The organism is Clostridium sp. AM42-4 (assembly GCF_003480105.1).
In the GTDB taxonomy this organism is placed as follows: domain Bacteria; phylum Bacillota; class Clostridia; order Lachnospirales; family Lachnospiraceae; genus Brotaphodocola.
On the sequence record NZ_QUIK01000001.1, the window covers coordinates 257,401 to 345,331 of the forward strand.

The 87,931-nt window shown below is 50.0% G+C and carries 67 protein-coding genes, 1 tRNA gene, 1 pseudogene and 1 other annotated feature (1 of these 70 cut by a window edge); of the genes and pseudogenes, 6 read left to right on the forward strand and 63 right to left on the reverse strand.

The features are described from left to right. The 12 genes and pseudogenes from glmM to DW922_RS01145 all read right to left on the reverse strand — a co-directional run. Positions 1 to 1,008: the 5' portion of a phosphoglucosamine mutase gene (glmM, locus tag DW922_RS01085; RefSeq protein WP_118719897.1), read on the reverse strand. 363 nt of this gene lie to the left of the window's left edge; only the first 1,008 of its 1,371 coding nucleotides appear in the window; the start codon lies at positions 1,006 to 1,008; its stop codon lies beyond the left edge, outside the window. A gap of 235 nt (positions 1,009 to 1,243) precedes the next feature. Continuing rightward, positions 1,244 to 2,089, reverse strand: coding sequence for a dTDP-4-dehydrorhamnose reductase (rfbD, locus tag DW922_RS01090; RefSeq protein ID WP_118719899.1), 846 nt, complete (start codon positions 2,087 to 2,089; stop codon positions 1,244 to 1,246). Positions 2,090 to 2,140: 51 nt separating this feature from the next. Continuing rightward, positions 2,141 to 3,169, reverse strand: a complete 1,029-nt coding sequence (gene rfbB, locus DW922_RS01095) for a dTDP-glucose 4,6-dehydratase (protein WP_118542243.1) — start codon at positions 3,167 to 3,169, stop codon at positions 2,141 to 2,143. Between the two features lie 126 nt (positions 3,170 to 3,295). After that, positions 3,296 to 4,198: a glucose-1-phosphate thymidylyltransferase RfbA gene (gene rfbA, locus DW922_RS01100; protein ID WP_118542241.1), complete on the reverse strand. Its 903-nt coding sequence runs from the start codon at positions 4,196 to 4,198 to the stop codon at positions 3,296 to 3,298. A gap of 191 nt (positions 4,199 to 4,389) precedes the next feature. Further along, positions 4,390 to 5,346, reverse strand: coding sequence for a class B sortase (gene srtB / locus DW922_RS01105; protein WP_243031958.1), 957 nt, complete (start codon positions 5,344 to 5,346; stop codon positions 4,390 to 4,392). Positions 5,347 to 5,372: 26 nt separating this feature from the next. Next, the gene (gene prfA, locus DW922_RS01110; protein WP_118719901.1) at positions 5,373 to 6,446 is read right to left on the reverse strand and encodes a peptide chain release factor 1; all 1,074 of its coding nucleotides are present in this window, start codon (positions 6,444 to 6,446) and stop codon (positions 5,373 to 5,375) included. 116 nt (positions 6,447 to 6,562) lie between these two features. Next, positions 6,563 to 7,597 (reverse strand): peptide chain release factor N(5)-glutamine methyltransferase, encoded by a 1,035-nt coding sequence (gene prmC / locus DW922_RS01115; RefSeq protein WP_207666279.1) that lies wholly within the window; start codon positions 7,595 to 7,597, stop codon positions 6,563 to 6,565. 233 nt (positions 7,598 to 7,830) lie between these two features. After that, positions 7,831 to 8,760, reverse strand: a pseudogene (locus tag DW922_RS01120) (DUF1385 domain-containing protein); the annotation flags it as partial. A 218-nt stretch (positions 8,761 to 8,978) separates the two neighbouring features. Continuing rightward, on the reverse strand, positions 8,979 to 9,182 hold the full coding sequence (rpmE, locus tag DW922_RS01130) for a 50S ribosomal protein L31 (RefSeq protein ID WP_118531274.1): 204 nt from the start codon (positions 9,180 to 9,182) through the stop codon (positions 8,979 to 8,981). A 163-nt stretch (positions 9,183 to 9,345) separates the two neighbouring features. Further along, complete coding sequence (rho, locus tag DW922_RS01135; protein ID WP_118725538.1) at positions 9,346 to 11,001, reverse strand: transcription termination factor Rho; 1,656 nt, start codon at positions 10,999 to 11,001, stop codon at positions 9,346 to 9,348. A 283-nt stretch (positions 11,002 to 11,284) separates the two neighbouring features. Next, entirely contained in the window at positions 11,285 to 12,625 is a 1,341-nt protein-coding gene (locus DW922_RS01140) for an AAA family ATPase (RefSeq protein WP_118725539.1), read from the reverse strand. Positions 12,626 to 12,842: 217 nt separating this feature from the next. Further along, the gene (locus DW922_RS01145) at positions 12,843 to 13,676 is read right to left on the reverse strand and encodes a polysaccharide deacetylase family protein (protein ID WP_243031960.1); all 834 of its coding nucleotides are present in this window, start codon (positions 13,674 to 13,676) and stop codon (positions 12,843 to 12,845) included. 229 nt (positions 13,677 to 13,905) lie between these two features. On the opposite strand from DW922_RS01145, the gene DW922_RS01150 reads away from it, so the two are divergent. Together DW922_RS01150 and DW922_RS01155 are read left to right on the forward strand one after the other, a co-directional pair. Then, positions 13,906 to 14,895, forward strand: coding sequence for a LysR family transcriptional regulator (locus DW922_RS01150; protein ID WP_195714974.1), 990 nt, complete (start codon positions 13,906 to 13,908; stop codon positions 14,893 to 14,895). Between the two features lie 345 nt (positions 14,896 to 15,240). Further along, positions 15,241 to 15,447: a cold-shock protein gene (locus DW922_RS01155; RefSeq protein ID WP_118531268.1), complete on the forward strand. Its 207-nt coding sequence runs from the start codon at positions 15,241 to 15,243 to the stop codon at positions 15,445 to 15,447. A gap of 209 nt (positions 15,448 to 15,656) precedes the next feature. Here DW922_RS01155 and rplL read toward each other — a convergent pair whose 3' ends face one another. From rplL to DW922_RS01235, 14 genes are all read right to left on the reverse strand, one after another. Continuing rightward, on the reverse strand, positions 15,657 to 16,031 hold the full coding sequence (rplL, locus tag DW922_RS01160; protein ID WP_118542223.1) for a 50S ribosomal protein L7/L12: 375 nt from the start codon (positions 16,029 to 16,031) through the stop codon (positions 15,657 to 15,659). Positions 16,032 to 16,146: 115 nt separating this feature from the next. Further along, complete coding sequence (rplJ, locus tag DW922_RS01165; protein WP_118719912.1) at positions 16,147 to 16,641, reverse strand: 50S ribosomal protein L10; 495 nt, start codon at positions 16,639 to 16,641, stop codon at positions 16,147 to 16,149. 33 nt (positions 16,642 to 16,674) lie between these two features. Then, positions 16,675 to 16,815, reverse strand: a sequence feature (ribosomal protein L10 leader region). Positions 16,816 to 16,863: 48 nt separating this feature from the next. Continuing rightward, the gene (gene rplA / locus DW922_RS01170; RefSeq protein WP_118725541.1) at positions 16,864 to 17,559 is read right to left on the reverse strand and encodes a 50S ribosomal protein L1; all 696 of its coding nucleotides are present in this window, start codon (positions 17,557 to 17,559) and stop codon (positions 16,864 to 16,866) included. Between the two features lie 81 nt (positions 17,560 to 17,640). Then, positions 17,641 to 18,066: a 50S ribosomal protein L11 gene (gene rplK / locus DW922_RS01175; RefSeq protein WP_118531260.1), complete on the reverse strand. Its 426-nt coding sequence runs from the start codon at positions 18,064 to 18,066 to the stop codon at positions 17,641 to 17,643. A gap of 77 nt (positions 18,067 to 18,143) precedes the next feature. Continuing rightward, a complete protein-coding gene (nusG, locus tag DW922_RS01180; RefSeq protein ID WP_118531258.1) occupies positions 18,144 to 18,659 on the reverse strand; it encodes a transcription termination/antitermination protein NusG in 516 nt (171 codons plus the stop codon). A gap of 19 nt (positions 18,660 to 18,678) precedes the next feature. Beyond that, the gene (gene secE, locus DW922_RS01185; protein WP_118531256.1) at positions 18,679 to 18,882 is read right to left on the reverse strand and encodes a preprotein translocase subunit SecE; all 204 of its coding nucleotides are present in this window, start codon (positions 18,880 to 18,882) and stop codon (positions 18,679 to 18,681) included. A 12-nt stretch (positions 18,883 to 18,894) separates the two neighbouring features. Continuing rightward, on the reverse strand, positions 18,895 to 19,044 hold the full coding sequence (gene rpmG / locus DW922_RS01190) for a 50S ribosomal protein L33 (protein WP_080552267.1): 150 nt from the start codon (positions 19,042 to 19,044) through the stop codon (positions 18,895 to 18,897). A gap of 323 nt (positions 19,045 to 19,367) precedes the next feature. Next, entirely contained in the window at positions 19,368 to 20,084 is a 717-nt protein-coding gene (locus DW922_RS01200; RefSeq protein ID WP_347560243.1) for a ComF family protein, read from the reverse strand. Positions 20,085 to 20,164: 80 nt separating this feature from the next. Then, positions 20,165 to 22,564, reverse strand: coding sequence for an AAA family ATPase (locus tag DW922_RS01205; protein WP_118720006.1), 2,400 nt, complete (start codon positions 22,562 to 22,564; stop codon positions 20,165 to 20,167). A 201-nt stretch (positions 22,565 to 22,765) separates the two neighbouring features. After that, complete coding sequence (gene mreB, locus DW922_RS01210; protein WP_118725543.1) at positions 22,766 to 23,773, reverse strand: rod shape-determining protein MreB; 1,008 nt, start codon at positions 23,771 to 23,773, stop codon at positions 22,766 to 22,768. A gap of 497 nt (positions 23,774 to 24,270) precedes the next feature. After that, positions 24,271 to 36,054 carry a SpaA isopeptide-forming pilin-related protein gene (locus DW922_RS01215; protein WP_118725544.1) on the reverse strand — a complete coding sequence of 3,928 codons (11,784 nt, stop codon included), beginning with the start codon at positions 36,052 to 36,054 and terminating at the stop codon, positions 24,271 to 24,273. Between the two features lie 130 nt (positions 36,055 to 36,184). Further along, entirely contained in the window at positions 36,185 to 39,931 is a 3,747-nt protein-coding gene (locus DW922_RS01220) for a hypothetical protein (RefSeq protein WP_118725545.1), read from the reverse strand. Between the two features lie 185 nt (positions 39,932 to 40,116). After that, the gene (locus DW922_RS01230; RefSeq protein WP_147353350.1) at positions 40,117 to 40,941 is read right to left on the reverse strand and encodes a DUF6273 domain-containing protein; all 825 of its coding nucleotides are present in this window, start codon (positions 40,939 to 40,941) and stop codon (positions 40,117 to 40,119) included. Positions 40,942 to 41,473: 532 nt separating this feature from the next. Beyond that, positions 41,474 to 43,027 carry an ABC-F family ATP-binding cassette domain-containing protein gene (locus tag DW922_RS01235; RefSeq protein ID WP_118725547.1) on the reverse strand — a complete coding sequence of 518 codons (1,554 nt, stop codon included), beginning with the start codon at positions 43,025 to 43,027 and terminating at the stop codon, positions 41,474 to 41,476. A 134-nt stretch (positions 43,028 to 43,161) separates the two neighbouring features. Between DW922_RS01235 and DW922_RS01240 the strand changes: the two genes are divergently transcribed. Continuing rightward, positions 43,162 to 43,392 (forward strand): FeoA domain-containing protein, encoded by a 231-nt coding sequence (locus DW922_RS01240; protein WP_195714975.1) that lies wholly within the window; start codon positions 43,162 to 43,164, stop codon positions 43,390 to 43,392. Between the two features lie 62 nt (positions 43,393 to 43,454). Next, positions 43,455 to 44,039 carry an HD domain-containing protein gene (locus DW922_RS01245; protein WP_118725549.1) on the forward strand — a complete coding sequence of 195 codons (585 nt, stop codon included), beginning with the start codon at positions 43,455 to 43,457 and terminating at the stop codon, positions 44,037 to 44,039. Between the two features lie 91 nt (positions 44,040 to 44,130). Here the strand turns inward: DW922_RS01245 and DW922_RS01250 are convergent. From DW922_RS01250 to DW922_RS01320, 15 genes are all read right to left on the reverse strand, one after another. Further along, positions 44,131 to 44,201, reverse strand: a tRNA-Gly gene (locus DW922_RS01250). A 97-nt stretch (positions 44,202 to 44,298) separates the two neighbouring features. Next, on the reverse strand, positions 44,299 to 45,702 hold the full coding sequence (locus DW922_RS01255) for a serine hydrolase domain-containing protein (RefSeq protein WP_195714976.1): 1,404 nt from the start codon (positions 45,700 to 45,702) through the stop codon (positions 44,299 to 44,301). Beyond that, positions 45,699 to 46,784, reverse strand: coding sequence for a dipeptide epimerase (locus tag DW922_RS01260; protein ID WP_118531236.1), 1,086 nt, complete (start codon positions 46,782 to 46,784; stop codon positions 45,699 to 45,701). The genes DW922_RS01255 and DW922_RS01260 overlap by 4 nt, the downstream gene beginning before the upstream one ends. A 21-nt stretch (positions 46,785 to 46,805) precedes the next feature. After that, positions 46,806 to 47,828: a dipeptide ABC transporter ATP-binding protein gene (locus DW922_RS01265; protein ID WP_118719941.1), complete on the reverse strand. Its 1,023-nt coding sequence runs from the start codon at positions 47,826 to 47,828 to the stop codon at positions 46,806 to 46,808. Next, positions 47,828 to 48,814, reverse strand: coding sequence for an ABC transporter ATP-binding protein (locus DW922_RS01270; RefSeq protein WP_118725551.1), 987 nt, complete (start codon positions 48,812 to 48,814; stop codon positions 47,828 to 47,830). The genes DW922_RS01265 and DW922_RS01270 overlap by 1 nt, the downstream gene beginning before the upstream one ends. A gap of 12 nt (positions 48,815 to 48,826) precedes the next feature. After that, positions 48,827 to 49,744: an ABC transporter permease gene (locus DW922_RS01275; protein WP_118725552.1), complete on the reverse strand. Its 918-nt coding sequence runs from the start codon at positions 49,742 to 49,744 to the stop codon at positions 48,827 to 48,829. 3 nt (positions 49,745 to 49,747) lie between these two features. Further along, positions 49,748 to 50,680 carry an ABC transporter permease gene (locus DW922_RS01280; protein ID WP_118725553.1) on the reverse strand — a complete coding sequence of 311 codons (933 nt, stop codon included), beginning with the start codon at positions 50,678 to 50,680 and terminating at the stop codon, positions 49,748 to 49,750. A gap of 88 nt (positions 50,681 to 50,768) precedes the next feature. Beyond that, entirely contained in the window at positions 50,769 to 52,385 is a 1,617-nt protein-coding gene (locus DW922_RS01285) for an ABC transporter substrate-binding protein (RefSeq protein WP_118725554.1), read from the reverse strand. Positions 52,386 to 52,827: 442 nt separating this feature from the next. Next, positions 52,828 to 52,950 carry a hypothetical protein gene (locus DW922_RS18270; protein ID WP_279220306.1) on the reverse strand — a complete coding sequence of 41 codons (123 nt, stop codon included), beginning with the start codon at positions 52,948 to 52,950 and terminating at the stop codon, positions 52,828 to 52,830. Positions 52,951 to 53,068: 118 nt separating this feature from the next. Further along, positions 53,069 to 54,244, reverse strand: coding sequence for an ATP-binding protein (locus DW922_RS01295; protein WP_118719951.1), 1,176 nt, complete (start codon positions 54,242 to 54,244; stop codon positions 53,069 to 53,071). Between the two features lie 131 nt (positions 54,245 to 54,375). Continuing rightward, the gene (locus tag DW922_RS01300; protein WP_118725556.1) at positions 54,376 to 55,191 is read right to left on the reverse strand and encodes a hypothetical protein; all 816 of its coding nucleotides are present in this window, start codon (positions 55,189 to 55,191) and stop codon (positions 54,376 to 54,378) included. Further along, positions 55,191 to 55,817, reverse strand: a complete 627-nt coding sequence (locus DW922_RS01305; protein ID WP_118719955.1) for a cytidylate kinase-like family protein — start codon at positions 55,815 to 55,817, stop codon at positions 55,191 to 55,193. The genes DW922_RS01300 and DW922_RS01305 overlap by 1 nt, the downstream gene beginning before the upstream one ends. A gap of 46 nt (positions 55,818 to 55,863) precedes the next feature. Continuing rightward, positions 55,864 to 57,924, reverse strand: a complete 2,061-nt coding sequence (locus DW922_RS01310) for a hypothetical protein (protein WP_118725557.1) — start codon at positions 57,922 to 57,924, stop codon at positions 55,864 to 55,866. 21 nt (positions 57,925 to 57,945) lie between these two features. Beyond that, on the reverse strand, positions 57,946 to 60,204 hold the full coding sequence (locus DW922_RS01315) for an MMPL family transporter (protein ID WP_347560244.1): 2,259 nt from the start codon (positions 60,202 to 60,204) through the stop codon (positions 57,946 to 57,948). A gap of 39 nt (positions 60,205 to 60,243) precedes the next feature. Further along, positions 60,244 to 61,101: a hypothetical protein gene (locus tag DW922_RS01320; RefSeq protein ID WP_118725558.1), complete on the reverse strand. Its 858-nt coding sequence runs from the start codon at positions 61,099 to 61,101 to the stop codon at positions 60,244 to 60,246. 182 nt (positions 61,102 to 61,283) lie between these two features. Here DW922_RS01320 and DW922_RS01325 point away from each other — a divergent pair, with 182 nt between their 5' ends. Further along, positions 61,284 to 61,877, forward strand: coding sequence for a TetR family transcriptional regulator (locus tag DW922_RS01325; RefSeq protein ID WP_182431655.1), 594 nt, complete (start codon positions 61,284 to 61,286; stop codon positions 61,875 to 61,877). A 72-nt stretch (positions 61,878 to 61,949) separates the two neighbouring features. Here the strand turns inward: DW922_RS01325 and glpK are convergent, their stop codons facing one another. From glpK to DW922_RS01415, 18 genes are all read right to left on the reverse strand, one after another. Continuing rightward, on the reverse strand, positions 61,950 to 63,446 hold the full coding sequence (glpK, locus tag DW922_RS01330; RefSeq protein WP_118725559.1) for a glycerol kinase GlpK: 1,497 nt from the start codon (positions 63,444 to 63,446) through the stop codon (positions 61,950 to 61,952). A 502-nt stretch (positions 63,447 to 63,948) separates the two neighbouring features. After that, positions 63,949 to 64,380 (reverse strand): hypothetical protein, encoded by a 432-nt coding sequence (locus DW922_RS01335; protein ID WP_243031962.1) that lies wholly within the window; start codon positions 64,378 to 64,380, stop codon positions 63,949 to 63,951. Between the two features lie 348 nt (positions 64,381 to 64,728). Next, the gene (locus DW922_RS01340; protein ID WP_118725561.1) at positions 64,729 to 65,193 is read right to left on the reverse strand and encodes an Hsp20/alpha crystallin family protein; all 465 of its coding nucleotides are present in this window, start codon (positions 65,191 to 65,193) and stop codon (positions 64,729 to 64,731) included. A 127-nt stretch (positions 65,194 to 65,320) separates the two neighbouring features. After that, the gene (locus tag DW922_RS01345) at positions 65,321 to 65,785 is read right to left on the reverse strand and encodes an Hsp20/alpha crystallin family protein (RefSeq protein ID WP_118725562.1); all 465 of its coding nucleotides are present in this window, start codon (positions 65,783 to 65,785) and stop codon (positions 65,321 to 65,323) included. A gap of 374 nt (positions 65,786 to 66,159) precedes the next feature. Beyond that, positions 66,160 to 66,930, reverse strand: coding sequence for a class I SAM-dependent methyltransferase (locus DW922_RS01350; RefSeq protein ID WP_118725563.1), 771 nt, complete (start codon positions 66,928 to 66,930; stop codon positions 66,160 to 66,162). A 137-nt stretch (positions 66,931 to 67,067) separates the two neighbouring features. Then, the gene (locus DW922_RS01355) at positions 67,068 to 67,844 is read right to left on the reverse strand and encodes an ABC transporter ATP-binding protein (protein ID WP_243031964.1); all 777 of its coding nucleotides are present in this window, start codon (positions 67,842 to 67,844) and stop codon (positions 67,068 to 67,070) included. Positions 67,845 to 67,984: 140 nt separating this feature from the next. Further along, entirely contained in the window at positions 67,985 to 69,037 is a 1,053-nt protein-coding gene (locus DW922_RS01360) for an ABC transporter ATP-binding protein (protein ID WP_118725564.1), read from the reverse strand. 115 nt (positions 69,038 to 69,152) lie between these two features. After that, on the reverse strand, positions 69,153 to 70,808 hold the full coding sequence (locus DW922_RS01365; protein ID WP_195714980.1) for an ABC transporter substrate-binding protein: 1,656 nt from the start codon (positions 70,806 to 70,808) through the stop codon (positions 69,153 to 69,155). Positions 70,809 to 70,980: 172 nt separating this feature from the next. After that, complete coding sequence (locus DW922_RS01370) at positions 70,981 to 71,793, reverse strand: ABC transporter permease (protein ID WP_207666280.1); 813 nt, start codon at positions 71,791 to 71,793, stop codon at positions 70,981 to 70,983. After that, positions 71,790 to 72,770: an ABC transporter permease gene (locus tag DW922_RS01375; RefSeq protein ID WP_118719976.1), complete on the reverse strand. Its 981-nt coding sequence runs from the start codon at positions 72,768 to 72,770 to the stop codon at positions 71,790 to 71,792. The genes DW922_RS01370 and DW922_RS01375 overlap by 4 nt, the downstream gene beginning before the upstream one ends. 106 nt (positions 72,771 to 72,876) lie before the next feature. Beyond that, the gene (locus DW922_RS01380) at positions 72,877 to 73,668 is read right to left on the reverse strand and encodes a class I SAM-dependent methyltransferase (RefSeq protein ID WP_147353351.1); all 792 of its coding nucleotides are present in this window, start codon (positions 73,666 to 73,668) and stop codon (positions 72,877 to 72,879) included. 134 nt (positions 73,669 to 73,802) lie between these two features. Further along, entirely contained in the window at positions 73,803 to 75,182 is a 1,380-nt protein-coding gene (gene larC, locus DW922_RS01385; protein WP_118725566.1) for a nickel pincer cofactor biosynthesis protein LarC, read from the reverse strand. Between the two features lie 29 nt (positions 75,183 to 75,211). Continuing rightward, complete coding sequence (gene larB, locus DW922_RS01390; protein WP_118719982.1) at positions 75,212 to 75,973, reverse strand: nickel pincer cofactor biosynthesis protein LarB; 762 nt, start codon at positions 75,971 to 75,973, stop codon at positions 75,212 to 75,214. Continuing rightward, positions 75,970 to 76,719 (reverse strand): ATP-dependent sacrificial sulfur transferase LarE, encoded by a 750-nt coding sequence (larE, locus tag DW922_RS01395; protein ID WP_118725589.1) that lies wholly within the window; start codon positions 76,717 to 76,719, stop codon positions 75,970 to 75,972. The genes larB and larE overlap by 4 nt, the downstream gene beginning before the upstream one ends. 264 nt (positions 76,720 to 76,983) lie before the next feature. Further along, positions 76,984 to 77,412 (reverse strand): DUF3842 family protein, encoded by a 429-nt coding sequence (locus tag DW922_RS01400; RefSeq protein ID WP_118725567.1) that lies wholly within the window; start codon positions 77,410 to 77,412, stop codon positions 76,984 to 76,986. An 85-nt stretch (positions 77,413 to 77,497) separates the two neighbouring features. Next, positions 77,498 to 77,812: an MGMT family protein gene (locus DW922_RS01405; RefSeq protein ID WP_118719986.1), complete on the reverse strand. Its 315-nt coding sequence runs from the start codon at positions 77,810 to 77,812 to the stop codon at positions 77,498 to 77,500. Beyond that, positions 77,805 to 79,283 carry a polyphosphate:AMP phosphotransferase gene (pap, locus tag DW922_RS01410; RefSeq protein WP_118725568.1) on the reverse strand — a complete coding sequence of 493 codons (1,479 nt, stop codon included), beginning with the start codon at positions 79,281 to 79,283 and terminating at the stop codon, positions 77,805 to 77,807. The genes DW922_RS01405 and pap overlap by 8 nt, the downstream gene beginning before the upstream one ends. 215 nt (positions 79,284 to 79,498) lie before the next feature. Beyond that, positions 79,499 to 80,164 carry a hypothetical protein gene (locus DW922_RS01415; protein ID WP_118725569.1) on the reverse strand — a complete coding sequence of 222 codons (666 nt, stop codon included), beginning with the start codon at positions 80,162 to 80,164 and terminating at the stop codon, positions 79,499 to 79,501. A gap of 431 nt (positions 80,165 to 80,595) precedes the next feature. On the opposite strand from DW922_RS01415, the gene DW922_RS17410 reads away from it, so the two are divergent. Further along, a complete protein-coding gene (locus tag DW922_RS17410; RefSeq protein ID WP_154106735.1) occupies positions 80,596 to 80,760 on the forward strand; it encodes a hypothetical protein in 165 nt (54 codons plus the stop codon). A 208-nt stretch (positions 80,761 to 80,968) separates the two neighbouring features. Here the strand turns inward: DW922_RS17410 and DW922_RS01425 are convergent, their stop codons facing one another. The 4 genes from DW922_RS01425 to DW922_RS01440 form a co-directional block, all read right to left on the reverse strand. Beyond that, positions 80,969 to 83,797 (reverse strand): transporter substrate-binding domain-containing protein, encoded by a 2,829-nt coding sequence (locus DW922_RS01425; protein WP_118725570.1) that lies wholly within the window; start codon positions 83,795 to 83,797, stop codon positions 80,969 to 80,971. Positions 83,798 to 83,912: 115 nt separating this feature from the next. Beyond that, on the reverse strand, positions 83,913 to 86,705 hold the full coding sequence (locus tag DW922_RS01430; RefSeq protein WP_182430545.1) for a transporter substrate-binding domain-containing protein: 2,793 nt from the start codon (positions 86,703 to 86,705) through the stop codon (positions 83,913 to 83,915). Between the two features lie 144 nt (positions 86,706 to 86,849). Beyond that, positions 86,850 to 87,227: a response regulator gene (locus DW922_RS01435; RefSeq protein ID WP_279221312.1), complete on the reverse strand. Its 378-nt coding sequence runs from the start codon at positions 87,225 to 87,227 to the stop codon at positions 86,850 to 86,852. Positions 87,228 to 87,232: 5 nt separating this feature from the next. Then, positions 87,233 to 87,931 (reverse strand): ATP-binding protein (locus tag DW922_RS01440; RefSeq protein ID WP_118725571.1); only part of this gene is annotated, 699 nt, incomplete at its 5' end.

Below are 87,931 nucleotides of genomic sequence, written 5' to 3' on the forward strand. Positions count from 1 at the left end.
GCCGGACTGCTCACCGCCCAGGCAGTTGCCGTACTGGGACATGTTCTCGTACACATATTTATCTCCTACTGCAGTCTTCTCGTAAGAGATGCCCTCGCGGTCGAAGGCCTTGTAAAGGCCGAAGTTGGACATGATGGTGGTGACAACCGTGTTGTTCTTTAAGCTGCCGGTCTCTTTCATGTACTTGCCGCACACATAGAGGATCAGATCACCGTCTACCACATTGCCATTCTCGTCAACTGCGATACAGCGGTCTGCGTCTCCGTCGTAAGCAAAGCCAACGTCACAGCCGGTTTCTTTCACATAGTCCTGCAGCACATGGATATGGGTGGAACCGCAGTCGGTATTGATGTTTAAGCCGTTCGGCTGGTTGTTGATGACGTGTGTCTCGGCACCCAGGGCATCGAACACGTTCTTAGCAATGGCAGAAGCACTGCCGTTTGCGCAGTCCAGCGCCACTTTTTTGCCCTTGAAGGAGCGGGTAGCGATGGAGATCAGATAGCCGATGTAGCGGTTTCTGCCTGCGGAGTAATCGGTAGTGCGGCCGATCGCATCTTTTAAGGCGAATGGGATTTCACCCATCTCTCCGTCTAAATAGCGCTCAATCTCAACGATAACATCTTCTTCCAGCTTCTCGCCCTTGCCGTTGATAACCTTAATTCCATTGTCGTAGTACGGATTGTGGCTGGCAGAGATCATAATACCGCAGTCAAACTCCTCGGTACGCACGACGTAGGATACGCTCGGTGTGGTGGTAACGTGGAGCAGATATACATCTGCGCCGGAAGCAGTAAGGCCTGCTACCAGGGAATACTCGAACATGTAGCTGCTGCGGCGGGTGTCCTTGCCAATGGCAACGCGACAGCGGCCCTCCGGGTTATCCGAAGTCTTTTTTGCCTGTTTTCCGTAGTACCAGCCCAGAAAACGGCCTACCTTGTAGGCATGCTCCACAGTTAAGTTGACGTTTGCTTCCCCGCGGAAACCGTCCGTGCCAAAATATTTACCCATGATGAATTCTCCTCTTTTCTACTATGTTTCTGATGTCTGCGCTGCAATTGCATGCCAGCCGGATTGTTCCCATTTTGCTTTTCCCTGACAGGCGATTCGTCAGCCCAGGCGAAACCTGAAATTCCCGGCAGGCACACCTGCGCCGCCGGGAACCTTTTTCTTTATAACTGTACAATTTCTGCGCAGTTACCTGTATTTTCCTATTTGATTTTGCTGTTTACGCATTCGTAAACAATCAATATTCGATTTCCTTCAAGAAGCGTCCCAGCGCATCCTGCCATGCCGGAAGGCGCTCAAACCCGTTGTCGCTGAGCTTTTCCTTGCTCATGCGGCTGTTGGACGGGCGGGTGGCTTTTGCCGGGAACTCACTGCTGCTGACCGGAGTCACCGGAACATCCATGCCTGCCTGACGGAAGATTTCCTTTGCGAACTCGTACCAGCTGCACAGTCCCTCGTTGGTGGCATGGTAGCGGCCGTACTTATCGGTCTGGATCATGTCGACTAACAGTCTTGCCAGGTCGTGGGTGTAGGTCGGGGAACCAACCTGGTCATCTACTACACTAACTGCGCCGCGCTCTTTTCCGAGACGCAGCATGGTCTTGATGAAGTTCTTTCCTGCCACGCCGAATACCCAGGCGATACGCACGATAAAGTATTTATCGGACCGTTCCTCAACTGCCAGCTCACCCTCGTATTTGGTCTGACCGTATACATTTAACGGGTGACGCTCATCGTCCGGCTCCCACGGGCGGGTACCCTGACCGTCGAACACGTAGTCCGTGCTGATGTACATAAGCTTCACATCGGCCTCTTTGCAGGCCTGCGCCACGTTGCGGGTGCCCTCGCCGTTGATGCGGCGGCAAAGTTCTACGTTGTCTTCGGCTGCATCTACTGCAGTATATGCGGCACAGTGGATGACGGCATCTGCACCGGACGCTTTGATGACACGTCTGCAGGCCTCTGCATCGGTGATATCCATCTCCTCCACGTCGACGCCAATGCCCTCGATGCCGCGTTTTGCCAGTTCATTCATCAGGTCAGTTCCAAGCTGGCCTTTTGCTCCTGTTACCAGAACCTTCATGCTGTTTCCTCTTTCTGTTTCACGGTTTCTTTTATAACGGTTTCCGTGCGCTTATACTTCCTCGCGGTTTCCGTACATTTTCTCGTAATAATTCTGATACTCGCCAGAGATGATGGTCTCCCACCACTCGCGGTTCTCTAAATACCACTTAATGGTCTTCTTGATGCCGTCTGCGAATTTGGTCTCCGGCAGCCAGCCAAGCTCGTTGTGGATCTTGGTCGGGTCGATAGCGTAACGCATGTCGTGGCCCTTACGGTCGGTAACATGGGTGATGAGGCTTTCCGGCTTGCCCAGCTCTTTGCAGATCAGCTTCACGATGTCGATGTTGCGCATCTCGTTGTGTCCGCCGATGTTGTAAACCTCACCAACACGTCCTTTGTGGATGATCAGGTCGATGGCCTTGCAGTGGTCCTCTACGTACAGCCAGTCGCGGACATTTAAGCCCTCGCCGTAAACCGGGAGCGGCTTGTCTGCCAGTGCATTTGCGATCATAAGCGGGATCAGCTTCTCCGGGAAGTGGTACGGACCGTAGTTGTTGGAGCAGCGGCTGATGGTGATCGGCAGACCGTAGGTGCGGTGGTATGCCTGTACCAGCAGGTCAGCGCCTGCCTTGGAGGAGCTGTACGGGCTGCTGGTGTGGATCGGGGTCTCCTCGGTGAAGAAAAGGTCCGGGCGGTCTAACGGAAGATCGCCGTATACTTCATCGGTGGATACCTGGTGATAACGTTTGATGCCATACTTGCGGCAGGCATCCATCATCACTGCGGTTCCCTTGATGTTGGTGTCTAAGAAGATCTCTGGGTTTTCGATGGAGCGGTCTACATGGCTCTCGGCTGCAAAGTTTACGACGATGTCCGGATGTTCTTCCTCGAACAGCTTGTAGATAGCTTCGCGGTCGCAGATATTGATCTTGCAGAAGCGGAAGTTCGGGTTCTTTAATGCCTCTTCCAAGGTGGATAAGTTGCCTGCGTAGGTCAGACAGTCTACGCACACGATCCGGTAATCCGGATACTTGTTTAACATATGGTAAACGAAGTTGGAGCCGATGAAACCGGCACCGCCTGTTACGATGATAGTCATAGTTTGTTTCCTCTTTTCTTTTTCTGCAGCAATCCGCTGCGGCAGGCATGCTGCGCATAGGCTGTATACTGCTGTATTTCCTGTCGTTTTGCAGTCTTCCAGATCTGCTTTGACAATTCGCTCTATTTACTTCATGTCGTTGCCGTGAAGCTTATCGATGTACTTGCCGTCCAGAACATCCTTTAAATAGCGGCCGTACTGGTTCTTCTTTAATACCTCATAGGTCTCCAGTACCTGCTCTTTGGTAATCCAGCCGTTTAAGTAAGCGATCTCCTCCAGGCACGCGATCTTGCGGTGCTGGTGGGTCTCGACAGTCTTAACAAAGTTGGTTGCCTCCACCAGAGACTCGTGGGTACCGGTATCCAGCCAGGTAAAGCCCTGACCTAACAGGGTGACATCTAACTCGCCGTTCTCTAAGTAGATGCGATTCAGATCAGTAATCTCCAGTTCGCCGCGGGCAGACGGCTTTAAGCTCTTGGCATACTCAACGACACGGTTGTCGTAGAAGTACAGACCAGTCACGCAATAGTTGGACTTCGGATGCTCCGGCTTCTCCTCGATGGAAATCGCCTTGCCCTCGCTGTCGAACTCGACGATACCGAAACGCTCCGGATCGTCTACATAGTAACCGAATACGGTAGCGCCTTTCTCTTTGGCTGCTGCCGCGCGCAGGCGCTTCTTTAAGCCCTGGCCGTGGAAGATGTTATCGCCCAGTACCATGGCAACCGGCTCGCCGCCAATAAACTCCTCGCCAATGATGAATGCCTGAGCCAGTCCGTCCGGGCTCGGCTGTACTGCATAGGACAGCTCCACGCCAAACTGGTGGCCATCTCCCAGCAGTGCCTCGAAACGCGGGGTGTCCACCGGAGTGGAGATGATCAGGATTTCCCGGATGCCGGCGTTCATGAGGACGGACAGCGGGTAGTAGATCATCGGCTTATCATAAATAGGAAGTAACTGTTTGGATGTTACCTTGGTCAGCGGGTACAGGCGGGTACCTGAACCGCCTGCCAGTATGATACCTTTCATAGTGTTCTCCTTCTAAAAACATAAAATACCGCCCGGGTCTCTTTTGTACAAACGGACAGTTTTAGCTAGTTTGTACTATACCACAGATGCGCTAAGAATGCAATCTTCGGACGGAAAGGAACCGGGCGGGAACTCGATTTTTATGAAATTTTTATCGATTTTTCAGGAAGCTGTAGAGGATTTCTGAATTTCTACTTTTCTTTTGTGTTGGGTTTTGCATTGGTTGCTGCAGTGGGCTTCACATTGGCTTCTGCGCTGGTTTTCGCATTGGTTTTCGCGTCGGTTGTTGCAGTAACTTCTGCGCCGATTTCTGGTACATTCCGCCCGGTTGCAGGCAGGAAGTTTCCGTCTTCATCAACCTCTGCCGCAAACAGCAGGGTTCTGGCGTCGTTCTGCTCATAGCTGCAGGTCACCAGCACAAACATAGAGTCAAACGGCTTCTCCGGCACTTCGGCAAAACTGCACGGTGCCAGACGCTCACTCACCCATTTGTCAAACGATGCCTGGGACTTAAACGAGGTCTTGCGGACAATGCCATTAGAATCGCTGTAGTAGCAGCCAAGCGTCTTCAAATGGATGGTTCGTTCCGGCGTATAGATTTCAAAATAGCGGTGCGCCTCAAAGAAATCCTGGTCCTTGAATTTCACAACATCCTTGAACATGGAGCCATCCTTCATATGATGGCCGTAGATTGGATTGTTCCAGCCGCTGAAGTCCGGCTTGCTGTCGGCATCCAGATAAATGGTCCCGTACACGCTGTCCTTGCCCTCAAAATCCTTATGTAGATAATACTGGTTGTCCGGAGACTGGACGATCGGATAATCGATCTTGGTATCCGGCACCCGGATCCAGCCGATTGTATCCGGATTCGTCTCTAATAAAGAAGCAAAGTCGATCGGTGAAACATACGGTGCCTCGGTCTCCGCTTCGGTTTCTTCTGTTTCCGGCGGTGTGGTCTCTGCCTCCGTCTGGCTTGCAGCCTGCGCCAGACTCTCTTCGAGACGGCGCTGGGCTGCCGCATCCATCCACTCCTTCACCAGGCTGAGGGCACTGGCGATGATAATGAGCAGGAGGACGGCGATGATGAGACGGCGGGGAAGGCCGCTGGAGTTCTTTTTCGGTTTTTGGTCTTGTTCCATATCTGGCATAATATCTTTGACCCACCCTTTTCGCTTTAAATTTCGTTCATCTTCGCCAGCTTCGCTGCCTGGTCAGCTGCGATGCAGGCATCTAAGATTTCCTGAATATCTCCATTCATGATCTTATCTAATTTGTATAAGGTCAGGTTGATGCGGTGATCAGTGACACGGCCCTGCGGGAAGTTGTAGGTACGGATCTTCTCAGAACGGTCACCAGTACCAATCTGGCTGCGGCGCTCTGCCGCCTCCGCATTCTGCTTCTTCTCCAGTTCCAGATCGTACAGCTTGGAACGCAGAAGGCGGAATGCCTTTTCTTTGTTCTGCAGCTGGGATTTCTCGGTCTGGCTGTAGATGACGATTCCGGTCGGGATGTGGGTCAGACGTACTGCGGAGTCGGTAGTGTTGACGCACTGTCCGCCGTTACCGGACGCACGCATAACATCGATACGGCAGTCGTTCATATCAATCTGGACATCGACTTCTTCTGCCTCCGGCATCACTGCTACGGTAGCGGTAGAGGTGTGGATGCGTCCGCCGGACTCCGTCTCCGGCACACGCTGTACGCGGTGTACACCGGACTCGTATTTCATCTTGGAGTAAGCACCCTTGCCGGTGATCATGGCCTGAACCTCTTTGAAGCCGCCGATTCCATTCTCACTTAAGGAGATGATCTCTACTTTCCAGTGCTGGCTCTCTGCATAGTTCACGTACATGCGGTAAAGCTCTGCTGCGAACAGAGCTGCCTCGTCGCCGCCTGCACCGGCGCGGATCTCCAGGATAATGTTCTTGTCATCGTTCGGGTCCTTCGGCAGTAACAGGATCTTTAACTCCTGCTCCAGTTCTTCCACACGCTTCTTCGCGTCAGAAAGTTCTTCCTTGGCAAGCTCGCGCATGTCTTCGTCGCTTTCTTCTTCCAGAAGTGCCAGACTGTCTTCAATGTCCTGCTTTGCCTGCTTGTAGGCCTTGTAAGCCTCTACCAGAGGTGCCAGGTCCGCCTGCTCCTTCATGAGCTTACGGAAGCGGGTCTGGTTCTCGGTTACGTTCGGCTCGCCTAATTCCTGCATGATTTCCTCATAGTGGATGAGGATGTCATCTAATCTGTCAAACATGGGGTTCCTCCTATATTTTGTAATGGTACTGGTTTATGTTCATGGTTTGGTGCGTTCAGCCGCTTCCCAGTGATTCGCGGTCCTGCTGTTGCGTATGCTCTTTGTGTATGCTGTCCTTATTGCTCCCAGCAGCCGCATACCACGCGGTCCTTGCCCGGAAGGTCCTTGACTACCCGGACATTGGTAAAGCCTGCGTCTTCCAAAAGCCCGCTGACAGCTTCGCCCTGATCGTATCCGATCTCCAGGTAGATGCTGCCGCCCGGCTTCAGCCAGCTTCCGGCTTCTTTTGCAATCTGCCGGTAGAATTTTAAGCCGTCTTCCGTGCCGTCTAACGCCATCATCGGCTCATGCTCCCGCACCTCCGGTTCCAGAGTTGCAATGACTGCCGTTGGAATGTACGGTGGGTTTGATGTGATGACATCGAAGGTTTTTTCTTCGCTTTGCGGAAGGGCGGAAAACAAGTCGCCCTGGAAAAAGCGGATTGGTACCTGATGCGTTCTAGCATTCCGCTCTGCCACCTTTAACGCTTCTTCTGACAAGTCTGTGGCAGTCACAGATTCGAAGCCGCCCTTTACCGCCAGACTGATGGCGATACAGCCGGACCCGGTACACAGATCCAGCAGCTTCCGAGGCTTTCCCGGCTGCTCTTCCGATTGCTGTCCCCGCTGTTTTTTCTGCTGTTCTTCCGGTTGTTGTTCCTGTTGCTTTTTCTGCTGTTCTTCCGGTTGTTGTTCCTGTTGCTTTTCCTGCTGCTCTTCCGGTTGTTGTACCTGTTGCTTTTCCTGCTGTTCTTCTTGTTGTTTTCCCTGCTGTTCTTCCAGCACCAGCTCCACCAAAGTCTCGGTGTCCTGACGCGGAATCAGCACATGCTCATTGACAAAGAAGTCCAGTCCCATGAATTCCTGACTGCCCAGGATCTGCTGCAGCGGGACACGGGACGCACGCTTCGCAACCATAGCGCAGTAATTTTGAATCTGTTCCTGCACAGCCGCATCTGTTTCGGAGAGCGGACGCAGACGGTCCATTAAAAAATGAAGCAGATTTAAATCGAAGGCATTCAGAAGCAGCAGCTTTGCATCGTTTTCCGCGTCGGTATCGCCCGCCTGGCGGAGTATAGAACTGCCTTCGTTTAAAAGGTCGTAAAGTGTCATGATGCGTCCTCCGAATGCAGTGTTTCTTCTGATGTCAAGTCTGTGTTTTCTGCTGCACCGGCCTGCTCCTGCACTGTTGTCTGGCCAGTTGCTTTCGCTTCGGTTTCCGGAATTTCTGTCTTAGCATTCATGCTGTCGCCCAGAGCTTCGGCATCTTCAGTTTCCGGAATCTCCGTCTTAGCATTCATGCTGTCGCCCAGAGCTTCGGCATCTTCGGTTTCCGGAATCTCCGTCTCCGGGAAATTCTCCCGCAGGTATGCTTTCCAGTCAAACACAGCTTCAACTGCCGCGATTGCAACCTCAATCATGGAATCATCCGGCTCGCTGGTGGTCAGGTTCTGCATCCACAGTCCCGGCTTGCTCAAAAGATTGACAACCGGGTTGTCACTGCGGCCTGCCAGCCGTAAAAATTCGTATGAAACACCGGCAATGACCGGCACTAAAATAATGCGGCTTACCATGCGCAGCCATACATTATCGACCCGCACGACCATGAAGAACAGGATGCTGATCAGCATAACGATGATCAGGAAGCTGGTTCCGCAGCGCTTGTGCTGCTTGGAGCTTTCCCGCACATGGTCTACGGTGAGTGTCATGCCATGCTCGATGCAGTTGATGCACTTGTGCTCCGCACCGTGGTACATAAAGGTGCGGTGGATGTCCTCCATCCGGGAAATCACTTTAATATATGCGATAAAGATCGCGATGCGGATGAGACCTTCCAGGATTGCCATGATGGTATCGGAGTGGATGACCTGTTTGCAGGCATTTGCGATGAGCAGCGGCAGCACCATGAAGATGCCGATGGCCATGATCACGGAAAATACCATGACTACTGCCATAAGGACCTGTTCTACCTTCTCACCGAATACCTTGTCCATCCACAATTCCAGCTTGCCTGGCTCGGAGTCTTCATCATCCTCGAAAAAACTTGCGGAAAAGCTTAAGGTCCGCATGCCAAGGATCATGGAATCCGCAAAGCTGAAGACGCCCCGCACAAAGGGGAGTCCGCAAAACGGCACCTTTTCCGTCATGCTGACGTAGGTGTCTTTTTTGACCTCGATGCCGCCGTCGGGCCTGCGCACCGCTGTGGCATACTGGTCTTTATTTTTCATCATAATTCCTTCAATGACGGCCTGGCCGCCGATACCGGAATATTTCATTTGATCTGTATCTCCTTATATCTGTCCATGCAGAAGCCCGTTCTTTGCAGATCCGTGAAACTTTTTGCAGTCCGTAGGATCTGCTCGCGTCCGTAGGATTTATTCGCTGCTTCTGCAATCTTTATGAGAGCAATCTTTAAAATATCCGTATAAAGAAAAATAAGGCTGAGCCAAAGTGTCTCCACTTGAGTCTCAACCTTACTTCGCTCTCGTTATGCTTACGCCTTAACGCCGTATTTCTTGTTGAACTTATCGATACGACCGCGTGCAGAAGCAGCCTTCTGCTGACCGGTGTAGAAAGAATGACACTTAGAGCAAACCTCTACGTGGATCTCTTCCTTGGTGGAACCGGTAACGAACTCGTTGCCGCAGTTGCAGGTAACCTTAGCCTGATAATAAGCTGGATGGATTCCTTCTCTCATGATTTTCACCTCTTCACTTTCTCAATTATATAGTACTGTGATCGTCTAACGGTCTCGTTTGTACCGTTAAAATCACGCCACATCTATAAACAGCTCCATAATTGTATCATAGAAATATAGGCTTGGCAAGCATATTTTCTCGGATTTTCGAGATATTTTTAGGTTAGAACATCCGGCGCTTCTTCGCCACTTCCACGAATTCCCGGTTGCTGCGGGTCTGCGCGAACAGATCGAGGATGCGCTCCACAGAATCCTCCGGTTTTAAGCTGTTCGTTGATTTGCGGACAATATCCACAGCCTCGGCCTCATCGCGGCTGAGCAGCAGATCGTCACGGCGGGTACCGGATTTTAAGATATCGATTGCCGGGAAAATGCGTTTTTCAGAGAGCTTGCGGTCTAATACAAGCTCCATGTTGCCGGTGCCCTTGAATTCCTCGTAGATGACATCATCCATGCGGCTTCCGGTGTCAACCAGTGCTGTAGCAAGAATCGTCAGGCTGCCGCCCTCACGCATGTTGCGGGCTGCACCAAAGAAGCGCTTCGGCATATGCAAAGCCGCCGGGTCAAGACCACCGGAAAGCGTACGTCCGCTCGGCGGGACTACCAGGTTGTAGGCTCTTGCCAGACGGGTGATGCTGTCCAAGAGGATGATCACATCGCGTCCATGCTCTACGAGACGTTTTGCACGCTCGATCACCATCTCGGAAACGCGCTTATGGCGCTCCGGAAGCTCGTCAAAGGTGGAATAAATGACTTCGACATTTTTGCCAACCACAGACTCCTTGATGTCGGTAACCTCCTCCGGGCGCTCATCGATCAGAAGGATGATCATGTGCATGTCCGGGTGATTGGTGGTCACTGCCTGTGCCACCTGCTTTAAGAGGGTGGTCTTACCGGCTTTCGGCGGAGATACGATCATGCCTCGCTGGCCCTTACCGATCGGCGCCAGAAGGTCGAGCACACGCATCGCGGTGCTGCTCTTTCCCGGAGTCTCCATATGCAGACGGCTGTTCGGAAAGATCGGGGTCAGGTCCTCAAAGTTCGGGCGGTGCTCCAGCGCGCTGACCGGATAACCGTTGATATTGCGGATATACAACAGTGCTGCAAACTTTTCATTTGAAGTCTTTACGCGGCGGATTCCGTTGATAATATCACCAGTCTTTAAGCCAAAGCGGCGGATCTGGGTCGGGGATACATAGACATCGTTCTCGCCCGGAAGGAAATTCTCACAGCGGATAAAGCCGAAGCCATCTGGCATGACCTCAAGGATACCGCTTGCCGGCACACCGCTGTCTACGCCCTCCGGCTGTTTCTCATTCTCTTCATCCCGCGTATTCGGATACGGCTGGTCGCTGGTCTGGTCCATGTTCTGGGACTGGCGGCTCTGACGAACCTGGTATGGCTGCTCACCTGCCTGCTCCATGTTCTGGGGCTGGCGAGTCTGGCGTGGCTGGTACGTCTGGTCTCCTGCCTGCTCCACATTCTGTGGCTGACGCTCCTGATACATCTGCCCGCCGGTCTGTTCCTGACGATTCTGGTAGGAGCGGTCTCCACTCTGGTTTTGGCGGCCCTGACGCAGCTGCTCTCCGTTTCGTCTTACCATGGTCGTGCGGCTACCCTGCGGGCGGTTCTGGTGCAGGTTCCGGCGCGGCTGCTGAACATTTTCAACAGAATTTGTCTCGGAAGCGGCTACTCCGGCTGCACTGCAAAGTGCCTCGATCAGTTCTGCCTTTCTAAGGGAGGTGGCCCCTTTAATTCCCTGCTCTTTCGCCATTTCTTTTAATACAGCTACAGGTAATGTCTGTAATTTTTCTCGCATATATTTCTCCATTCTGAACTTTTATGTAGGTGGGATATAAAGTAAAGTTGTAACCGCAAAATACTAAGCAGTTACTATAAATAGATATCTTCTTAGAATACCGAAATGATGGATCCGGGCTGTAACGGCACACTAAAGAAGTGTTCCGACAGCCTGTTTTCATGATGCAAAGACCGCAGGCTGCTGTCTTTGCGTATAAGCTAATAAGGTTGCTGTTCACGCAACGTGTCCAGCAACCTTATTATAATAGATTCTTTTAGAAAAGAAAAGATTTAATTTCCCACTATTTTTCTTCGTCCTGCACAGATTGCCGCAAAAACCGCATATGTTCGACAATATTCGACTCATATCCGTTTTCCGACGGCCGGTAGAAGACCTGTCCTTCCATTCCATCCGGCAGATACTGCTGTTTTACATAGTGGTTCGGGTAATCGTGCGCATATTTGTAGCCGATCCCGTGCCCCAGCTTTGCAGAGCCGCCATAGTGAGAATCCTGCAGATGTACCGGCACCGGCATGGAGCGCTGGTTTTTCACGGCACTCATCGCCTCAAAGATTGCATTGCAGGCGGAGTTGGATTTCGGCGCAGTTGCCACATAAGTCACCGCCTGGGACAGAATGATCTGCGCCTCCGGCATACCGATGCGCTCCACCGCCTGTGCTGCACTGACTGCCACCATCAGTGCCCGTGGATCTGCATTTCCTACATCCTCCGAGGCACAGATCATAATGCGGCGGGCAATAAATTTGATATCCTCCCCTGCGTAAAGCATCCGCGCCAGATAATAGACTGCCGCGTCCGGGTCGGAGCCGCGCATGCTCTTGATAAAGGCAGAAATGGTGTCGTAATGGTTGTCCCCGTCCTTATCGTAGCGCACCGCCCGCTTCTGGATACATTCCTGCGCCACCTCCAGCGTAATGTGGATCAGGCTGTCAGCCGGATCCCGTTCTGTGGTGAGCACGCCCAATTCTACGGCATTTAAGGCCGCACGGGCATCCCCGCCGGAGACATCGGCCAGAAAATCGGCTGCATCATCATCGATCACGGCATGGTAGCTGCCCATGCCCTTTTTTTCGTCGTGTACTGCCCGCAGGATCAGCTCTTTTACATCATCCTTTTCCAGCGCCTTCAGTTCAAAGATCCGCGAACGGGATAAAAGCGCCCCATTTACCTCAAAATACGGATTCTCTGTGGTCGCTCCGATGAGGATCAAGGTGCCATCCTCCACGTAGGGAAGCAGATAGTCCTGCTGGCTTTTGTTGAAACGGTGGATCTCGTCGACAAAAAGGATCGTCTTTTTCCCGTACATGCCGAGCGCATCCTTTGCTTCTTTCACGACATCTTCCATGTCCTTTTTACCTGCTACAGTCGCGTTAATCTGGCGGAAACTTGCGCTGGTGGTGTTGGCGATGACCTTCGCAAGCGTTGTCTTTCCCGTTCCAGGTGGCCCGTAAAAAATGATGGAGCCGAGCTGGTCCGCCTTGATAGCCCGGTAAAGCAACTTGTCCTTTCCGATGATGTGTTTCTGCCCGACCACCTCATCCAGTGTGGTGGGGCGCATGCGGGACGCCAGGGGCGATTCCTGCTCCTGGGTGCTCGCTCTCATATAGTCAAACAAATCCATATGTATTTTCCTTCCTGTTTAACGCAGCGTTAGTTTCCTGTCTGGCGCAGTGCTGGTTTTCTGGCCACCCCTGCGCTCATATCTGGCTTGCCCGGCAGATGTGCATTGCCGTTCCAGTATAGTTGCGCAGAACTTTTTGCGAACATTTGTGCTTTTCTCTAGTATAATCTGCGTCGGCTGCGCAGTCAACCCGAAGCACGACCGGTTTTCTAACACTTCAGTCCACCAGCAATTCCTCTACCGTCACAAATTCATAGCCCTGCGCCTGCAGATCATCGACAATCTGCAAAGCCGCCTCTACCGAGGTTGGAAAAATATCATGCATAAGAATGATGTCCCCATCCTTCACATCCTTTTCAACCCGCCGCACAATGCGCTTTGTGTTCTGAAATTTCCAGTCCAGGGAATCTACGTTCCAGAGTACTGTGGTCAGATTTACGCGGCATTCCAGCTGCTCATTCCAGGCTCCGTAAGGCGGACGCAGATATTCCGGGCGTTTCCCGGTGATGGACTGGATCAGCTGCTCTGTCTGCTCGATTTCCGCACAAGCCTGCTCTGCCCCCTCCTTTGTCATCTGGATGTGACGGTAACTGTGGTTGCCGATGAGGTGCCCATCTGCCTGCATCCGCTGTACCAGTTCTTCCTTTCCGGCAATATTTTCGCCCATAAGAAAAAAGGTTGCCTTCACGCCACGCTGCTTCAAGCCATCTAAGAGAGCCGGCGTGCAGGTCTGGTGGGGACCGTCATCGAAGGTGAGGGCAACCTGGGGAGAGTGATCCTGCGAGACATGATTCTGCGTGGCATGGTCCTGCGAAGCATAGCCTTGGGAAACGTGCTCCTGTGAAGCAACTTGCTGCCCATCGGCGGAATCGGCCTGCTGGAAAAACTCACCGTTTCCGTTTTGAGTCTCAAAAGACGAAACAGCCACACTGCCCGGATCGTTAGCATACCGCGCGATCGCAAAGGCTGCTCCAGTCAGGGCTCCATCTGCAAGAACCACTGCCAGCAAAAGCAGACTCAGCATACGAAATCTCCACTTTCCATTAGCCATAAGCTCCCTTCTCCTGTTTTCTATTCGCGATACTGTTCACGCATTGCGCAAGCAGCAGCTTTTATTTCATATATATCTATATCTGGGGGAAAATATGTTTTCTGCAATCGTTTTCCAGAATCGCAAAATATCCCTTGCCTTTTTTCAGTATAAGCGCTACAATGATGATGTCAAATATTTTGAAGTATTTTTATTTTACTTCATTAATTCCGATATTAGAAAGCAGTTCATGGAAATTAGAAACCTGATTACATTTACCAAAGTGGCTGAGACCCAGAGTCTCTCAAAAGCTGCAGCAGCTCTGGGGTATGCCCAGTCAACCGTCACCATGCAGATGCAGCAGCTGGAGCAGGAGCTGGGGACCCAGCTTTACGAGCGCGTAGGCAGGCAGATCCGCATTACCCAGACCGGGCAGGAATTCCTCACCTATGCAGCCGCGATCATCCGCATGTCCGAAGAAGCGCTGATGGTTGGAAAACAAGATAACTCCACCGTCACCGGCTCATTGCGGCTAGGCATTCTCAGCCCGCTTGCCGGGCCGGACATCAGCAGTCTGCTTGCGCAGTACCTGCAGAAATATCCACAGGTGAAGCTGCGGGTGGAAACCATCCAGGACCCGGAGCTATTGCTTTCCCATCTCCGGCACAACGAGGTGGATCTTGCGCTGTCTCTGGGTAGCCGCTACACTGGTGAGGATCTCATTCATGCGACAGAGGACCAGCCGGCTCCGCTCCACCTTTATGTTGGAAAAGGGCATCCGCTGGCAGGGCAGCAATCTGTAACACCGGAAGAGCTCTCTCTTTATCCGTTTATCCGAACCGGCTATTTTGAGGCAGGTCTGGAAGCACTTCCATGTGCCGCCTCCAGACAGATACAAATTTCTGACCCGGGACTCGCCCTTTCTGTTGCGGCGGATCATTGCACAGACAGACTGTTTCGCACAGGCAAAGCAGATGGCATGCACGGCACCCCTGACGCAAATACATGCACTACAGATGCAACCGGCACATCCAGCAATGTATCAGGCCATGCACATACAAACGCCATGGTTCTGGCTCCCGAACTGATTGTCCGGCAGCACCAGGCTGCAGAGCAGCTTGTTCCGCTGGACTATGAAGTTTCCGCGTCAGCTTGCTGGCTGCAAGTTCTGTACCACCGGAATAAATGGCTCACCGGAGCCATGAAAGCCTGGCTTTCCAGTCTGGAAACCGGTTTATAAAACCTTTTTTATTTATATTTTATTTGTCTGACAACTTTTCCCTATTTTGGTTTGGCATAGTGTGCGCGGCCGGCTACTTTCCCCGGCCACGCACCCATCACACTATTTAATCTGCCCCGCAGATCAGGGGATTTGCAAATATTATTCCTACCACTTTAGTATATCAAGAAATGCCGAAATTGCTTGACAGATTTGGGGTTGGGTGGTAAACTCACAATGTATTTTGATATGAGCTTTTGATTCACATATTTTTGTAAGTCAAGAAGTACATTCCCGATTTACAAAAATATGTGATTTTTGTTTCATACGAAAATACAAATTTTATTTTTTATAGGAGGTACCACAATGAATAACGGTACAGTTAAATGGTTCAACGCTACTAAGGGTTATGGCTTCATCACCAACGATGAGACTGGCGAGGAAGTATTCGTACACTTCTCCGGTATCGTAGCTGACGGCTACAAGACCTTAGAGGATGGCCAGAAAGTTACCTTTGATACCGCTGAGGGCAACCGTGGTCTTCAGGCTGTTAACGTTCACGTTGTAGCTTAATTTACCACCTAGAAAATGAGATACCCGGAACTTCACGAGGAGTTCCGGGTATTTTTTATTCTCGTTTTTGCTCAGAATTTTCTGTGAACAGTTTCCTGTTACCAAATACATGCTCTTTATCATGTGTTCCATACATAATTCCCGCACGACAGAAAAACCCCGGAAATCCTTGCGGATTCCGGGGTTCATAGCTCTTTGTTGAGTTTTAATTACTTCAGGGTAACTTTTGCGCCCTCAGCCTCAAGTTTAGCCTTGATGTCCTCAGCCTCTTCCTTAGAAGCGCCCTCTTTCAGGACTTTCGGAGCACCGTCAACTACGTCCTTAGCCTCTTTCAGACCAAGACCGGTAGCTTCACGTACAACCTTGATAACTTTAACCTTGTTCGGGCCAACCTCGGTCAGCTCTACGTCGAACTCGGTCTTCTCCTCAGCTGCCTCGCCTGCGCCAGCTGCTGCTGCAACTACAACGCCTGCTGCTGCGGATACGCCAAACTCTTCCTCACAAGCCTTTACCAGCTCGTTCAGCTCTAATACGGATAACTCTTTGATAGCTTCGATAAACTCTGCAGTGGTTAACTTTGCCATTTTAATTTCCTCCATTAAAATAATTATATTTCTGAATCAATGATAGTTCGATATGATATCGAATTGCTTACTTCTGAATGTTCATGCGGCTGACCGCAGGATGATGTTCAGATAATTAAGCCTCTGCGCCCTGCTGCTCAGCGATCTGGTTAAGCACACGAGCGAAGTTGGTGATCGGAGACTGGATGCTTCCCAGTAACTTTCCGAGAAGTACTTCTCTGGACGGGATGGTTGCGATAACCTGCATACCCTTCTGATCATAGTAAGTACCTTCAACAACACCAGCTTTGATCTCAAGCTTGTCTGCCTTCTTAGCAAACTCAGCCAGGATTCTTGCCGGAGCTGTAGCGTCATCCTTAGATACAGCGATTGCGGTCGGTCCTTCTAAATCCGGATCCAGAGCTGCAAAATCGGTACCCTCAGCTGCACGCTTGATCATGGTGTTCTTGTATACTTTGTAAGCAACACCAGCTTCTCTTAACTGCTTACGCAGCTCGGTATCCTGAGCAACAGTAAGACCACGATAGTCTACTACTACTGCGGATGCAGCGCCGTTTAACAGCTCGGAGATCTCAGCTACGATAGGCTGTTTTAACTCAACTTTAGCCATGAATGTCTTCCTCCTGTTTTATTATATAACTGGAGACTGCAAGGAAAAGCCCCACTGTCAGACAGAGGGGCTCTACAAATTCGTCATGAAATACAAATTGTACGTTCCTCGGTAGGTGGTTGTAACCTTACGCCTTACGGCACCTACTGTCTTCGGCAGTCAATACTTGTGTATGATAACATACTATATTCGGATTGTCAATCAGTTTTTTGCAAAATCTGATTAAGCCATCAGCTTAACTACGTTCAGCTTAACGCCCGGGCCCATGGTAGAGGTCAGGGTTGCGCTCTTGATGTAGGTACCCTTTAAGGTAGCCGGTTTTGCTTTGTTGATTGCATCCATAAGCGTCTGGAAGTTGTCCGCTAACTGCTCCTCAGTGAAAGAAGCTTTACCCACTGGCACGTGGATGATGTTGGTTTTATCAAGTCTGTACTCGATCTTACCAGCTTTGATATCGTTGATAGCTTTGGTTACGTCCATGGTTACAGTACCAGCCTTCGGGTTTGGCATTAAGCCCTTCGGTCCAAGTACACGGCCCAGACGACCAACAACACCCATCATATCCGGGGTAGCTACAACTACATCGAAATCTAACCAGCCCTCGTTCTGGATCTTCGGGATCAGCTCCTCAGCGCCTACGAAATCTGCGCCTGCAGCCTGAGCCTCATCAGCCTTTGCTCCCTTAGCGAAAACAAGGATTCTGGTAACTTTACCAGTTCCGTGCGGCAGAACTACTGCACCACGGATCTGCTGGTCAGCGTGACGTCCGTCACAACCGGTTCTGATATGAGCCTCAATGGTTTCATCAAATTTAGCTACAGCAGTCTTCTTAACAAGTGCGATAGCGTCTGCTGCATCATAAAGAGTAGCGCGGTCTACTGCTTTAGCCGCTTCTACGTATCTCTTTCCATGTTTCATAATAAAATAACCTCCTAGTGGTATTGTCGGGGATGTTCCCTCCCACGTATTTAAAGTTTCATCTCAGTTCTGTATGAGGGATTACTCCTCAACAGTGATACCCATGCTTCTTGCAGTACCTGCAATCATGCTCATAGCTGCTTCCAGACTTGCTGCGTTTAAGTCAGGCATCTTGGTCTCAGCGATCTTCTGAAGATCTGCCTTAGAGATGGTAGCAACTTTGGTCTTGTTCGGGGTTGCGGAACCAGATTTGATCTTGCAAGCTTTCTTTAACAGAACAGCTGCCGGCGGAGTCTTGGTTACGAAGCTGAAGCTTCTGTCTGCGTATACGGTAATAACAACCGGGATGATCAGATCGCCCTGATCTGCAGTTCTTGCGTTGAACTCCTTGGTGAACTGTACGATATTAACGCCGTGCTGACCGAGTGCCGGACCAACTGGCGGAGCAGGAGTAGCCTTGCCTGCCGGAATCTGTAATTTGATGTAACCAGTTACTTTCTTTGCCATGATAATGACCTCCTAATAATGTGGTATTGTCGGGGGTGTCCCTCCCACGAACCGGCAACGCCGGTCCCTTTTCGTTGTTACATGTGTTTCACTTCTGTGAAATTGAGTTCAACCGGTGTTTCACGGCCGAACATTTCGACATTGATCGTAAGAGTGTGCTTACTTTCATTGATAGACTTAACGGCACCGATCGTGTCCTTCCATGCGCCGGCTGTTACCACGATGGTATCGCCAACTGCATAGTCCAGAGCAACTTCAGTCTTTCCAAAGCCGAGGCTCTCCATCTCCTCATCGCTTAACGGAACAGGCTTGGAGCCCGGTCCTACAAAGCCGGTCACGCCGCGGGTGTTGCGTACTACATACCAGGTATCATCGTTCATGATCATGTGGATGAGCACATAGCCCGGGAACATTTTCTTGTCCGCAAGCTTCTCCACGCCGTTTTTGAGTTCTGCGACTTCGAGCATCGGAACGGAAACTTCGAGGATCTGATCCTGAAGGTTACGGTTCTCAATGGTTTTCTCAATGTCAACTTTTACTTTGTTCTCGTAGCCCGAATAGGTATGAACTACATACCACTTTGCTTCTGACATCTTATCACCCTCGCCTTAATTAAATAATGAAGCTGAGGCCCCATTTGATAATGAAATCCAGGATTGCGATGATAATTCCCAGCGCAGCGGTAACCGCTACTACAGCAACTGTCTGCTTGCCAACGGTTTCCTGGTCAGGCCATACGATTTTGTTGAACTCAGCTTTTAAACCCTTGAAAAAGCTCTTCTTCGGAGCCTTCTCAGTGCCTGTAGTTTCTCCCATAGTTCACACTCCTTACTTTGTTTCTTTGTGTAAAGTATGAGTTTTGCAGAATCTACAATATTTTTTGGTCTCCATGCGATCCGGATGTGTCTTCTTATCCTTCGTCATGTTGTAGTTCCGCTGTTTACATTCTGTACATGCCAGTGTAATCTTTGTGCGCACGACTTCCACCTCCACTTGATTTTTCGTTGTTTTTTCAGCCTTTCTTTCGTGCCTTGTCAGCCCGTAAGCTAATTTTGAGCATAAAAAAAAGACCTAAGCTCTTCCATTCGCCATACCACTATAGCATAACGATGTCCATGCGTCAATCTTTTTCTTTATTTTTTTGTAGGAAACCCGCATGTTTGCATCGTTTTTCTGCTCCTTTGCCAATTTTTTCTGGATTTTTCTGCTTTCAGGACAATCATCCAACATCCGGTGATCGGCTGCCAGACCAGATTTCCAACAAAGTTTCCAGCAAAACAGGGAACCAAGCTCCATTCTGGTCAGACACCGCCGCCGATGCAGATGGAGACAAAATACACTTCCCGGACTCCCGCCTCTTTTAGTACCCGGGTGCAGGCCTCGATAGTACTGCCAGTAGTGTAAATGTCATCGACGAGGATGACGGTTGCGGGCAGTGTGCTTTTCCTCACCGCAAATGCCTTTCGCAGGTTCCGCAGGCGTTCTTCCGGTCCAAGCTCTTTCTGTGGAGCTGTCTTTCTGGTACGGATCAGCATGGTTTCATTCACAGAAAGTCCACTCAGACGTCCAAGGCGCACCGCCAACTCTCCAGCCTGGTTGAAACCGCGGCTGCGCAGCCGGACCGGATGTACCGGGACCGGTACCAGAACCGCCTCTTTGTGTCTGGCAAAAAAGTTCCCATATCGCCTGACAATGGCCTCTGCATAAAAATCCAGATATTCCCGCCGGTTTTTATATTTGATCGCCGCCATAGATTTCTGGGCCACGTCATTGTAGCGGATCAGGGCAACGCCAGACTCAAAACTCCGGTGCCGCCGTTTGCAGTCCGGGCAGTACTCCTCACGGTCACTGATCAGCTCCGTACCACATTTTTTGCAGGATGGCTGCCGGATAAAATGCAGCTTCTGCACACAGCCCGCGCAGATTAAAGCACCCTCTGGCAGAACGATCTGTCCGCATACCGGGCAGCGGCGCGGGAAGAGAAGCTGGAGGAGATTTTCCTTGAGAGATAATTTCAAGGGCAATTTTGCAGTTATGTTTGCAGATGATTCTACAAGCGGTTTTGGGGCCACCTTTGCAGATGATTTTGTGGGTGATTTTATAATTCGGATTGCATAACCTCCTGAATTCTCATTTTCAAGCCAGTGTAGCGGCGCTGCTCCACGACATTGTCGACCATGGTCTGCAGCATTTCCGGGATTCCCACCAGGCAGACGCAGGCACGGGCCCGGGTCACCGCTGTGTAGATTAAGTTTCTTGTCATCAGCATGCGGGGGCCGGAATAGACCGGAATGACCACCGCCGGGTATTCACTTCCCTGCGATTTATGGATCGTGATGGCATAAGCCAGCTCCAGTTCCTCCAGCTGTTTAAAGCTGTAGTCTACCATTTTTCCTTCATCAAACTCGACCGTCAGTTCTTCCGCAAACGTGTTGATCTCGCGGATGATTCCAATATCACCATTGAACACACCCGCACCCGAATCCACCGGAATCCCATATTTGTTGCGGGTCTCCCACTCGATCTGGTAGTTGTTTTTGATCTGCATGACCTTATCTCCCACCCGGTAAACCGTACCATTTACCTCCTTTTCCGGCTTCGATGGGTCTTTGGGATTCAGGAAGCTCTGGAGAATGGTATTTAGCCGTTCCACACCAAGCGCACCTTTGCGCATCGGTGTCATGATCTGGATATCGAACATATCGGCATGGACATAATTCGGGAGCTTTTCCCGCACCAGCGTCAGCATGGCGCTGATGATCGCGTCAGGATGTTCCCGGCGGATAAACAGAAAGTCCTTGCTGCGCTTGCCAAGCGGGATCCGTTCTCCATCGTTGATCTTGTGGGCATTGACGATAATATCGCTCTCTGCCGCCTGACGGAAGATGCGGGTTAGCTGCACCACATTGAATGCACCGGACGCGATCATATCGCGAAGGACATTTCCCGGACCAACACTCGGAAGCTGGTTGATATCTCCTACCAGGATCAGGCGGGTTCCCGGGTTCACCGCACGGAGCAGCGCATGCATCAGGTAAATATCTACCATAGACATTTCGTCAATGATGATGGCATCTGCTTCCAGCGGATTTTCTTCATTTCGCTCAAAATGCATGCCGGAGGTATCTTTATCGTCCGACGGAACCCCGGTCAGCTCCAGAAGGCGGTGGATAGTCCGCGCCTCATAACCAGTTGCCTCGGTCATGCGCTTGGCTGCGCGGCCGGTCGGCGCCGCCAGCAGGATTTCCATCTCTTCCTGTTCGAAGTAACGGATGATAGTATTGATCGTGGTCGTTTTACCGGTACCCGGACCGCCGGTGATGATCAGAAGGCCGCTGTTGACCGCCTCGATCACTGCTCGGATCTGCAGCTCATCGGGCTCGATTTTCTCCTCCGCACAGATCACTTCCAGTTTTTTACGAATCTCTGTTTCCGGCTCGGAACCGCGCAGGTTTAAGTCGTGAAGCATACGGGCCGTGTTGAGTTCCGTGTAGTAGTACTGGGATGCGTAGACATGACGGCTCTGTTTTGCTGTTTCCTCCTGTTCCTGGCGGTTTCCTGTCTCCGGGGCTGCGCCTGCTGCTCCCAGACTGATGTTTTCAGCTCCTGCGATTTCGTCTGCTGCTCCCAGGCTTCGATTCCGCGTGCCCGCAATTTCATCTGCTTTCGCACTGTTTTTCTCCAGGATTTTCTCCTCATCCACCTTCACTACGATCTTCTTTTCTATCTGAAGATCTGTCAGATGTTTTTCCATAACAGACGGATCCACATGCAGCAGTTCCGAGGCTGCTGCCAGCAGCTCCTCCTGTGGCAGATAGGTGTGTCCGTTTGTCACAGACTGTAGGAGGGTATAATAAATGCCGCTGCGGATGCGGAAATCCGAATCTGTGAAAATGCCGACCTTCTGGGCGATCTCGTCTGCCATCTTAAAACCGACTCCCTGGATATCGTCTGCCAGACGGTACGGATTTTCTTTGATGATGCCGTACATGCGGGTACCATATTCGTTGTAGATTTTCAGGGCCAGATTCATGGAAATGCCGTAGTCCTGCAAAAACATCATGGCCTGACGCATCTCTTTTTTGGCTTCCATCTGCTCTGAGATCGCCCTGGCCATTTTTTCACTGATGCCCTTTACTTCTGCCAGGCGCTCCGGCTCTTCCTCGATAATGCGGAAGGTATCTGCCTTGAAGCGGCGCACAATGCGGGCCGCAAGCGCTGTTCCCACCCCACGGATGGCTCCGGAACCCAGATAGCGTTCCATGGAGGCCGTATCCTCCGGTGCTTTCAGCTCATAAGACTCCACCTGGATCTGGTCTCCATAAACCGGGTGCTCTACATTACGCCCCGTGGCCTCGATAAAATCTCCTTCACTGATATAAGGGAAGGTTCCTACCAGAACATAATCCAGGCCGTCCGCACTGACGTCCAGAATCGAGTATCCGTTCTCCTCATTGCGATATTTGATCCGTTCTACATATCCGCTTACTGTTGCCATTTTTGTTTCTCCTGTATCCTCCTGCATAATCAGTAGACCTGCCACCGGCGCTTTGCACCCCGCAGACGGGTCGCAATGGTGACATGATTTCTTTCCGCCGCAATGCGATCCCCGCGGAGCATTTTTATATGATAGGACGAAATTTCCTATCATATAAGAAAAGTCCCGCGTCCGCGATGGACACGAGACCCTTTCGATCTTTTAGTTAAATTCCTGCTCTTTTTTGTCCCCGTGCTGGAATTCGATAAACTTACCGGTTCCGATTGCCACTGCAGTTAACGGGTCTTCCGCTACCATGGTGGTAATACCGGTCTTTTCTTCGATCAGCTGGTCGAGGCCATTTAACAGGGAGCCACCGCCGGTCATGACAATACCGCGGTCGAAGATATCGGCTGCCAGCTCCGGAGGAGTTCTCTCCAGGACATTGTGAACGGCATCTACGATCTGCATAGCCGGCTCGCGCAGTGCTTCCAGCGTTTCCTCAGAAGTAACCTCGATGGTCTTCGGAAGTCCGGTAACCAGGTTACGTCCACGCACCTCCATCTTTAAGACCTCTGGTCTGCGGTATGCAGAACCAATGTTGATCTTGATCTCCTCTGCGGTTCTCTCACCGATGAGCAGATTGTGCTTCTTTCTCATGTAACGGACTAATGCTTCGTCGAAATCGTCACCGGCAACCTTGATGGAAGTACTTACTACGGTTCCGCCAAGGGAAATAACTGCGATATCTGCAGTACCGCCTCCGATATCTACGATCATGTTACCGCATGCCTTGGAAATATCGATTCCGGCACCGATCGCTGCTGCAACCGGCTCCTCGATAATAGATACCTCGCGGGCACCTGCCTGATAAGTCGCATCTTCAACTGCCTTTTTCTCAACCTCTGTAGCACCGCTCGGGATGCAGACTGCGATACGCGGCTTGCGCAGGGTTCTCTTACCTACCGCTTTGTTGATGAAATATTTTAACATCTTCTCGGTAACGGTATAGTCTGAAATAACGCCCTGACGCAGCGGTCTTACCGCAATGATGTTTCCCGGTGTTCTTCCGATCATCAGACGTGCTTCCTCACCAATTGCCATGATCTTGTTGGAGTCACGGTCAATCGCTACTACGGAAGGCTCCTTCAGGACAACGCCCTTGCCTTTGATATATACCAGAATGCTCGCCGTACCTAAATCGATTCCGATATCGTTGGATACTAACATAAATTTCCTCCTGATGTTTCCTGTTCCATAACTGTGTATTTCCGCCACAGTTACCTTGTTTCCCAGTTCTATCGTGATTATTCACGCATACGTGTCCAAAAAGCAGGATCTTTCATTTTGAAAATCCTGTTTGTGGACCATTACGTTCCATCTATGAATATGCGCAAAGAGCGCATTTTTCGTTCTAATCTCTCTTATTATATACAATCCAGGAGGTTTTTGAAAGGGTTTTTTTATTTTTTATTATGTTTATATTTTTTTTATGATGGCGACACAGTTTCGTCACAATTCTTTTTTATACTCTAAGTACATTATCCGAAAGGGTAATGAAACCTTTGTTTCAAGTGTATACTTGAAATTACAAAGCTTTTTCATACTCATACCGGGCAGCCCGAAACTGCCCGGCCCCCCTAAAACATTTTCTTTTATTTTGTATACCTACCATTCCCAAAATCAAAAGGGCGAAAAGGACTGCCAAACCTTTTCGCCCTTTTGATTTATCTGTTATGCTTCCTTTTTCCCACAATACCTAGTCCCGCTGCCGATAGAAGAATTAATACAACAGGCAGAACGGTTTTCCGCTCATCTCCCACCTGTGGAAGACGGATTTTCCATCGGCCATCCGGTCCTAAATACAGCCAGCCAGTGCCATCCGGCGAAGAAGGCTGGTACCAGGCCAGGATGCGGCCTATGCGAAAACGCGGCTGGATCTCTGGTTTCTTCGGTCTGTCATCGTCTGGCGGTGTCTTTTTTCCCTCCTCCTTAGGTGGCTTGTCCGGCTTCGGCTCGTCTGGAATCTCCTGCTCCGGTATCTTTTTATCCTTTACGGCCAGAGCAGTTCCGTTCCATATATCAGCCCGGTCAGCCCACGCGATCCGGCCTCCATCCTCAGATATCCGGAAACGGACCGGTTCAAAATATTCATAGCCTTCTGGTGCTTTCACTTCCTTTAAAAGATACTCACCTCCTGCTTTTAAGCCCTCCAGCGCATGCCACGGCGCTTCTTTTTCTGTAGTCCAGTATGCCAGCGGAGTATCTTCGTTATAAACAGGTTCTCCCGCCTCGTTTATTTTTACAATCCCGTAAACAGCCAGTTCCGCTCCCGCAAGGAAAATGTCTTCCGGCCATGTGTCCAAAAACTGCTTCTGCCTGGAATTAACTTCTGCTGTCGTTTCTTCCGTTCTCCATACATTTGGCAGCTTATCTTGACCCTTACTGGCTTCTGCAGTTTTCATTGCGTCTGCATCCACCTTGGCGATCACAATCCTGGTTTTCCGGTCAGTTACAGTAATTTTCTTTTGGGCCATTCCCTTCCATGGATAAGACGCCGCCCCCAGATCCGGCTCAAACTGCCACCGGATCACCTCCGGATTTAAAACATAACCGGAAGGTGGCACCACTTCCCGCAGCTCATACCAGAATGGACGGACCGTACCATCCTCCAGCACTTCACCAACCGGCAGATCTTTTGTTTCGGACGGTGCTTCCAGGCGCAGCCGAAGCACAAGCTCCGGTGAAGCAGGATTCTCTGTATTCTGACCTGCGCTACCCCGGTATTTCATATTTTTACATACTGCATTTTGGTATGACATATTTTGATGTACTGTGTTTTGATATGTCCTGCCTTGGTATGACATATCACGGTACGCCGTCAGTTCAAACACTGCACCCTGCAGCATATTTCCGGCCGAGTCTGTTTTTTCTAATTTTAGTGTTCCTGTCACCGGCCTGTCATTGACGCGCACGATCCGGATTTCCGGCTGCCACTGGTATTCGATCTGCACCGGAAGAAATGTCGTGTAATAATCCGGGCTTTCCTGCTCCGCAAGCCAGTATAGGCCATCCGTCAGACGCCGGATCCGGTGTGGTTTTAAGTCGCCCTGTGCATATCCCTGCGGGATTCTCCTGTTGATGGCATCCAGCTCCGTGTAGCGCCCATCGCTTCCACTGACCCATGTATCAAACAGATAACGGCTGCTTCTGGTTAAGCCACCTTCTTCATTTGCCCGATAAAGAGCCAGTCTGGCTCCGGCCAGTTCCTTGCCGCCATTTTCATATACCTTCGAGATCAGCAGGGTTCCCTCTTCATTTTCTACCCGGTAAAGCTGCACTGCTCCCGTGTCTTTTACCGTGACCAGCACTACTCCGGCCCGCGCAAAGCCCTCCGGCACTTTTGTTTCAACCAGAACATAGCTGGCTCCGGCAGGCAGGTAATCAAACCGCTGGTGGTTTTCTAACGTCAGGTATGTACAGGCATATGGATTGATCTGTGGCAGTGCCTTCCAGTCGAACTGATACTCAAACCGGTATAAGTGGTCCGCAAACGGGTCCTGCTCTTTTGTGACCCCGATCCGGATTTTAACCCCGTTTTCCATCCGGTACACCAATATCGTCTGCTGTGGATCTGCCGGTTTTAAGCGTTCTTTCTGGTATTCTGCCTCAAACTCTGCCCGGTAAAGCCGCTCGCCCACATCCCACATCACACTGCTTCCAGACTTTGCCCCGTGCTCCAGATACATGGTTTCAAACGCAGCCGGAAAATCACGGTAAGTCGTACCATCATCGGTGATCCAGCGCACAACAGGCGAAGCTGTCTCATATTGCAAAAGGCCATTCTCATAACAGATCTGGCCGTTTGCATCCAGCTTCGCATGGTAGAGCGTAAATTCCGCGCCGCCCACAGCAGTTTCGCCGTCTGCACGATCTTTTCCGTTTTCCAGACAGTATTTTTCCACCTCTATGCGCGTGTGATCATCCTTTATCTCGTATTTCTGGACTTCCGGGCGTTCCGCCACCGTGATTGTCACCGGTTCATGGGAAACAAAGCCCGATGGCACCTGGATTTCTTTCCAGAGATACTCTCCCGTCGGAAGATGCGCGATCGTATGCGGCTGGTCTGTTGTTGTCCAGACAGCGGCCGGAGCCGGCTGGTGAACATTCGCATCGATCTGTGCATATTCTGAAGCAGTCTGGTTTTCTCCCGAAACAGCCTGCGCAGCTTCTGCACCATGGGCACTCTCCGTTTTCCACAATCCCAGTACCGCGCCCGTCACATATCCACAATCAAATGCAGAGTTTTCCCCTGTTTCTGCTTTATCTGATCGCAGTCCACTGCCAGAAACAACGGACTTTCCGCCCGTATCTGAACTTGCGGTATCTGAAGCAGTTATATCTACGCCATCCGTTTTTGAAAATTCCGTTTTTGTTGCTTCATCTGTCATGATGACCTGTTGGAGCTCATTGGTTTCCTTTACCAGGATTCCCATCGGAAGTGCCTTGACAAACCCTTTTGGTGCCTGTAATTCTTCCATAATGTAGCTGCCTGCTGCCACCCGCTCCAGAATGTCTGTACTGCCCTCTGTCATCACCGACGCAAACGGGTCATTTGGATATTGTTCCGACGTGATCCATGTATTTTCCATGACATAGGCTTCGCCCTGTCTGTGGGAAAGCGGCTCATTTTCTGTCTGAAGCAGCGTATGCTCCTGTACCGCATAAGCCGCATGGTTGTAGGCTTCCAGATTGTCTGAATTCTGGGAGCGCACAAAATCTCCATTCCGGTCGTAAAGCTTTGTAGCCTTATCATAGGTATCTTTGCTCTGCTGGTAATAGGTCACAAGTCCATGCTGGTCGTATACCGGATTCATGGACTTTTCAAATTTCCCGTTGTTATCATCCAGCAGCACTTCATCGTTCAGGTTCTGCCCTGTCTCATTCTGGCAAAGAGAGGATTCCCGGTGGCTTTCTTCTCCCTGGGCAGATTTCCAGCTGCCTGTCAGGTACGCCTGCTCCCCATCTCCTGAGAGTGCCATACGGCAGGTCGTGATCTTATCACGGGCAATGATATTACCATACTCGTCCCGGCGAAGATTTACCGGCCACACAAGCACCTGTTTTTTGTTCTTCCCGGTTCCAGCTCTTCCACGGATCTGGTCCCAGCTTCCATTGGTCCCGTCAAAATCCTTCACCACATATGCCATACCAGTATACGGATCTACAAGCGCATCCCGCTCTCCCCCGCGCCCTAAATGATACACATGCGTTCCTTTATCCAGTGTCAGGATCTTATCCTTCTCATCGTATACGATCTTCGTCAGGTCACCGCCGGTAAATTCCAGAAATTTGAAAGCACCTTTCCATGCAAACGCCTGATAACGTCCATCCCGGCCATCGCTCTCCGGCGTAATGGTAACTAACAGATTACTCAGATCATAATAAAGGATATCGGTATCCGGGCGCATCACGGTAACGGAATTCCAGCTGTTGCCTTCTGCCGGAATGATCTCACCATAACGGTCCACACCCGCAGGCCAGGTTACCGTATACAAATGCCCTTCCTCATCGCGTTCCGGGAGAAATTCCGTTTTCTGTCCTCCGTAGCCTTCCTTTACATACATGCGGTCAATATACCCCGCATCGTTTCGCTCGATCACAAGTCCTTCGTAAGTGAAATCCTGGGTATCCCCGGACGGTGTCAGTAAAATGGCATCAAATAATGTCATTTTTGCGCCTGCCACATACCCGGATCTTCCTTCGCCATTAGAATGTTCTGATCGCAGATCCTGGTCTGGCTCACTGCCTGCGGCGGCCTGCGCTTCACGCTTTTCTACCTGTAGCCGGATCGGTTCATTTTCCAGATAGACCCGCGCTGTATGGATCTGGTCCTGGGGCTTGTTTTTCCAGGTTGTCTGTTCATCTGCCGCATCTTCATAAACGACAGAGAGTACCCTGCTGTCCCGGTTTCCATTCTGGTAATAAGCCACCTGGTCGGAATAGATTTCCAGCGCCACTGGTTTGGAACGGACATAGCCTGCAGGCGGCTTTGTCTCGCAAAGCACATAGGTGCCGGCAGAAAGCGGCTGCGGTGTGTTCAGATAGCCGACTGTCTGCAGCTGATATTCCTGAGCACCTGGGCTTTGTAGCTGGGCATTCGAACTTTCTGCCTGATTGCCTGGACATTGTACCAGCCCATCCCGCACTGTGACAAATGCTTTCATGACTCCCGTTTCCAGCCCGAAACGGTCCCCCAGCAGGATCTGCTCTGATTCCTCACACACAGGTGTACCAGCCGGGACCATGCCGGTATACGCAGCTTGTCCTTTCAGCATACTCCGTCCTCTTGTAACCGGCCGGATATCGGTTGCTCCCATCGCAGTCAGAAAGTCCCTGGATCCGTCAATCAGCGTATCCTCCTCATAGAAAAGCACTTTTCCTTCCCCGTCCTTCGCATCGTCCCGCTTCGCTGCATAAATACGAAAGATGGCTCCATCATGCAAAATATTTTCATGGGTCTCAGAATCCAGCTTTTCGATGCGGAGTCTTGCTGTGTAGAAGCGGTTGCGGAAACGTACATTGCCGTAACCAAGGCTGCTCTTATTATCTATTCCAGATACAGAATATGGCACTAACATCGGTGCATAACAGCCATCATACGCGGTCTGTGCCCCCTGCATCGCAGGGATCTGGTCCCGGTAGAAGGTTCCCGGCACATTGTCATCTGTTTTTGCACCTCCCGGATATGCAACATCATTCGCGGTCTGTGCCTGCTCAGAAACAGAGCTATAGCGGTACACAGCCGAAACCAGATTACGGCCACTTTGTCCTTCACTTAAGTAATACGGAACCACACCTGTTGTCCGGTCATCCCGGCTATTATAGTAATTCTGAAACGGCCGGTACTTTGACTGGGTCAGTGCAAAGTAATCGCCCGCGTCAGGATGATCCGGCGGGCCATTTTGGATCCGGTCTGGCTCCATTCCATACTTGTAAATTTCAAAATCACCACGGTCACCGTGCGCCCGGATCACATGAGACTCCTCCAGAAAACGGATATGGTATCGCTTTTCCAGATCCGCCGCTGTATACGAAGCCTTGTACTGGTAAAAGGAGTCCATTTCCCCGGGGGAAGCTTCTGCACCAGCTTCGTCAGCATATACCGCCGGGAGCGAGATTTCTTTGGGTTTATCAACCTCATAATGGCGGTTTTTAAAGTCCTCTAAACTTGCATATTTCGGCTGCTGTTCGACCACCACATAGGTTCCATATGGAAGCCTTGCTGAAATCCCGTAGTATTCTGTTTTTGCTTCCTGGCGCTTCGCTTCGTCTTGTCTTTGCTCCTGAGCGTTTTCCATCTCTGTCTCGCTGTATCCGTTTTGTGTATCTGCAGATACGGTTGTGACATCATGGTCTGCGCCGCCTCCTTCCTCTGCATCCCATGCAATGGCATACAATTCGTCAAGATCATACCTAAAAAACGGTTTTAAATAGTTCTGTGCTTTTTCTATGGCCTTTTGCAAGCCCTGGTCCAGAATCTCGTCCGAAAATGCTGTGCTGCCACGGATGGCATGGTATTCCGTTTTTCCGGCACGTTCCGGTGTTTCTGCATGCCCTGCAATTCCCACACTCTCTGCCGTTTCTGCATGCTCCGCCGTCTCTGCATACTCCGCCGTCTCCACCAGCTTCGCGATTTCATCATCCAGATACCACGTAATGGCAAACTGGCGGACCCGGTCAGACACAGCACTATTCCAGACCGTAGCGTCACTGCGGTTGATTTTATTGCCGATCGGACGGTAGCTGGTATAGGTTGGCGCGGCATCATCCCATTTATCGTGATTTGCCGTCTCTACCGCATCGAAAAATTTCTCATAATTCAGGCGTTTTACCGTGCGGGTTTTCGTTCCGTCCTCTGCCAGCACCTCTGTAGTCTCCAAGATTGCCGTATAACCGCCAGACGGATGCTCCTGGATTTTCCCATTCTGGTAAGCATAAAGCATTTCATTGCAGATTGCTGCATCATTGGAATCTTTGTATAACGGATCTGTGCGGTGCAAAACCTTCGTGTAGATCTGGTTTACTTTTTCCGGGAATGCCGTATTTGCCTGCTTTTGTTCCGCAAAACTCCGCTCATTTCCTTTCCGGTCCTGCCAGATCACCTCGCCGTTTTCATTGCGGTAAAGCTTGCGCAAATTGGATTTCAGATAAACCTTGAAACGGAAATTGTCCATTGCTTCCGTCTTGTCATAATTTCTGGTCCACCAGTCTTCATGTGCATCAGCATAAGAACTGGTATTATTGTAAGATGTCTTTTCTATGGTCTTGCTTATCCGGATCTGCTGGCGGATTCCCCGCTCTTCCACCGGGACCGGGCTGGTAGCCGTACCACTGCCAGGTCTTCCCTCTCCATCCTGCCACACAAAATCCCGTCCCGGATACACCAGTGTAACACGCTTCACAAAACTATTTTCTTCTCCTGCATCTCCCGTCTGATAATCCAGGCTTGCCTGCACACGCACCTGTTTTACCGTCTGGTAATAAGAGGCCGTGCCCATCGTATCACCTGGTGACCAGCCGCCCGGCATAAGCGCAATATCTTCCTCTGTCAGCACAACCTGTTCTGCCCCTGGCAACACCAGCTTAAACCAATATTGCTGTGCAGTGTCATCGCTATGAACCGCCCCGTAATGATCGGTATAGCTGCTTTCCACATGCCAGACAGTTTCCTGTATTTTAGAAGTAATCTCGCTCCAGTTTCCATAGGATTTCTGGGTTTCTCCCGGCACAGTTTCTTCTATGTAATTGACTTTCGGAATCCGGTTTCCGCTTGCATCAAGCGGTGTTTCCCCAGGTTCATAATATACATTTTCCTTGATACAACGGGTCATGAAACTTCCATCTGATGAAGCCTCCGCATCCGGCACAAGCACTGCTGAGGCTCTGGAATGCACACCTTCACCTTCCCCATGTTCATCCTGTAGCACGGAAAAATCCGCATATATGCCAAAGTTATCCTCCGACTCTGTTTCCCCATAAACAGCATAGATATATCTGGGAGATTTTCCCGTCTCTTCCGGCACAAAGGGAACCCGCAGATAAAAAGCTGCGTCCCGTTCTTCCTTTTCCGGCACAAAAAAGCATTCTGGATTTCCGGTACGTCCCGCATAAATGCTAATCAGAAGCGTATCATCTGTTTCCCGGATCTGGTCTAAGCCTCCGTAGGAGTAGTATGCGTGCTGCTGATAGAAATCCAGCAATGCAGCTAAAACTTCTCCTATTGTTGCCGCGTTCGTCTCCTCCCGCTTCCGCGGAATTTCCAGCGTGACGACCGGGGCACCGAACTGGATCTGACTGTCTTGAACGCCGCTCCGGTAGCCGGTATCATAGACTGGCTGCTCCAATGTACTGTAACGAAATCCAGCATCAGAGCTCTGCTTTGGTGTTCCTTTCCCATTTGCCCGCAGGATCAGCTCCAGCTTATACTTTAAAAACATAAAATCTGCCACGGCAAACGGCTTTCTCAGCCGGTTCAGCACAGCAGCTTCATCCAGTCCTTTCTCCGCCCGCCTCATCAAATCTTCGCATTTTGCCGGATCCAGCTCTTTTTCTTCTGCATATGCCACATTGCTTACTGTGCGGTTTACCGGGCGCTTTCTGGTGAGCATGGTTCCGTCCGCATCATATTTGGGATACTGGCCTTCATATTCCGTCGTGACATAGACCAGATTTCCAAATACGTCCCTCTCGATCTGCCCGGTAAAACTTCCAGTGCCGATCTGTGCCGGTTCTGTTTTCACGGTCTTGTCCAGGCGATAGAGTCTGCTTCCCGCCGGAATCCCCGAAAATGCCAGATCAAATCCTCCGCTTTTTTCACTATTCACTTCGAAGAACAATTCCCGGAAAGTTGGATCGCCATAAGCGCCGCTTGCCCCGGACTGAACCTGCTGCTCTGCATAAAGTCCCTTTGTCACCGTCACATAACCGCTGTATCCACTGTGTCCGTTGTTTCCGCTATCTCCACCATTACCGCTCTCTGTCACCGCAGATAAATCCTGGCCGGTATTTGTAAATGGGTGCTTCCTGTTTCCAACGGACAGCTCGTATCCCTCTGAGCGGCTCAGCTCTTTCACATAATATTCCCCCATCAGAAGCGGTCTGCCGATCCAGCAGTTCCCGTTTGCAGTCTGGTAATCCAGGTAGGTTCTCTGGTACTGTCCATCTTCTGTATAATCATCGAATGTCTGGCTTCTCGTATAGAGGTTTGATGGTGCTGACCGGTTCCAGTTTCCAGGCCGGTCCACGATCCCGGCCTTTTCATAATCATAAAACCGCCCCGGCGCTTCTGTGAATGCAAGAAACGAAGCATCTCCGTTTTTATCGGTCGCCGTTACCGCTGTCAGATCGTCCTTCTGGTAAACCACACCGGTCTTTCCATCCGGGTGTACCAGATCCTTTGCAGCGAACAATCCATACACAGCACCCTCCAGCACGGCGTCACCCTGCGTATCTCCATAAGAATCGTAAGCATTGCTTTCCCCTGCCTTTAAGTCCATGTCCCGCTTATTGATATGGATCTCGCCTTCTGTCCGGTGGTCATAGATCCGCCACCAGTCATCTTCCCCATCCTGACCATTACAATGGCTGTAGTGATCCGACGGACCAGGCTCTGTCGCACTTCCGCTGCTTCCAGCATTCAAGCCACGGTTATAGGCCTGAGCAAAGAGATCACCGCCGCCACCGCCGGTACTGTCCCTATGGACTGCTTTAAAGTTAACAACCTGAAAAATATCCTTCGGTGTCTCTGTATCTCTTCCTTGATCTTCTGTCTGAGACAAAGCCGTGACAGGTACAGACACATCTGGAACGCGTTTCCAGGAAGACGTATCTGATGTTCCTTCCGGGAACTGAAGCTTCAAAATCCACTGCTGCACATGCTCCGCATCGTCCTCTTCATTCTGGCTGGCACGATCCGTTTGCAAAGCAGAACTTCTGTTTTCCACTTCCCGCAAGACCAAATCCGATGCCGTTGCCGTTTTACGTATTCCTGAGATCTGTCGTTCTTTTGTCTTGCCACTTTCCACACCCGATCCTGTTGCTTGTTCTCCCGTCTCATCACTTTCCACATCCGATCCTGCTGCTTGTTCTCCCGTCTCGTCACTTTCCGCATTCGATATCGTGGCCTTCCGCTCCGTCTCCTTCTTCATATCCGGTACGCGGTCTTTCTGTTCTGCTTCTTCACCTTCCGTATCCGGTTCATTTTCTTCATCCCATGCATCCGATGCCGTTGCCATCATGTTCTTCTGAGTCTGCCCGGCTTTCTCCTCTTCTTTTTGGGCACATTCCTCTTTCCGGTCATCGACCAGTGACTCTTCATCGATCCATGTTGGGAAAAAGATAGCAAAGATTCTCTGCCAGATACTCTTTGATTCTTTTTTTACGACCGGCACTTCCGTCTCTGCAACCATGCGTCCCTCTTCTGCCTGTCTGCGCTGCTGCACCAACACCCTGGCCGGTTCGGCTGCTGCCTGGTCACTGACCTGGATGTCTCTGCTGTAAAGGCCCGCGAAGCTGGCGTTGGCTCCATTTTCAGAAGCATCGGTTGTAATGACTTCGATCGGAAGGTCATCTCTGTGGTTGCCATGAAGTGTATAACCTTCCTGCGCTGTATCCTCCGCAATGGCATAGCTGTATTTTAATGCAATGAAACGTGCATAGGTTTCCCGGGTGTCGCTCTCACAACCGGAATCGGTAAAGGAGCGGGTTCCGCCAGCCGAGACGGTAGCACCGGCTGAGGGAGTTTCGCCTTCCTCGCCGCCGCCCGATGCGATACTTCCAATCTCGCCCATATCTACTTCCGGCATCAGCCAGTGAAAATGGACACCGGAAAAATCGCCACCGGCCCAGGCTTCGCAGGAACGAAAGGTGCTCTGCCAGAGCGATGCCAGACGGCGGTTTTCTTCTTTCGCCGCATCGATCTCTGCCTGGTTTTCAATTTCCCCGGTTTCTTCGTCCTCCTCTTCTTCCGGCACCGGGACAAAAACAGGCGCCGGATGTCCGTCACAGAAGGTCTTATCGTAATGGTAACCATGCTCTACCGTCTTCCCGGATTCTCCCTCTTCATCCGTTATCATAGCTGAGACAAAGCGGAAATCGTCCCATAAAACAGGGCTGTCCTTGTGAAAGCTCTTATAAGGTGCGCCTCCTGCATAGATATAGGCTGCACCGTCACGGTCTGTGTGAACCTCCTCCTTATCGTCAAAGCGTTCATATAAGGAAAACACGGCATTTTCCAGTGGTTTTCCGGTTTCATGGTCGTACTTTCTTAGGCGGACATTGTAGGTGGAGGTCCACTCCTCCTCATGCCGGTAGATTTCAAATACCAGGCTCCCGGCACCACCCTGCGCGGCACCTCCCGGTGCCGCCGCTCCGGTTCCTGCGTAATAGCAGACTTCCGGGGCATTCACCTCTACAAATGCCAGACGCTGGTGCGCAGACAGCGGAGCTGCGCCGTTATACATCTGGCGATGCGTGCCCGCGCAGCGGCTGCAGCGCCAGATCTGCAGACACTGGTCATACACCTCCTCCGGGGAAGAAAAGGTTCCGCCGCCAGAAGCATACTGTGTCCCACGGACATCAAACATCAGATACAGGGCACCGCTGCCGCCTGTGCTGGTCAGACGGATTTCCGTATCGGTCTTCTGACAGACCCAGCCGCCCGGAAGCTGCGGTGTAAAGGAGCCGTCCGCTCCCGTGGTGGAATATTTCAGGGGAACGGTACGGATAAATTCCGCATCCGCGCCGGACGGATCAAACGACAAAACGTACTCCCCAGACTGCCCATTTTCCTGTGAAGGAGTCAGCCGCAGCGGATTTCCTGCCTGCGTATGTCCCTGCAGCACGGACGGAATGCCCCCGCCAGTTGCATGGACAGCTTCCACTCCTCTCCACTGTCCGGAAATGCCAGGCAAAGCGGTGGTTCGTGCACCCCCGCCCAGCAGTCCCGCCAGCTGCAGATACGTTTCTTCTTTCGCCAGCACTTCCTTCAGCCACGGATATTTCCCGCGGACTGCCGCAGAATGGATCAAAAGCTTTAAATCCGCTTCCGTTACGAACTGGGAGATTGCCGGTATTCCCTGGGCTGCCGCCCCGGCATTGATGTTCTGGATGACGGCATTGATCTGCGGCATATTTCCAAAGCTTGCCTGCAGTGTCAGCATCCCCCAGAAGACCAGTGCCATTTCTTCCCGGCTGAGCGTCTCGGACGGCAGTATGCAAACATACTCGTCCCCGTCGATCAGGGCCCGGTTCGCTCCGGCTCCGTCAATACAATAATGATGAAATCCCGCCCCGTAAGCAATGATGGTATCGCCCGGCTGCGCTGCCTGCGCTCTCCATGGCAGCTGCGGCAGAATTGGAAGCAGTGTTTTACTGGCCAGAACAACTGCCAGAAGCATTGCCGCTGCCCGCTTTACGGATTTTTTTCTTTCTCCCATTCGTTTTCCCATACCCCTGTTTTCCCTGTATTTTCCTGTGCATTCGCGGCCTTGCATCCTACGCAAAGCGCACATACTGTTCTTTCCTGTTCACGCATTGTGCAAACAATAACGTAGTTTCTTCTTCATCCGCAATTTGCCGTTATCCCTTCGAAGCCTCTTTCTGCACCTGCGCACCCTCCGTTTCTTCCTGCCGCTGTACCACTCCGTTCACAACCCATGCGCCCTGCTCATTGGTCTGTTTTCCGTCCGGAGCCGTATAGTTCTTTTTCAGTGCACCGCGGCTGCCATTGGACTCCTCTTCAAAGTACAGACACTGTCCGCCGACCCAGTTCCAGCCGGTAAGCATCCTGCCCTGGGTTCCATCGGAAGACGGGTTTAAATAATACTGGTTTCCGTCTGCATCCTGGTACCAGCCGGTCACTAAAAATCCTGCCTCATCAAACCGGAACCAGTCGTAAGCGCTTTGCCCGGCAGCTGTGCTGGCATACGGATTATGCACGGCAGCCCATTCTTTTGCGTAGGTACGCTCCTTGTCCGCAAACATCCACTGGCCTGCTGCATTCTGCATCCAGGTTCCCGTTACCACATAAGAAGGCATGGACGGGCCGGCTGCCTTTATCACTCCGCCAGAAGTAATTCCGGTTGACCCGCCAGAGCCTTTAGAGCCGCCGCCCCCGCCGCCAGAGCCACCGGAGCCGCCGCTAAAAACGCGCGGCACTGTTTCATCCACGGTGACAAACTGGATCCGGACCCTGCACTGCGCCTGGATATGTCCGTGCGTCTGGTCTTCACTCACTGCAGTGACGATTTCTTCCCGGATTCCGTTTCCATTTACCTTTTCTAACGGCTTTTCCCGCTTCAGCGTCCGGTCGCGGTGAATGAGGTTCTGGATCCACGCCGGATTGTTTTCTCCCTTCGGGTCCCACACCGGCATGACCTTACAATCCTGCTGGTTTGCTCCCGATACTTCCAGACGGATATTTTTCCCGCTCTCCGTATCCTTCCAGCTCACCTGCTCATAAAACGGATGCTCCGGATTCAGCGATGCAGTCAGCACGACCGGCTCTGAAACCGTGATGCTTTCCGACGGCTGGTAACAGCTTCCGGTCAGTTTTCTTGTGACCGTAAAGTGTGCCTCTGTCTGGTTCAGGCTCAGTGTTTCCACCCGCACCGTTGTCAGGTCTACGATCTGGAAATCCACCGCAACGCGGCAATTTGCGTAAAGTGCCTGATGATTCACCGATGTCTCCGGATTCGTCACGGCAGATACCACGCCGTACCGGGTGTAAACCGTATCACGGATCTTTTCCCGGTACTGGTTTGCTGCCTGCGCCTGGACCTCCCGGTTGATGATGTTGGTAATAAAGGCGGAATTCATATTCGGCATGACCGAAGCATCCTTCATGGTATAGCCTGTTTCAGAGCAGTTTTCCAGAAGATCGGTATCGTCGACCAGCCAGCGCACCGTCCTGTCTACCGTCTGGCCATTTCCGTTATGCTCCACATGAATGAGCACCGGCTGCACTTCCACACTGTGATCCTGGACTCCGTCTACATAACGCGCGATTAAAACCCCATCCGTATTTTTCACCTCTGTGACGATCTGCGGGTGCTTCCGGTCCCCGCTCCGGGTCTGCACCACCGAAATCCTCGTTTCTTTCGGATCGGCAGTCAGCCTGGTCGTTACCTTTACATACTCTGCATTCAGCTGTGTGTCGCACTCCGGCATAAGAAACGAATAAGCACCACCGCCCACATACTGCATCAGCTGTTCGTCTTCGTTTTCATCCAGATAAGTAGGCGGCTTTCCCCCGCCCGCCTCATTCAGGTCCACGATCATCTGATAACGGTTCTCCGCTGTGTTTTTCGGTGCTGTCGCCACGGTCACGACCGCGCCTGCTTTGATCGCAGATGGGTGGTCCTTGTCAATGTCCCGGTAGTAAGAGCTTCCCGTAGAAGAGATTGCAAACAATGCCGCTACATCTGTATCGTAGGTTCCGTTCGCATTTCGTGCATCGATGCGCGGAATATAGACCAGATATCCTCTTGCAGGTTCGCCCATGAAGCCCGGGGCAAAATGATCCATCGCAAACGGCAGATCCTTTTTGTAGCCCTCCATCGTAAACTCGCGCCCAAGCTTCTGGGTAACAATGTAGCGCACGCCATCTTCCAATTCCTCATAAAAGAAACGGTCCCCGCAGTCATACTCGATCTGCCCGGACACGGTCTTATACTTCCGTTCCAGGTCAGACCAGTAGCCAATGTGCGCATCTTCCGCGAAGCGGTTGTCCCCATCGATGGTACTTCCAAACACCTGCTTTGCCTTCGCAAGTGTGTTGGTAAACAGGTAAGAAATCCTGCTGTCCCGCTCCGTTCCGTAGGTAAAACGGGCACTGCTGTCGCGGGTTCCCACAAAGGTTCCCTCGCGGGATGCACTTCCGGCATTGGTCCGCGAGATTGTTCCTGCCATGCGGGCCAGGATCAGGTTTCCGCTCTCATATTTTCCAACGATGCCGCCCACCGCCAGACTTGCGTTGCCGCCGATCGTGCCGTTGACATAAGAATTGTAAATGCCGCTTAAGCTCATACTCCCGGCAATTCCGCCTACATATCCCTTGCCCTGGACCCGGTCTGAATCGCCATTCTGGGTGATCACCACGTTATCGATCAGATACGCCTTTTCTACGCGGCCGGCTATTCCGCCCACCGCACCGCCAGCTTTCGCTCCATTTGCGGTAACTGCATTGATGGCAATGCCTTCTGCGCGGCAATTTTCCACGATTACGGAGCCATCTGCCTCCTGGATCTGTGTCCCGGAGGCCGTTCCTTTTCCGCTTCCACTGATCACTGCCGCAATTCCTCCGGCATCACGCTCCGAATAAACATAACCGGACACCGTTACATTGCGGACTACCGCACCGTTTTTCAGCGTTCCGGCAAGTATTCCAGCCTGGTCTGCACCGCGGATCTGATCCCCACGGATTTCCAGATTTTCCACAGATCCGCCATCGATCACGCCAAACAGCCCCAGATTTTTCTTTCCATCTAACTCCCCGATGATTTTCAGTCCGGTGATCGTATTGCCGCATCCGTCGAAATGCCCACGGAACGGAGTCTGCACCTCTCCATTCATGTCTGCGGCATTCCGGTACCAGCCGATCGGATTCCAGCTTCCCCGGTTAATAGAAATGCCACCCAGATCCAGACTCTGTGTCAGTTCAAAATAGCAGTCCGCAAAATCTTCTCCGGCTGCTACTGCTTCCGAAAGTCCCATCAGATGCGACAAATTCTCAATCTGGTACGGTGCCTCCTTTGTTCCTTCTCCCGGAAAATTTGCGTTGCCATTCCAGTCCGTCCACAGATCCCCGGTTAAGGAAATCTGCGCAAACAGCGTCAGATCGGACGGGGTCGCTGGCTGGTCCTGCAATTGTACATCGGATGATGTCGCAGTCTGTCCCCACAGTCGCGTGCCTGGCAACAGTTCTGTCTCGTCCTGCAGCTGTGCGTCAGACGATGTTGCCACTTCAAACCAGAGCGCATGTTTCAGCCTTGCAAGCCAGTCGTCTTCCAGCTCAATTTCATCCGCTTCTTCATCATCTTCCTCATCATGCATCTGGTCATACTCCTGAGCATCGCCGGATTTCTTCCCTTCTCCTGTTCTGTGTTCTTCTGCTCCCTGTTTTTCCCTCCATTCTCTTCCGCCATGGCCAGCATCGCTTCCGCTAGCCCAGACTGTTTCTCCCTCGCGCTCCGGCACCAGTCTTCCGGCACTCTCTGCCATTGCCGCACCAGCCGGAAATACTCCCGGTGCCATCACCACAAGCAGCACCGCCATTGCCGATGCCGTTTTCCGCCGTACATTATAATTCTTGTTGTTTTCCCCCATAAATCCCCCTTGTTATTTCGTATTTCCATGGCCGTCCGCGCGTTGCGCAAGCAGCCACAAATTCTGATCCATTCTTTGCCATGAAAAGTTCCGCCGCCGATCAGGCGCATGAATTCAAGGATGCCATGTGCGCCTGCCAGAAATTTCGTTTGCAGTGTTGCACCTGGCTGCAGGCGCATGCAGGTTTACCGCTGCGGCAATACAAATGCCGGACGTACCCCGGTTGTCCCGGTTACTTTCACTTCCTCATCCTCCATTTCTGCTCCTGTACGCTTCGTTCCAGCCGTCATCCCGGTCTCCCTTTGCACCAGACTCCCATGCATGCCTATATTGGCGGCTGCGTTTCCGTGCGTGCCCGTATTTGCGGCTGTGTCTCCGCGCCTGCCCGCACTCCGCAGATCACTGCGCACTGCCTCCGGTCGGATATTCCCCTGCACCAGATCGACAATATAAACCTGCGTGCCTGACGCTGCTTTGCAGGGTGTCCGGAGCCAGTACCCTTTGCAGAATTCACTGATCTGCGTTTCCGGATTCCGCTTTGTGACCGGTCCGAATTTCCACAGCCAGTCACGGTAACGGTATGCCTCATCCACAGAAAGAAGAAACAGCTTATCTTCCAGCTTCTGGCTTCCCAGATAATGCGCACGCAGCCCTTCTTCCGGAAAATGTTCCCAAAATCCGGCCGGTGTCTGACCCTCGTAGCCTCGTTCTACGCCGGTATTGATCCAGACCGCATCAGCAAAATTCTCCGCTGACCTGGAAAGCCAGGCACGTACAGACGAATATTTATACTCTGCGCTGTTTCCAAAGCGCACAATAGGCCCCGGGTAATACACATACCCATGCGAACCGTCTCCTGGTGTCTCAAATTCATAGCGCGAACCTGTGTTGGCCGAAATCACTTCATCGCAAAGAAAAAGCGCCCCCTGTCTGTGATCGTCCATGTGGTCCGCATAATTCTGGTCGATGCAGCGAAAACGGTATGATTTTCCACCGATATTGCGCGTCACTGTATCCCCAATGTTCCAGTGCCTGAGCTGAGTTACATGCTGGTTTTCCTGTGGATTTCTTTGCAGACTAACCGGTAGATTTTTCTGTAGACTGACTTGTATATTTTTTCCAATACTGACTTGCAAATTTTTTTCAGAACTGGCTTGCAGATTCTCCCGCAGCCCTGCATGTTCTCCCCCATACACCATCACTGCCGGTCCGGCTGCTAAAAAAGTCCAGGCGCATAGCAGAAAAAGCAGACACTTTTCCCTTGTTTCAGCCTGCATCGCATCCCCCTCTCTTGATTGAATACGCTAAAAATTGATAATAATGGAATTCCTTTTTAACCCACCATCCGTAATTTGTAGAAATTGAAATGGGATTAAAAACTAAGAAAATAAGATAATATGAAAAATCCAGATTTTAGATGAATCATTCCTGTGCCATCATCATAGCACAGGAATGAAACCAGTACAAGAAAAGTTCGTCGACAAAAAACGACAAGAATATTGTTTGTGTTACTGTTCACGCATTGCGCAAACAGCAGCCCGATTACCCTCTCAGGCAGAACTCACTGCAATCTACTACGCGGGTGGCAAAGCCTTCATAGAATTCCGGCTCATGGCAGATCAAAAGAACACTTCCTTTATAGGCCTTCAGGGCGCGGGCCAGCTCGTCCTTGGCATCGACATCCAGATGGTTGGTCGGCTCGTCCAACAACAGGACATTGGTCTCGCGGTTGATCAGTTTACATAATCTTACCTTTGCCTGCTCGCCGCCAGAAAGGACGCGCACCTGGCTCTCGATATGCTTGGTGGTCAGTCCGCATTTTGCCAGGGCAGAGCGCACCTGGTACTGGGTGTAGGACGGGAATTCCTTCCAGATTTCCTCGATACAGGTCGTGGTATTGCCCGGTGCCATCTCCTGCTCAAAATAGCCAAGATACAGATAATCGCCCAGCTCCACGCTGCCGGAAAGTGCCGGGATCAGCCCAAGGATGCTCTTTAATAACGTGGTTTTTCCGATTCCGTTGGAGCCCTTTAACACGACCTTCTCTCCACGCTCCATGCTGATGTCAAACGGGCGGGTTAACGGCTCGTCGTAGCCGATCACCAGATCCTTTGCCTCAAAGATCATCTTGCCTGCGGCTCGGGCTTCCATAAAGTTAAACTCTGGCTTCGGCTTTTCCTTCGCCAGCTCGATGACTTCCATCTTATCCAGCTTTTTCTGGCGGGACATGGCCATGTTCCGGGTCGATACACGCGCCTTGTTGCGGGCCACGAAATCCTCCAGCTCGGCAATTTCCTGCTGCTGGCGCTTGTAAGCAGCCTCCAGCTGCGCCTTCTTGACCGCGTAGACCTCCTGGAAATGGTCATAATCGCCCACATAGCGGTCCAGCTTCTGGTTCTCCATGTGGTAGATCAGGTTGATAACGCTGTTTAAGAACGGAATATCGTGGGAGATCAGGATAAATGCGTTCTCATATTCCTGGAGATAGCGCTTCAGCCACTCGATATGCTGCTCATCCAGATAGTTGGTCGGCTCGTCCAAAAGCAGGATGTCCGGCTTCTCCAGAAGCAGTTTTCCTAAAAGCACCTTCGTTCTCTGACCGCCGGACAACTCGGAAACATCCTTGTCCATGCCGATCTCCTGCAGGCCAAGCGCACGGCCGACTTCCTCTACCTTGCTGTCAATGATATAGAAATCGTGTGCCATCAAAAGATCCTGGATCGTGCCCAGCTCTTCCATCATGGCATTCATCTCATCCTCAGATGCTTCGCCCATCTTATCGCAGATGGCATTCATCTGCTCTTCCATCTCAAACAGATACGCAAATGCGCTCTTTAACACATCGCGGATGGTCATGCCCTTTTCCAGCACAGTATGCTGGTCCAGATAACCGGCACGCACATGCTTCGCCCACTCGACCTTGCCCTCATCCGGCTGCAATTTGCCCGTGATGATGTTCATGAACGTGGATTTTCCCTCTCCGTTTGCACCCACCAGGCCTATGTGCTCTCCCTTTAAAAGACGGAATGACACATCCTGGAAAATAGCACGGTCACCAAAACCATGGCTCAAATGTTCTACATTTAAAATACTCATTCAAAACTCCTTCCAAATTTCCTGCTGCATCAAAACTGTGTCTCATTTTACATGACAAACCCGGCCATGGCAAGCTATTTCCCCTGAAATTCCGCATATCTTATCGTAACAGAGCACGATTCATGAGGAATGCTATGGTTCTTCCCCTCAGTCACATTCCGTCCGCCGCCGATGCACGCATTATCTGGATTGCCAGTGAACCAGCCAGACGGGAACGTCTTGAAAAGCAGGGCTTTATCCCGGGCGCAGTCATCCACTGTGTGCGCCGCTCCCGCCGCAGGCGCTTTTTTCTCTTCCGGGTCAGCGGCCGCCTGATTTTGCTGCCGGGAAAGCTGGCGGGAGAGATCTTTGCGGAAATCTCTTAACAAGCACAGACAATCGCTGTATAATGAGAGAAATTTGTTACACATCAGGAGGAAACACAACCATGAAAAGCCAGATTACAAGAGACGAAGCATTAAACTTACTGAAGACATACAACAAAGAGCCATTCCATATTCTGCACAGCCTTACCGTGGAGGGCGTTATGCGCTGGTATGCAAAAGAGCTTGGCTACGGGGAAGATGAGGAGTTCTGGGGTATCTGCGGACTGCTCCACGACATCGATTTCGAACTTTACCCGGAGCAGCACTGCATCAAGGCACCGGAGCTGTTAAAAGCTGGCGGTGTGGGTGATGACATGATCCATGCTATCTGCTCCCACGGCTACGGCATCTGCTGCGATGTAGAGCCTGTCCATGAGATGGAAAAGGTGCTGTTTGCTGCTGACGAGCTGACCGGCCTGATCGGTGCCGCTGCCCGCATGCGCCCATCCAAGAGCACAAAAGATATGGAGGTTTCCAGCTTAAAGAAAAAATTCAAAGATAAAAAATTCGCTGCCGGGTGCTCCCGCGATATCATCCGTACCGGAGCCGAACGCCTGGGATGGGAGCTGGATGATCTTTTTGCAAAGACCATTGAAGCTATGCGCTCCTGTGAAGATTACGTGAATGCGGAGATGGAGCAGGAGTAAAACGGATACTGTTCCAGCTGTCTTCAACTTATAACCACATAGAAAAAGCCGGAGATCCTTATAAAATAAGGCTCCGGCAAAAAATGAAAGAAGCAGGCGACGGGAATCGAACCCGCCTCCTCAGCTTGGGAAGCTGATGTTCTACCGATGAACTACGCCTGCATTTCATATGGAAACACTGTCTATTATAAATCGTATTTTTCAAAAAGTAAAGAGATTCCTGTTCTTTGAAAAAAGCAGGAATCTCTTTTCAAAATGATTATACTTCCTTCGGGAAGATCCGGCTGCCATAGCGCGCCGCAAATACGTGACCTTCTTCGTCACGAATCGCAGTCAGGTAAATGTCGGAATAGGTTTTCCGTACCATACCCTGCCACGGATATACGGCCTGAAGTGCGGTCGGATTTCCGTTTACCTTCATGCTCAGAGTTCCGTTTTCTGCAGTCAGCGTGAATGCATCACCCTCACCGGATACATAGCTTCCGGCTAACTCTTCAAGTTCTTCGGCGCTCCAGCTGCGTTCTGCGTGGATCTGCCGTTCTTCCTCGACCTCAAGGCCGCAGTAGGCATTCAGGGCTGCATCTGCGATGGCTGCCACGGAAACATCCATGGTGTTGCACAGCACTACAATACCAACCTCTTCCTGCGGACAGAAAGAGAAGTTGGAGGATACGCCCGGAAGGCTTCCACCGTGCTCATAAACAGCACGGTCACCTACCTGCTTCGTCTCCAGACCGTATCCATAGTATATGCCCGGCTTCATGAACTGTCTCGGCTTTTCCATCTCCTGAACAGAATAACGGTCCACAATGCGGTTTCCATTTCCCGCTACGCCTTCATTCAGATACATCACTGCGTATTTCATCATGTCGCCCAATGTGGATTTCATGCCACCGCCTCCATGTAAAACGAAAGCGTCGTTCTGGTAATCCCGGTCAGCTCTCCAGGTTCCATTTTCCAGAGAGTACAGGATTGCTGCATTTTCATCCTGGCTGTTACGGATAAAGCTGATATTGCTGCGGTCCATACCGATCGGTTTTAAGATTTTCTTGTCCAGATACTCTGCAAAAGAACCATAACCAGAATGGCGGCGCACAATGTCGGAGAGTAAACCGAAGCCATCATTGCAGTAACTCATACGCTGTCCCGGACGACCGGTAAAACGAGTCTGGGCATCCAGACGTCCTGCCACGCGGCGAATGCCTTCCTCAGCAAAATCCTCACGGTAGATGAGCTCTTCATCCACGGAATCCTCAATGCCCATCTCTTTGGCGGTCTTATCCACTACAATACGCGGAAGCGGGAAATATCCGCCGCTATGGCACATCAGATGCCAGATTTTCACTGGTTCGGACTGATTTTTATTTGTAAATTCCGGGATATATCTGGAAACCGGATCATCTACGTTCAAAATGCCGTCCTTCTGCATCTGCATAATAGACAGTGCGGTAAAGGATTTTGTTACGGATGCCATACCAAAGATCGTGTCTCTTGTAATCGGAAGCTTATTTTCTGCATCACGGTATCCGAAGTAATTCTCGTACTGGATCTCCCCTGCGGCGTTGATGATGCCAAGTGCAATTCCCCGTGCCTGGCCATCTTTCATTACACGGGCAACCAGCTCTTCTAACTTTGCCTTGCCCTCCGGTGTCATACGGTTCATGCCAGCATCTCCTTTTTCAGACATTTGATGCCAAGGCCCGGATCAGAGGAAAGGATCAGGTGTCTGGTATCTTTTACGGTAAAGCCACCCTCGTACGGAAGCTCTTTTAAGGAGAAGGTTGCGTCCAGATCCGCACGTGTAATGTTCTTTAATGCTGCACCCAGGGAAGCAGCCGCGGTTACACCGATACCGCTCTCCTCTGCCATACAGCCCAGCATGACCTCCACGCCTGCTGCCTCTGCGATCGCAGTGATCTTCTTTGCCTCATACAGGCCGCCGCACTTCATCAGCTTGATGTTGATGAGATCTACAGCTCGCTGGGATACTAACTGCAGGGCATCCTTGGAGTCCCAGCAGCTTTCATCTGCCATGATCGGCACAGAGCTGTGGGCGGTCACGAATTTCAGTCCCTCAAAATCGAAGCGCGGAACCGGCTGCTCTACCAGCTCGATATCGTACTCATTCAGGCGGTTGATGAGTTCAACAGCCTCCTTGGCTTTCCAGCCCTGGTTTGCGTCCAGACGGATCTTCACCTGGTCACCGACTGCCTCACGGATTGCACGGACTCTTGCCAGATCGGAAGCAAAGTCTACGCCGACCTTGGTCTTGATCACGTTAAAGCCTGCCTGCACATGTGCCTTTGCATGCTCTGCCATGACTGCCGGATCATCGATGCCAACGGTCATATCTGTCTCGATCTCGCCGGAAAGTCCGCCCAGAACCTTATACAGCGGAAGATTTGTGCTCTTGCCGATGATGTCATGGCATGCCAGATCGATGGCTGCCTTTGCAGTACCTGCATACGCTACGGTACGGTTCATCACGGTATAGATTGCCTCCATGTCACGCGGATCCATGCCGATCAGTTTTTCTTTCAGACGCTCTACCGTTGCGATAGTACCATCCAGATTTTCCCCAGTGATCAGCGGTCCCGGAGAGCCCTCACCATAACCGGTGATGCCGGCATCAGTCTCAACCTCAACCAGGCAGCTGACTGCGTGAGTGATGAGACCCAGTGCAATGCGGAACGGGCGCACCAGCGGCACCTGCATTCTGTAGGTCTTAATGTTGGTGATTTTCATGATACTTTTATACCTCCTCAATTATTTTTCTTCTGTAGTTCCGTTCTGTGCACAGGCTCCATTGCAAAAATGGCAGGCGCACAGATGACCTCCTCCGATGTCCCTAAGCTCCGGCTTCTGTGTGGAACAGATTTCCTGAGCCATGAAACAGCGGGTATGGAAGATACATCCAGACGGTGGGTTTGCCGGGCTCGGCAGATCGCCCTGGAGAATGATCTTCTTTCTCTTGGAATGGCGCTCCGGTACCGGAATTGCAGACAGCAGCGCCTGGGTGTACGGATGGGAGGGGTTCGCAAACAGCTCTTTCTTGTCCGCCAGCTCTACCACATGTCCCAGATACATAACCATGACACGGTCTGAAATATGCTTGATAACGCTTAAGTTGTGGGAAATGAAGATATATGCCATTCCCATGGATTCCTGCAGCTGGCGCAGCAGATTCAGTACCTGAGACTGGATGGAAACATCCAGTGCGGATACCGGCTCATCACAGACTACCAGAGACGGGTTAAGCACGATCGCGCGGGCAATACCGATTCTCTGACGCTGTCCGCCGGAGAACTCGTGAGGATAGCGGTTGTAGTATTTGGTGTTCAGTCCTACGACCTCCATCACCTTTAACACCTGTGCCCGGGTCTCCTCCTGGGTCTTATAGCGTTTCTGAATATTTAACGGCTCGGCAATGATCTCGCCGATGGTCATTCTCGGATTTAAGGATGCGTACGGATCCTGGAAAATGATCTGCATATCTGCGCGCATTTTCCGCAGTTCCTGACCGCTTGCCTTGGCGAAATCCTTTCCTTTGTAGAAGATCTCGCCGGAGGTCGGCTCGATCAGACGGAGCACAGAGCGGCCCATGGTAGACTTACCGCAGCCGGACTCACCAACCACACCCAGGGTTTCTTTCGGATTCAGGGTAAAGGATACATCGTCCACCGCCTTGATCCATGACTTATCTTTCTGGAAGAAGGAAGATTTTCCCGCAAACAGTTTCCGCAGGTTCCGGACCTCCAGAAGCGGGGTCTTTTCATTTACTTCACTCATCAGATGTTCTCCTCCCACTCCTTCGTATATTTAAAACAGCGCACCATGCGGCCCTCGGCCTCGACTAACTCCGGCATCTTCTGACGGCAGATCTCGCGGGCCTGCGGACATCTCGGGCAGAACGCACAGCCGGCCGGCATGTCATCAAAGCTTGGCACCATACCCTTGATAACACTCAGTTCTTTGGTGTCGTCATCATCCAGCTTCGGAATGCACTTCATCAGTCCGTCCGTATACGGATGCATCGGCTTATCAAAGATCTGGTCGCAGCTTGCGTGCTCAACGACCTTACCTGCATACATAACCATAACATCATCCGCAACCTCTGCGATAACACCCAGGTCGTGGGTAATCATCATAACGGAAGTTCCGGTCTTTTCTTTTAACTCATTGATGAGGTCCAGGATCTGCGCCTGAATGGTTACGTCCAGCGCAGTAGTCGGCTCATCACAGATCAGCATAGCCGGATTACAGCAGAGTGCCATGGCAATCATGACACGCTGACGCATACCGCCGGAAAGCTGATGCGGGTACTCATCGAAGCGGCGCTCTGCAAGCGGGATCTTAACCAGCTTTAACATCTCAATGGCGCGGGCTTTTGCTTCCTGCTTGGTCATCTTCTCATGAAGGAGCAGTGCCTCGATCAGCTGCTGTCCAATGGTATAAACCGGATTTAAGGATGTCATCGGCTCCTGGAAGATCATGGCAATCTTCTTGCCGCGGATGCTGCGCATCTGAGCCTCTGTCATCTTTAAGAGATCTTCCCCCTCAAACAGGATCTCACCGCCCTCGATCTTACCGGGACGCTCTACCAGACCCATGATCGATAAGGAAGTGATACTTTTTCCGCAGCCGGACTCACCTACAATGCCGAGGGTCTTACCCTTTTCCACATTGAAGGAAACATCGTTAACCGCTTTCACAAGTCCGGCCTCAGTATGAAAGTAGGTCTTTAAATTTTTTACCTGTAAAATATTCTCTGCCATCTCTCATACCTCCTAACTTCTCAGCTTCGGATCCAGTGCATCTCGTAAACCGTCACCGAAGATATTGAATGCAATAACTGTGATCATGATCGCCACACCAGGCATGATGCTATATACCGGGCGGTAGCTGATAAAGGTCTGTGCCGCACTGATCATATTGCCCCATGACGGAGTCGGCGGCTGGATACCGATGCCCAAAAAGCTTAAGGATGCCTCATACATGATTGCGTTCGGGATACCAAGGGTAACCAGGACGATAATGGTGGACAGACAGTTCGGAACCAGTTCCTTCATAATGATCCAGTAGGTAGATGCTCCGCAGGCACGGGCTGCCTCTACGTATTCTTTTTCTTTTAACTGCATGACAGAACCGCGGATCATACGCGCGGTGCGGACCCAGGTCAGAAGGCCCAGGGCGATAAACAGGTTCAGGACACCCTTACCCATGAAGGTCATGATCGCCATAGCGAAGATCAGATCCGGGAATGCCTGGAAGATCTCCATGACACGGGAGATCAGGCTGTCGATCCAGCCGCCGTAGTAACCGGCCAGGGAACCTAAGGTTACGCCTACGATAGAAGCAATGATCTGTGCCACGATACCGATACTGATGGATACTCTGGAACCGTAGATGATACGGGATAAGATGTCGCGGCCGAATTCATCGGTTCCGAACGGATGTGCCTTGCACGGTCCGCCAAGCACAGCGCTGTAATCCTGATAAGTCGGATCGTACGGTGCGATGATCGGAGCGAAGATTGCCATCAGTGCCAGCAGGATCAGTACACATGCGCAGAACATTGCCATTTTGTTCTTCTTTAAACGGCGCAGGCTGTCTCCGTAGAAGCTGGAATACTGCATGCCGTTTTCCATAACATCCTGCTCAAACTGTTTCTGTTTATTAAAAAATCCAAGTAATTTCTTAGCCATCTCTTATGCTGCTCCTTTCCCGTAGCGGATTCGCGGATCCAGAAATGCATAGGAAACATCAACGATCAGGTTTACAACAACGAATACAAATGCGATGTACATAACTGTGCCCTCCAGAAGCGGAAGATCACGGTTGGACATGGCATCTACTGCCAGCTTACCGATTCCCGGAATGGAGAATACCTTTTCGATCAGCATGGAACCTGTCAGCATGTAACCAAAATCGGTACCTACGAGAGTTACGATCGGGATCATGGCATTTTTCAGGGCGTGCTTCAAGATAACGGCCCAGCGCATGGCACCCTTTGCCTTCGCGGTACGGATGTAATCCTGTCCCAGTACTTCCAGCATACTGGTTCTGGTGATTCGTGCAATATTTCCTGCGTAACGCGCACCCAGCGCAAGACTCGGAAGTATGTAAGATGCCGGCGTATCGAATCCTGAGATCGGCAGAATGTTCAGCTTTAAGCCGAAAAGGATCTGCAGGATGATCGCTACCCAGAATGCCGGTGCAGATACACCGATGATAGAAAGTACCATAACAACGGTATCGATGCCTTTTCCTCTCTTGACTGCTGCAAAGATTCCGCACGGAATACCAATAACAGAAGCAAAGATAAAGGACATGCATGCCAGCTTTACGGTTACTTTAAAGCAGCGGATCAGCGCATCGGTAACAACCTCCTTGGTGAAATAGGAGGTACCAAAATCCAGATGGATGGCGCCTTTTATAAAATTCAGATACTGTACATAGTATGGCAGATCCAGACCGAGCTCCTTGCGCACTTTCGCAATGGTCTCCGGATCTGCACGCTTCTCCAGCATCAGGGCAACCGGGTCACCCGGTACCACCTGAAGCAGAACAAACGTGATCAAGCTAATGCCCAGAAGAACAAAGATCGTCTGGAGCAGACGTTTTCCTGTGTATGAAAGCATTTTATTTTCTCCTACATGCGAACAGAGGAACTGCCAAAATGCGCAGCCCCTCTGTTTCTCTAAACATTTTTAATTGTTGCCGCAATAATTACTGAATATCAGCATTCTTCCAGAACATACGGAAGGTCGCATCCATCTCAAATCCGGTGATATGCGGATTTAACAGATAGAACTTGGTCTCATTGTAGAGAGGAGTGGTTGCCCAGTCTTCTCTGGTCATGATATGCTCTGCTTTTTTGTAGATTTCCTGACGCTCTGCCTCATCGGTGGTTGCAATACCCTCATCCATGAGTTTATCGAACTCGGCATTGTGCCAAAAGCTGGAGTTGGTGTCAGTCTTGGTCATCGGGTACAGCATGCTCTCCGGATCAGAGTAATCTACATACCAGTTGGAAATACCGCAGTCAACACCGCCGTTCTTCTTCATATCGGACCATGCCGCAGAGTCAACCTGTTCAACCTCTACATTGATGCCTGCTGCCTTTGCCTGCTGCTGGAATGCGGTTGCGATTGCTACGTTGCCCTGATATTTGGTGTTTACGGTTACACGAAGGTCAATGCCATTCGGATATCCTGCCTCTGCAAGAAGGGATTTTGCCTGCTCCGGATTGTACTCGAACTCCGGAAGGCTGTCATCATGACCGATGATACCAGCTGGAATGTAAGAGGTCGGAACGGTTGCAGTGCCGTGAAGGATGCTATCGCAGATAGCCTTACGGTCGATGGAAAGCGCAATGGCCTCTCTTACCTTCGGATCGTCATAGGTCTTGCTGTTTACAGTCAGGCTGTAGCAGCCAGTCGGCTGGAAGCCATGCATCTGATCTTTCAGATCCGGGTTGCTGGAGTATACCGGGTAGATGGACGGATCAACATCTACATAGTCTACATTGCCCTTCTGATACTCAAGGACCTGGGTGTTAACATCCTCGATGAACTTGTAGTCCAGACCGGACAGTGCAACTGCGCCGCCATGGTAATCATCGAAACGGGAAAGGGTTGCGCCGACACCGCTCTGGTAGCTGTCAAGCTTGAATGCACCGGTACCGATCAGGGTGGTCATACCCCAGTTATCGCCAGCTGCCTCACATGCCTCCTGCGGATAGATTGCGCAGTATGCGGTAGACAGAACGGAAAGGAACGGTGCGTACGGTTTCTTTAACTGAATGGTAAAGTGGGTATCGTCCTGAACCTCGATACCGGACAGCTCATCTGCGGTACCGGCGCTCATCTCGTCGTAACCAACCACATTCTCAAGCAGGGTTGCCATCTTTGCCATTTTGATCAGACGCTCGTAAGAATACTTAACATCGGAAGCCTTCAGAGTCGTTCCATCATGGAATTTTACATCCGGAAGCAACTCAAAGCTGTAGGTCATGTTGTCATCGGAGATGGTCGGCATAGCTGCCAGAAGAGTTGGCTCCAGTCCATTCTCAGTGGTGGTCAGCAGAGACTCCGTAATGTTGTCGGTAATTTTCATTACAATGCTGTAGGTATACTGCTGCGGATCCAGTGCTACCTGCGGATCTACTGCTGCAATGCGTACAACCTTGTCACCACTTTCCGTGGTTGCTGCTTCGGTGCTCTCGCCTGCTGCTGCAGAAGTTTCTGCTGCGGAAGTGCTTGCGGAATTGTTAGAACCACCGCATGCAGTGAGGGACGCTGCAAGCACACAGCTCAGAACAATTCCTGCCAGTGTCTTTTTCATGTTTGTTTCCTTCTTTCCTCGTTTTCGCTTTATGCTTCTTTTGTGATACCGAATTCTATGATGAGTTTCAGATTTCCCAGCCGAAACCGCTGTCCGGACACCGTGACAAAAAAGGGACGTATACCGAGACCAATCTTTCTCCGATAATACGTCCCTGATTTTTTGCAATATCCGGTTTGACAATTTTTTATATCATCTGCCACATTAATTCGGTAAAATCTTAAAGCTATGGTCATTATAACGATGTATTTATGTAAATGCAAGAGGGAATTTTAATTTCCACTCATTTCTTATATGTTTTCCGTGTGATACGGTCGTTTTCTCTTTTTGTCCGCGTGTCACGGTCATTCTTCCATCGTTGATAGACAGTTTGTCAGGATCACTTTGGATCATGGCAGAAAAAAAGAATCCGAAATAGTCCGGATTCTTTTCTCTGTACAGCTTATTCTTCGTCATCTTCCTCTGCCACAATGGCACCGATGGTGCCTAACATACTGGTTACCACTGCTACAACAACAAACAATACCAGCAGCAGAATACAACCAAGAAAAATCATAATATCCATTTGTAAACGCCTCCCGTTCTTTATTTTACCTTCCTGCACAATGCTTTTGTAATAACCTGCCCACACTCATAATTATCCCAAGTATAACACAGGTCATACCGCAAGTAAAGAGGACCGTTTAATCGTCTGCAGCGTCTGAGCAGCACGGTTTTGCAGTCTCCGGTTCCCGGTCATAGGTATCCAGAAAATGATGGCGCACGCCGCCCTGCTTGTAGGCTACGACCGTATCCAGATTGACATTCTCCACGCTTTTAAAGATATTGCTCTCCACGAACGGATTCTTCTCTTTTAAGGTTCGGATCAGCTCCTTGACTTCCACGCGTTTGGACTGGTTTTCCTCATTATTGCAGGTGGTGCAGGTGTCGGTGAACTTGCAGGCACACTGGATGAAATGCAGGTTGTTATAATCTCTCCACGCCTTGATATCATCCTCGCGTACCAGATACAGCGGGCGGATGAGCTCCATGCCCTCGAAGTTGGTACTGTGGAGCTTCGGCATCATGGTCTGAACCTGGGCGCCGTAAAGCATTCCCATAAGGATTGTCTCAATAACGTCGTCGTAGTGGTGTCCCAATGCGATCTTATTGCAGCCCAGCTGCTTTGCAAAGGTATAAAGGTGTCCGCGGCGCATACGAGCGCACAGATAGCACGGAGATTTTTCGATGGTGTAGACTGCATCGAAGATATCCGACTCGAAAATCTCAATCGGAATCTTTAACTTTCTGGCATTCTCTTCGATGACCTGGCGATTCTCCGGACTGTAGCCCGGATCCATAACCAGGAATTTCACCTCAAACGGGAACTTGTTGTGTTTCTTTAATTCCTGGAACAGCTTGGCCATCAGCATGGAATCTTTTCCTCCTGAGATACAGACCGCAATGCGGTCTCCCTCCTTCACCAGCTCATACTGGTTGATGGCTTTTGCAAATTTGCTGAAAATGTTCTTGTGAAATTTTTTGCGCAGACTCTTCTCGACAGAGTCGCAGATCTCATCCGCCTCCTGTTTTTTTATCTCAGCCATAAGCCAGGCAAGGTAACCGCCCTTTAAGCTGACTGCGTCATAGCCCTGTCCGCAGAGCATATCCGCCACATCACGGCTCACGCGTCCACGACTGCAGCAGATGATGAGCTTTTTCTCCTTTTCTTCCGGCGGATTTTCCTCCAGTTCTTCCGCAGAACTGGCAATGGCGCCCCTGATGGCACCGTGGTTGATCTCCTCCGTACTGCGGATATCGTAAAGCACATAGGTGTCCGGAGAAAGGGCGTTAAATTCTTCTATGGTAAGTTCGTTCATATTCTACTCCTGTTTTGTTGCTAAGTTGCAAAAACAGACGCCTGCGCCTGCAGCCGTCTGCTTTCTTTGTTGCGCACATTCATCATACAGGAAACGCACGCAAAACTCAATATCCTATTTGCAATCCGGTTTTACTCGGTCCCGGCACTTACCACATCCGATCCGTTTTCCTCGTTTTCCGCTGCGGCCACTGTCCATATCTCCGAGGTCACCCACTCGCTCTTATTATGGCTGCTCTGGCGCACAGTACGGACACGGAATTGGTATTCGCCCGGTTCGATCATCTGGGAAGAAAAATCGTAGTGGTTCTTGTATACCGAACGCATGATGCCGGTGTCGATGCCGTTTCTGACCAGCTGAATCTGATAGTAACGGGCGGATTTCTCCGTATTCCAGGATGCCGTGCCCGGATGAGCGCTGTCCCAGCCGAAGCCGGCAGACGAAGATGCCGCATTCTGCGCCAGAGAAATGGCGGAACGATTATCAAGCTTTGACTTCTTATCGTAAATTAGCTTTACCCGCAGCGTCAGCATTGTGTTTTTTTCCGAGCGCTTTGCGCTGACAAACTGAACCTTGTCATAGCGGTTCTTTGACGAAGCTGCCAGGTTTAAGCGGAACGCATCAGAAGAAGCACTGGCAAAATACCACTGATCTTCATCTGCCACTGCCAGAGTCACTTCTATCTCCGGCGGATTGCTGTCACTGAAATCATCGGAATCCTCGTTTACAACCTCTGTATCACTGATGTAATAGCGGTCTGTATTCGCGCCATCCACAGTAACAGAATAAGAATTTCCATCCACACCAATGCCGAGGTCAGAATCAAACACAAGATCCATTTTGCCGACCTTACGCTTATCCGATGCCGCATAGCTGGTGCAGACCGCTCCCACAGATAAGATGAGCGCGGCCATGCTTAGCAGCAGCCGTTTTGTTGTCTGTTTCATCACGCTTTTGCATCTCCTTCCTGCTTCCGTTCATAAAGACTGCAGATCAGATCCACACAGGTGTCCAGGCCAAGCTCCGCACTGTTTAAGGTAACATCATAGCTGGCACCGGCACCCCAGCGTTTCCCGGTATAGCATTCATAGTAATTCCGGCGACTCTTGTCAGTCTTTTTGATCAGCGTAATGGCCTCATCCCGGGTGATCCTGCGTCTTTCCATAAGACACGCGATCCGGACATTCATGTCTGCATAGATAAATACGGAAGTCACGCCCGGCTGCTCCCGCAGCACATAATCGGCACAGCGGCCAATGAACACACAGGACTCCTTCTCTGCCAGCTGCCGGATGACCTCCGACTGCAGGTTAAATACCATGTCATTGATGGCAATGCCTCTTCCGGTCTTATCATTCTGCATCTGACGCGGCACAGAGTAAAGAAATGGATTCGGCCGCTTCTCCTCCGCTTCCGCAAGAATATCCTGATCCAGTTCTCCGTAATTGCAGGCCATCTCGATCAGCTGCCTGTCATAGCATTGGATTCCAAGGCGTTTTGCCACCTCCATGCCAATCTCACTGCCGCCGCTTCCGATCTGACGGCCTATGGTTATGATTCGGTTTCCTTTCATATGCTTCTAAACCCCCTGTCCATTTTTCCTTTTATCTACAGCTTTTCTATCTGTTCCGGAAGATTTCCACAAATGCTTTCCACATCTTCACGATCACGATCCAGATCCGGCGCAGCGGGCTCTGGCTTGCTGCCTCAGTCTCCGCATCCAGAACCTCCTCATCATCATCCAGGCTGATCTCTGCGGTGCGCAGGATGATCTGCACGGATTCCGGCTCCTGATTCTCATCGGATGTGAAGGATACCTTCTCCGCCTTCGGATCCATGTTCAGAAAACGGGTATCTCCGTCTAAGTCATCCCATTCCTTATCGATGGCCTCCTTCATGGTCACGCCTGCATGGCGGATGGAAGCGGTGCTGTCCAGCACGCTTAAGCTCTTATCCAGAAGCTCCAGGGTACCGCGGATGCTGTCGCGGGTGGCAGCGTCCAGATTGTCACTGCTGCTCTTTAAGGTATTCTGCACGATGGCTGCCGTGCTCAGGCTCGTGTTCAGTGCCTCGGTGGTCCGGTTCATCAGTTCCTCGGAGTCATCCAGTGTTGCCTGCAGATCCGGGTAGTAGCTGTCCATGGAATCGTACAGAGCCGCGGTGTCCTCGGTAAGCATCTCCAGGCTGTCGGTCAGCTCAGAGGAATATTTGGCTGCATCTGCCACATCGCCCAAAAGACCGGAAAGCTCAGAAGCCAGTTTGCTGCTGGCTGCGGACAATTTCTCCAGTGCTGCCTTCTTCGTCATCAGAGTCTGCAGCAGCTCCGGCTGGTTCAGGGTGATGCCGCCTGCCACACCAGATACATTGCCGGTGCTTCCGGCATTGCTCGGGGAGGCAGCACGGTCATCGTAAAGATCGACCTCCCAGTCTTCATCCATATAATAGTCATCATCCACATTCTGAAGGCTGACACCCATGGTTCCAAGAGCCGTTACATAAGCCTGCTCGCTGGCCTGCAGCGTTGCGTCCAGCGCAATGATCTGCTGCATCAGCTGATTCAGCGGAGAAACCTGACCGGACATATCTTCCGCCCCACTCTTGATTCCCTTCAGTGCACTGTGCAGCTTATTTAACGGATCCTGCATCTCGCGCACCGTGTTTACGATATCGCCCAGGCTGTCATGCGCTACATCTGCCGCCTCTTTGGCGGTCTCGATATGCGGGATCATCGCTTCCAGCTGATCCGAGACAGCGATTAAGGTCTCAAGCGCACGGTCATTGCCTGCCAGAATACTGTCTTTTGAACCACTCCAGGTCTGTCTTGCGCTCTCCGCAGAGTTCATGCCGTTCTGTAAAGAATGGATGCCGTCCCGCATGGCCTCAACAGACAAAGCCATCTGCTGCATGCTGTCGTGCATCTGATCACCGCTCTCTTTCCAGGTATCCTTTGCCTCCTTTAAGTCGGTCACGTGCTCTAAATCACTGCCGGTTAACGGAGTCATGGCCATGAACACGCCGCTGGTCTCAAAGCTGTCGGTGCCGATGCGGACGGTGAAGTCTCCATCCTCACCCGGAAGCGCCGTAAACACAACGGCGCTGTTGCCGCCGATGGTCTGCTTCTGAGCGCCGTCTGCTTCCAGGCTGTAACAGTCATTGGTATCCACCATAACTGCTACAGCCAGAACAAAGTTGTTCTTATAATATTCATTCACATCCGCGCTGTCGTTAAACTTCGCGTCAATGTGGATCTCAATGAGTCCGGAAGCGCCTGCCAGCTCGTCTGCGTTTTTCGGCACACCGTTCAGCTTATAGGAAACATCAAAATTCCATGGGAGTGCCACCTTCTTCGCATCCAGCTCACCTTTATAATAAAAGCGTCCCCTGTAATCCGGCGACACGTTCCAGGTTACCTTGTTTCCCTCAATGACCGGCTCCGTATAATCGGACATATTGGTCACCGCTGTGTAATTGCCATAATCGGTGAACGTGGTCTGGCCATTCAGATCACAGCCCTTCACCACATTGACCCGGTCTACGTTTCCATAGTAATCCAGGTTTACATACATATTTTCATCCACAGCCACAGATGCCTGGCCGGCAAGCACCGGCAGAACCGTGCCGGTACATGCCATAACTGCCGCCAGCCCCATGACACCCAGTCTCTGATATCTTTTCTTCATGACATTCTCCTCCTGCTGCCCTTATTTCTCTTTCCTGTGTTCTTCCAGCTTCGTCCGGATCTGCTCTGCCCGCTCATGGAACTGCTGCCTTCTGGTCACATAGCGCTCGCGGATTCTTCTTCTGGAGCCTTTCCATTTTTTCTCAATGACCAGTCCGTCGGTCAGCACCAGAAGTGCCGGAAGCAGCGTCAGTACCAGGATCAGACTCAGGAAGCCTCCTCGTCCGATCAGATGTCCCAGATCTCCAATGGCCGCCGTCGTAGAAATCAGATATACAATATATCCTGCCAGGGTGATAATGCCGCCGGATGTAAAAATAGAGGAACAGGACCGGGTCACCGCCTCAATGCAGGCCTCCTTCTTCGAAAGTGTTGCACGCTTCGCGATATAATTGTTGGTAAGCAGGATTGAATAGTCTACCGTCGCACCCATCTGGATACTGCTGACAATAATGTAGCCCATGTAGATCATATCCACGCCCTGCACATACGGAACCGCCATGTTGATGAAGATGGCAACTTCAATCGGGATCATGACCACGATCGGGATCATCACTGACTTAAAGCTGAAGGCTACAACCAGGAATACGCCCAGCAGTGTCAGCAGATTTACCCGGGCGTTATCGTCCGTAATTGTTTCCTTTATATCCTGGGTAGACGGTGTCTCTCCGACCACGTACGAATGCTCCGGATAATATTTCTTCATGAGATCCCGGATCTGATCCGTATATTCGAAGGATTTGTCACTCTCGCCCTTGGTTCTTATGTATAAAAGCATCCGTGCCGTGTCCTTCGTGTGAAGCTGGCTGACGGTAGAATCCGGAAGGAAATCCTCCGGTATGCCCTCCGGCAGTGTGTTGGCCATGGAAGTTACACTCTTTACATATGGAAGATCTTCCAGTTCATCGGACAGCCTCTTTTCTGCCACCGGGTCCGTGTTCGGATAGATCAGAAGCATCATGTTGCTTCGGCCGAACTTTGCGGTGATCTCCTGGTCATCCGCATATACCTGAGTTCCCGGAGCACCGCCCACAGCGCTGTTTCCGTACTGAAAATTGTTCATCTGCTGAGCCACATAAGCAGGCGGGGTAATGAGAAGCACTGCCGCCAGAACCAGATAACGGATGCGGTACACGCCCCTTCCAAGCCTTGTAAAGTCCGGAAAGAAGGAACGGTGCTTGGTCTTATCATTCCATCTGGTAAATTTCAGGATCATGGCCGGCATGAACAGTACCACCGTCAGCAGACTGAATATGATACCCTTTGCCAGAACCAGTCCCATATCAAAGCCAATGTTGAATTTCATGGTAACTAACGCCAGAAAGCCGACTACGGTAGTCAGGCTGCTGGCAAAAATGGAGTTGATCGCTTCCTCAACTGCCTTGACGATTGCTTCCTCCTCCGAAAGTCCGGTATCACGCCAGTTCATGTAGGCATCCAGCAGGAAAATGGAATAGTCCATGGAGGTTGCCAGCTGTAAAATGATGGCTACATTATCGGTCAGAAAGGAAATCGTACCGATGAATATATTGGTTCCCTTATTCAAAAGCACTGCCACACCCATAACCAGCAAAAACAGGATCGGCTCTGTCCATGCAGTGGTCGCCAGACAAAGTACCACAAAAATCATGATGACCGCGACCACCAGGATCTTGTTCATCTCCTCATGGGTAGTCTGGATCAGGGATTTGTTCTGCACTGCCATACCGACATAGCAGCCCTTGTCTCCGGTGATGGCTTTCATCTCATCGATAGCTGTCTCGGTCTTCGGGGAATCTGATTCCTCATCAAAAGTGATATCCATAACCGCACAGCGGTCTTTGTAGTAGTCTTTGATATCATCCATATTGATGAAATCTTCTCCTGCATAGACATTGACCGTGGTGTCGCACCAGAGGACCTGATCCACACCGTCAATGGCCTGGATCTTATCTTTATATTGCTTCGCCTCGTACAGGCTTACATCCTTTAGCATCAGCCGGGCTGTTCCCGGATATCCAAACTCCTTCTTCATCACATCCAGTCCCATGCTGGACTGGGCCGTGGAAGGAACATATTTTGTCAGATCGTAGTTTACATTCACAAACAGCATGGCTACCGCACTGAAAATACAGCCCGCAATGAACAGCGACTCGATCCAGGCACGCTTTTCAATGATAAAACGCGCCAGGCGAATGGTAAAGCCGGTATCCTCCGTGCCTTTCTTCTGCTGCTCTTCCATTCCCCTTTTGTGGGGCAGATGCGCTTTCAATTTCTCTTTCAGAGATTTTTTGTCTTTCATATCTGATCTCTGCTCCTCTTTCCCTTTTTCTTTTCATTTCTACCGCATCAGGATCACCATAAAATAGTGTTCTCCGTCTTTCTCCGCATGTGCCATGCCGATACGCCGGTAATACTCCAGGGAATCTTTCCGTTTTCCGCTGGAATCGTATTTGTCCTGAGTCTTGCCGATGAGCTTGTCAAAGGCGTCATCCGCATCCTCCCGCCCCCGCAGGTAAAGTTCTCGGCAGCTGGAATTTTTCCGGTAGGAAATTTTTTCCAGGTAATTCTTTAAGGTTCCCTCACCGGGAATCGCATCACCGCTGTAGCCATTGACCAGAGCCGCTTCCAGACGGTAAGCTGCTGCCTGATTCAGCTTTTCATCCATGAGGAATCCGGCATAACGGTCGTACTGCGTCTTTTCATCACCACTGTAGTCTTCTTCCCGGTCCGGGTATTCCTCAAAATACAGATTCCGCTTCTCGTCATTTAGTTGATCGAACAAGAACTGTGTTTTCTCATCGTAACAGAACACCGGATAAGCACCGCCGCCGGTATTCGGTACCCACTGGGCAGTCTTTAAAGAGCCGTTCCAGTTAAATTTATAAAGGGCATTGTCAAACTGGAGATCCTGCCGGTTCCTGCTTCCGTCTGGCAGGAGATAATACCAGTCGTTCCCCTCCTTTACCCAGTTTGCGCGAGCCGTTTCTGTTTCTTCTGAATCGATTACTGTTGTCGTTCCATATACAGACGCCGGCTTTGTCTCTGCCACAGCACCACTTCCTGCCTCAATGGTAGAAGCAGCCGCCAGCACCGGCACCGGGTAAGACAGCAGCATAAGTCCTGCCGCCAAAAATGCGACACCTATAGGAGTCGTTAAGAACCCCTTGTTTTTGTGCAATTTATCTCGATAATCCATAGAAACCTCCTGAATTCCGCTTCATTTTCTTGCATTATTATCTATGTATATGTTAAAATACACAAGTATCAGTTTTATTTGGAATGTTCATAATGAAACACCTTTTTTAGATTTGTCCAGAATTATACATTATGAACCCATTCTGTTTTTCATGCGCAAATTCATCAATCACGGAGGTTATCATGGCACAGTCTACATCCCGGAAAACCAGCATTACCGCACGCCGCACCTATGCGCTTTTAAAGGGTGCTCTCTTTTCCCAGCTTGCAGCCCTGCCCTTTGAACAGCTCACACTGACCGACATCTGCAATACCGCGTTGATTTCCCGGTCTACGTTTTACCGCTATTTTGAGGATAAATATGACCTGCTCCATTACTGCCTTGGCTCCATGGTAGATGAGCTTGGCCTGGATGAAGATGTCATGTATTTCATCAACCGCTCTTCCGTGCGGGATTTCCTGCTGATCCTGCTGCGTCTTATCGGCGAGAACCGGATTCTGTACCAGAAAATCTACCGTGCCAATCAGGATGGTGACCTGATGCGCATCATCCGCACCGGCCTCATCCGCATTATGAATGATAAAATTCAGGCTGCTGAACAAAAGGGCTACCGCTTGAAGCTTCCTGCCCCTATATTCACCAGCCTGATGACAGATTTCTATTTTAATATTGTACAATGCTATCTCGATCAGGAAGAACCCTGTGACCCGGACAGCTTTGTCGACAGTGTATGCCTGTTTATTGAACGCGACTTTTTTGCACCGCCGGAGTCCTGATCCTTCTGCCCAGCGCTCCGGTGTTTTTTATCGCCAAATTGCACTTCCGACAGCCTGATCCTGTTGTGGCACTCAGCGTTCCCGCGCCCAGCCGTATGCGTAGCGCACTGCTTTCTCCCACCCGCGGACCATAGTCCTGCGGGTCTTTTCATCCAGCTCCGGCGTAAAGATCCGGTCTATTTCCTGATTTTCCTTAACTTCCTCCTGATTCTTCCAGTAACCGACGGCCAGACCTGCCAGATAGGCCGCACCCATGGCTGTTGTTTCCACACAGGCCGGGCGTCTGACCGGTGCCTGGATGAAGTCTGCCTGGGTCTGCATCAGGAAATTGTTGGCACTGGCTCCGCCATCTACCTTCAGGGAAGTCAGGTCAATACCGGAATCCGCTTTCATGGCCACCAGTACGTCGTGTACCTGGTAGGCGATAGACTCCAGCGTGGCCCGGATGATGTGGTATTTGTTCACGCCCCGGGTAATACCCACAATAGTTCCTCTGGCGTACTGATCCCAATGCGGCGCCCCAAGGCCGGTGAAGGCCGGAACCACGTAGCAGCCGTTGGTATCCTTCACTTTTTTTGCCATATACTCGGAATCCTCTGCCGAATCGATCAGCCGCAGCTCATCCCGCAGCCACTGGACCGCCGCCCCGGCTACGAAGATGGAACCCTCCAGCGCATAATTCACCCTTCCGTCCAGTCCCCAGGCAATGGTGGTGACCAGCCCATTTCGGGAGAATACCGGCTTTTCTCCGGTATTCATGAGCAGGAAACAGCCTGTTCCATAGGTATTCTTCGCTTCACCCGCCTCAAAACAGGTCTGACCGAACAGCGCCGCCTGCTGGTCTCCCGCTGCCCCGGCAATAGGAATGGCTCCGCCCAGATAAGAAGGCTCTGTCTCCCCGTATACGCAGCTTGACGGCTTCGGCTCCGGCAGCATGCATTTCGGAATATCCAGGATCTTTAAGATTTCATCATCCCACTGCAGAGTATTGATATTGAACAGCATCGTGCGGGAAGCATTGGAGTAATCGGTTACATGTACCGCGCCCTTGGTCAGCTTCCAGATCAGCCAGGTTTCCACTGTGCCAAACAAAAGCTCACCCTTCTCCGCCCGCTCCCTTGCTCCCGGCACATGGTCTAACAGCCATTTGATCTTGGTAGCGGAAAAATACGCGTCAATGACAAGTCCCGTTTTCTTCCGGAAGCTGTCCATATAGCCCTGTTCCTTCAGGGAATCGCAGTAGGCTGCGGTACGGCGGCACTGCCAGACAATGGCGTGGGCAATGGGTTCACCGGTCTCCTTATCCCATACAATGGTGGTTTCTCTCTGATTGGTGATACCGATCGCCGCAATGTCTGCTGCTTCTGCGCCAATGCGGCTCATAGCCTCCACGGCCACTCCCAGCATGCTGGCCCAGATCTCATCCGCGTCATGCTCCACCCAGCCAGGTTGTGGAAAATACTGGTGAAATTCCCGCTGCGCCATGCTGCAGATCTCGCCCTTTTTATTGAAAAGAATACAGCGGTTGCTGGTTGTCCCCGCGTCCAGTGCCATAATATAATCTGCCATGATTGGTTCCCCCTTTATATGAGATTTTGTCTGATCATTACTCTATTATCCTTAAAACTCAACGATAAAGCTGTTTTCCCTCTCTCCTACACCCGCATCGTAGCCCCAGACCTTGGATAGCAGCAGCTCCTCATTTTCAAAGGGCTTGGTCAGATAATAATCTGCTCCGGAGTCCAGTCAGCATATCCGGTCCTCCAGTCCAGTCAGCCCGTTTTTCTGCTTTCTTGCATCATACCATTTTTTTTCGCACTCGTACAGTTGATTCAATGACTTCTTCTTAAAATGCACCGGAAATGCCAACAAACGCGGCTGGGGCAAGAGCGGAAGCAACGGCGGTGAGGGCAGTGCAAACGTCACCATCAAAAAGAGGGACGGAACGGTAATAAAAAAAGGAAGCAGCTGCTATACCATTACGGTAGATTCCTACAGTGCTTCCTGAAGCATATAATGTTATTTGGCAGATCTGAACATTCACTGTACAGACCTGCCAAACGTTTTCCTCTTAGTCTACTTTTTCAACAGAAAGGATTTTTCCGGTGAAGGCATCCACGGTATTTACCGTACCGGTATAGGTTACCATCACGGTATCACCATCCTTCACACTGTCTAACCCCTGTGGCTTCTCATTCTGATCAAAGCTGAAGCCGTAATCCTGACCATCAAATGTGATGGTAAACATGAAATCCTTGATATCGCTGATCGTGCCTGTCATGCTTGCTTCTTCCTGATCTGCGGCAGAATCTGCCTTAGATTCCTCTGAATCCTTTGCTTCATCTGTGTTCAGACTCTCAGCAGCGGCTGTGCTTTCTGCCTTTGTGGTCTCCTGCTGTGTTGTCTCTGCCACTGCAGCCGTTGTCTCACCTGCTGTAGCAGACGGGGTATTTTTTGAAGAACAAGCTGCTGCAAATACCATGACCATTGCGGTACTCATCATAATCAATGCTCTTTTTTTCATTTTAACCAACCTTTCTTTTTTCAGCAGACGGAATCTGTTTTTCCTCGATCTGAAAACATTTCCGGCTGCTGATGCATATGCGATCTGTAACTGTGTCTATCTCTACAGCCACTCCTATTGAACAATAAAATTGTGTCCAAATTGTCATCGTTTTATGAAGAAAGGAAACTTTTTTCTTAAGATTCCAAATGCAGATATGGGACAGCAACCGGACGCTGGCTTTTACAAGCACGCAAAAAGTCCACGGACCAGCACATTTACTGGCCCGTGGACTTTTTATTCACTTTCTCTCATGCGGTTCTGCTGCCATCTCAGCCTGCTTACGCATCAGCCTTCAATGGTAACATATTTCTTGGTTTCTACAGCCGGTTTTGCTTCCTTCTTCGGAACAAACAGCTTCAGCATACCATGCTTGAACTCTGCCTTGATGTCCTGCTCGGTCACATCTTCACCAACGTAGAAGGAACGCTGGCACGCACCGGCATAACGTTCACGGCGGATATACTTACCGGTTTCTTTCTCCTGCTCATCCTTATCAAGTCCCTTAGCGGCACTGATGGTTAAATAGCCATCCTTCAGTTCTGCGGTGACTTCCTCTTTCGTGAATCCCGGAAGATCGATCTCCAGCTCATAGCCGCCTTCCAGCTCTTTGATATCGGTTTTCATAACGTTCTTGGCGTTGTGACCATATAGTTTCTTCTCAACGTTGTTCTCTGCGCTGTTATCGAAGAACGGGAAACCTCTCATAAATTCATCAAACATATCCTCACCAAAAATACTCGGCATTAACATAAGTCATCTCTCCTTTATCTATCTAAAATTTACTTATTATCAAATTCAGTCTTCTATAATTATGGCTGCGGTTTCTTCCCCGGCCAGGCAGCCTTACTGTTTTCCGGGGAAGTTTCAGTCATTTGTATTAGCCTTCAATGGCTACGTATTTTTTATTTTCTACCTTCGGCTGTGCTTCCTTCTTCGGAACGAACAGTTTCAGGATACCATGCTTGAACTCTGCCTTAATGTCCTGCTCGGTGATATCTTCACCTACATAGAAGGAACGCTGGCACGCACCCGCGTAACGTTCACGGCGGATATACTTACCGGTTTCTTTCTCCTGCTCGTCCTTATCAAGTCCCTTGGATGCGCTGATGGTTAAGTAACCATCTTTCAGCTCTGCGGTAATCTCGTCTTTTGTGAATCCCGGAAGATCCATCTCCAGCTCGTAGCCGTCTTCCTGTTCCTTGATATCGGTCTTCATCATATTCTTTGCATGACGTCCGTAAAGTTTCTTCTCTATTTTATTACCTGCATTCTCATCGAAGAATGGAAAATCTCTCATAAAGTCATCAAACATATCCTCACCAAAAATACTCGGCATTAACATAAGTCATCTCTCCTTTTCTATCTATGCTCAACCTTGTTTCTTTGGAACCAGGATCTTTCAGAGACCTCCGGGAACCTCTTTCTTTGTTCCCTCTGTATCCCCTTCCTTTGTTCTACATGTACTATAGCACGCATTATTAGCACTGTCAAGAGGTGAGTGCTAATTTTTTTGTGAAGATTTTGTGAACGCCGCAATGCTGGTTCCGAAGCACAATACACCGGCAATGCCACACCGGCTTCTTTCAGCCAGATTTTTCCCTGTGCTTTTCGCATACTGCCGGATTGCAAATGTTTTTCCCGTCTGTCATGCACCCGTGATCAAAAGCGCTTTCTTTTGTGTTGAAATTTTCTCCGCTTTTCCAAATAAATATCCCACTATTTCGTCCGTTTTTTCACCGCCCGCAGCATATACAGCGGTGTTGCGGCGTAAAAGAACTTCTCGCGTTCGCTCCAGAGTTCTTTCGTGACATCCCGCACAAAGGAGATATCGGTACACGGGAGCTGTCTGAGCACGCCCATGTCGAAATCCGGGCGCTGCGCGTTTCCGAATACCCGGTAATTTTCCGGCTCCAGTTCACTGTCGATGTATTCGTAGGAACCGTCATGGGTATAGCCCCTTCCGTATTTTTCCAGACCTTCGCGCTCGCGGCGGATCGCCTCGTCCCGCACCGGTCCCAGCTGATACGGCAGATGCCAGTTGGCATCGAAGATCAGGAGCACGCCGCCCGGTTTTAAGACCCGCAGCCACTCCCCGTATACCTTCAGATGCTCTCTTATGATGTGGGTCACATTCCGGCTGACCACCAGATCAAAGGTATCGTCTGGAAATGGCAGGGCACCGAAATCTCCCTTCAAAAGCTCCGGTGATACCCTGTAATGTTCCGCATTTTTTCTGGCGTGCTCCAGCATTCCTTCGGAACCGTCAATGCCCGTCACCTGGTGTCCGGCCTTTGATAACAGGACAGAAAAAAAGCCCGGACCGCATCCGGCATCCAGAATCCGGAGCGGACGGCTGTCCGGTGCCTGGGACTCAATCAGTTCCAGCCATTTTTTCGGACGGTCCGTGGCAAATTCCTCCTCAACATAATTGTTATAATTATCAGACCGGACGGTCCAGTCTTTGTTGATCTGTTCCTGTGTTAACATTACAAAATTTCCTTTCTGTAAATATCTTCGGATATCTTCCTTTTCTAATATCTTCCATTCCTGCAATTCGAAATGAATACGCAGGTAATTAGCAATTCCTACACTTTCTGCCCTATTAATTTACACCGTTATTGCCATTACACAGACAGCACCGAATCGATCAGTTTTTTCGTATACGGCTGTCTGGGGTTTTGGATCACCTGCGCAGTCTCCCCTTCTTCTACAACCCTTCCCTTATAAAGAACATAAAGCCGGTCGCAAAAGCTGCTGACCAGTGCGAGATCGTGAGAAATAAATAAAATTGAGAGTTGCTGATTCTGCCGGATCTCATTCAAAAGCGCTATGATCTGCGCCTGCACAGACACATCCAGCGCAGAGGTCGCTTCATCACAGATCAAAAGCTTTGGGGTTTGTGCAAGCGCCCGCGCGATCGCGGCACGCTGGCATTCCCCGCCGCTGACCTGTCCCGGGTAAAGGCCGAGAAAGCTTTCATCCAGGCTGACACTGCAAAGCAGCCGCCCAGCCTCTTCCCTGCGTGCTTTTTTGTCCGGCATGACCGGCTTTAGGGCTTCGCAAATGCTTTCCCCCAGTGTTAAGCGCGGATCAAACGAGCTTCTCGGCTCTTGAAAGATCATCTTTATGTTCCGGTAAGCCGCACGCAGGGCAGCTCCCTTTGCTGTAGTCAGCTCCGTTCCGCACAGCTTTACTGAACCGCTGTCCGGCAAGACCAGGCGGGTAACAATGCGTGCCAGAGTCGACTTTCCAGAACCGCTCTCTCCGACAATTCCAACACACTCGCCCGGTCTCACAGTAAGGGAAATGTCGTTGACTGCACAAAACCGCCTGCCGCCATGCTCATGAAATGTTTTTGTGATATGTGATACTTCCAGTATCGGCTGCATGTCTGACTGCAAAATTATCACCTCCCGAATCGTCCATGTTGCTGGCCACGCACGTGCACGGCAATGGTCTTCCTTACCCGTAAATCTTGGCTGGCAAGTGTTGCTGGCCACGCACACACGCCCGGCAGCATCCCAATGCGCGCCCAAAGAAACTATCCACATGCGCCTGCCGTCTTCATAAGTTTTGGAACTGCTGCCAGCAGTTCCCGGGTGTACGGATGCTTCGGATGTTTCAAAATCTCTTCCCTGGTACCGCACTCCACGATCTGCCCATCTTTCATCACCACGATCCGGTCTGCCATCTTCGCAGCGACTCCCATATTATGCGTGATCAGAAGAATGGCCGTTTTATATTGCCGGCGCAGCTCCAGCAGTTCTTTAATCACCTGTGCCTGTACGGTAACATCCAGTGCACTGGTCGGCTCGTCAGCCAGAAGAACATCTGGCTTTAGAACCATCGCTAATGCGATAGCTACCCGCTGATTCATACCACCAGACAGCTGCACCGGGCAGCTGTCGAGAATCCGGTCGGGATCTGAAAATTCCATTTGTTCCAGAAGCAATTTTGCCTGCTTTCTCGCATCCGCTTTTCGCACGCTTTTGTCATGTGCATGCATGGCATCGTAAAACTGCCGCCAGATTTTGCGGGTAGGATCGAGCGATACGCCCGGCTCCTGAAACACGACGCCGATTCCGGTACCCCGGATGCTGCAAAGCCCGCCGGTTCCAAACCGCCTTTTTCTCCGGTTCCAAAGTCGTCTGTCCGCAGTCCGGCAGGCTTCTTTCCCTGCTGAAAAATGATCTGCAGATCCAGAAGCGTTTGTTCTCCGAAGTTTCCGGGCAGCTGACTCACACAAACTCTCTCCCCGAAACAGCACCCTTCCCTCCGTGACCATCACCCGGTCCTGAAGTTGAAGGATTGACTGAAACAGCGTGCTCTTCCCCGATCCGCTTTCCCCGATCACGCAGACAATTTCCGCAGCATGCAGCGAAAGGCTGATTCCCTGCAGAACAGAATCGGAACCATCTGCATAGCGCACTGACAGATTTTTTAATTCCAGCAATGCATTTTGTTCAGGCCAGCTTTCCTGCTCCGGCTGCATTACACATTCTGGCTGCGCTTCCTGCTCCGGCTGCATTACACATTCCGGCTGCACATCCTGCTCCAACGGTCTTGCACACTTCAGCTGCATTTTCTGCTCCACCAAATCCCCTCCTCTCCACTGGCATCTGCTTTCCCTTTTCCAGCAAGGCAACCTTACTCTGTTTCATCATAATCCACGGATACACGGACCTGCCTGACACAAACCATTCCTTTCGCTACTTCACGCAGGTCTGCGCCGTAATATGATAATAATCCACCGGTGACTGCTCCAGTCCCTCAACCGTATCCTTCATCGCCATATACATATTTAAATGAAACATATTGCAATAGGAGTTATCAGCCAGCACGGTCTTGTCGATCTGCTTTGCAAGCTCCGCACGCCTGCCGGTATCAAATTCCACGGCAAGTTCTCCAAGCAGGGCATCGACCTCTGCATTGGAATATCTACCAAAATTGTTGGTACCGTCCGTTCCGTAGCTGTTCATCAGATAAGAATACGGATCACCAGTCGGAAGCGTTACCTCTGCGTATACACTTAAATCAAAGGTTCCTGCATGGCCGCGGTCTTCGGTGCTGTCTAACTGCTCTACACTTGCCTCAATGCCAAGCTGGCTTAAAGCAGACTGCAGCGCCTGACTGCTCTGCGGCAGACCGGTTCGTCCATAGGTAATGATCTGGAGAGAAACTTTTTCTCCGTCTTTGTCCAGAATTCCATCTCCATCCGAGTCCCTGTAACCATGTTCCTCCAACAGTTTTTTTGCGCCCTCCATATCGAAATCCGGGACGTTGGCCAGAGATGCTTCATCGCTGAATGCCGTAACCGCCGGAAACGTGGTTTTCGTCGGAGTTCCCGCTCCGTTTACCAGCACCTTCGCGTAATTTTCACGGTCCACTGCCATGCAGATGGCTTTCCGGAATGCAGGATCACCGGTAAATTCATGTTCCAGATTAAAATAAATCTTGTATACACGGGAGGTCGCAGCCTGGGAAATCTTGAAGCCCTTTGTACCGTCAAACAGGTCGCGTGCATCGTAAGACAAACCGTAGCAGGCATCCAGTTCCCCTTTCTGCAGCGCCATACTGGAAGCGTCCAGATCATTGATGGCGCGGATCGTCACATGCTTGCTTGCCGGTCTTCCACCCCAGTAATCATCAAAGGCATCCAGTTCCATGCGCTGGTTTTCAACATATTCCACCAGCTTAAATGGTCCGGTTCCTATTGTTGCGTTGCCCGCATCATCCAGGCTTTTCACATCCACAATGCCGGAATATGGGTCGCACAGACAGTTCGGCAAAACCGGATTCGGCGTGTTGGTTGTGATTTTTAATGTATTGCCCTCTGCGTCGATGGATGCGATATTCAATTCCTGCGCCGCACGGCTCTGCATGGAGCAGGTCCGTAACAGAGAGGCCTTTACCGCTTCCGCATCCACGGGATTTCCACTCTGGAAAAGTACCCCGTCGCGCAGTTCAATAGTCCAGGCCAGTCCATCGTCTGAAACGGAATACTCCTTTACCAGATTTTTTTCCACATTTAAATTTTCATCGAACCGGAATAATGATTCCATGACACCGGTACGCATGCCGACCCAGGCATACGCTCCCGAAGCCGGGTCAACATTGCCGACATAATCACCGAAGACAAAATTGCTGCGTGTGTCTGTGCCAGCCTCCAAATTGCTGGACGCATTCGCATCTTTTTTTCCAGCAGAACCTTCCGGAGCGCCTGCTGCAGCGCCCGGGGTCTTCCCGTTCATGGTTGCTGCATTCGATCCAGCTTCACTTCCAACGCCCCCAGCCGTTTTACTGCCACATGCTGTCAGCGTCAGAACCGCCAGCATGATCAGACATGCAATTGTTGTTTTTTTCATTTCTACTCTCCTTTTCATTCTATCTGAAATCCCAAACTCTCCGATTTCCTGTTTCACTTCCAAATTGCCGGTGTCCATCTGTTTTCATATCTGCCCTTGTCTCCATATATCTGTCTGCAACCTTCCCAACATCTGTTGCGGCCTTTCACAGCAACAATCGTACAACTTGTCTCTACCGGCCCGGGTCCAGCACATCCCGCACGCTGTCTCCCAGCAGGTTAAACAGAATCGTGACCAGAAAAATCGCAAGCGCCGGATACAAAACAATCCACGGACACTGCTGCATCAGACTGCGTCCTTCCGAAAGCATGCTGCCCCACTCCGCGGTGGAGGAGCCGAGTCCGAGAAAGCTCAGTCCGGAAATACTCAGCATAGCACTGCTCAAATGCAGCGTTCCGGTCACAACGACTGGCCGGATGGCATTGGGAAATACATGCCGCAGCAAAATAGACCCACTGCTCTGGCCATTTAAGATTTCCGCCTTGACATAATTTTCCTGCCGGATGGAAAGCACATAGCTGCGTGTCAGGCGTGCATACTGCGTCCAGCCCGTTGCCGCTAATGCAAAAATCCCGTTTTTCAGCCCTGGCCCTAACATCCCTGCTACTGCGATCGATAACACAATGCCCGGAAATGCAAGGAAAATATCGACAACCCGCATCAGGATTTCATCTGCGATGCCGCCTGCATACCCGCTGACCATCCCTATAGTACAACCAATAAACATAGATAATACTACGATCAAAAGCGAAGCAAAGATGGAGCTGTACGCTCCTGCCAGAATCCGGGATAAAATGCATCGTCCCAGTCCATCTGTCCCCATCGGATATTCCGCATCCGGCGGATGTTTTGCCGCAAGCAAATCTACCAGTTCCGCATCGTGCGGAGCCAGACGCGCCGAAACCAGACTAAATAAACAAAGTGCAAGAAACAAGAGCAGGTAAACCATCATTTTTCTTTTTGCCCAGGTTTTTGAATGCTTCATGCCCCCTCCTCCATTCCGGCGTTAATCCGCGGATCCATATAAAAATAGAAGAAATCTGTCAACAGATTGATGAGCAGATAGATCACACTCATCCAGACAACAAACGCCTGGATGACCGGGTAATCGCGGGAAGTAACCGCACTGGTTACCATATATCCCATTCCCGGCAGGGAAAAGATCACTTCAATGGCGGCCGTTCCTCCTAAAAGAGAACCCACCGACATGGACAATAACGTCAAAATTGTTGTCATGGCATTGCGCAGCACATAAGAAAACAGTACAATTCCCGGAGCCAGGCCCCGGGAATACGCGCCATCCACATAAGATTTTCTCAATTGCTCCAGCACGGCTGCCCGCACCTGCCGGATATATTTTCCGGTCATAGGAATCGCCAGCGCCAGCGTCGGAAGCACCAGACTGTCCCAGGAACCTGTAGAAAGGATCGGGAACCAATCCAGCTTCAGCGCCAGAACATACAAAAGCAGCAGTGACACAATGTAGTTGGGCAGGCTGTTGCCGATAAAACTCAGAAAACGAATGCTGATATCTACCGGTTTTCCCTGTTTCACAGCAGTCAGGACACCAAGCGGAAGCGAAAAAAGAACCGTCACAAGCACCGATGCCGCCGTCAGTTTCAAGGTATTCGGCAGCGCGGACAACAATTTCCCAGCCACCGGAGCACCATCCAGATACGATACTCCCATATCGCCGCGGACAAAGCAAGAGAGCCAGTCCACATACTGAACCAGAAATGGACGGTCTAAGCCAAGCTGATGCCGCATTGCTTCTACGACCTCCGGAGCCGGTGCCGTGCCCTGCCCCTGGAGCATCATCTCGACCGGATCCTTCGGAGAAAGATACATCAGACCGTATGTCAGAAATGTCACACCGAGCAGTACCGGAATGAGCGCAATGATCCGTCTCAGCGCATATCCGCATGCAGGATGTTTTTCCCGTACACTGTGTAAAACTGACATAGCCATTCCCCCTTTCCCGGCAATTTCTCCTATCTTTCATCGTCCCAGTACAATCGGACCTCTTCCTGCTGCCATGCATGCCTGTGTGCACGCAGCAAAATTCCGTCTAGGTTTCTGGTTTTTCCGCACAGATCATAAACGTATGGATCGGATGGTCTCGCTCCCAGTCCAGCGGATCCTGCACCCCCGGTCCAATATCGTCAATCACCTTTATAATCTGCATTCCCAGCCTTTCTAACACAGCCCTGTCCCATTCCGGTCTTTTTTCTTTGGAAAGAGGAAGGGAATATGCCGTCTGCTCCAGCTCCAGAATCCGCGATTTCGGAAGATTTCCGGCATAATTGTGCACCGGATACTTCGCGCGGAAAGCCTGCTCTGCTGCCTTTTTCTGCGCACGGAGTTCATCGTCGTAAAGATACAGATACCAGTTGGCATCAAAATAAACCATACGGCCGCCCGGTGCAAGAACACGCGCCCATTCCGAAAGCGCCTGCTCCGGGTACTCCAGGTTCCAGACCACATTGCGGCTGACGATCAAGTCAAAGCTGTTATCTTCAAACGGAAGAAATTCTCCCCGGTGAAGGACAAACTTTGCCTTTGCACCATAGCTTTCAGCATTTTGTTTCGCATGCGCAAGCATCTCTCCGGTCACATCGACCGCAGTCACCTCATGCCCGGCAAGCGCCAGATTAATGGCAAAAAAGCCTGGGCCTGTTCCAATATCCAGCACGCGCAGGCATTCTTTTTGTGGTCCATGGGAAAGAATCAGCTCCCTCCATGCCTGCCTCCGCCAGTCATTCATCTCCGCAATATTCTGCGCACTGTAGCTTTGCGCACGGTCCGTCCAATAAGACGTCAGCGTATCCAAAATTTCATCCTGATTCATCTGTTCCTGCACGATTCCTGTTCTCCCGATCTCCTGACAGCTTTGCTGCCATTTTGTTTTTGCGGCTGCTTCTGCTGCCTTCCTTCTTTCGGGCTGCTTTCTGCCGTTTCATTCCCGCGGCTGCTTCCCACAGCTGCATCCCTGTTTTATAAAACCTGCTTCTTCACTTCAGCAAGAGACATCCCCTGCTCTCTGGCGATCCGTGCCAGATCCTCATACTCATATTTCTCCCGCTTTACCCCATAACCGGAAGAAATTTTCTTCTGGACATCTCCGTATGGTGTATGTACGGTCTCAAAGCTGCGCTGTAACGTGTAGCGGCTGCAGCTGTGCTCCCGCACGCCGATCGTTGTCGTATTTTTAAAGATCACCTGCACCAGTTTTTGCTTCTGGTCCTCATGGCACAGTACACTCAACAGCGTACCCGGTCTGGATTTTTTCATGCCAACCGGCACCGTGTAAACCTCCAGCGCACCAGCTGCCAGAATGGTTTCCATGGCAAAACTAAGTTCTTCCGCAGTCATGTCATCCACGTTGCATTCCAGCTGTGCAACCGTATCGCCGGCATCCTCTGTCTCACCAAGAATCGCGCGGACGCAGTTTGCCACCTCAAAATCTTTCTTACCCATGCCGTAGCCGATTGCCTCGGTGCGCATCACCGGCATATCGCCAAAGCGGGTTGCAAAATGCTTTAAGAGCGCAGCACCGGTCGGTGTGCAAAGCTCACCCTTTACTGCTCCGCCGTAAATCGGCACTCCATTTAAAATGTACGCGGTAGCCGGAGCCGGAACTGGTAAAATGCCATGGGCACAGCGTACCTGTCCGCTTCCCACATGAACCGGGGAAACGATGACCTGATCCGGGGCGATGCGGTTCATCAGCAGACAAGCCGCCGTGATGTCTGCAATGGCATCCATGGTACCCACCTCGTGGAAGTGGATCTCCGTTACCGGAACTCCGTGCGCATGACTCTCCGCCTCAGCGATCAGACCATAGACTGCCATAACATCCTGTTTCACCTGCTCTGGAAGATTCAGATGGTCGCACACAATGTGCCCGATGTCATGGAGACTGCTGTGGTGATGATGGTGTGCGTGATCATGTGTATGCTCATGAGTATGGTCGTGATCATGTGCATGGCCTTCGTGCATATGCTCATGATCGTGGTGGTGGTCATGCTCCTCATGGCTGTGGTCATGAACATGGCTCGCACATTCCTCGGCACAATTAAGATTGTTTTGATTCTCATGGTCGTGACCGGACTTGTCAGTTTTTTCAATGCTGTCATGGTCGTGATGGTGGTGGAACATCTCCTCCGACTCTTCCTCTCCATGCACCTTCACGCTCATATGGGTTCCGCCAATACCGCACTTGCTCATCGGCTCCTTCACAAACTCCACACCCGGGATTCCCAGACCGTTTAATTCCGCTACCACAGCATCTGGATCTGGCACTAGCTCTAACAGTGCAGCAGTCAGCATATCGCCCGCAGCACCCATGTTACACTGTAAATATAATGTTTTCATCTATTTCTTCTCCGTTCTTTAACTACTCTTTATTTTTTCGCCTCAGCCATATGATTGATCATGCTTGCCAGGTATCCGGCGCCAAAACCATTATCGATATTTACCACCGATACCCCGCTGGCACAAGAATTCAGCATCGATAACAGTGCAGAAACGCCGCCAAAGGACGCACCATATCCGATGCTGGTCGGCACGGCAATGACCGGACAATCTGCCAGGCCTCCGATCACACTGGCGAGTGCTCCCTCCATTCCGGCAATGGCAATGATCACCGATGCACTCATGATATCATCCATATGCGCTAACAGGCGGTGAAGTCCGGCCACGCCTACATCGTACAGACGCACAACCTCATTTCCATGTGCTTCCGCAGTCAGTGCAGCCTCCTCAGCTACCGGAATGTCCGAGGTTCCTGCTGTTGCCACCACGATTTTTCCCATGCCGTCTGCTGCCGGGAACTGTCCGATCGTACCAATCTTTGCATCCTTCCGGTAATCCAGCTGAGGATAAGTTTTTTGGATTTCTTCTGCCTTTTCCGGTGAAAGCCGGGTGATCAGGATGGTCTGCACCTCATGCTCCAGCATTGCTCCGATAATTCCGATCATCTGCTCCGGTGTCTTTCCGGCTCCGTAGATCACCTCTGCGGCACCCTGGCGAATTCCACGGTGCAGGTCTACTTTGGCATAACCGATATCCTCAAATGGCTCCTTTTTGATGGCAAGGAGCGCATCATCAACCGAAAGTTCACCGTTTTTCACGGCCTCTAATGTTTTTCTGATCTCACTATTCATCCGCGAACCTCCAGGTCCAGAAGCACTGCCGGATAGCTTTTCTTAAGCTCTGCCAGAATCTCTTCGTGCTTTTCCATTACAAGCGGAAGCTGGGCGGCAGGAACCTGCAATCTTGCCGCACCGTTTGGCATCATGCGCACACGGAAATCGCTGAAGCCAAGGGAGAACATGAAATTCTCTGCTGCCTCGGTCTTCTGAAGCTTCTCCGCCGTAATCTCGCAACCGGTCGGGATACGGGTTGCCAGACATGCATAAGACGGTTTGTCCCAGGTGAAAAGGCCACCCTCTTTGGAAAGCTGGCGGATCTCAGATTTTACCAGACCGCACTCTCTAAGCGGAGACTTTACCTGCAGCTCCTGCAATGCTTTCATGCCCGGGCGGTCTCCCGCATCGTCAGAAGCATTGGTTCCGTCCAGCAATACCGTATAACCATCCTCTGCAGCTGCCTTCATGATCATGTTAAAGATGACCTTCTTGCAATAATAGCAACGGTTAGACGGATTGGAAACTACCAGCGGGTCAGACAGCACATCGGCACGCAGCACACGGACCGGAGCCTTTAACTGCTCTGCCAAACGCATTGCGTCATCCATCTCAAACTGCGGCTGGAACAGAGCCTTTACATAGTACGCTTTCACATCTGCCCCATATTTCATAGCTGCATAAAGTAAGTAAGAAGAATCCACACCGCCGGAAAAAGCAAGTGCCACCTTCGGGTTTTCTTTGAAAAACTCCTGTAAGTCCATCGTATCCAGTCCTCTCTTTCTCAAAAAATAATAAAGGAAGGCAAGCGGCTTCTCCTGGAAAAGCCGTATGCCTTCCTGTGCATACATTCTTCAAAAAATACGTCGTAAAATCAAACACCATTCAGAAGCTTCTGCCTCTGTAAAACAGCTTCGTGCTGTCCAATTGAGAAGAATTATAGCATAACTTTGCCGATATGGCAACTAGAAGTTGAATGTGAAGTTAACTTCAGCTTATATTCTATGGCATTATATATCCCAAAATATTTATTTACGAACACAGTTTCCACGTTCCATCAGCTTCCCGACTTCCGCAACCACACCCTCGATCAGCTTTGCCATGCTTAAGTCCGTCACGCCCACGATATAGTTATCGCAGTGGTTTACCGGGACCAGGATGCGCTTTGCCGGACTTTGTCCGACAGCCGCTGCCATGGCAGCTGTAATCTCGCCAAGAAGTGCGTCCGCAATCACAATTCCGACCGGTCCGATGATCACATCGGCTCTACGGCTGCACACAATGACCGGATTTTCGCCGGTGGCTGCCGCATCCGCCCCTGCTTTTAACATGGAAGAAGTAGCCAGACTGTTGGTTCCCACCGCGGTGATATACTGCTCCGGATAACGTTTTTTCAAAGCACTCACAATCTGTTTTCCAATGCCGCCGCCCTGCGCATCAATCACAAGTATATTCATACAATTATGCTTCCTCTTTTCATGGATTTTTTCTGATATTTCACTTGCACTCCGAGTAAACTGCTTCCGTACATTCAGTCAGGCTTCACTCTGTTCCACATTTCCACTGGTAATTTTTCATATCCACACAGCCATTTTTCTTGAATTGTACACCCTCGTCTTCCAGAAGAAGCCTCTGCTCCCACCAGCCAGGAGCGGTACGCCCCGCACGGTTAACAACCCGATGGCAGGGATACTCCCCATACCATTCAGCCCGACTCAACACTTTCCCCACCAGCCGGGAATTTTTATCCCGACCGATAAGTTTTGCAATTTGTCCATAGGAAGCAACACACCCTTCTGGAATTTCCTCCACTACTGACAGAATTTCATAAATAAAATTTTCGTTCAGTTTACTCATGAACTTCCAGCACTTTCTCCAGCTCCTCGATCACAATCTGCATTGCCTTAATGCGGGCATATTTTTTATCGACGGATTCCAGAATGTGCCACGGTGCGTAGGTCGTGCTGGTCTTCGCGATCATCTCGTTTACTGCCTGCTCGTACTGATCCCATTTTTCCCGGTTTCTCCAGTCTTCATCGGTGATCTTCCACTGTTTTTCCGGGGTGTTCTGGCGCTCGGTAAACCGCGCAAGCTGGGTGTCCTTATCGATCTGTACCCAGAATTTGATGATGACAGCGCCCCAGTCATGAAGCTCCTTCTCAAACTCATTGATCTCATGGTAAGCCCGCTTCCAGTCATTCTCGCTGCAGAAGCCCTCCAGCCGCTCTACCATAACACGGCCATACCAGGTACGATCGAAAATGGCAATGTGACCTGTCTTGGGCAGTCTGGTCCAGAAACGCCACAGGTAATGTCTGGCTTTCTCGTGCGGCTCCGGGCTTGCGATCGGATGCACCTCGTATCCACGCGGGTCCAGCGCACTGGTGATGCGCTTGATATTTCCACCCTTTCCTGCGGCATCCCAGCCCTCGTAAGCAATGATCACCGGGACCTTCTTGCGGTACAGGCGGTTGTGCAGCTCCCCAAGGCGTTCCTTTAACTGCTTCAACTCTTTTTTGTATTCTTCGTCAGTAATGGTCTTATCGAGCGGGATCTCGGAAAGCAAAGGCATGCGCTCCAGCGGGAACACATTCTGTAACAGCGGCACTGCCATTTGGCTGTTGCTGAGGGCAACATCGATTCCCTGGGTCAGGATTTCCATGATCTGCAGTTCCGTCCACTTTCTCGATTTCGCATCAATGATGTACCATGGAGCCGATGGCATGCTTGTCCGCTTTAAATAATCCGCGAACACTTCCCCGCAATCTTCATAGTGCTCATGCTGCCACAGATCGTAGCTGCTGACGCGCCACTGCGTATCCTTCTCTTCAGTCAGATGGTTGATGCGCTTCCCCTGCTCCTTTTTGGAAATATTCAAAAACAGCTTCACCACCAGATAGCCGTTATCCGTCAGCTGGCGCTCAAAACGGCGCACACTCTCCAGCCGTTTTTCATATTCTTTCTCCGAAAGCTCGCCCTGAAGATAAGCAGAGGTCAGTTCACTCATCCAGCCTGAATCCAAAAACACGAACTTTCCCGCTTCCGGAATCTTTGCAAAATAGCGGTATAAAAATGGCTTACGGGCATCCTCCTCGCTTTTTTTCTCCATATCGAAAACCTTGAAGAAACGCGGGTCGATATTCTGGATGACCCGTCCGATGCTAGAGCCCTTACCCGAGGTTCCCCAGCCTTCTACCAGCACCAGAACCGGAACTTTCTTCTCCTTCATCTGAAGCTGCTGTACCGCAAGTTTCTCTCTGGCTGCCTCAAGTCTCGTCTTCAGTTCCTTCTCTTCCGGCATCTTGACCGGGATCCATTCCTTTAGCACAGACAGATCCTCCTTCTTTCCCGTAAAGCTTTTTTCCGGTATTGTTCACATGCCAGAGGGCTCCGGCAACGGGAGCTTCAATCCAGGATTTCCCGCTCCATGAACAACAACTGTTTTCTATGTATCATTCAGCCCTGTATGCTTTGTTAACACAAACAGTTAAGTCTATTATACACAATATTGCTTCTGGTATCTAGAGAAAATCTGTTAATACACTAGTCTGCCTGTGTCGCTTTTACAGTTGCCTTAATAGTCTGCGTTGTTCTCCCATTACGGCCAATATCCGTATCTTCCTGATCCTTATTGGCCCGCATATAATCCCATTTCCAGTATACGCGGTAAAGTACATTGCCATCAGTATGATTCAATGTATCTGATGTAGATGCTACCTTCACCTCTGACGGATCTGCCTTCCATGTTACAGTGCTGGCATCCGGACAAGCTATCTCATTTTTAAAACCATCAATTTTTAAGATCGCATAATCCAGGGGCAAAGAAGATTCTCCTTCTGCATCCAGATTGATCGCATAATCTGCTGCCACCTCCGACAGGTTCTGGATTTTCAGATCAACATATCCCCAGGTGCCAGGTGCCACTATTGTCTCATCACCACCAGCTTTAACACGCTTGTCCTCTATTACCCCCTTAGTATCCAGTACTTTATTGAACAGATCGAAAGACATACTATCGGTACCGTTCGTTGAAATCGCCTTCAGGTTTCCTCCTGTTCCGGCATTGATAACCCATTTTGCAGCCCGGGCCATATCTGTTCCGCTGCCAGAACTCGCATACCTGGCCAGTGTTCCGCTAAACAGGCTGAAGCTAAGCATAACCGCTACACCCAATGCATAGGCCATTCGCATCGTGTTGTGTTTTCTCATACAGATTCCCCCTTTTTAATTTTCCGCAAACGCACATTTTCTTTTCCTCTACAAGTTTTTGCAGTGTTTCCATACCCTTGGCGTCACAGATTTTCATGTATTAATTCCATCCGGCAGCGCGCCTCCTCCGGAGTAGAATCCTAAAACAAAAAATTGATAAACGCGCCACTGGCGCCTCCTTGATATGCAGTAAAAACGGGATTATGATCCTGATAAGCATGATAATAAACAAGATAACTTTTGAAAAAAATCATAGAAATGTATAAAGAAAGCATAGCACAGAGCCACTTATCCGGCAAGAAATTCCGTTCGACATAGTTCGGCAAAAATCGCGTGTTGCTGTTTGCACAACGCATGCCCAGCAACAAAACCTTCCGTTACGGAAAGCTAACGGCAATTGTATTTTTCCTGCACAAACGATATGTGTCTGCATGGCAGAAGCCATGGAAATCCCCAAAGAATCACTGCAGGACTTAACCGTCTGTGCCCTCCTGCATGACAATGCACTGACCGAAACACGCCCCTACAAGGCTGGCATGCACCACAAAAAAGCCATTGCCATCCTTCAGGAAAATGCAGCCAGTAAGAGTATGTGATATAATTTTTATTTTTCAATGCCTGTTTTAACTGTAGATAACTCTGATCTTCAAGGAACTTTAATGCAAATCTCCGAATCAGTGCTGCGCTGTGAAGGCATCCCAAGACAGCTTCATAGTTTTCTCCAATAGCTTCATAGCACTCTCGCATTGTCATATTTTAGTCCTCCTGTCAATTGTATTCCACTAATTCATGAACCTCTGCTAATCAATTATGTACATACCTTAAAATCGTTTTTATAACTTCATCAATCACAATCGGCTTTGACAAATGTGCGTTCATGCCTGCATCCAGTGATGCCTGAATATCTTCTGCAAATGAATTAGCTGTCATTGCTATGATAGGAATGTTTTTTCCATCCGGTCTGTCATTCATTGCCCTGATTGCTTTTGTCGCTTCATAACCATTCATTTCAGGCATCATGATATCCATCAGGATTACATCAAATGTGCCTTTCGGATGATTTCTGAAAATCTCAACAGCATTCTTTCCATCCACAGCTCTTTCTACATTCATCCCGAACTCTTCCAACTGCACGGCAGCAACCTCTGCATTCAGTTCATTATCCTCTGCAAGAAGGACATTCACACCTGTAAGATTTACCTTTTCCGAAAAACCTGTGTCTGATTTATTACATTCCTTATCTGTAATTTCCAAAGGAATATCCACAGTAAATGTGGTTCCCTCATGCTTTTTACTCTGCACGGAAATGGTTCCACCCATCATATCTACATACTTCTTTACGATAGCCATCCCCAGTCCAACTCCATGGTACTGCGTTCTCACACCGGAATCTTCCTGTGCAAATTCCTCAAAAACTTCTTTTGTAAATTCCTCACTCATGCCAATACCAGTATCCGAAATGCGGTAACGCATATTTATATATCCATCCCCGCTCTTTTCCTGACACCGGGCTTCAAAGGTAATCGTCCCTCCATCCGGAGTGAATTTCACGGCATTGCTCAAAATATTGACCAGCACATCACGCAGGCGTGCAGGATCCACAAGTACATTTGGAATCTTTGCTTCTTCACGCTGAATCTTAAAGTTGATATCCCTGTTCGTAAGAAAGCCTTTTATAATATCCAATGCATAATCTGTAATGTTTTTCACATCCGCCGGTACCGGATTGTATTTCACTTTTCCACTTTCGATGCGGGTCAGATCTAATACATCATTGATCAGCGACAGTAAATGCTCTGAGCTTTCGTCAATCTTTTCCAGACAATTTTTCACTTCGTCTGACGGATTGTTTTTCATTGCAATACCGGTAAATCCTATGATTGCATTCATCGGTGTCCTCATATCATGGGACATATGTGATAGAAATGCTGTTTTTGCCTTGTTTGCATCCTGTGCATGCTCTGCCAGTTCCGCCATTTCCTCAGCTTTCTCCTGGGCCGCCTTCTGAGCTTTTTTTCTTGCACTGAGACGCACCATTGTCCCAGCCATAGCAGTCAGCAGCCATCCAAAAATAAGAAGAACCCAAACAGTAACAACAGGATGCAGACGGATCCAGTCAACAAATGTAAGCTCTGTTGCTTTGTATGTGGTATACTGTGCTGCAAGATCTTCAACAAGATTTTGGGGCATGGCATACATTGCTTTCGTCAGAATACCAGCCAGCGCATGGTTCTCAGTTGATGAAATTACCATGCGGTAGGTGAATGTAGGCTGTTCCAGCAGAGTATATGTCATGGTGCCCGTAGTGTCACTGTTCACAAACGCCTGTGCCATGTAATAGTAGACGAAGGCAGCATCTGCTTTACCCTCACGGACAGCTTCCATCATTTCCTGTCGGGTACTGCACATCAGTTTTTCTGCACCGGGTGCCATTGCATCTTCAATTGAATTTGATGCTGTCTGGTCAACCGTAGCAACAACATTAATGTTTCCATCAAAGTCACGCCGTGTCACCCTTGCCAGCTGCATCGTAATGAAAGGTGCAGTAATCCCCCATTTTTTCGTCTCAGCATAGTTATCTGTTTCCAGGCGTGCATCGATGCTCATATCTGTGGTTTCCGTATTTTTCTGATAAGCAATATACTCATCTCTGGTAGCAGGTGTAAGAAACTCATAGGAAATCCCGGCATAGTCTGCAATTTTCCGGAAGTAATCCGGGATAATACCCTTCATCTCACCATTTTCATTATAAGAATATGGATAACGGGTCGGATCACACAGAACATGAAGCGGGTTGTCCTTGGAATACTGTGAAATAATACTTTTTTCTTTCTCCGTATATTCCAGATTCTTAGTTTCGATGCTTTCATAATTTTTATTGTAAAGCGTCGTTTTCCAGTCACCCTCAACCGCATTCATCTGATCGATCGCATAATTGATCTCATTCAGCAATTCTGTATTGCCCTTTTTAACAATGACATAGAAATCGCTGCTGCCAAATTTCTCCACGATTCGCTCATTGTTTGTTTTTCTCAGAGAACTGGTAACAATCGCATCAACTTTTTCGCTCTGAAGGGCTTCATCCATTTCTGTGGTCGTATCAAAATAAGATGGAACATATGTAAATCCTTTGTCGTCTGCAAAATCCGCAAACTCTTCATTCCGGGTGTTTCCGTTCAAAAGCGCCACACGCATACCGTTGTAAGTGCTGTAATTGCCGTCCACAATCGTGCTGTTGTCACTGCGGACGGTCAGCATCCCATAATTGGTTCCGATCGGACGTGAAAAATCAAACTTTTCTTCTCTGTCCGGTGTTTTGCGGGCAGATGTTACCATGTCAATCTCGCCATCTTCAAGCATCTGCTGCATATCATCCCAGCTCTGATCGTATCCGACATATTCGTAATCTACATTCCAATAACGAGCCATCAACCGGAGGAAATCATAGCCATAACCGCTGCGGTTGCCTTCTTCATCCATCACATGATAACCATCCATGGCAAAGAAACCGACTTTGACAGTTTCATGCTGCGAACTGTCCTCGGCTGCGTATGCAGTCTGGGGAGAAAATATCATACACACGCATACAAAAGCCAGTAACACTGCCACATATTTCTTTGCTCTCGAAATCATATTAAATCTCCTTGTCAACCTCCTGGTTTCATAAAATTGCACTGCCGCATCAATATCTTCATCTGAATCTGCCGCCCTGACCGGGGCTGCCAGAAACACAACACAAAGAATTGTCTTACTGCATTTTCTGTTTTAAAACCAATAGCAAAGTGTCCTCTATTTTTTTACTATCAATGGGTTTTGCAATATGTGCATTCATTCCGGCATCTATGCAGTCCCTAATATCATCCTGAAATGCATTCGCTGTCATCGCAATGATTGGTATCTCTTTTGTATCTTTACGGTTCAATGTCCTTATCTGTCTGGCTGCTTCTAATCCATCCATTACCGGCATCATGATATCCATAAAAATAAAATCAAATCTGCCCGGAACTGACTGGGAAACAATATCCACAGCCTTCTCGCCATTTTCTGCCGTAGTCACAACCATCTTTTCATCTTCCAGCAGCATTTTTGCAATTTCCAGATTTAGCTCATTATCCTCAACTAATAATACACTCTTACCGGACAGATCAGGCTTTTCCACTTTTTTTTGCTGTTCCTTCTCAGCATTATGATCAATCTCAAGTGGTATCGTGACGGTAAACGTTGTACCTACATTTTCTTTACTTTCCAGTTTGATTGTTCCGTTCATCCTGTCCACAATATCTTTTACAATAGAAAGTCCAAGTCCGGCACCACTATATCCATTCGTTGTTTCTTTTCCTTCCCTGGCATAGGATTCAAATGCATGTTTCTGAAATTCTTCGCTCATACCAAGTCCCGTATCAGAACATACAAATTCAAAAACCGCCGTCTTGCCATCGCTTGAAATCTCATTGAAATACAGGATTACTTTACCACCGCTTCGGTTATATTTAACGGCATTTCCGGCAAGATTCATAAGAAGACGGTTTAGATATTCCTCACTGCCAATAACATATCTGTGATGAAAAGTACTCATGGAAACTCCGCCTTCAAAGCTGATACCATACTCCTTTGCATTTGTCTCAACAATCGAAATCTGTTTTACGAGCATTGCAACCAGATCAAATGGCTTGTTTACCAACTGTAATGTTCCAGATTCTACTTTTCCGATATCCAGAACATTATTCAGAAGGGACTGCAGATAGTCCATCGATTGCATTACCTTTGCTTTACATTCATCCAATTTTTCTTTATTGCCATAATAACGCTCTGATATATTGATCATCCCAATAATTCCATTTAAAGGTGTCCGGATATCGTGGCTCATATGTCTCAAAAAATCTGTCTTTGCACTGTTCGCCTTTTCTGCCTGCTTCTGTGCCTCTTTTGCCTTTTTCTCTGCAATTCTGGCTTTTTGGAGTAATCCAAGTATCAGTATCAGCACGATCAAAAAAACAGATACAACAAGCACCGTAAAGCCCCAGAAATTGTCCCTTATAAACTCCTTTGCCGTAACTTTCTTCAGATTACTGTCATACATATACACAGCATTGGAGAATTTTGAAACAGACATTGTTTTTATAGTCTTATTCAGGACAGACAGCAGCATGCTGTTTCCACGTCTGACTGCAAATGACACCATATCGTACTTTTCCAGAAAAACACTATGCAGTTTATTATCATCAGAATATTGTTCCAACTTGCCTAAGTCCATAATCATGCAGTCTGCTTTTCCATTATAAACAGCCTTCTTTGCATCCTTCCATGTAGCATATTCCTTCACATGCCACTGTGGATAATTGTAGGAAACATAAGACTTCAAATCACTGTCTTCTCTTGGTATCGCAACCGTATTTTCAGCATTTTCATCAAAACTCTTTTTAACCGTTGCAGCCGCCATATTGTACTTCCAGACAGTATCTGTTAAATCATAGCCCAGGTCTTCGGCAGCATTCGTATTTTGCATCACATGAAAAATCATATCAATTTCTCCATCATGCAACGCTTTTTGCATATCCTCTTGTGAATCATAGCCCTTCAGGTCAAATTTCAAAGTCTGTCCTTCCAGGCAGTTTTGTGCAAGCTGGCTGTAATCCATGATCAGGCCGCTCACTTTTCCGGTTTCTGTATCAAGAGTACTGACCCCGCCATCGTTTATCAAATAACCGATTTTGATTGTTCCATGCTCTGACAGCCATTTCTGTTCTTCTCCCGTCAGAAAATATACCCTGTCCACTGACAGAAACTGCTTATGCAGTTCATCTGCATAATAAGGATCATCATCTGTGATCCTTCTCATAGCATTATCCAGCTCTGTCTTTAAATCAGAATGACTCTGGCCGATTGCAAAATATATTTTTGAACTTCCGAGATTCGTTAAGGCCACCATTCCGTACCCATCCAGACTGGAATCCTCTAACGATACAAAAACGTCAATTTCTCCGTCTGCAATTTTCTTCAAAGCATCTTCATTATTTGAAACATTGACATGCTGTGTATGCAGATCATATTTCTTTTCCCACTCGTTCAATACCATTTCCGACAGGTAACCCATAAGCACCCCAATCGTTTTCCCATTGAAAGATGCAGTGTCAGAGGATGAGATGTCTGTATGATCGGGTTTTACATAGACATAATATCTTTCGTCTCCCATTGGAATAGCGGAAAAAAGCATAGTCTCTGCCCGTTCCTCCGTATAAGAGATTCCTTCTATCATATCCAGCTCATCATTTTTTAATTTGTCGAAACAATTTTCCCATGTACAATCTACATATTCATAGTTCCACCCGGTATAACCTGCGATTTTCTGCAGATATTCATAGCCGTATCCGCTTCTTTTTCCATTTCCATTTATCTTATCATATGTATCATCCGGTACACCAATCCTGACAACTCTCTCTTTCTGATTTTCTGCTGCAAAAGCATAAACCGGACAGATTGAAAAAAGGATGCAGCTGCACAATATAAAAATGATACCTCTTTGCAATACTGATTTATTCATTTTTATCCCTTTACGTGGCATTGTAATTACTCTAATTTTGCATTTTTCTATTTTACAGTGTCAAAATATCCAATGATTCCAATGTATCCATGTCATATTTTAGTTATCCTGTCTATATTTCACCGCTTATTTGACACTGCTCTATCAATCATTCACCAATTTATGAATTACTTTTATCAGTAATTCCACATCAACTGGCTTAGCAACATGTTCATCCATCCCTGCTGCTTTTGCTCTTATTCTGTCCTCCGTGAACGCATTTGCTGTCATTGCAATGATCGGTACCTCCTTTGCATCCTCTCTGTCCAGAGACCTGATCATCTTTGTAGCTTCATAACCATTCATTACCGGCATCATAATGTCCATAAGAATGACATCAAATTCACCAGGTTCACTTTTTCTGAACAGCTCAACCGCTTCCTGCCCATTCCACGCTTTAATCACGTCCGCACCCTCATTCTGAAGCATAAATTCAGCGATTTCCATATTCAGCTCATTATCTTCCGCCAGAAGAATATGCAATCCCTTTATAGATTTTTCGGATACATCCTTCTGTTCTTCACGTTTATTATTCTGTCCTCCGTGAACGCATTTGCTGTCATTGCAATGATCGGTACCTCCTTTGCATCCTCTCTGTCCAGAGACCTGATCATCTTTGTAGCTTCATAACCATTCATTACCGGCATCATAATGTCCATAAGAATGACATCAAATTCACCAGGTTCACTTTTTCTGAACAGCTCAACCGCTTCCTGCCCATTCCACGCTTTAATCACGTCCGCACCCTCATTCTGAAGCATAAATTCAGCGATTTCCATATTCAGCTCATTATCTTCCGCCAGAAGAATATGCAATCCCTTTATAGATTTTTCGGATACATCCTTCTGTTCTTCACGTTTATCCGCATCCGGATCTATTTTAAATGGGACCCGGATCACAAATGTTGTCCCTACGCCTTTTTCACTTTCAAAAGTAATGGTTCCACCCATTTTCTCGACCAGCTTCCTTGCAATGGCCATTCCCAGTCCGGTTCCGACAAACTTTGTGCGGCTTCCCGTATATTCCTGTGCAAATGGTTCAAAAATATGTTTCTGGAACTCCTCAGTCATTCCGATTCCTGTATCCCGGCAGATAAATTCCATTGTCGTCATTCCTGGCTGTTCGGATGGGATTTCCATGCAGCTAAGATAAATATGTCCATTTTCTCTGTTATATTTCACTGCATT

What these genes read in the sequence shown, in the direction of transcription:
- DW922_RS01370 (WP_207666280.1), bottom strand. Translation starts at nt 71,793, where the DNA reads ATGAAGCATTCAAAAACCTGGGCAAAAAGAAAAATGATGGTTTACCTG.
- DW922_RS01155 (WP_118531268.1), top strand. Translation starts at nt 15,241, where the DNA reads ATGAATAACGGTACAGTTAAATGGTTCAACGCTACTAAGGGTTATGGC.
- DW922_RS01220 (WP_118725545.1), bottom strand. Translation starts at nt 39,931, where the DNA reads ATGGGGGAAAACAACAAGAATTATAATGTACGGCGGAAAACGGCATCG.
- DW922_RS01305 (WP_118719955.1), bottom strand. Translation starts at nt 55,817, where the DNA reads ATGAAAGGAAACCGAATCATAACCATAGGCCGTCAGATCGGAAGCGGC.
- DW922_RS01240 (WP_195714975.1), top strand. Translation starts at nt 43,162, where the DNA reads ATGGTTCTTCCCCTCAGTCACATTCCGTCCGCCGCCGATGCACGCATT.
- DW922_RS01320 (WP_118725558.1), bottom strand. Translation starts at nt 61,101, where the DNA reads ATGGATTATCGAGATAAATTGCACAAAAACAAGGGGTTCTTAACGACT.
- DW922_RS18270 (WP_279220306.1), bottom strand. Translation starts at nt 52,950, where the DNA reads ATGGATATTATGATTTTTCTTGGTTGTATTCTGCTGCTGGTATTGTTT.
- larB (WP_118719982.1), bottom strand. Translation starts at nt 75,973, where the DNA reads ATGAATAGTGAGATCAGAAAAACATTAGAGGCCGTGAAAAACGGTGAA.
- nusG (WP_118531258.1), bottom strand. Translation starts at nt 18,659, where the DNA reads ATGTCAGAAGCAAAGTGGTATGTAGTTCATACCTATTCGGGCTACGAG.
- rpmE (WP_118531274.1), bottom strand. Translation starts at nt 9,182, where the DNA reads ATGAGAGAAGGAATCCATCCAGCTTATTATCAGGCTAAGGTTACCTGC.
- DW922_RS01350 (WP_118725563.1), bottom strand. Translation starts at nt 66,930, where the DNA reads ATGTTAACACAGGAACAGATCAACAAAGACTGGACCGTCCGGTCTGAT.
- rfbA (WP_118542241.1), bottom strand. Translation starts at nt 4,198, where the DNA reads ATGAAAGGTATCATACTGGCAGGCGGTTCAGGTACCCGCCTGTACCCG.
- DW922_RS01205 (WP_118720006.1), bottom strand. Translation starts at nt 22,564, where the DNA reads ATGGCAACAGTAAGCGGATATGTAGAACGGATCAAATATCGCAATGAG.
- rfbB (WP_118542243.1), bottom strand. Translation starts at nt 3,169, where the DNA reads ATGACTATCATCGTAACAGGCGGTGCCGGTTTCATCGGCTCCAACTTC.
- DW922_RS01425 (WP_118725570.1), bottom strand. Translation starts at nt 83,797, where the DNA reads ATGATTTCGAGAGCAAAGAAATATGTGGCAGTGTTACTGGCTTTTGTA.
- DW922_RS01140 (WP_118725539.1), bottom strand. Translation starts at nt 12,625, where the DNA reads ATGGATTTGTTTGACTATATGAGAGCGAGCACCCAGGAGCAGGAATCG.
- DW922_RS01265 (WP_118719941.1), bottom strand. Translation starts at nt 47,828, where the DNA reads ATGAGTGAAGTAAATGAAAAGACCCCGCTTCTGGAGGTCCGGAACCTG.
- DW922_RS01400 (WP_118725567.1), bottom strand. Translation starts at nt 77,412, where the DNA reads ATGAATATACTTGTGATTGATGCGCAGGGCGGCGGCATTGGAAAACAG.
- rho (WP_118725538.1), bottom strand. Translation starts at nt 11,001, where the DNA reads ATGCGAGAAAAATTACAGACATTACCTGTAGCTGTATTAAAAGAAATG.
- prmC (WP_207666279.1), bottom strand. Translation starts at nt 7,597, where the DNA reads ATGACACTTTACGACCTTTTAAACGAAGGCAGTTCTATACTCCGCCAG.
- DW922_RS01375 (WP_118719976.1), bottom strand. Translation starts at nt 72,770, where the DNA reads ATGTCAGTTTTACACAGTGTACGGGAAAAACATCCTGCATGCGGATAT.
- DW922_RS01275 (WP_118725552.1), bottom strand. Translation starts at nt 49,744, where the DNA reads ATGGCTAAGAAATTACTTGGATTTTTTAATAAACAGAAACAGTTTGAG.
- rplA (WP_118725541.1), bottom strand. Translation starts at nt 17,559, where the DNA reads ATGAAACATGGAAAGAGATACGTAGAAGCGGCTAAAGCAGTAGACCGC.
- DW922_RS01150 (WP_195714974.1), top strand. Translation starts at nt 13,906, where the DNA reads ATGGAAATTAGAAACCTGATTACATTTACCAAAGTGGCTGAGACCCAG.
- rfbD (WP_118719899.1), bottom strand. Translation starts at nt 2,089, where the DNA reads ATGAAGGTTCTGGTAACAGGAGCAAAAGGCCAGCTTGGAACTGACCTG.
- DW922_RS01340 (WP_118725561.1), bottom strand. Translation starts at nt 65,193, where the DNA reads ATGTTAATGCCGAGTATTTTTGGTGAGGATATGTTTGATGAATTTATG.
- DW922_RS01255 (WP_195714976.1), bottom strand. Translation starts at nt 45,702, where the DNA reads ATGAACCGTATGACACCGGAGGGCAAGGCAAAGTTAGAAGAGCTGGTT.
- DW922_RS01245 (WP_118725549.1), top strand. Translation starts at nt 43,455, where the DNA reads ATGAAAAGCCAGATTACAAGAGACGAAGCATTAAACTTACTGAAGACA.
- DW922_RS01215 (WP_118725544.1), bottom strand. Translation starts at nt 36,054, where the DNA reads ATGGGAAAACGAATGGGAGAAAGAAAAAAATCCGTAAAGCGGGCAGCG.
- rplL (WP_118542223.1), bottom strand. Translation starts at nt 16,031, where the DNA reads ATGGCAAAGTTAACCACTGCAGAGTTTATCGAAGCTATCAAAGAGTTA.
- DW922_RS17410 (WP_154106735.1), top strand. Translation starts at nt 80,596, where the DNA reads ATGGCAGAAGCCATGGAAATCCCCAAAGAATCACTGCAGGACTTAACC.
- larC (WP_118725566.1), bottom strand. Translation starts at nt 75,182, where the DNA reads ATGAAAACATTATATTTACAGTGTAACATGGGTGCTGCGGGCGATATG.
- DW922_RS01405 (WP_118719986.1), bottom strand. Translation starts at nt 77,812, where the DNA reads ATGAGTAAACTGAACGAAAATTTTATTTATGAAATTCTGTCAGTAGTG.
- prfA (WP_118719901.1), bottom strand. Translation starts at nt 6,446, where the DNA reads ATGTTTGACAGATTAGATGACATCCTCATCCACTATGAGGAAATCATG.
- DW922_RS01415 (WP_118725569.1), bottom strand. Translation starts at nt 80,164, where the DNA reads ATGAGAAAACACAACACGATGCGAATGGCCTATGCATTGGGTGTAGCG.
- DW922_RS01325 (WP_182431655.1), top strand. Translation starts at nt 61,284, where the DNA reads ATGGCACAGTCTACATCCCGGAAAACCAGCATTACCGCACGCCGCACC.
- DW922_RS01365 (WP_195714980.1), bottom strand. Translation starts at nt 70,808, where the DNA reads ATGAAAAAAACAACAATTGCATGTCTGATCATGCTGGCGGTTCTGACG.
- DW922_RS01335 (WP_243031962.1), bottom strand. Translation starts at nt 64,380, where the DNA reads ATGATGAGTACCGCAATGGTCATGGTATTTGCAGCAGCTTGTTCTTCA.
- DW922_RS01310 (WP_118725557.1), bottom strand. Translation starts at nt 57,924, where the DNA reads ATGAAGAAAAGATATCAGAGACTGGGTGTCATGGGGCTGGCGGCAGTT.
- DW922_RS01430 (WP_182430545.1), bottom strand. Translation starts at nt 86,705, where the DNA reads ATGAATAAATCAGTATTGCAAAGAGGTATCATTTTTATATTGTGCAGC.
- secE (WP_118531256.1), bottom strand. Translation starts at nt 18,882, where the DNA reads ATGGGAGAAACTACAGGCACTGAGAAGGCTCCGAAGAAGAGCTTTTTC.
- DW922_RS01295 (WP_118719951.1), bottom strand. Translation starts at nt 54,244, where the DNA reads ATGAACGAACTTACCATAGAAGAATTTAACGCCCTTTCTCCGGACACC.
- DW922_RS01235 (WP_118725547.1), bottom strand. Translation starts at nt 43,027, where the DNA reads ATGAGTATTTTAAATGTAGAACATTTGAGCCATGGTTTTGGTGACCGT.
- DW922_RS01315 (WP_347560244.1), bottom strand. Translation starts at nt 60,204, where the DNA reads ATGAAAGACAAAAAATCTCTGAAAGAGAAATTGAAAGCGCATCTGCCC.
- DW922_RS01280 (WP_118725553.1), bottom strand. Translation starts at nt 50,680, where the DNA reads ATGCTTTCATACACAGGAAAACGTCTGCTCCAGACGATCTTTGTTCTT.
- DW922_RS01270 (WP_118725551.1), bottom strand. Translation starts at nt 48,814, where the DNA reads ATGGCAGAGAATATTTTACAGGTAAAAAATTTAAAGACCTACTTTCAT.
- rplK (WP_118531260.1), bottom strand. Translation starts at nt 18,066, where the DNA reads ATGGCAAAGAAAGTAACTGGTTACATCAAATTACAGATTCCGGCAGGC.
- glpK (WP_118725559.1), bottom strand. Translation starts at nt 63,446, where the DNA reads ATGGCAGATTATATTATGGCACTGGACGCGGGGACAACCAGCAACCGC.
- DW922_RS01285 (WP_118725554.1), bottom strand. Translation starts at nt 52,385, where the DNA reads ATGAAAAAGACACTGGCAGGAATTGTTCTGAGCTGTGTGCTTGCAGCG.
- srtB (WP_243031958.1), bottom strand. Translation starts at nt 5,346, where the DNA reads ATGCCAGATATGGAACAAGACCAAAAACCGAAAAAGAACTCCAGCGGC.
- mreB (WP_118725543.1), bottom strand. Translation starts at nt 23,773, where the DNA reads ATGTTAGTATCCAACGATATCGGAATCGATTTAGGTACGGCGAGCATT.
- rplJ (WP_118719912.1), bottom strand. Translation starts at nt 16,641, where the DNA reads ATGGCTAAAGTTGAGTTAAAACAGCCTATCGTAGCTGAGATCTCCGAG.
- DW922_RS01145 (WP_243031960.1), bottom strand. Translation starts at nt 13,676, where the DNA reads ATGGCTAATGGAAAGTGGAGATTTCGTATGCTGAGTCTGCTTTTGCTG.
- DW922_RS01260 (WP_118531236.1), bottom strand. Translation starts at nt 46,784, where the DNA reads ATGAAAATCACCAACATTAAGACCTACAGAATGCAGGTGCCGCTGGTG.
- larE (WP_118725589.1), bottom strand. Translation starts at nt 76,719, where the DNA reads ATGGACTTACAGGAGTTTTTCAAAGAAAACCCGAAGGTGGCACTTGCT.
- DW922_RS01300 (WP_118725556.1), bottom strand. Translation starts at nt 55,191, where the DNA reads ATGAAACAGACAACAAAACGGCTGCTGCTAAGCATGGCCGCGCTCATC.
- DW922_RS01345 (WP_118725562.1), bottom strand. Translation starts at nt 65,785, where the DNA reads ATGTTAATGCCGAGTATTTTTGGTGAGGATATGTTTGATGACTTTATG.